We start from the raw sequence: 111,838 nt of genomic DNA, 5'->3' as shown, positions 1-111,838 counted from the left end.
ATCTTCGCCGGCCCGTCCGGCGTCGGTAAGACCGAGCTGTCCAAGGCGCTCGCCGAGTTCCTGTTCGGCAGCGAGGACGCCCTCATCCAGCTCGACATGTCGGAGTTCCACGACCGGTACACGGTGTCCCGGCTCGTCGGTGCCCCTCCCGGCTACGTCGGCTACGACGAGGGCGGGCAGCTGACCGAGAAGGTGCGTCGCCGGCCGTTCTCGGTGGTCCTCTTCGACGAGATCGAGAAGGCTCACCCGGACGTGTTCAACACGCTCCTCCAGATCCTGGAGGACGGGCGCCTCACCGACGGCCAGGGCCGGATCGTGGACTTCAAGAACACGGTCATCATCCTGACCACCAACCTCGGTACGCGCGACGTCGCCAAGGCGGTCTCGCTGGGCTTCCAGGCCTCTGAGGACTCCGAGTCGAACTACGACCGGATGAAGCAGAAGGTCAACGACGAGCTCAAGCAGCACTTCCGGCCCGAGTTCCTGAACCGGATCGACGACACCATCGTCTTCCACCAGCTGCGCGAGAACGAGATCCTCTCGATCGTGGACATCATGATCCAGCGGATCGAGACGCAGCTGCGCAACAAGGACATGGGTCTGGAGCTGACCGACAACGCCAAGAAGTACCTGGCGAAGAAGGGCTTCGACCCGGTGCTGGGCGCGCGGCCGCTGCGTCGCACGATCCAGCGCGACATCGAGGACAACCTGTCCGAGCGGATCCTCTTCAACGAGCTGACCCCTGGTCAGATCGTGGTGGTGGACTGCGAGGGCGACCCGGAGAACATCGACAAGTCCAAGCTCGTCTTCCGGGGCGCGGACCGGCCGGACGCCGTGCCGGACGCGGTCCCGGCGGACCTCGGTGGCACCGCCGCCACCGGCGCGGACGACGCCGCATAGCCAGAGCATCAAGGGCGACGGCCCCGGTAGGCGAAAGCCACCGGGGCCGTCGCCCTTGCTCTGCCCACCGCACCCGGGTACCGTCCCGCCCTGCCGCCCTGCCGCCCTGCCGCCCTGCCGCCCTGCCGCCCTGCCGCCCCGCCGCCCCCCGCCCGCACCCTTCCGCCCCGCCCTCGCCCCGTTGATCATGAAGTTGGCGGCGACAAATCGGACGCAAACTGCGGTCAACCTCATGATCAACGAGGCGGGGCGGGGCGGGGCGGGGTGGGGTGGGGCGGGGCGAGGCGGGGTGGGGCGGGCGGTGAGGGTGGGGGTTAGGGGAGGGGGACGGCGGGGCCGTCGCCGGCCAGGCGGAATGACTCCTCGCCCACCGGTTCCACCAGGCCGTCCGTGACCAGGCCGGCCAGCGCTCGCGCCCGCTGGACGTCGTCGTGCCACACCTGGTCCAGCCGCTGGTGCGGCACCGGCCCGGTGGACTCCCGCAGCACCGCGAGCAGCAGTCCGCGTACCTGCCGGTCGGTGCCGGCGTAGCGCTGCGGCCGGCGGGTCGGACCCGTGGGTGCGGCCTGTCCGGAGGCCCGCCAGGCGCAACTCGACTCGACCGGGCAGATCGCGCAGCGCGGCGCGCGGGCGGTGCACACGACAGCGCCCAGTTCCATGAACGCGGCACTGGCGAGCGCGGCGGCGGACGGCTCGATCGGCAGCAGTTCCTCGGTGGCGACCAGGTCGGCCGGGCGGGTGGTGGGGCCGGCGTCGGGTTCACCGGCGATCGCCCGGCACACCACGCGCCGGACGTTGGTGTCCACCACCGGGTGCCGCTGCCCGTACGCGAACGCGGCGACCGCGCGGGCCGTGTACGTGCCGACACCCGGCAGCGCCAGCAACTGGTCGAGCCGGTCGGGCACCACGCCACCGTGCCGCTCGACGATCGCCACCGCGCACTCGCGCAGGCGTACCGCCCGGCGGGGGTAGCCGAGCCGCCCCCACATCCGGATCGCCTCGGCCGGGGTGTCCTCGGCGAGCGCGCGCGGCTCGGGCCAGCGGGCGAGCCACGCCTGGAAGGCGGGCACCACCCGGACCACAGGGGTCTGCTGGAGCATGACCTCGCTGACCAGGATCGCCCAGGCGCCGATGCCGGGCTTGCGCCAGGGCAGGTCGCGGGCGTTGCGCTCGTACCACCGGCTGACCAGGGTGGCGAATGTGGGATCGGACATCGCGCCGCCGATCATGTCACGGCGGTCTTTCCCGCAGGTTGGGCGGGCCGGGTGGCCGAGCGCGATCGATCATGGGCGACGGGGCAGAATGTCCGAATGAACGAGCTCGCGATCACCGTCATCGGCCGGGACCGGCCGGGCATCGTGGCCGACGTCGCGGAGGTTCTCGCCCGGCTCGGCGCGAACCTCACCGACTCGACGATGACCCGGCTGCGTGGACACTTCGCGATGACGCTGATCTGCGTGGGCCCGGCCGCCGCCGACGTCGAGGCCGCGCTGGCCCCGCTCGCCGCCGACGGGCGCCTGCTGGCGACCGTACGCGCGGTCACGCCCGACGGCGGCAGTGAGCCCACGGGCGAGCCGTACGTGCTGGCGGTGCACGGCGCCGACCGGATGGGCATCGTCGCGGCCATGACCCGGGTGCTGACCGACGCGGGCGGGAACGTGACCGACCTGAGCACCCGGCTGACCGGTTCGCTCTACGTGGTGGTCGCCGAGGTCGACTTGCCGCCCGGTGTGTCGGACGAGGTGGCCGGCCGGCTCACCCGCGTCGCCGCGGAGCTGGGCGTGGGGGTCAGCCTCCGCCCGGCGGACACGGATCTGCTGTGACCGGGCCGGAGTACGCGGGCCTGGGCGGCTGGACACCGGAGAAGCTCGGCGTCCCCGGTGCGGTACGCCCGGTGGTCACCGCGCCGGAGCCGGTGCTGAGCCGGCCCGGACCGGAGGTCGACCCCACATCCGCCGAGGTGGTGCGCCTCGCCGCGGACCTGGTGGCCACGATGCGCGTCTCGCCCGGTTGTGTGGGACTGGCGGCGCCTCAGGTCGGGGTGAGCGCGCAGGTGTTCGCGGTGGACGTCACGGGGCATCCGAAGGCGGTCACCGTGCACGGCACGTTCGTGCTCTGCAACGCGCGCGTGGTGGAGGCGTCCCGGTGGAAGGCAGGGCGGGAGGGCTGCATGTCGGTGCCGGATCTGACCGGCGACGTGAAGCGGGCCAGCCGCCTGGTGGTCGAGGGCGCGCTTCCCGGCAGCGGCGAGCTGGTCCGGCTGGTGACCGACGGCTTCGAGGCGCGGGCGCTCCAGCACGAGATCGACCACTGCGCCGGGCTGCTCTTTCTCGACCGGGTGGCCGGCGCGCACGCGATCTACCAGCGCAAGGTCTACCTCTGACGGTGGCGCCCGGTTTCCAGTGTGGACGACAGTGGCCGTACGGCGGCGGGTTCCCGGCGCGTCGGACCGGCGAGCCGTGCGCCGCGCGGCTACGGTAGGCGCATCATGCGTCTGACGGTCGGCCCCCTGCCCCCTGCCGTGTACTGGCGGCGTCGTGCCGTCGTGCTCGGAGCCGGGCTGCTCTTCCTGATTGTCCTGCTCTATTCCTGCACTGGTACGGACCGCAACACCGGCGCGCCGGGCACTGACCCGTCCCCGACCGGCTCCGCCGGGGCTCAGCCCGACCCGTCGGGCTCGGTGCTGACCCCGCAGTCGGGCAGCCCGTCACCGACACCGGGCGACTCCGGTGGCGGTGGGGCGAACAACGGCGGCGGGAACAACGGCGGCGGGAACACCGGTGGTGAGGACGACGGCGGCGGCGCGAACAACGGGGGCGGCACCGGCAACGGTGGCGCGACCGGTCAGCCGGTCTCCGACGACGGCACCTGCACCGACTCCGAGCTGCTGGTGACGCCGGTTGCGGTGCCGCAGACCGCCCAGCGGGGCACAGTTGTCACGCTGCGCCTCAAGGTCAAGAACGTGTCGAACCGTACGTGCAGCCGGAACATCGGGGCCGACCTCCAAGAGCTGTACATCAAGGCGGGCGCGGAGAAGATCTGGTCGTCGGACACGTGCGGCACCGGCACGGGCTCGTACGTGCAGTCCTTCACGCCGAACTTCGAGCGCTCCTACGAGCTGGGCTGGAACGGCCGGCTGGACAACAAGTGCGCGAACGGGCTGGCGAACGGTGAGTTCGCCGCGATCGGCGCGTACCAGGTGTTCGCCCGCGTCGGCACCAAGATCAGCGAGCCGGTGAAGCTGACCGTCACCGGCTGAGCGGCCGGTCAGACGTACCGTTCGAGGATGCTGGCCTCGGCGAGCCGGGACAGGCCCTCGCGGACGCCACGGGCGCGGGCGTCGCCCACGCCCTCGACCGCCTGGAGGTCTTCCACAGTCGCGCCGAGCAGCCGCTGGAGGCTGCCGAAGTGCACCACCAGCCGGTCGACCACGGCGACCGGCAGCCGGGGCACCTTCGCCAGCAGGCGGAACCCGCGCGGGCTGACCGCCGCGTCGAGCGCGTCCGAGGCGGACGGGTAGCCGATCGCCTTCGCCACCGCCACGAGGTCGATGAGTTCGGTGGCGCTGAGCAGGTCGAGCTCGACGAGCGCCTCGTCGAGCGTGCGCGACTTGCGGCCGGTCGGCAGGTAGTCGCGGATGACCAGGGTGCGGTCGGCGTCCACGCCGGCCATCAGCTCGTCCAGCTGGAGCGCCAGCAGGCGGCCGTCGGTGCCCAGTTCCACCACGTAGCCGGCGATCTCGTCGGCGATCCGCCGGACCATCTCCAGCCGCTGCACCACCGCCACCGCGTCGCGGACGGTGACCAGATCCTCGATCTCCAGCGCGGAGAGCGTGCCGGAGACCTCGTCCAGCCGGAGCTTGTAGCGCTCCAGCGTGGCGAGCGCCTGGTTGGCGCGGGACAGGATGGCCGCCGAGTCGTCGAGCACGTGCCGCTGGCCGTTGACGTAGAGGCTGATGATCCGCATCGACTGGCTGACCGAGATGACCGGGTAGCCGGTCTGCCGGGCCACCCGCTCGGCGGTCCGGTGCCGGGTGCCGGACTCCTCCGTGGGGATGGACGGGTCGGGCATCAGGTGCGCGCCGGCCTGCACGATCCGGGTGCCGTCGCTGGAGAGCACCACAGCACCGTCCATCTTGCACAGCTCACGGACCCGGGTGGCGGAGAACTCGACGTCCATCGGGAAGCCGCCGGTGCAGATCTGCTCGACGACCTTGTCGTAGCCGAGCACGATCAGCGCGCCGGTGCGGCCGCGCAGGATCCGCTCCAGACCGTCCCGCAGGGCGGTGCCGGGAGCCATCAGGGCGAGGTTGGCGCGCAGCGGATCGGCGCCGGCTCCGCCGCCGACGCTTCCGTTGACGCTCACGCTGATGGCACGGGCGGGGTTGCCGCTCACGGCGCCGGTACGGGCGTGCGGCGTCGCCGTAGCGGGCTTGGTGGCATCGCGGTCGATCGGCACGGGCACAGTCTACGGACTGCCATGCGGTGGGTGCTCTCGTGGTTACTGTGATGTGTCACGATGCCCGGGTCGGGTGGGTCGGTGCGGCCTGCGTGGCCTGCCCGGAAACGCCCTGTGGATCCCACCGGGTCACTCCGCCGAGGCGCGCGCGGCCGCCTGGAGTGCGGCCCGCACGTCAGTGACCTCGATCACCCGCATGTTCTCCGGCCCGGCGCCGCTGCTCTCAGGCCCGCACCCGGGCGGCACGAGGGCCAGCCGGAAGCCGAGCCGGGCGGCCTCGGCCAGCCGGCGGGGCACCGCGCCGACGCGGCGGACCTCGCCGGTGAGCCCCACCTCGCCGATGGCCACCAGGTGCGGGTTGAGCGCCAGGTTGAGCCCGCCGGAGGCGACCGCGAGCGCCACGGCCAGGTCGGCCGCCGGCTCCACCACCCGGATGCCGCCGACGGTGGCGGCGAAGACCTCCCGGTCGTGCAGCGTGAGCCGCTCGGTGCGGCGCTGGAGCACCGCGAGGACCATGGCGAGCCGGGCGCTGTCGAGGCCGGAGACGGTACGCCGGGGCGAGCCGGCCACCGTGGCCCCGATCAGCGCCTGCACCTCGGTGACCAGCGCCCGGCGCCCCTCCATCGCCACCGTCACGCAGGTGCCCGGCACCGGTTCGGAGTAGCGGGTCAGGAACAGGCCGGACGGGTCGGCCAGGCTGCTGATGCCGCCCTCGTGCATCTCGAAGCAGCCCACCTCGTCGGCCGCGCCGAACCGGTTCTTCACGCCGCGCACCATGCGCAGCGAGGAGTGCTTGTCGCCCTCGAAGTGCAGCACCACGTCGACCAGGTGCTCCAGCACCCGGGGACCGGCCACCTGGCCGTCCTTGGTGACGTGCCCGACCAGCACGGTGGCGATGCCACGCTCCTTGGCGACCGCGACCAGGGCGGCGGTGACGGCGCGGACCTGGGTGACGCCGCCGGGCACACCCTCGGTGCCGGTGGTCGAGATGGTCTGCACCGAGTCGAGCACCAGGAGCCCCGGCTTGACCGCGTCGAGGTGGCCCAGCACCGCCGACAGGTCGCTCTCGGCGGCCAGGTAGAGCTGATCGTGCAGGGTGCCCATTCGCTCGGCGCGCAGCCGCACCTGGCTGACCGACTCCTCGCCGCTGACCACGAGCGACGGGCTGCCGGCTCCGGCCGCCCACTGCTGGGCCACGTCGAGCAGCAGCGTCGACTTGCCCACGCCGGGCTCACCGGCTAGCAGCACCACCGCGCCGGGGACCAGCCCTCCGCCGAGCACCCGGTCGAGTTCGCTGACGCCGGTGGGACGGGCCCGGGCGGGCGCGGCGCTGATGGTGGCGATCGGCCGGGCCGGCTCGGCCGGCATCCGTGAGCTGACCACCCGGCCGGAGACCATCGGGCCGGTGACTGTGCACTCGACCACCGAACCCCACTCGCCGCACTCGGGGCACCGGCCCACCCACTTCGGGGGCTGGTGGCCGCAGGCGTCGCACTCGTAGGCCGGGCGGGGTTCGCGGGTGGCGGCGCGACCGCGGCCGGCACCGGCACGGGAGGGGGTCGATCGGGGCGTTGTCACCACCGGACGCTAACCGGCCCGTACGACGAAAGCCCACCCGAAACGGCGACACCGCCGGCGTGGCGCTGGCCACGGCGGCGGTGCCGGCGGAGAGGGTACGGAGGTCAGTGGCCGCCCTCGGCGCCGCCGTCCTCACCGGCGTGCTCGCGCGGGTTCACGATCTTCGACGGCACGGACTCCGGGGTCAGCGGGACGCCGATCGGCGCCGGGGTCGTGATGACCTTGCCGTCGCCGAAGTCGAAGGTCAGGTTGACCTGCTGGCCGACGAGCAGCTTCTGGTTCAGGCCGACGAGCTGGAGGAAGCGCGGGTTGCCGGCGTTGAGCTGGGCGTAGCTGAGTGCCGGGATCTCGATCCGGGCCGGCTGACCGGCGGGCGCGGACTCGCTCTCGCTCGGCGACGGGCTGGCCGACGGCGACCCGGTCACCTCCAGCGACTGGCTCGGCGACGCGCTCGGGTCGGTGGCGGTCGGCGAGGCGGTGGCCGGCTCGGTGGGCGACCCGGTCGGCGTGGCCGCGCCGCTCTCGCCCGCGCCGGAACCGGTGAGCACGATCTCCCGCGCGCTGTCGGTGGTGACAGTCACTGTCACCGGCTTCTCGCTGTCGTTGTAGATCACCACGTTGACCGGGGCGTTCGACCCGGCCTCGTAGCCCGCCGGGCCCGGGAACTGCACGTAGAGCCCGCGTACCTTGTAGAGGTCGTCGGAGGTCTGGACGTTGACGCCCTGGACCGACGGGATCTTGTTGGCGGTCTCGGAAATCTGCCCGGCGCCGCACCCGGACAGCAGCAGGCTCGCCGCCGCCGTGCCGGCCAGCAGCAGGGCCGGCCCCCGGGAACCCCTGATCGAGCGCGTCACGTCGGTCCTCCTCGTCACGATCCCTGCCCGGTCGACCACCGGGCACGGGGTGGCCATACCCGCGCAGACCGCGCTCCAGGGTAGTTGGGGCTGATCGAGGCCCGCACGCGGACCCGGCAATGCCACCTTCGGCGGGGACTCCTCAGACCACCCGGCCGCTGGACACCAGCAGCACCACATCGATGAGCGCCACCACCAGCACCGCCCGGAAGGCGGTCGCCGAGCGTCCGGCGGCCGCGCGTCCCGCGTACCAGCCGACCGCCGGCACGGCGACGGCGGCCGCGACCGCCGACAGGCCGGTCCACGACGGCGGGCCGGGCGGGCCGAGGACCAGCGCGACGGTGGCCGCGAGCAGCAGCCCGGCGGCGGCCAGCCGGCTGCCCGCCGGCCCGAGCCGGTGCGGCAGGCCGCGCACCCCGGTCCGGGCGTCGTCGGCCAGGTCGGGCAGCACGTTGGCGAAGTGCGCCCCGGCGCCCAGCAGCGCGGCGGCGGCCAGCAGCCAGGCCGGGGGCACCGGCGAGCCGGGCAGCGCGAGCACCACGAACGCGGGCAGCGCGCCGAACGAGACCGCGTAGGGCAGCACCGACACCGGCGTCGACTTCAGCGGCCGGTTGTAGAGCAGCGCGGAGACCAGGCCCAGCGTCGCGCACGCCGCCGCGGCCGGGCCGCCGGCCAGCGCCAGCACGGGCACCGCGACGGCGGCCACCGTGGTGGCCCGGGCCAGCGCCGGCCGGGCGACCTCGCCGGTGGTCACCGGTTTGTCGGTACGCCCCACCGCCGCGTCCCGATCGGCGTCGATGAGGTCGTTGCTCCACCCCACCGCGAGCTGGCTGGCCAGCACCGTCAGCGCCACCGCCGCCACGCCTGCCGCGGAGTGCCCGACACCGGCGGCGAGCAGCGCGGCGACCACCGTGACCGCCGCAGCGGGCTCCGGATGGCTCGCCCTGACCAGCCCTAACACCCGTGTCGACATAAGAGAAGTCTGGTCGTTACCGGTCAGTCGTGCCACGCTCGACGCATGCCCGACGCGTCGCCGGTGTCCACTCCGTACCGGGTGCTGCCGCCGAACGACCCCCGGCAGTACGACGATCTGGCCGGCGAGTGGTGGCGGCCGGACGGCGCGTTCGCGATGCTGCACTGGCTGGCCCGGGCGCGGGCGGCGCTGGTACCAGCGGCGTCCACGCCGGACGACCTGCTCGTCGACCTGGGCTGTGGCGCCGGGCTGCTGGCGCCGCACCTGGCCGGCAAGGGCTACCGCCACGTCGGGGTCGACCTGACGCGCTCCGCGCTCGACCAGGCCGCCGCGCACGGCGTGACAGTGGTCCAGGCCGACGCGACAGCCGTGCCGCTCGCCGACGGCTGCGCGGCGGTGGTCTCCGCCGGGGAACTGCTGGAGCACGTACCGGACTGGCGGCGGGCGGTCGCCGAGGCGTGCCGGCTGCTTCGCCCGGGCGGCCTGCTGGTGCTGGACACGCTCAACGACACGCTGCTGGCCCGGTTGGTCGCGGTGGAGCTGGGCGAACGGCTGCCCACGGTGCCGCGCGGCATCCACGACCCACGGTTGTTCGTCGACGCCCGCGCGCTGGTCGCCGAGTGCGCCCGGCACGGCGTGTCACTGGCGGTACGCGGGGTCCGGCCGGAGCTGGGCGGCACGCTGGCCTGGCTGCTGCGTCGGATGCGCCGCGGTGCCGACCGTCCGGACAGGACTGAGCCGCGCATCGTGCCGACCCGGTCGACGGCGGTGCTGTACCAGGGCTGGGGGCGCCGGGGCGGGTAGCCGGGGCCGCCCGGGGTAAAGGACGCGAGAAGGGGGCGACATGACTGTGTACGCGCTGGAGGCGGCCCGCCGGTTGGCGCCGCGACTGGCCGCCCGCGCGGCCGAGCACGACCGGGACGGCTCGTTCCCCGTGGACGACTTCGCGGATCTGCGGGCGGCCGGGCTGTTCGGCCTGATGGTGCCGCCCGAACTGGGTGGTACGGGCGCGAGTTTCGCCGAGTACGCCGCGGTCGCCACCGAACTGGCCCGGGGCAACGGCGCGACCGCGCTGGTGTTCAACATGCACGCCTCGGTCACCGGCGCGCTGGGCGCGGTCACCGAGGAGTTGGCCGAGGCGCTCGGCGTACCGGACGAGGCGCTGGCGGCGCGGGACCGGCTGCTGCGCGCGGCGGCCGACGGCGCCTGGTACGCGGTCGCGATGAGCGAACGCGGCGCCGGCGCCCGGCTGTCCCAGCTCAGCACCGTCTACGAGCCGGTCGAGGGCGGCTGGCACATCAAGGGCAGCAAGACGTTCTGCTCCGGCGCCGGCCATCCGGACGGCTACCTGGTGGCCGCCCGCAGCGCCGCCGACCAGTCGGTGGTGTCGCAGTTCCTGGTCCCGGCCGGGGACGGGATCACCGTCGAGCCCACCTGGGACTCGCTCGGCATGCGGGCCACCTCCTCGCACGACGTGCACCTGGACGTGACGGTCCCGGCCGACCGGCTGCTCGGCGGCGTCGAGGGACTGGCCCTGGTCGTCGCCCAGCTCATGCCGCACTGGCTGGTGGCGAGCTACGCGGCGGTCTACGTCGGCGTGGCCCGGGCCGCCGTCGACGCCGCGGCCGAGCACCTCAACGCCCGCAACCTCGCCGGCCTGCCCGCCGTACGGGCCCGCCTGGGCCGGGCCGACGCGGCCACCGCCGCCGCCGAACTGGTGGTCGCCGAGGCGGCCCGCCGGGTCGACGAGGCGCCCGGCGACGCCGAGACGAACCGCTGGGTGTGGCGGGCCAAGCTGCTCGCCGGCACCACCGCCGCCGAGGTGGCGGCCTCCATGCTGGAGGCGGCGGGTACGTCGGCGACCCGGCGCGGGCATCCGCTGGAGCGGCTCTACCGGGACGCCCGCTGCGGCTCGCTGCATCCGGCCACATCCGACGTGTGCGCCGACTGGCTCGGCATCGCCGCGCTCGGCGGTGACCCGGACCGGGACAGCGCGCTCCCTCGTTGGTGAGCAGGAGTCGGTGCGAGAGGTGAGGGAGGGCTAAGGGTGGGGGACGTGGGCATACCGGTGATCGCGGGTCTGGGTACGGCGCAACCGCCGGCCGCGAGGCAGGACGAACTGTGGACGGGCTTCTTCGCGGGGCACTTCCAGGGGAACACCCGGGCGCTGGCCGAGCGGATCTTCGCGAACTCGGGCGTGACCCGGCGGCAGGCGGCGGTGAATCCGCTGCTGGAGGACGTCTCGGAGTGGCCGACCGAGCGCCGGATGCGCCGATACCAGGTCGAGGCGCTGCCGCTGGGCAAGGAGGCGGTCAGCCGGGCCCTCACCGCCGCGGGCCTGGACGCCGCCGACGTCGGCCTGTTCATCGTCTGCTCGTGCACCGGGTACGCCACCCCGGGGCTGGACATTCTGCTCGCCCGGGATCTGGGCATGTCCCCGAGCACCCAGCGCATGTTCGTCGGGCACATGGGCTGCTACGCGGCCCTGCCCGGACTGGGCGCGGCGAGCGACTTCGTCACCGCCCGCGGGCGGCCCGCGCTGCTGCTCTGCGCGGAGCTGACCAGCCTGCACATCCAGCCGCCGGGTGCCCGGGTGGACACCCAGCAGATCGTGTCCCACGCGCTGTTCTCGGACGCCGCGGTCGCCGCCGTGGTCGTCCCCGGCGGCCGGGGGTACGCGCTGCGCGAGGTCACGTCGGTCACCGACACCTCCACGGCCGACCACATGACCTGGGACGTCACCGACACCGGGTTCCGGATGGGGCTGTCGCCGAAGGTGCCGCAGGTGCTGTCCCGGCACGTGCGGGATCTGGTCGACGACCTGCTGGCCCGGCACGGGTGTGAGCGCTCCGACGTGGACGGCTGGGCGGTGCACCCGGGCGGGCCGCGGATCCTCAACGTGGTGGAGCGCGAGCTGGCGCTGCCGCCGGACGGGCTCGCCGCGTCCCGGGGGACGCTCGCCGAGCACGGCAACTGCTCGTCCCCGACCGTGCTGTTGATCCTGGACCGGCTGTGGCGTACGGAGCCGTCGCCGCCGCGCTGGGTGGTGATGCTCGCGTTCGGGCCGGGACTGACGCTCTACGCGGTGCTGCTGGAACGGGTGGGCTGACGGCTCGCCCCGTCTGGGCCGCGCGGATACGCTGCCGTCATGGCCTCCGACGAGCGGGACGGGCGGGTACCCCTGACCGTCCTGACCGTTCTGGCACTGGGGGCTGGCGCGGCCTGGTGGCGGGCGGCGGCACCGGAGCCGGGTGCGGCCACGGCCGTGCCGGCGCCGCCCGCGAGCGTCGAACCCATCGCCCGCGCCTGGCGGGTCGACCCGTCGACCGGTGACGCCTGGCCCGCACGCCAGGGTGGCGATCCGACGCTCCGGGCGCGCCGTGGGCCGGCCGCCGAGCCGGACCGGTCGGTGGTGATGCGGGTAGAGGCGAACGGCGCGGCGCGAGTGCTCCAGGTGTCGCACGTGGTGTGGCGGGAGACGTCCGATCTGACGCCGGACGGGCCGCCCGTCGTACGGCAGGTGAATCCCTCGCGGGGCGACGACTACCGGCTGACGGTGAGCTGCTCCGGGGACGGGGCGGTCGCCGTGCAGCTCTCCGGTGCGGGGTCCGGCGACGCGCGTCGGTTCCTCCGGTGCGGCGGGCGGCTGGAGCTGCCCTTGCTGGGCGGCACCGGGGCGCCGGTGCTGGTGCGGTTCACCGGTGTACGCGGCCGGGCCGAGCTGGACGCCCGGCTCGAAGCGCTCTACTGACCGTTGTCGCGCGCCGGGCACCGGCGGCTCCCGGTCCTCGGACCGGCAGCTCCCGCCCAGGCGGCGCTCTCGGGACCGCCTGTCAGCCGCCCAGCCGGGCCAGGTCGGCGCCGTAGTCCGACAGCGGGCCCAGCTCCGGTACCACCCGCACAAGCGAGCCCTGCCGGTCCACGAGCACTGCGGCGGCGGTGCCCGGGTGGGCGGACAGGTGCAGATAGGACCGCAGGCCGCCGGCCGGGTCGCCGAGCGGGCGTACCCCCGGGACGCTCGCGGGCCCGGCGCTGCGGCCCTCGGTCACGGTGACCACCGTGACGCCGGGCGGGGCGGCGCGCGCCGCGGTGCCGACCTGCTCGCCGCAGGCGCAGGCGTCGACCAGGATGATCATGGCGGGCAGAAGGCTGCGCAGCGGCACCGGCGTGTCGTCCGCGCCGACCAGGTCCAGCGCGGGCAGCGGGCCGACCGGTTGCGGCGCGGTGGTGGAGCGGGGGAGCACCGTCGGCGCGCCGGGCCGGGTGGTGGCACGCGGCCAGGTGACGGCGGCCAGCCCGGCGAGCGTGACCAGCACCGACACGAGCAGGATCAGAATCGGCAGCCCGAGGCGGGCCGGACCGGTACGGCGGCCGGAACCCTGCCGTGCGCGACGCAGCTCCCGGCGGACCTGCCGGGCCTCGTCGGCGAGCGCCGAGGCGTCGTCCGGGACGACCACCCGGCCCCACTCCGGAGGCAGGCCGGGCAGTCCGTCCGGCGGCCCGTGGCCGTCAGCGTCAGGCACGCCCATCGGACCCCCAGGAACGTCTCGGTGAGCGGACGTCACGTCCCTCACCAGCGTCCCGCACCGGCCGCCGTAACGCCACACCTGGGCGCGGACGGAGTTGCGGAGCTACCATGGGAGGAGCGCATTGCCCTAGATCTGGACGCTCCCGTCACCCGTTACCGGGCTGTCACGTGTTCCTCACGGAGCGTGTCGAAAGCATCGGTTTGACCGCCTGTCAAGCTGAAGAAATACCTCTCACAGGGCCCCTGAGCTGCGCCAACGGTCAGGACAGCGGTGAGACATCGGTGCCTGAGCGTGTTACTCTAGACACAGCGAAAGGGGTTTCGAACCTATGGTTTTCAGTGTCGGCGAGACCGTTGTTTACCCCCACCACGGGGCCGCACTCATCGAGGCAATCGAGACTCGGGTCATCAAGGGCGAGCCCAGGGAATACCTCGTCCTGAGGGTCGCACAGGGTGACCTGACGGTCCGGGTGCCCGCTGAGAACGCCGAGATCGTGGGTGTGCGCGAGGTGGTTGGCGAAGAGGGCCTGGGCAAGGTCTTCGACGTGCTCCGTGCACCGCACACCGAGGAGCCGACCAACTGGTCGCGGCGTTACAAGGCGAATCTGGAGAAGCTGGCCTCCGGTAACCCGCTGAAGGTGGCCGAGGTCGTCCGCGACCTGTGGCGCCGGGAGCGGGAGCGGGGCCTGTCGGCGGGCGAGAAGCGGATGCTCGCCAAGGCTCGTGACATCCTCGTCGGCGAGGTCGCGCTGGCGGAGAAGAGCACCAAGGACGAGGCCGAGACGCTGCTCGACAAGGTGCTGACCGAGGCCTGATCCACGCCTCTGCCTCTACCCACCCCGCAGCGAACGAATCCGAGGACCGCGACGTGACCGCGCAGCTCAATCCGCGCGGTGACGTCGCGGTCCTCGTTCCTGCGGCCGGTGCCGGGGTACGCCTCGGACCCGGCGCCCCGAAGGCACTCCGGTTGCTCGCCGGCGAGCCGCTGCTGGTGCACGCGGTCCGCCGGATCGCCGCCGCGCCCTCGGTGCACACGATCGTGGTGGCCGCACCGGCGACCGAGGTCGAGGCGGTGCGCGCGATGCTCGCCCCCGTGGCCCCGGTGACGGTGGTGCCCGGTGGCGCCGAACGCCAGGCGTCGGTGGCGGCGGCCCTGGCGGCCGTACCGGCCGGTCCGGAGATCGTCCTGGTGCACGACGCGGCCCGCGCGCTCACCCCGCCCCACCTGGTCGAATCGGTGGCCGGGGCGGTCCGCGACGGGTGCCACGCCGTGATCCCGGTGCTGCCGGTGGTCGACACGATCAAGGAGGTCGACGCGGCCGAGCGGGTCCTCGGCACCGTCGACCGATCCGCGTTGCGCGCGGTGCAGACGCCGCAGGGCTTCCGCCGGTCGGTGCTGGTCGCGGCCCACCGGTCGGCCGGTGACGCGCTGACCGACGACGCGGGCCTGGTCGAGAAGCAGGGGATCGCGGTGACCTGCGTACCCGGCTCCGAGCTGGCCCTGAAGATCACCCGCCCGTTCGACCTGGCCCTCGCCGAGCACCTCCTGACCACAGGCGCCTGACGCTCGCGGCTTCCGAGATCTTGGTACGAAACGGCCCCCCGAGGGGCCCTTTGCTACCAAGATCTCTCTCGACGTTCGGGTTGATGCCCTCCGGGGGTGCGCGGATGTCCGCGTACCCTCTGGTCATGATCGTTCCTCGGGTTGCAGTCGGCACCGACGTGCACGCGTTCGCGGCCGGGCGGCCCTGCTGGGTCGCGGGCCTGCACTGGCCGGACCAGGACGGCCTGGCCGGCCACTCCGACGCCGACGTGGCGGCGCACGCCGCCTGCAACGCCCTGCTCTCCGCCGCCGGCCTCGGTGACCTGGGCGCGAACTTCGGGGTGGACCAGCCCGAGTGGGCGGGCGCCTCCGGCGTGGCGCTGCTGACCGAGAGCGCACGCCGGGTACGGGCGGCGGGCTTCCGGATCGGCAACGTCTCGGTGCAGGTCGTCGGCAACCGCCCCAAGATCGGCCCGCGCCGGGAGGAGGCGCAGCGGGTGCTCTCCGAGGCGGTGGGCGCGCCGGTGACCGTCTCCGCCGCCACCACCGACGGCCTCGGCTTCACCGGGCGCGGGGAAGGGCTGGCCGGGATCGCGGTGGCCCTGGTCTACGAGGCTCCGGCCGGCTGAGGCGGTGACCGGGACGGTGGCGAGCCGGTTGGGGCGGGGCGGATACGCTCGCCGGGATGCCGAGTGACGCCGCTCCCGACCAGTCCGCCGCCGACGGTTACCTGCAACGCGCCCACCTGCTCGCCGAACTGGGGCGCTACGACGAGGGGATCGGCGAACTCACCGCGCTGATCGCGACCGAGCCCGGGCACGTACCCGCGTTGACCATGCTGGCCCGGATGCACCTGGCCGCCGACCGGCCCGCCGAGGCGCTCGCCGCCGCCGAGGCCGCAGTAGCGGCCGCAGGCGGCCTGTCCGCCCCTGAACCGCCCGCCTTCGGGACACCGGCCGCGGAGATGTCTACCCGCGACATGCCTGGCGCCGTGCCGCCTGCTGCCGGGGTGCCGGCCGACGAGACGCCCGCCCGAGAGACACCCGGCGTCGAGACGCCCGCCCGAGAGGCGGCCGGCACGGACACGCCCGCCGGTGCGATGCGCAGCACCGGGGCGCGCAACGCCGGGGAGGCCGTGCCGGCGCTCGTGGCGCGCGGGTTCGCGCTGCTCGACCTGGAGCGCTGGAAGGAGGCCGCGGCGACCGCCGACGAGATCCTGGCGCGCGCGCTGGGTGACGCGTATGCGCAGCGCAGTGCCGCCGCCATCCTCTCCGCGTCGCGCAACGGGCAGGCGGCGCTGGACGCGGCGTGGCGCGCGGTGGAGCTGTCGCCGGACGAGCCGGAGGCGCACCTGGTGCTGGGCCTGGTCGCGGTGCGGCTGCAACTGTTCGACCTGGCCGAGCGGGCCTACCGGGAGGCGCTGCGGCTGGACCCGGAGCTGGGCGAGGCGGGGCAGGACGTGGGTGTGGCCCGGCTGGAACGACGCCGCTACGCCGAGACGCTGGAACACCTGACCGCGATGGCCGACCTGCCGGTGGCTCGTCCCGACCCGGTCCGGACGGTGGACGCCGGCATCCGGCGTCTCCTGCTGTCGGTGGCCGGGTTGTCCCTGGTCGCGAGCGTGCTGGCCGGCGCACTGGCCCCGGCCTCGCCGGGCGCGTCCCGGCTGTTCGCGGTGCTGGCGGTGGCCGGGACGGCGGTGCTGCTGCGACGCCCGGCGACGTGGCGGCCCGGCCTGCGGGAGGCGATGGCGCGTGGCCTGGTCGTGCCGGTCTACGCGGCCGCCGCCGCGGTGGTGCTGCTGCTCGCGTACGCGTTGGTCGGCGGCCCGTGGCCGCTGGTCGGGGCGATCACCGCGTCGGTGGTGGCCGGATTCACCGCGTTCGCTCGCCGGTGAGGGGGTAGGAGGATCGGAAACACCGGCTGAAGGAAGCGGGAACCAGTGCTCACCGTCAAGGCATACGCGGCGACGTCCGCGACCGATCCGCTCGCCCCGACGACCATCGAGCGTCGGGACCTCGAACCGGACGACGTTCTCATCGACATCAGGTTCTCCGGCATCTGCCACTCCGACATCCACACCGCGCGCAGCGAGTGGGGCCCGACCCGCTACCCGATCGTGGTGGGCCACGAGATCGCGGGCGTGGTACGTGAGGTCGGCTCCGCGGTCACGAAGTTCGCCGTCGGCGACCGGGTCGGCGTCGGCTGCCTGGTCGACTCCTGCCGGGAGTGCGACAACTGCCGCAAGGGGCTGGAGCAGTACTGCCTGAAGGGCAGCACCGGCACGTACGGCGGGGTGGGCCGGGACGGCAAGCCGACCCAGGGCGGCTACGCGCAGGCCATCGTGGTCACCGAGGACTTCGTGCTGCGCATCCCCGACGGCATCGAGCTGGACGCGGCCGCGCCGCTGCTCTGCGCCGGCATCACCACGTACTCGCCGCTGCGGCACTGGAACGCCGGGCCGGGCCGCCGGGTGGCGGTGATCGGCATGGGCGGTCTCGGCCACATGGCCGTGAAGCTGGCCCACGCGATGGGCGCCGAGGTGACTGTGCTGTCGCAGTCGCTGAAGAAGCGGGAGGACGGGCTGCGGCTCGGCGCCGACCACTACTGCGCGACCTCGGACGAGGACACGTTCACCACCCTGGCCGGCTCGTTCGACCTGATCATCAACACGGTGAGCGCGACCCTCGACATGGACGCGTACCTGCGGCTGCTCGCAGTGGACGGGACGCTCGTCAACGTGGGTGCCCCGGAGAAGCCGCTGTCGGTGCACGCGTTCTCGCTGATCCCGGCCCGCCGGTCGTTCGCCGGGTCGAACATCGGCGGCATCGCGGAGACCCAGGAGATGCTCGACTTCTGCGCCGAGCACGGGCTGGGCGCAGAGATCGAGGTGATTCCGGCCGGCAAGATCAACGAGGCGTACGAGCGGGTACTCGCCTCCGACGTGCGCTACCGCTTCGTCATCGACGCGTCCACGTTCTGACGACCGCGTGCGAAGGGGCCGCGTCCGTGCCGGGCGCGGCCCCTTTCGCGTACGTCAGGACTTGCGCGCCCAGGTCCAGGCGTAGCCGTCGTCCTCGCAGGCGGCGGCCGCGTCGCAGAGGTCGAGCGGGCGGAACGTGTCCACCATGACCGCCAGTTCGTCGAAGAACTCCGCCCCGATCGAGCGCTCGGCGGCGCCCGGCTGCGGGCCGTGGGTGAAGCCGGACGGGTGCAGCGAGATCGAGCCCTGCTCGATGCCGGAGCCGCGCCGCGCCTCGTAGTTGCCGCCGGTGTAGAACAGCATCTCGTCGGAGTCGACGTTGTGGTGGTTGTACGGCACCGGGATGGCGGCCGGGTGGTAGTCCACCTTGCGCGGCACGAACGAGCAGATCACGAAGTTCGGGCCCTGGAACGTCTGGTGGACCGGCGGCGGCTGGTGGATCCGCCCGGTGATCGGCTCGAAGTCGTGGATGGAGAACGCCCACGGGTACATGTGCCCGTCCCAGCCCACCACGTCGAACGGGTGGTTGGCGTATACGTACCTCGTCCAACCACGCCGGTGCCTGACCAGCACCTCGACCTCTTCGCCGTCGACGAGCAGCGGGGTGTCCGGTCCCCGGACGTCGCGCTCGCAGTAGGGCGCGTGCTCCAGGAACTGCCCGCGTACGGAGAGGTAGCGCTTGGGCGGGCCGATGTGGCCGGCGGCCTCGACGGCGAGCAGCCGGGTCGGCTCGTCGCCGGTGGGCACCAGGCGGTGGATGGTCGAGGTGGGGATGACGACGTAGTCGCCCGCGACCGCGTCGAGCACGCCGAACGGCGACTCGACCCGCAGGGTGCCCGACTCCAGGTAGAGGCAGTGGTCGCCGGTGGCGTCGCGGAACAGCGGCGACGGCCGGTCGGCGAGCACGTACGCGATGCGTACGTCGTCGTTGGCGAGCAGGTACTGCCGGCCGAGCACGGGGTCCGCGCCGGTGCCGTCGAGCTTGTGCGTGCGCAGGTGGCGCGGCTTGAGCGGCAGGTTCGGCACGCGGGTGACGGTGGGCGGGGCGTACTCCTCGGCGGCGAGGATCGCGGTCGGCGCGTGCCTGTGGTAGAGCAGCGACGAGTCGGAGGAGAAGCCCTCCTGGCCGACCAGTTCCTCGGCGTAGAGCGTGCCGTCGGGCTGGCGGAACTGGGTGTGGCGCTTGCGCGGCACGTCGCCGACGCTGCGGTAGTACGGCATCTCGCCTCCCGATATGTCCCGTTCTCCGGCCGGTGGCGTTCGATAATCGGACGCTGTTGTCCGTTCCTCGTAGCGTCCCGTACATTCTTGTCTCGTGTCAACGCAGGTGCCCCGCCTCCTCTCCGGCCTGGTGGACGACGCCGCGGTCTTCCCGCCCGGCAACGCCGCGCTGCCCGACGCGGTGACCGCGCACCGCACCCACCGCGCCGCCTGGTACGCCGCCATGGTCGGCCCGCTGCTGCTGCCCGCCTCGGAGATCCAACGCGGCTCGCTGAACGGCCTGGTGGACCCGGCCGAGGGCCTGGTGATCGGGCTGATCGGCGACACCGGCCTGGACCAGCTCCCGCAGGCGCTGGACGCGCTCGCGCCCGACGGGGTGACCGCCCGGCAGATCGAGGCGCCGGTGGCCAAGCGCGGCGAGGACCCGCAACCCGGACTGTCCGAGCTGATGACGCTCGCCGGCCGGCTCGACGGCACCGCCGTGTACGCGGAGATCCCGCTGACCTTCGGGCTGATGGGCGCGCTCGACACGCTCGCCGAGGCGCGCGCCGGCGGGCTGCCGGTGGCCGCCAAGTTCCGTACCGGCGGGCTCGCCGCCGAGCTGTTCCCCACCCCGGTCGAGCTGGCCGCGGTGATCTGCGCCTGCCGGGACCGTAAGCTGCCGTTCAAGCTCACCGCCGGGCTGCACCACGCGATCCGGCACCGCGACCCGGAGACCGGCTTCAACCACCACGGTTTCGTCAACGTGCTGGGTGCCACGCTCGCCGCCGTCGGGGGCGCCGAGGTGGACGGCGTGGCCGAGCTGCTCGCCGCCACCGACCCGGTACGTGTGGTCGAGCCCGCCCGGGCGCACCGCGACGCCGAGCGCCCGCTGTGGGTCGGGTACGGCTCGTGCAGCATCTCCGAACCACTGACTGATCTGATCCGGCTGGGGCTGGTGAACGGAGGCTACGAGGCATGAGCGAACGCACCGAGCGAAGCGGAGTGCTGGCATGACCTGGGTACCGGGGGCGGCGGGGTCGCCGTACGGGGTGACGAACCTGCCGTACGGCGTGTTCCGGCACGGTGAGGGCGAGCCGCGCGTCGGCGTCCGCATCGGTGACTTCGCGCTGGACCTGGCCGGCGCGGAGGCCGCCGGTCTGGTGCTGGCCGGCGGCGCGCTGGGCCGGCCGGCGCTCAACGCCTTCATGGCGCTCGGCCGCCCGCAGTGGACGGCCGTCCGGCAGCGGGTCGTCGAGCTGCTCACCGAGCCGGAGCACCGGGCGGCGGTCGAGCCGCTGCTGGTGCCGCTGCGCGAGGTCGAGATGGCGCTGCCGTTCGAGGTGGCCGACTACGTCGACTTCTACTCCTCCGAGCACCACGCCTCGAACGTCGGGCAGATCTTCCGGCCGGGGCAGCCGCCGCTGCTGCCGAACTGGAAGCACGTGCCGATCGGCTACCACGGCCGGGCCGGCACCGTGGTCGTCTCGGGCACCCCGGTGACCCGCCCGACCGGTCAGCGGGCGAGCGCGCAGGGCCCGACCACCGGCGCCTCGGTCCGGCTGGACATCGAGGCCGAGGTGGGCTTCGTGGTGGGCGTCCCGAGCCGGCTCGGCGAGCGGGTGCCGGTGGCCGACTTCGCCGACCACGTCTTCGGTGTGGTGCTGGTGAACGACTGGTCGGCCCGGGACATCCAGGCGTGGGAGTACCAGCCGCTCGGACCGTTCCTCGGCAAGTCGTTCGCCACCTCCGTGTCGGCGTGGGTAACGCCGCTGGAGGCGCTGGCCGACGCGTTCGTGCCCGCGCCCGACCAGGACCCGCCGGTGCAGGACTACCTGCGCGACACCCCGCACCTCGGGCTGGACCTGACGCTGTCGGTGGAGTGGAACGGCGAGCGGGTCGCCGAGCCGCCGTTCGCCGGCATGTACTGGACCCCGGCGCAGCAGCTCGCGCACCTCACCGTCAACGGCGCGTCGCTGCGGACCGGCGACCTCTACGCCTCCGGCACCGTCTCCGGTCCAAAGCGCGGTCAGGTCGGGTCGTTCCTGGAGCTGACCTGGGGCGGGTCCGAGCCGGTCAAGTTCGCCGACGGCAGCGAGCGGACGTTCCTGGAGGACGGCGACACGGTGACGATCACCGCCACCGCGCCCGGGCCGGACGGCACCACAGTCGCGTTGGGCGAGGTCACCGGGGCGATCCTGCCGGCCCGCTGACATCCGACCTTCCGAAACGGCCCCGGTCGCACCCGATGTGCGACCGGGGCCGTTTCCTTCGGCGTTGATCGCTCCGGATCACGTACGCCCCGGGACGGCGGCTCCCGGTCGAACCGGAGCCGCCGGTGGTGCCGGGTCGGGGGGCGTACCCGCGGAAGCCGGAACAGGAAGGACCGAGCATGACCGAGTTGACCGGTGCCGTCTGGCGCACCAGCAGCCGCTCGAACGACCAGGGTCTCTGCGTCGAGGTGGCGACGAACGTGGTCGCCGCGCACGGCGTGGTGGGCGTACGCGACTCCAAGGACCCGGACGGTCCGGCGCTCGCGGTGAGCCCGCCGGGCTGGGCCGCGTTCGTCACCGCGCTGCGGGGCGGCACGTTCGGAGGCTGACCGCTTGCGCCACACCGGTGCCCCGGCCCGGGGCACCGGTGGTGGAAATGTCACCGGGAGGCTCCCCGTTTCCGCTCACGGCCCGTACCGTGTACGACACGGGAGGTGCCATGTCGACGGTGACGGTTTCCGCATTCATCGAAGCGCAGGACGCCGACCTGTGGCGGCTGCTCACCGACCTCCCGGCCCGCGCCGACTGGCTCTCGGCGGTGGACGCGGTCGAGGTTCTCGGCGCCGGCGGGTTCGGGCCGGGCACCGCGTGGCGGGAGACCCGCGTCCGGCCGGACGGCGGCACCGAGCCGGAGGAGTTCGAAGTGATCGAGGCGGTCGCGCCCGGCCGCCTCGTGCTCGGGTCGCGCGGCGCCGGTGCCGACTACCGGATCACCTGGACGCTGCGCACCGTCGAGCGGCGGCGGCGCGGCTGCACCGAGGTCACCGTCGAGCAGGAGGCGGTGCCGACCCGGGCGTACGGGCGGGTGCTGGCCCTGATCCTCGGCGGCCTGGCCGCCCGCGCGGTCGAGGGCGCGCTCCGGCGTGACCTGGCCGACCTGGCGCTGGCCGCCGGTCCCGCCCGGTCCACCGAGGCCGCCTGACCCGACCCGGCCGCTCCCCGCACCCGGGCCGCACGCGGCCGGTAGGGTGCCGGGGCGGAGGTGACGGATGGCGAAGGCCGCGAGGCGGCGGGCCGTGGTGGCGCTGGTGGCGGTGCTCGCCGTCGCGGCGTCGGTCGCCGTGGTCGTCCGGGTGCTGGCGCCCGCCGAGGTCGACACCGCAGCCCGGAAGCCCTACCCGGCGGCGCCCGCGCCGACCGCGGGGGTGCTCGCGCGGTTGCCGGTGGCGCCGCTCGTCGTGGACGGCCGCCTCCGCGTCTACGCGGGCGCCCGTCAGGTGTACGCGGACCAGCCGGTCACCGGCCGGCACCGGGTCTCCCCGTTCTGGTCCTTCCGCCGCTGGCCGGCGAAGCTGGTCGGAGTGCTCGCCGAGGGGACCACTGTGGTCAGCCGCTGGTCCGACGGGAAGCTCGTGACGCTCGACGCGCGTACCGGACGGGTGGCCTGGCGGGCGGACGGCCCGCAGCCGGGGTCCGTGCCCGAGCCGCGACGCACCTTCGCCGCCACGGTCTGGGATCCGGCCGGCCTGCACGTGGCACGCACGGCCGACGGGCGGACGGTGCTGCTCGCGGCCGGTCCGGGCGGCATCGGCGGGTACGACCTGACCGACGGTCGCCGGCTCTGGCGTGCGGACGTGAGCCGGGGTTGCCGGTCCGACGTGGGTACGACCGCCAGCGGTGAGCTGGCCGGGGTAGACCGCTGCGACGGCCCGGCCACGGTCGAGCTGCGGGACGCGGCGACAGGTACGGTGCGGACCCGCTGGCGGCCGCCGGACGCGCCGGAGCAGCTCGTCGTCACGCCGGTGGGCTGCCGCGACGGGCACTCCGGTTGTCGCGGACTGCGTACCGCCGGTCCGGACGGCGCGGGCAGCCGGGGCTGGCTGGTGACCGACCCGGGCGAACCGGCCCCCGCGCCGGGCCTGGACCATCCGGACGCGGTGCTCGACGGTGAGCGGGCGGTGGACACGTCCGGCCCGGTGGTGGTCGGGCGCTCGGCGCGTACCGGCGAGGAGCTGTGGCGCCGGCCGGACATCCATCCGGCCCGGGTGCTCGCGACCGAGCCGGGGCGGGTGCACCTGCTGACGGACCGGCGGGAACTGGTCACCGTCGACCCGCTCACCGGTACGACCCGGTCGAGTTTCGTGCTCGAACTGGGACGGGACGGGATCGGCTGGCGGCCGGGCCGGGCGTACGCGGTCGACGGCTACGTCGCTGTGGAGCGGCTGCGGGAGAGCGCCACTGCAGAGGACGACGACCAGGGTTACTTCCTGATGGCGGAACCGGTGCTGTTGGCCGTGACCTGATCCGGCGGGTCAACCCCAAAAACGGACAAAAGCACCTATAGTGCTCTTGTCTGATCGGTTGGACGAAGACGCCCGGCGCCGGTCCGTAGGGGGTTGACGGACCGGCGCCGGGCGCGCCCGGTCAGGCCAGAGCGGCCTCGGCGGCGGCCAGGAACGCGTCGTTCTCGGCCGGGGTGCCGATGGTGACCCGGACGCCGTCGCCCGGGAACGGGCGGACGATCACGCCGCGCGCCTCGCACGCCCGGCCGAACTCCACCGCCCGCTCGCGCAGCGGCAACCAGACGAAGTTGGCCTGGCTGTCCGGCACGTCCGGGACGAACTTGCGCAGCGCCTCGGTGACCCGGTCCCGCTCGGCCACGACCAGCGCGCAGCGCCGCTCCACCTCGTCGGCCTGCGCCAGCGCGGCCAGCGCGCCCGCCTGGGCGGCCATGCTGGTGGAGAACGGGGTGACCACCTTGCGCACCGCGGCGGCCACCTCCGGCGCCGCGACCAGCCAGCCGATCCGCAGACCGGCCAGGCCCCACGCCTTGGACAGCGTGCGCAGCACCGCCACGTTCGGCCGGTCCAGGTAGGTGAGGCCGTCCGGCACCTCGGGGTCGGTCACGAACTCTCGGTACGCCTCGTCGATCACCACGAGCACGTCGTCCGGCATCGCGTCGAGGAAGCGGTCCAGCTCGGCCCGGCGCACCGCCGTACCGGTGGGGTTGTTCGGGTTGCAGACCAGGACCATCCGGGTCCGGTCGGTCACCGCCGCCGCCATCGCGTCCAGGTCGTGGCCGTGGCCGGCGTCGTTCGGCACCCGCACGCTCGTCGCGCCGCTGGTCGCCGCGATGATCGGGTACGCCTCGAACGAGCGCCACGAGTAGAGCAGCTCGTCACCGGGCAGGCAGGTGGCGCGGACCAGGTGCTCGGCCAGCGCCACCGAGCCGCAGCCGGTGGCGATCCGGTCGGCGTCCACGCCGTACCGCTCGGCGAGCGCCTGACGCAGCGCCACCACGCCCATGTCCGGGTAGCGGTGCGAACCGGCGACGGCCTCGGCGACCGCCTCCACCACGCCCGGCAGCGGGCCGTACGGCACCTCGTTGCTGGCCAGCTTGATCGCCTCGGCCAGGCCCAGCTCCCGGGCCAGGTCCGCCGGGCTGCGGCCGGGCACGTAGTTGGGCAGCGCGTCCAGGTCGGCGCGGGTGAGCCGCAGCGCGGGCTGGTGGCGTCCGGTCTCGGTCATGGGGTGTCTCCCGGGGTGTCGGCGCTCTCGGGCGGGGCGGTGCTGGTGTCACGCTTGCGGGGGAGCTGGACCACCACCGTCTGCGCCCGCTTGTCGTGCAGGGCCTGGCGCAACGGTTGGTCGAACAGGGGTGAGATCGCGTCGATGAGCTGGAGCAGCAGGCCCAGCCCGCAGCAGTACCAGAGCAGCGTCGGCAGGCCGAGCGTGCTCCAGCGCCGGGTGGCCCGCCCGAAGCCGAGCGGCTGGTCCGCCTCGACCGGCAGCGCGCGGACGCCCATCACCCGCTTGCCGAAGGTCTGCCCGCGCGCCGCCATCGACGGCACCTCGTACGCGTACCAGAGGGCGGTGGCGATCACCAGGATGGCGATCTGGAGGCCGCCGGCCTGGTCGTCGATCTGGGGCAGCCCCTCGGTGGACGTGTCACCGTTGAGCGCCCGGCGTACCGATTCACGCAGGTACGGGGAGACGGCCTCGACGTAGCGCCAGACGAACCAGCCGTTGACCACGGCGTTGAGCAGGAACACGATGCCCAGGTCGATCAGGCGCGCGACCAGCCGGGCGCCGTACGACGCCAGCGGCAGCCCGTGCGGACGCGGGATCGGCTGCGCGCCCGGCCAGTGCGGGTACGGCCAGCCCGGCGGCGGTCCCTGCATGCCCGGCCCGGCCTGTCCCGGCTGTCCGGCCTGTCCCGGCTGTCCGGCCTGTCCCGGCTGTCCGGGCTGACCCGGCTGTCCGGGCTGGCCCGGCCAGGGGTTCGGTCGGCCCGGCTGTCCCGGCCACGGGCCGGCCTGTCCGGGCTGACCCGGCTGACCCGGCCACGGGCTCGGTGCGCCCGGCGTGCCGGACGTCGGGGTCGCGTCGGGGCGGCCGGGACCGGAGGCCGGCCTGTCGGCGGCGGGCGCCGGGGCGGCCGGCGCGGGCTCCGGTTCGGCGGGCGGCGGGCCGTCGGGCGGGGTGACGTCGACCGGGATCGGCGCGCCGATCCAGCCCTCGCCGTCCCACCACCTGCGGGTCTCCGTGTCGGCGGGGTCGACGTACCAGCCGGGTTCCAGACTCACGATGCCGTCCTCGTTCGCGACTGCGGGGCTCGCAGGCCCGGCTCACTCCTCGCGCTCACGGGGCAACCTTAACGACGACCGTTCCGGCGAACTTGTCGTGGAGGCACTGCTGCCAGGGCTTGTCCCACAGCTGCCAGAAACCGTCGAGGTAGCTGAGGAACGGCACGAACATCCCGCCGGCGAACTCGACGAGCCAGCGCCTGCCGAGCACGCCCCGGGTCAGCGCGGCGTCCGGCTGCACCGGCACGATCCGCAGCTTCATCACCTTCTTGCCGAGCGTCTGCCCGGTCCGGCGGGCGTATTCGACGTGGTAGACCCAGTAGAAGGCGAGCATCAGCAGCAGGACGCCGAGCTCGGCGGCGAGCAGCGGCAGGAAGACGTCCGTCCAGAACGTCGCCGGGTCCGGTCCCTCCGGGCCGGCCTGCTCCATCTCGTTGATCATCCGGAAGAAGATCAGGAAGAAGACCGGCACGAACAGCACCAGTGCCACCGCCGTGGCGACGGCGGTGTCGATCAGGTACGCGAGCAGCCGGTCGCCGAAGCTCGCCAGCGGCTGCCCGTTCGGCGCCACCGGGGGCGGGACGGGCGCCGGGGCGTACCCGGGCGGGGGGTAACCGGGCGGCGGGTAACCGGGCGGGCCGGCGTACCCCGGCGGAACGTGCTGTGCGGGCACCGCCGGTCCGCCGGGCGGCGCGAAGCCGCCGCCCGCGGGTGGAGGACCGGCGGGCGGCGGCGTCGGGTTCGGAGGAGGCTGGGTCACGCGGACAGTGTTACAGGTTCCCGCGCTTCTCCTGCTCGCGCTCGATCGCTTCGAACAGGGCCTTGAAGTTGCCCTTGCCGAAGCCGAGCGAGCCGTGCCGCTCGATCAGCTCGAAGAAGACGGTCGGGCGGTCCTGCACCGGCTTGGTGAAGATCTGGAGCAGGTAGCCGTCCTCGTCCCGGTCGACCAGGATCTTGCGGGACTGAAGCTCGTCGATCGGCACCCGGACCTCGCCGATGCGGGCGCGCAGCTCCGGGTCCTCGTAGTAGGAGTCCGGGGTCTCCAGGAACTCGACACCCGCGGCGCGCATGGCGTCCACGCTGGCCAGGATGTCGTTGGTGGCCACCGCGATGTGCTGGGCGCCGGGGCCCTGGTAGAACTCCAGGTACTCGTCGATCTGCGACTTCTTGCGGGCCACGGCCGGCTCGTTGAGCGGGAACTTCACCTTGCGGGTGCCGTTGGCGACGACCTTGCTCATCAGCGCCGAGTAGTCGGTGGCGATGTCGTCGCCGATGAACTCGGCCATGTTCGAGAAGCCCATGACGCGCTTGTAGAACTCGACCCACTCGTCCATCCGGCCCAGCTCCACGTTGCCGACGACGTGGTCGACCGCCTGGAAGAACCGCTTCGGCTGGATGCCGGCGTCGATCATCGGCTGCCGGTTCACGATCGGGCCGCGGGCCACGAACCCGGGCAGGAACGGACCGGTGTAGCGGGACCGGTCGATCAGGCTGTGCCGGGTGTCGCCGTACGCGGCGATGGACGCCATCCGCACGGTGCCGTGCGCGTCGCTGACGTCGTGCGGCTCGACCAGGCCGGTCGCGCCCTGCGCCACGGCGTGCGCGTACGCGGCGTCGACGTCCGGCACCTCCAGCGCGATGTCGGAGACGCCGTCGCTGTGCTTCGCCACGTGCTCGGCGCCGTCGGCGTCCGGGCGTACCGCGCCGGTCAGCACGAAGCGGGCCGAACCGCTGGTCAGCACGTACTGCGCGTGGTCCCGGTAGCCCTGCTCCGGCCCCCGGTACGCCACGCAGGTCATGCCGAACGCGGTGGAGTAGTAGTGCGCGGCCTGCTTGGCGTTGCCCACCAGAAAGTGGACGTGGTCCATGCCCTTGACCGGGAACGGGTCGCGGGTGATGTCGTGGTCGACTGCGCCGACGAGAGCGTCGACGTCGACCTCCTCGGTCGACTGGGGTCGGTCGATCGCCTGGGTCATGGTGGCCTCCCTCGCGTACCGGCCGGCCTCGTGGGCCGCCGTGGATGTGCTCTTCCGGCGAGGATCCACGGACCGCGGCAAGTTGGGCAACAGTCGACGTAATTCCTGGTCAGGTTGTGCATTCGGTACGGTGGGGTACCATGAACACTGGTCAGGATGTACAGCTCGACGAGCTGGACGCCCGCTTGATCGAACTGCTGGCGGAGGAGCCCCGGATCGGCGTGCTGGAGTGCTCCCGCCGCCTCGGTGTGGCCCGGGGCACGGTGCAGGCCCGGCTCGACAAGCTCGTCGGCCGGGGCGTCGTCACCGGGTTCGGGCCGGACATCACCCCCGCCGCGATCGGCTTCGGGGTGACCAGCTTCGTCACGCTGGAGATCAGCCAGCGGCACGGCCACGACCAGGTCACCGCGCACCTGGCGGCGATCCCCGAGGTGCTGGAGGCGCACACCATCACCGGCTCCAGCGACCTGCTCTGCCGGATCGTCGCCCGGTCGAACACCGACCTCCAGCGGGTCATCGACCAGATCGTCGCCTCGGAGGGCATCCGTCGCGCCTCCACCATCATCGCGCTGGCCGAGCAGATCCCGTACCGGACGCTGCCGCTCGTCCGCTCCGCCGCCCGCGGGTAAGGAAGGGCCCCCTATTAACGCATCAGGAGGTGGAAGGGCCCCTTATTAACACCTGCCGGGGCAAGAAGCGCCGCGACACGCCCCGCACGCGGGCCGGGGGACCGGTGATCGTCGCTACCGTGTGCGGTGTGAAGGGCCTAGGGATACGCGGCTGGTTGCTGCTCGGGCTCGTCACCGTGGTCGTCCTCGCCGCGACCGGCGTCTGGAACCCGTTCCCGGCGCTGTGGGACTGGGTCGACCGCAGCAAGCCGATCTCCGAGCCGGACGTGGCCTGGCAGCAGCGCGTCGGCGGCACGCCGCGCAGCGTCACCATCGCCGGCGACACCGTGATCGTCGAGCAGCGTACCCGGATCGAGGCGCGCAACCTCGCCGACGGCGGCCAGCTGTGGGAGCGCAAGGCCGACTGGTCGGCGGTCGCGGGCAGCGGCCGCGAGTCGGTCGTCGCCGTGGGTCGGCTGCTCGACAGGGGGTACGAGGTGCTCGACCCGGTCAGTGGCGTGACCCGCCGCCGCGACGACCGCGCGATCGCCGTCTGGACCTACCGGAACCTGCTGCTGGACGCGTACTGCGTGCAGGCCACCGACTGCACGCTGCGCGCCTGGGATCCGCGCGGCACCGCTCCGCTGTGGACCGCGTTCCTGCCCGGCGTGCACAGCGGCGTGCTCGCCGACAACCCGGAACTCCTCGGCACCCGGCGGCTCGGCGCCACCCGGATCGACGGCGGGGTGGCCGGGCCGGAAAACGTCCCGCCGCTGCTCGGCTTCCCGGTCGACGGGCGGGTGCACGTGGTGGACACCGCCACCGGCCGGGTGCTCCAGAACGTCCAGCCCGGCCGGGAGGAACGGCTCGCCGTGGTCGGTGGCCGGCTGCTGCGGATCGCGGCCACCTCCCGCGACGGGAGCTGCTACTACGCGGTGACCGCCGTGGACCCGGCCACCGGTCAGCAGGTGTGGCGGCGTACCGGGATCAACCTGCGCACCGCCGACTACGCCGGCTGCGTGCAGCGCGAGGATCCGCAGGGCGGGCGCAACGTGATCATCGGGGTCGCCCCGGACGGGCGTGAGGCGGTGCTCGACGGGTACGACGGCCGGCTGCTCCAGGTCGGCGCGGACGGCGAGAAGCTGCTCGCCGTGGACGATCGCTACACAGTGGTGCGCAGCGCCGACAAGGGCTCGCTGCTGGGCCGGGAACTGTCGGCCGACCGGACCCGCTGGACCCGGCCGGCGGGCGGCAAGAGCGGTGCGGCGCTCACCCCGTACGCGGCGGTGATCAGCGAGGAGAAGCCGTCCCGGCTGATCGCTGTGCAGCCGCGGGAGGGCCGGGTGCTGGTCGAGTTGCGTACCTCGGCGAACGCGCTGGCGGTCGGCCCGAACGGCATGATCATCGGTGAGGGGCGGGAGATCGGGTACGTCCGCTGGGGCGCCGGAACGGGCGACGCGCCGGGCCCGGGCCAGGACGGCGCGCCGGTGGCGCCGGACCCGGGCGGCAGCTGGCGCCCGCCCAGCGACCAGGACAGTTGCGGGCCGAAACGGGAACTCTGCGCCGACGGCAAGTGACAGCGGGTGAGAGCGTCGTCCCACGACCCACCTGCGGGTGCCACCGATCGACGGCTCTGCCCTAGGCTTTTCGCTCATGAGCAGTGCCGCCGCCTTCTCGTACGCACCCCTGCTGCCGACCGGTCCCGACCAGACCGAGTACCGCCTGGTCACCGACGAGGGCGTGGACGTCGTCAACGGCCCGGGAGGCCGCCGGTTCCTCACCGTGGATCCGGGCGCGCTGACCGCGCTGACGGCGGAGGCGATGCACGACATCGCCCATTTCCTGCGCCCGGCCCACCTGGCCCAGCTCCGCGCGATCATCGACGACCCGGCGGCCTCGCCGAACGACCGCTTCGTCGCGCTCGACCTGCTGCGCAACGCCAACATCGCGGCCGGCGGCGTGCTGCCGATGTGCCAGGACACCGGCACCGCGATCGTGATGGGCAAGCGCGGCCGGCACGTGCTCACCGACGGCACCGACGCGGAGGCGATCTCCCGCGGCGTCTACCAGGCGTACACCCGGCTCAACCTGCGCTACTCCCAGCTCGCCCCGCTGACCATGTGGGACGAGCGGAACACCGGCAGCAACCTGCCCGCCCAGGTGGAGCTGTACGCCGAGGACCCGGACGGCCACGCCGACGCGTACAAGTTCCTGTTCATGGCCAAGGGCGGCGGCTCGGCCAACAAGTCCTACCTCTACCAGGAGACCAAGGCGCTGCTGAACCCGACGCGGATGATGCAGTTCCTGGAGGAGAAGCTGCGGCTCATCGGCACCGCGGCCTGCCCGCCCTACCACCTGGCGATCGTCATCGGCGGCACCTCCGCCGAGTACGCGCTGAAGACCGCGAAGTACGCCTCCGCGAAATACCTGGACGCGCTGCCCACCCAGGGCTCGATGAGCGCGCACGGCTTCCGTGACCTGGAGCTGGAGGCCGAGGTGCTGGAGCTGACCCGCAACTTCGGCATCGGCGCACAGTTCGGCGGGCGCTACTTCTGCCACGACGTACGGGTGGTCCGGCTGCCCCGGCACGGCGCCTCCTGCCCGGTGGCGATCGCGGTCTCCTGCTCGGCCGACCGGCAGGCGGTGGCGAAGATCACCCCCTCGGGCGTCTGGCTGGAGCGCCTCGAAACCGACCCGGCGCGGTTCCTGCCCGACGTGACCGACGAGACGCTGGAGGCCGAGGAGGTCGTCCGCGTCGACCTGAACCGGCCGATGGGCGAGATCCGCGCCGAGCTGTCGAAGTACCCGGTGAAGACCCGGCTGTCCCTGACCGGCCCGCTCGTCGTCGCCCGGGACATCGCGCACGCGAAGATCGCCGAGCGGCTGGACGCGGGCGAGCCGATGCCGCAATACCTGCGCGACCACGCGGTCTACTACGCCGGCCCGGCCAAGACCCCCGAGGGCTACGCCTCCGGCTCGTTCGGCCCCACCACGGCGGGCCGGATGGACGCGTACGTGGAGAAGTTCCAGGCGGCCGGCGGCTCGATGGTGATGCTGGCAAAGGGCAACCGGTCCGCCCAGGTCACCCGCTCCTGCCAGGCCCACGGCGGCTTCTACCTCGGCTCGATCGGCGGCCCGGCCGCCCGCCTGGCGCAGGACTGCATCAAGCACGTCGAGGTGCTCGAATACGCCGAGCTGGGCATGGAAGCGGTCTGGAAGATCGAGGTGGAGGACTTCCCCGCCTTCATCGTCGTCGACGACAAGGGCAACGACTTCTTCGCCGAGGTCACCAAGCCGGTGCTCACCGTCGGCCGGCGCTGACCGCAGACGTACGCGAGGGGCGCCCGGACCGTTCCCGGGCGCCCCTCGGTGTCCGTCGTGCATCGACATCGGTGCGCCTGCCCGGCCGCGCGGGCCGGACAGGCACACCGCCCCCGTCGGATGCCGTCACCGACAACCCGCAACGAGTCTGTGCGCCGTCGCTATCGGATCGCTATCGTCCCGGCGCGGCGTTCCGTGACCGCCGGGCTACGCTGCTGGAAGTTGCATGGCGGTAGGCGGGGGCGCGGATGCGATTCGGGATCTTGGGGCCCTTGCGGGTCGGCGGTGGCGAAGCCACCGTCACCGCGGGCCGGGATCGCACCGTGCTCGCCATGCTGTTGCTGCGTCCCGGCCGGGTGGTGCCGGTGGAGGATCTGGTCGACGCCGTCTGGGAGGAGCGTCCACCGGCGACCGCACGGACCCAGCTCCAGATCTGCGTGTCCCGGCTCCGGCAGCGGTTCGCGGCGCTCGGGCTGCCGGCCGACACGATCGTCACCGACCCGGCGGGCTACGGCATCCGGATCGAGCCGGACGACCTCGACGCCGAGGTGTTCGCGAGCACTGTGGAGACGGCCCGCAGGAACGCCGCCGCGGGCCGGCTGATCGAGGCGCGCCAGCACTACCGGGCAGCTCTGGCGTTGTGGCGCGGTCCGGCGCTCGCCGGTATCCCGGCGCGGACGGTGCGACTGCGGGCCCAGGCGCTCGACGAGCAACGGCTCGCCGTGCTGGAGGACTGCGTCGACATCGAGTTGCGTCTGCGGATGGCGCCCGACCTGGTCGACGAGCTGACCGAGGCGGTCGAGCGCAACTCGCTGCGGGAACGGCTGCGCGGGCAGCTGATGCTGGCTCTCTCGGCGGTCGGCCGCCAGGCGGACGCGCTGGCCGCCTACCGGGAGGGCCGGCGGATCTACGCCGAGGAGCTGGGCATCGAACCCGGTGCGGCGTTGCAGGAGCTGCACCAGCGGGTGCTCGCCGGCGACCTGGCGCTGGGCGGGCCGGAGAGCCGGGCCACCGCTCCGGTACGGGCGCTGCCACGGGCGATCAGCGACTTCACCGGGCGGCAGCAGACAGTGGCCCGGCTGGTGAAGGAGATCGAGGAGGAGGGAATCCGGGTCCAGCTCGTCGACGGCATGGCGGGCAGCGGCAAGACCACGCTCGCCGTGCAGGTGGCGACCGCTGTCGCCGACCGGTTCCCCGACGCGCAGCTCTTCGTCGACCTGCATGGACACAGCGAACGTAGCCCGGTGCCCACGACCGCGGCGGTGGCCACCCTGCTCCGGCAGCTCGGCGTGCCCCCCGAGCGGGTGCCGGTCGACCTGGCGGGCCGGCTGGCGATGTGGCGTTCCGAGCTGGCCGACCGGCGCGCGGTGGTGGTGCTCGACAACGCCGCCGACGCCGACCAGGTCGCGCCGTTGCTGCCGAACGGGCCGGACTGCCTGGTGCTGATCACCAGCCGCCGCCGACTGGTCGGCCTGGACTCGGGCCGGCCGTCCTCCCTGCCGGTGCTCGACAGCGACGAAGCGGTCGAGCTGCTGGCCCGGGTGGCCGGTGCGGAGCGGGTCACCGCCGAGCCCGGGGCGGCGGCGGAGGTGGCCCGGCGCTGTGGGCATCTTCCGCTCGCTCTGCGGCTGGCCGGGGCGCGGCTCGCGCACCGTCCGCGATGGCGGGTGGCCGACCTTGCCGAGCGGCTGGCCGGCGCGTCCGAGCCGCTGGCCGAGCTGGCCGCCGGCGAGCGCTCGGTGGCCCGGGCCTTCGCCCTGTCGTACGAGCAGGTGTCACCGGTCGCGCAGCGGGTCTTCCGGCTGCTCGGGATGCACCCGGGCGCCCAGGCCGACAGCCTGGTACCGGCGGTGCTCGCGGAGCTGCCGCTGCCGGAAGCCCAGGACGCGCTCGACGAACTGGTCGACGTGCACCTCGTCGAGGAGGCGGAACCGGGCCGCTACCGGCAACACGACCTGATCCGGGAGTACGCGCGCATGCTCGGCGCGCAACGCGAGACCGTCGAGGCGCGGCGGGCGGCGACGGCCCGGCTGCTCGACTTTCACCTGCACGTCGGCGCGACCCTCGTGACGTCGCTGGGCCCGATCGCCCTGCGTCCCGCACCGGAGCCGGTGCGACCCGACCTGGAGGCCACCACCGTCGGCCTGAACCGTCAGTGGCTGGAGGAGAACCGGCCGACGTTGACGGCCCTGGTCCGGTTGGCCGAGCAGGAGGGTTTCCTCAGGCACAGCTGGCAGCTCGCTCGGGTCGGCTGGGCGCTGAACTTCTACGGCGGCCATCTCGACGACCTGGTGGAGACGCACCAGATCGGTCTGCGTGCCGCCGAGCGCCTGGGTGACGACGAGGCCGTGGCGACGATGCTCAACTATTTGGCTTCGGCGGACTACCGCCGGGGGCGGTTCGCCGAAGCCGTCCGGCGGATGGAGGTGGCGGTCGACATCTACCAGCGGCTCGGCCGTCTGGACGAGTTGGGCCGGGCACTCGGCAACCTCGGCACGGCGTACTCGGTCGACGGGCATCCTCGGCAGGCCATCGAGGTGTTCGAATCGTTGGTGCTGCTCGCCCGCCGGTTGGTGGACCCGACCGCGTTGATCAACTGGCTCAACAACCTGTCCTTCACCCTGGTCGGGCTCGGTCGCTACGACGAGGCCGTGCGGATGTGCCGCAACCAGATGGCCTTGGCCCGGCAACGCGGCGACCTGCGGCAGCTCGGTAACGCGATCGGCCACCTCGGTATGGCGCGGCGCCGGCGCGGGGAGCGCGGCCCCGCGCGCCGGCTTCTGGGTGCCGGCCTGGGGCTGAAGCGCCGGGTGGGCAACCGCTTCGGCGAGGGCGAGCTGCTCAACGAACTGGGCGTGCTGGAACGCGAGGAGAGCCGGCCGGAACCGGCCGCCGAGCTGCACCGGGAGGCGCTCGTCGCGATGACCGACGCCGGGGATCTGGTCGGGCAGTGCGCGTCCCGGAACCTGCTGGCGCGCGCCATCCTGGACCAGGGTGACGTCGCCAGCGCGCTGGACCTGCACCGGCGGGTGCTCACCGACGCCACCCGGCTCGGCGCCCGCTACGAGCAGGCCCGCGCGCTCGACGGCATGGCCCGGTGCCTACGGCACACCGATCCCGGCCAGGCCCGCCGGTACGCCGGGCGGGCGCTGGCGCTGTTCCGCCAGGTCGAGTCGCCGGACCGGTGGGAGACCGAGAAGTTGCTGACCGAGCTGGGCTGAGGGCAGCGCCACTTTCCCTGCACACCGACCGGCGGCGCGGCAGGATGGAACGCGTGACGACTCCAGAGGCGACCGGCTACCGGATCGAACGCGACTCGATGGGCGAGGTGGAGGTGCCCGCCGAGGCGCTGTGGCGGGCGCAGACCCAGCGTGCGGTGCAGAACTTCCCGATCTCGGGGCGCGGGCTGGAACCGGCCCAGATCAAGGCCCTGGCCCAGATCAAGGGGGCGGCGGCCCTGGTCAACGGTGAGCTGGGGGTGATCGACGCGGACGTGGCGCAGGCGATCGCCACCGCCGCCGCGCACGTCGCCGAGGGTGGCTACGACGACCAGTTCCCGGTGGACGTGTTCCAGACCGGCTCCGGCACCTCGTCCAACATGAACACCAACGAGGTGATCGCCACCCTGGCGAGCCGGGAGCTGGGCCGGGACGTGCACCCGAACGACCACGTCAACGCGTCGCAGTCCAGCAACGACGTGTTCCCCACGTCGATCCACCTGGCCGCCACCCAGTTCGTGGTGGAGGATCTGATCCCGTCGCTGAAGCAGCTCGCGGGCGCGCTGGAGGAGAAGGCGGCCGAGTTCGAGACGGTGGTCAAGGCCGGGCGTACCCACCTGATGGACGCCACGCCGGTCACGCTCGGACAGGAGTTCGGCGGCTATGCCGCGCAGGTGCGCTACGGCGTCGAGCGGCTGGAGGCGGCGCTGCCCCGGCTGGCCGAGCTGCCCCTGGGCGGCACCGCTGTGGGCACCGGCATCAACACGCCGCTGGGCTTCGCCGACCGGGTGATCGGCAAGCTGCGCGAGTCGACCGGGCTGCCGTTGACCGAGGCGCGCAACCACTTCGAGGCGCAGGGCGCCCGCGACGCGCTGGTGGAGACGTCCGGCCAGCTCCGTACCGTCGCGGTCGGCCTCTACAAGATCGCCAACGACGTGCGGTGGATGGGCTCCGGCCCGCGCGCCGGGCTGCGTGAGCTGCGCATCCCGGACCTCCAGCCGGGGTCGTCGATCATGCCGGGCAAGGTGAACCCGGTGGTGGCCGAGGCGATGCGGCAGGTCTGCGCCCAGGTGATCGGCAACGACGCGGCAGTAGCCTTCGCCGGGTCGCAGGGCGACTTCGAGCTGAACGTGATGCTCCCGGTGATGGGCCGCAACCTGCTGGAGTCGATCAAGCTGATCGCCGCGTCCAGCCGCCTGTTCGCCGAGCGGCTGGTGGCCGGCCTGGTCGCGGACGCCGAGGTCTGCCTGGCGTACGCGGAGGGCTCGCCGTCGATCGTCACCCCGCTCAACCGCTACCTGGGGTACGACGAGGCCGCCTCGATCGCCAAGGAGGCGCTGGCCAAGCAGGTGTCCATCCGCGAGGTGGTGATCGCCCGGGGGCACGTCGACTCGGGCACGCTCACCGAGACCCAGCTGGACGAGGCCCTGGACCTGCTCCGGATGACCCACCCCTGAGCCGGCGCCGGTAATTGCCTCGACCCGTCACGGTGGGCGCGGCATGATCCGACAGTGCGTGACGGCGGCGGCGTGTTGCTCGAGACCGCGCGGCTGACGCTGCGCCGGTTCACGACGGACGACGTGGACCGGCTGGTGGCGCTGGACGCCGACCCGGAGGTCATGCGCTTCCTGACCGGCGGTGCGCCGACCTCGGCCCTGACGTTCCGGGACGAGGTGCTGCCCCGGGTGCTCGCGCAGTACGCGCGGCACCCCGGGCTCGGCCGCTGGGCGACGCTCGACCGGTTCACCGGCGAGTTCCTCGGCTGGCACTCGCTCGACCCGTCCGGCGACGGCGCCGAGGCGGAACTGGGCTACCGGCTGCGCCGCGCGACGTGGGGACACGGGCTGGCCACCGAGGGCGCGCGGGCGCTGGTACGGCACGCGTTCGACACGGTCGGCGTCCGCCGGGTGTGGGCGCAGACGATGGCGGTCAACGACCGCTCCCGCGCGGTCATGGCCCGCGCCGGGTTGCGCTACGTCCGCACCTTCCACCTGGCCTTCGACGACCCGATTCCGGGTACGGAGCACGGCGAGGTGGAGTACGAGCTGCGCCGCGACGCCTGGCCCGCGACCCGTCAGGAGTGGGACGCGGCGGCCCTGCGGGCCCGATAGGCGCTCACCGCGGCCCGGTTGCCGCAGCCGGCGTCGCAGAACCGGCGGGACCGGTTCCGGGACAGGTCGACCAGCACGTTGTCGCAGTCGGGATGGTCGCAGTGCCGCAGCCGGCTCAGCTCGCCCATCCGGACCAGGTCGGCCATCGCCATCGCGGCCTCGACCGCCATCCGGGTCGCCAGCGGCGCGTCCCGCGGCACGGCGTGCACGTGGTACGGCTCGTCGTCGTGCCGGACGAGTTGCGGCAGGGCGTGCGACTCGCGCAGCAGGCCGTTGACGATCGCCACCACCTCGTCGGTGTCGGCGTACCAGATGCGGCGCAGCCGGGGCCGCAGCGCGCGGACCTGGCGCAGTTCGACGTCGGTGTGCTCGTGCCGGCCGCTCCACCCGTAGGTGGTGAAGAAGGCGTCCAGGGCGGCCACGTCGGGCAGTCCCTCCCGGTCGCCGGCGGTGTTCACCAGTGCGGCGGCGGCGACCAGCGCACATTCGGTGTCATGGGCGAAAAGCAACTTGACTCCTGTCGGAGGCTACGCCTAGCGTCATCAGCATAACTTCCCTTGACTCATGACCAGGAGTGCCGATGCGTGAACGGTCAAGCGTCGGGCTCGGCCTGGCACTGCTCTCCGCGATCACGTTCGCCACCTCGGGCACCTTCGCCCGCCCGCTGATCACCGGCGAGTGGTCGGCGGTCGCGGTGGTGATCGCCCGGGTCGGCGTCGCCGCCCTGGTGCTCGCCGTCCCCGCCCTGCTGGCACTGCGCGGCAGGTGGGCGGTGCTGCGCCGCAACGCGGGAAGCGTGGTGCTGTTCGGGCTGCTCGGCGTGGCCACGGCGCAGGCGTGCTTCTTCAACGCGGTCCGCTACCTCCCGGTCGGCGTGGCGCTCCTGCTGGAATACCTCGGCATCGTGCTCGTGGTCGGATGGATGTGGCTGGTCCACGGGCAGCGCCCCCGGCTGCTCACAGTGGCCGGCTCGGTCACCGCCCTGTGCGGGCTGGGGCTCGTCCTCGACCTCACCGGCGCCGGCCGGCTCGACCCGGTGGGCGTGCTCTGGGGCCTCGGCGCGGGCGTCGGACTGGCCGGCTACTTCGTCATCGCCGGCCGGATCGACGCGGGCCTGCCCTCGGTGGTGATGGCCAGCGGCGGCATGGCCGTCGGCGCGCTGGCGCTACTGCTGCTCGGCGGCATCGGAGCGCTGCCGCTCGCCGCCGGCACCGCCGACGTCACCTTCGGCGGGCACCGGGTGAGCTGGCTGGTGCCGATCGTGGGGCTGTCGCTGATCGCCGCCGTGGTCGCGTACCTCGCCGGTGTCGCCGGCACCCGGCTGCTCGGGGCACGGCTGTCCTCATTCGTGGGGCTGACCGAGGTGATGTTCGCGGTGCTGATCGCCTGGCTGGTGCTCGACGAACTGCCCAGCCTGATCCAGCTGGCCGGTGGCGTACTCATCCTCGGCGGCGTCGCCCTGGTCCGGGCGGACGAACTGCGGGGCGCGCCGGCAGCGGCACCGCAGGCGCCGGCCGCGCTGGTGCCGGTCGGCGAGCGATGAGCGGGCCGCGCGGCGCCGTCGTCTTCGACGCCGACGAGACAGTCGTCGACCTCCGCCCGGCGGTCACCGGCGCGCTCGTCGCCGTACTCGACGAGATGCGGCGGCGGACCCCGGCCGCGGCCGGAGTGGTGCTCGCGGACCTGGAGGGGGACTGGGGTGCGGTCTTCGGCGCGCTCGGCGCCGCCCCGGTGCAGGAGATCCGGCTGGCCGCCCTGACCCGTTCGCTGGCCCGGGCCGGGCTGGAGGCGGACCTGGACGAGTTCGCGGCGTTGTTCTTCGCCCGCCGGTACGCGCTGAGCCGCCCCTTCCCGGACGTGCTGCCCGCGCTGGCGGCGCTGCGCCCGCACCACCTGCTGGGCTTCGCCACGAACGGCAACAGCCGCGCCGAACGCTGCGGCCTAGCCGGGCAGTTCGCGTTCGAGCTGTACGCGCATGAGGGCGGCCTGCCCAAGAAGCCGGCGCCGGAGTTCTTCGCGGCGGTGGTGGCGGCGACCGGACTGCCGGCGTCGCGGATCGTCCACGTGGGCGACTCGCCGGAGCACGACGTGGTGGCCGCCCAGCGGGCCGGGCTGCGTGCCGTCTGGCTCAACCGGGCCGGACTGCCCCGCCCTCGCGGCCTCGAACCGGACGCCGAGGTGTCCACGCTGGCCGAACTGCCAACGGCCCTGATCACCGCGACGAACGCGAATGCCTAGTTGCATCCGATAACGGACTTCGATCTGGCGAAACTCGCTCCCGTGATGTGGGATGGCACCACGTCCCTCAACGAGAGGATCTGATGTGGTGAGCAAGCGCTTCACCGTCGGCGCGGTCGCGGCTGCGGCCTCGCTGGCACTCACGGTGACCGGTCTGAGCGTTCCGGCGAACGCCGCGCCGTCGGAGACCCGGACCTTCACCGTGCTGGCCGAGAGCGGTGTCTCCGGCGACGCCGCGGTCGCCGCGATCACCGCCGCCGGCGGCAAGGTCGTCGCACGTACCGACGACGTCGGTCTGTTCCAGGTGACCAGCGACCGGGCGGACTTCGCCAGCCGGGCCACCGCGGCCGACGCGCTGGTCGGCGCGGCCGAGGAGAAGGCGATCGGCCGCAAGCCGAAGCTGGACCGGGTCGAGCAGGAGCACCTGCTGGCCGCCGCGGCGACCAAGGGCAAGGCCGCCAGGAACAACGGCAAGAAGATGGACCCGCTCGACGACAAGCTCTGGGGTCTGGACATGATCCGGGCCGACAAGGCCCGCAAGATCGAGCCGGGCGACCGCCGGGTCACCGTCGGCGTCCTGGACACCGGCGTCGACGCCAGCCAGCCCGACCTGGCGCCGAACTTCAACTGGGCGCTGTCGCGCAACTTCGCCCCGGACATCCCCGAGGTCGACGGCCCGTGCGAGGTGGCGAGCTGCCTCGACCCGGTCGGCACCGACGACGGCGGGCACGGCACGCACGTGGCCGGCACCATCGGCGCCGCCGCGAACGGCTTCGGCCTCTCCGGCGTGGCCCCGAACATCTCCCTGGTCGAGCTGAAGGGTGGCCAGGACAGCGGCTACTTCTTCCTCAACCCGGTGGTCAACGCCCTGGTGCACGCGGGTCGCTCCGGGCTGGATGTGGTCAACATGTCCTTCTACGTCGACCCGTGGCTCTACAACTGCACCGCCAACTCGGCCGACTCGCCGGAGGCGCAGGCCGAGCAGCGCACCATCATCGAGGCCATGAAGCGGGCGCTGAACTTCGCCCACCGCAAGGGCGTCACGCTCGTCGGCTCGCTCGGCAACAACCACGAGGACCTGGGCGCGCCGCGCACCGACGTGAGCAGCCCGGACTACGGCGCCGACCCGTACCCGCGCCCGATCGACAACGCGACCTGCTGGGACCTGCCGGTCGAGGGCCCGCACGTGATCGGCGTGTCGGCGGTCGGCCCGTCCGGCAAGAAGTCCGACTACTCGAACTACGGCACCGAGCAGATCTCGGTGGCGGCACCGGGTGGCTGGTTCCGGGACGGCTTCGGCACCGACACGTACCGCACCGACGCCAACATGATCCTCTCCACGTACCCGAAGAAGGTGCTCCAGGAGGAGGGGGCGGTCGACGAAGACGGCAACATCGTCGCCGGCTTCGAGAACTCGGTGTTCAAGCAGTGCACCGCCAAGGGTGAGTGTGGCTACTACACCTACCTCCAGGGCACCTCGATGGCGTCCCCGCACGTCTCGGGCGTGGCGGCGCTGATCGTCAGCAAGCACGGCAAGAAGGAGGGCCGCAACGGCTACGGCATGGCGCCGAACCTGGTCGAGCAGCACCTCTACCGGACGGCGGCCGAGCACGCCTGCCCGGAGCCGCGGCTGCAGAGCTACACCGACGAGGGCCGGGACGCCGAGTTCGACGCGTACTGCGCGGGCTCGCTGAACTTCAACGGCTTCTACGGCTACGGCATTATCGACGCCTACGCCGCGGTGAAGACCCCGGTCAAGCCGAACGTCCGACCGTAACGACTGTTTCCCCGAGGTGGCGGTGTCCGGAGTCCCCGGACACCGCCACCTCGGCGTTCCGGGCCGTGTCACGGGCGCCATCCCCGAGCCACCAGTGCGGCGCGGATCTCCCGGACCAGGGCGGGGAACTCCTTGTGCAGGCGGCGGCCGGTCACGTGCAACACCAGCCAGCCGGCCGCGACGAGCTGGTTGAGCCGCCGCCGGTCGAGGTGCATCCGGTCCGCGTCGGAGTGCCGCTGACCGTCGTACTCGACGGCGACCCGGAACTCCGGCCAGGCCAGATGGGGGTGCAGGATCAGGCCGGTCGACACGCGCACCGGATGCTGGGCCACCGGGTTGGGCAGGCCGGCGAAGACGAGGCGTACCCGTAGGTGCGACTCGGGCGGGGACTGGGCCAGCCCGTCCGTCAGGCCGAAGACCCACGACGCCCGCCGCCCACCGGGACGACAGGCGTTGCGGGCCGCCTCGCTCGCCAGCGCCGAACGGTTCACGGAGCCGGCGCGCAGCAGCCCGTCGATGATGCCGACCGCCTTCACCGGATCGGCCCAGACCGCGGTCTCCCAGGCACAGGCGGCCGGCTCGGTCCGTGGCGGCGGCCCGGTCATGATCATCGTCGCGCCGAGGGCCGAGGGTGCGAACGGGTTCGATGCCGCGGCTGAGGGTGGGGTGGCCGGACCGGGCGGCCCGGGGCGGTTGCGGGGGTCGGCCGGGTGCGGCGATCTGGTCCGGCCCGGTGTGCCTGGTGGGCGGTCGACCGCCGACGGTGCTGCGATGGGCGACCTCGTGCCGGCGGGCGACCTCGTGCCGGCGGGTGGGCTCGTGCCTGCACGTGGGTTCGTGCCGACGGGCGGGTTGGTGCTTGCGGGTGGGTTCGTGCCGGCGGGTGGGCTCGTTCGCGCGGGTGCGCCGGTGCCGACGGGGACCAGGAGGCCGCTGCGGGTGCTCGACATCGGGGCGTGGTGCACCCGGACACCCGGCTGGGAGTCGGCCCGGACCGTGGCCGGCAGCAGGACGTGCACGTCGTCGGTGAAGCCGGCGGCGTGCTCAACCCCGTGCAGGTAGGCCGCCGAAGGGCCGGCGATCGCCGCGCCGGGTGGCATGCGCAGCAGCGCCGCGCGGCAGGCCAGCGCGTGGTCGCGGTCGAGCCGCGCGTCGGCGTAGACGTCCTGCCGGAGCCGGATCCAGGACGCGCCCCGCAGATGGTGCCGGGACAGCAGCCCGCGCCGGATCGCTTCCGAGCCCCGGAAGACCTGCCAGGCCAACTCCGGTGGGCGATGAGGATGAGGTGGCATGTGACGAGCGTGGCGGCGCGCGGGTCGAGATCGATACCCCTGTGGACAGCCGTAGCCGTGCCGCCTGCCGCGCCCTGTGGACAACCCTCGACCGGCCCTGTCCGTGTGCTATGGCCCCTCGACCTGCGCATGATCGACTCCAGCTCGGGGAGGTGGCGGTATCCGGGCTGCCTGGATGCGGCCACCTCCCCGAGCTGGCGCGCAGACATACGAAGGTCAGGAGAGCGCGGCGGCTACCGCCTCGGCGGCGGCGGTGACCTGGGCGCCGACGTCCGCCACGTCGAGCGGGGTCAGCGACACCACCCCGACGCTGCCCTCCAGACCGGGCACACCGAGCACCGGCGCGGCCACCCCGTACGCGCCTGACTGAAGCTCACCGCTGGTGCTCACCGGCCCCGGATCGCCGGCCCGCCCGGCCAGTACCGCCCGACCGGCGGCGCCCCGCTCCAGCGGGTGCCGGGTGCCGGTCCGGTACGCCACGTGGAAGGACGTCCAGCTCGGCTCGACCACCGCCAGCGCGACCCCCTCGCCGCCCTCGACCACCGTCAGGTGGGCGGTCGCCCCGGTGCCCTCGGCGAGCCGGCGCAGCGCCGGCAGCGTCCCCTCGGCCAGCAGCGGCTGGGCGCGGCGCGCCAGGTGCAGCACGCCCACGCCGATCCGCAGGCGGCCCTCGCCGTCGCGCCGGAGCATCCCGTGGCCGGTCAGCGCGCCGACCAGCCGATAGACGGCCGCCCGGCCGATGCCCAGCCGGTGCGCCGCCTCGGTGACGGTGAGCCCGCCCGGCGCGTCCGCGACCAGGTGCAGCAGCCGCAGGCCCCGGTCCAGGGTCTGTGCCGTCTCTCCCGTGCGCGCCGCCGTGTCCACAGCACGCAGCGTACGACCCGGCTCCGGCCAACCCGGAAATGTGCGGACGGCTACCCTTGTGAGGTGACGCTACGCCTGTATGACACCGCCACCCGATCGGTGCGGGACTTCGTCTCGCGGGAAGCCGGCAAGGTGGGGGTCTACCTGTGTGGTCTCACCCTCCAGGCCCCGCCGCACATCGGCCACCTTCGCTCCGGCGTCAACTACGACGTGCTGCGCCGCTGGCTGCTGAGCAAGGGCTTCGAGGTCACGTTCATCCGCAACCTGACCGACATCGACGACAAGGTCCTGGCCAAGGCGATGGAGCAGGACCAGCCGTTCTGGTCGATCGCGTACGCCAACGAGCAGATCCTCACTGCCTCCTACCGGGCGCTCAACGTGCTCCCGCCGACGTACGAGCCGCGGGCCACCGGGCACGTCCCGGAGATGCACGAGCTGATCGCCCGGCTGATCGAGACCGGCCACGCCTACCCGGCCACCGACGGCTCCGGCGACGTCTACTTCGACGTGGCGTCCTGGCCCGCGTACGGTTCGCTGTCCGGCCAGTCCCCGGCGGACATGCAGCCCGCCGGCGACGCCCCCGACCGGGGCAAGCGGGATCCGCGTGACTTCGCGCTCTGGAAGGGCGCCAAGCCGGGCGAACCGGCCGACGCCTACTGGCCGTCGCCGTGGGGCCGCGGGCGCCCCGGCTGGCACATCGAGTGCTCGGCCATGTGCTGGCGCTACCTGGGCCCCGAGTTCGACATCCACGGCGGCGGGCTCGACCTGACGTTCCCGCACCACGAGAACGAGATCGCCCAGTCGCAGGCCGCCGACCTGCCGTTCGCCCGCTACTGGGTGCACCACGGCCTGCTCGGCATCGGCGGCACCAAGATGGGCAAGTCGCTCGGCAACACGCTCGACCTCGACTACGTGGCCTCGCTCGGGGTCCGCCCGGTCGAGCTGCGCTACTACTACGTCGCGGCGCACTACCGGTCCCGCATCGACTACTCGGAGGACGCGCTGCGGGAGGCCGCCGTCGCGTACCGGCGGATCGAGGGCTTCGTGCAGCGGGCGGCCGAGCGGGTCGGCCCGGGCCGACCCGGCGACCTGCCGGCCGGTTTCACGGCCGCGATGGACGACGACCTCAACACGTCGGCGGCGCTGGCGGCGCTGCACGAGGTGGTCCGCGACGGCAACACCGCGCTCACCGCCGGTGACGATGTGACCGTCAGCACGGCGCTGGCCGCCACTCGGGCGATGCTGGATATCCTCGGCGTCGACCCCCTGGACCCGGCCTGGACCGGCGGCGGCCGCACGGACGACCTGCGCGGCGTGGTGGACTCCCTGATCGCGCTGGCCCTGGAGCAGCGCGCGCAGGCCCGCAGCCGCAAGGACTGGGCTGCCGCCGACGCCGTACGCGACCAGCTCAAGCAGGCAGGCGTGGTCGTCGAGGACACCCCCCAGGGCCCGCGTTGGACTATTGGAGAGCAGGACTGATGGCCGGCAACTCGCAGCGCCGTGGCCGGCGACTGACGCCGAAGGCGGGCGCCCCCAAGGGCACCGGTGGCAAGAACAAGGACTCCCTGGCCGGGCGAGGCCGCACGCTGCCCGCCGACGAGCGGCCCTGGCACAAGGCGTACTCGGGCACCGAGAAACTGCCCCAGCGCACCGCCTGGAAGCAGGACAAGGAGCGCCGCGCCGCCGCCGAGGAGGGCCGCGCGCCGAAGATCGGCCAGCCCGGCACCAAGGACACCACCTGGGGCAAGGGCAGCCGGGCCGGGGTGCCGCTCAAGGGCGGCAAGGGCAAGCCCGCCGGCCGGGGCGGTCCCCGGGTCGCGCCGGGCCGCAAGGCCAACCCGGCGAAGGACAGCCCGGAGCTGCTGGTCGGGCGCAACCCGGTGCTGGAGTCGCTGCGCACCCAGGTGCCCGCGACCGCGCTCTACACCGCGCAGGGCATCGACATGGACGACCGGGTCAAGGAGATCGTCCGTACCGCCGCGGACCGCGGCATCGCGATCCTGGAGGTCAGCCGCGCCGAGCTGGACCGGATGACCGGCGGCGTGCTGCACCAGGGCGTCGGCCTCCAGGTGCCGCCGTTCGCCTACGAGCCCTTCGACGACCTGGTCGCCGCCGCGCTGGAACAGGCCGCCCCGCTGCTCGTCGCGCTGGACGGCGTCACCGACCCGCGTAACCTCGGCGCGGTCATCCGGTCGGCCGCTGCGTTCGGCGCGCAGGGTGTCTTCGTACCCGAACGGCGTGCTGCCGGGATCACCGCGACCGCCTGGCGGACCAGCGCCGGCGCGGCCGCGCGCGTGCCGGTCGCGCAGGTCACCAACCTGACCCGGTCGCTCAAGGCGTGCAAGGAGGCCGGCTTCGTCGTGGTCGGCCTGGACGCCGACGGACAGACCGACCTGTACGACCTGGAGGCCGCCGTCGGTCCGCTCGTCGTGGTGGTCGGCTCGGAGGGGCGCGGGCTGTCCCGCCTGGTCGGGGAGACCTGCGACCTCACCGTCAGCATCCCGATGGTCTCCGACGTGGAGTCGCTCAACGCCAGCGTCGCCGCCGCGGTCACGCTCGCCGAGGTCGCCCGTCGCCGGTCCGTCGAGGTCTGACCCGGGAACAACGAGAAGGGGCGGTCCGCCGTGGCGGGCCGCCCCTTCTCGCGTACGTCAGATCCGCTGGCCGGTGGCGGCGTGGAAGACGTGGCTGCGGCCGGTACGCGGCTTGACGAACACGGTGTCACCCATGTTCGGCATGCTGCGCCGGTCGGTGCGGACCACGAACCGCTCGCTGTGGCCCTCCAGCGCGGCGTGGCCGTAGATGTTGGCGTCCGAGCCCAGGTCCTCGACCAGCTCGACCACGACCGGCATGCCGCCCTCGGACGGGCTGACCAGGTCGCAGTCCTCCGGACGGAAACCGACGGTGACCTTGCCGTCACCACCCTCGGCGCTGGCCGCCTGGACCTGCTCGCGGGTCAGCGGCACGACCATCTCGGCGAACGCGCCGCCCTGGTCGGTCAGCTTCACCGTCTTGATGTTCATGGCGGGGGAGCCCATGAAGCCGGCGACGAAGACGTTGGCCGGGGTGTCGTAGAGCGCCCGCGGGGTGTCCACCTGCTGGAGCACGCCGTCCAGCATGACCGCCACCCGGTGACCCATGGTCATGGCCTCGACCTGGTCGTGGGTGACGTAGACGGTGGTGACGCCCAGCTTCGCCTGGAGCGAGGCGATCTGGGTACGGGTCTGCACGCGCAGCTTGGCGTCGAGGTTCGACAGCGGCTCGTCCATGAGGAAGACCTGCGGCTCGCGGACGATCGCCCGGCCCATGGCGACACGCTGGCGCTGACCGCCGGAGAGCGCCTTCGGCTTGCGGCTCAGGAACTCCTCCAGCTGGAGCAGCCCGGCCGCCTCCTTGACCCGCCGGTCGATCTCCGACTTCGAGGTCTTGCGCAGCTTGAGGGCGAACGCCATGTTCTCGTACACCGTCATGTGCGGGTAGAGGGCGTAGTTCTGGAAGACCATCGCGATGTCGCGGGCCTTCGGCGGGAGGTGGGTGACGTCCCGGTCGTCGATGTAGATCGCGCCGTCGTCGACGTCCTCCAGGCCGGCGAGCATCCGGAGGCTGGTGGACTTGCCGCAGCCGGACGGGCCGACCAGGACGAGGAACTCCCCGTCACCGATCTGGAGGTCGAGCTGGTTGACGGCGGGGCGCTCGGTGCCCGGATAGATCCGGGACGCCTTCGCGTAGGTGACCGTAGCCATGATGGAGCGCTTCCTTTCACCGGCAGGAACGTGCCGGACGATCCGAGTGAAGGAGCGACCGGCGCCCAAGGCGCCGGCCAACGGGGTCGTCGCTCAGGCAGCCGAGGCCGACCGGAGTGTCGTCCGTGTCACTGCACGGTAAACGGCTTTCGCGATGGTGCCAAGGCGTGGCACGTCGGATGGGACGGATGGCATACGCATAACGGTCAGGAGGGCACTGCGAGGCATCAATCTCCCCGCCCGTGAGCGCGGCCGGGCGATGATCCATCGGTCGTGCCGGTCGGGATGCCGACGTTTTCCGTGCTCGGGAGCCCTGCGAGGCGGGATTTCCGGGGCTCAGTCGCTATGCTGAGCGCTACGCACGCGCCCCTGTAGCTCAGCTGGCCAGAGCACTCGCCTTGTAAGCGAGATGTCGCCGGTTCGATCCCGGCCGGGGGCTCCAATTCCATCAGGCATTTCGCGGCGGCAGCCGCTGCGATCTGGCCGGATGACAGCAACGCTGACAGCAACGAGGGTCACGACAGCCGCCCGTCGAGCTTGCCGAGCGCCTGACGCATCGCGTCGAGGTTGGCGTGGGCGTAGACCTTCAGCGTGACCTTGACGTCGGCGTGCCGGGCGATGGCCTGCACGACGTGCGGAGGGACGCCCAGCTCCATCAGCAGGGACACGACGGTGTGCCGCAGGTCGTGCAGGCGGACACCGGGCAGGCCGGCGGTCTCACGCAGCCGGGCGAATGATCGGCTGAGGTTGGTGGGCTCCATCGGAGTGCCGCGCTCGGAGGGAAAGACCAAGTCGTGATCCTCCCAGACCTCAGCGAGGCTGGCCCGCTCTGCCTGCTGGCGCTCCTGGTGCTCCATCAGGCTCAGCCAGGTGACCTCGGGAAGCGGCAACACCGCCTCGGAATCCTCGGTCTTGGCGTCCAGGACGTGAAGCGTCCCGGCGACTCGCTGGACGGTCTGCTGAACCCTCAGGGTGCCCTGGTCCAGATCGACATCCGACCACCGCAAACCGACAAGCTCGCCGCGTCGTAGACCCATGGTGGCCGCCACGACGTAAAGCGCGTGAAGCCGGTGGCCCGACGAGGCGGCAAGGAGCTTGCGCACCTGGTCGACCGACAGGCCCTTACCCACCTTGTACCGGGGTGAGGGAACCCGGACGAGCTTGGCGACATTGCGCGACACCAGCTCCTCACGCATGGCGTGTTGGAGCGCGTTGCGCAGCACGGCGTGAACGAACTGGATCTGCCGAGCGCTGGGATACCGCTGGCAGCAGTTGCCAACCGAGCAGCAACGCCGATCAGCCGGGCGGATCTTGTCCAGGCCGTTCGTGCAGCAGAGGCACTTGCGGCGGAAGTCGTCCATGAACGCCTTGACGTGTTGGACCTGGAGGCCGTCGAGGCGCTTGGTGCCCAGTGCCGGGATCAGGTGCAGTCGGACGGCGCTTTCGTAGCCGCGTGCGGTGGTGGGTTTGAGGTCGGTGACGTAGGCGGCGAGCCAGTAGGGCAGGTAGTCGGCGAGTTTCCAGGCTCGGTCGGGTACGGGTATGCCGCGCTGGGATCTCGACTTGAGTTCGACGAGTTTGGCGTGGGCTTCCTCCCAGGTGGCGCCGTAGACGAACTTGCGTTTGCGGGTGCCGTCGGTGGTGAGGACGTATGCCTGTCCGACCCAGCGGCCGTCGCTGGCGCGTTGGTAGATGGAGCCTTCGCCGTTGGGGTTGCGGCGGGCGGGTTGGCGAGGCGTGGGTTGTCTGGGCATCAGGCGGCTTCCTCGGTGAGTGTGGTGATGACTTCGTCGATGGCGGCGGCGGGGATGAGGCGGCGGCTGCCGACCTTGAAGGAGCGCAGTCGGCCGGAGCGGATGAGGTCGTAGACGAGCGACCGGCCGATGCCGAGCGCGCGGGCGGCTTCCTCGACGCGTAGCACGCGAGGAGTGATCGGAGTCGGGGTGTCCAACGGGTGGCCTTCCTCGTGTGGTCGGGCGGTGGTCACGCGGCGACCGGCGCGACGCCGGCCGGGGTGATGGCGCTGAGTTCGTGGGCGAGTTCTTCGCGGCCGGTGGTTCGTCGTTCGCGGGCGAGGGCGGCGGCGGTGTTGGCGAGGAGTGCGTCACCGGAGGTGTGCCAGCCGACTCCGGCGAAGGTGAGGGTGCCGACGATGAGCGTCGTGTCCTCGTCGGCCTGGTCGACGGGTGGACCGCTGGCGGGGGTGTGTTCGTGGTCCTGGTGCTCGTGGCGCCGGTATTGGACGCGGGTGTCGCGCAGGAGTCGGAAGGTGACGGAGTAGCGGCGGGCTTTGGTGAGGAAGTGGCCGCCGTAGCCGAGCATGTGCGCCCATCGCCGCAGCCGGGCGTAGGGGTTGGTCGTCGCTGGTTTCGTCGGTTCGGTGTCAAGGGCGGCTTGACGTTGGGCGACGCAGACGGGGCAGGCGGCGTAGCGGGTGTGGGTGCCGCAGTCGGGGCACTGCCAGCGGCCGACGAAGCCGGGCCGGGGCCGGGCGTCCCGAGGCCGCTCGGAGAGCGAGACGGGTATGTCGGTGGGGCGGCCGATGCGCCAGCAGGCGTCGATGAGGCGGGCGGTGTGGTCGCCGTCGGGGTCGGCGTAGTCCCCGATCGAATCGGCGGTTAGGCGGGTGGAGGTGTGCCCGGTGGCCTCGGTGCTCTTGGTGGCGTACTTGGCAAGGTAACCCGCGACCATCCCATCGGTGACCTCCCCCGAGCCGTCGGTGGTGATCGGTTCCAGGTCGACCTGCTCGCCCCAGGTGATCGGCCAGCCGTCAGGCTGGTCGGGGTGGCTGGGGGTGTGGAAGGCGATCTGTCGGGCGGCGTGGCTGAGCGCGTCGACGAGGTCGTCGGTGGTGAACCCGGCGGGCGGGGGGACGATGGCGTCGAGGTCGTCGGGTTCGACGCCGTCGAGGCGGGCGATGGCGTGGAAGTGCACTGCTCCGCGGGCTTGGAGTTCGGCGACTTTGCCGGGGGAGAGGCGGACCGGGGGCAGGTTGCGGAGCTTGCCGGAGGCGGTGCGGATCTCGACGCGGGGGACGCCTCGTTTGTGGGCGAGTTTGGCGAGATACCGCTGAGCGGCCTGCTTGGTACGGTGCCAGAGTTCGCCGGAGAACAGGTTCCACACGACCTGGTGGTCGTGGTCGTAGCAGTCCAGGCACAACGGCCGGCCCAGGACGGTGTCGCCGGTTTCGTGGCGTGCCCAGCAGATCGAGGGTCGGCCGTGGCGGCAGAGGCCGGCGGCTGGGTCGGTGGCGCGGCGGGCGTGGCAGGGCTCGGCGCGGCAGTCGCAGCGGCGGCGGTTGCGGCAGGTGTGTCGCTTCACGACCCGGGCGTGGACGGTGCCGAACGATGGTGCGGTGAAGGTGGCGAACACCGCCGGATGTGACGCCACCGACTCGGGTACGCCCTTGCCGCCCACGAGGCCGGCGCGCAGGAGCTGGAAGGCGTCGCGCTGGTAGGTGTGGGCGCAGGCGGGGCAGACGGTGGCGCGGCGGTTTCCGCAGGCGGTGTAGATCGCCGCATCAGGCATGGCGTCGGTGTGCCGGGAGTCCAAGATGCGCCCGGTCGAGCCGTCGACAGTGAGGAGGCTGCCGGACAGGCGGATGGGGCGGGTGCAGCCGGCGGCGGCGCGGACGTGTTCGAGCCAGCCGAAGTAGTCCGGTCGGGTGGCGCGTTCGAACGCGGCTCCGGCAGCGGTGTAGCCGTAGATGGGCGGGACATCGGCGTTCGAGCCCACCCCCCGGGCCGAGGCACGGGGGGTGAGGTCCAGCGTCGAGGCCATCAGCCTGCCGCCCCGGTGGTGGGGTGCAGGTTGGTGATGGTGTGTTCGGTGACGATGACCCGGCAGGCGCCGCACTGGCGCTTGGTCGGCTCGTGCCGCCGGCAGGGAATCTGGACGGTGGTGGTGCCGCAGCGGATGGTGACCGGGTTGCGGCAGGGCCCGCCGTCGATGACGTCGATGACGGTGCGGCGGATGTCGTAGGGGTGGGGCTCCGGCTCGGCCGGGCAGGTGTGGAGGACCTGGACGATGTCGACGAGGTGAATGCTCATCGGGCACCATCGCCGATGGTGGTCAGGAGTTGGCTGGCGACGGGCGGGGTGACGTCGAGTCGGTCGGCCAGCTCGGCCGGGGTGATGGGCTGGCCGGTGGCTTGTTCGTGCTGCACGGCGGCGAAGCGGGCCATGGGCAGCAGATGGGTAGGGACGTCGACCGGCTCCGGTGCCGGCGCGGTGACGGGTTCCGGCTCGGCGGCCGGGGTCGGGGTGATGGCAGCCGGCGGTTCGGTGGTGACCTGCTCGACCACCTGGACGTGGATGGGTTCAGCCCGCGCAGTGCTGCTCTCCCCCGGCGGGGCGGGGGCGAGGACGAGCTTGACCAGGGCCATGAACGCCAGGGCGGGGACGGCGGACAGGAGCCAGCCGGAGATGCCGGGTTTGGCGACCGCGAGTTGTGCGGCCAGGGAGAGGCCGGCGGCGGCGATGAGCAGGAACAGCGGGTAGCCGATGGGTGCGCCGGTGAGGCGGCGTCGGCGGATGGTGAGCAGGCAGGCGATGGGGACGAGTTCGGAGATGACGGCGTTGGCCCATCCGAACCAGGCTCCGGTGCCGGCCGGGGAGTTGGCGAGGGTCCAGTCTTTGACGTGGGTGAAGGAGGCGGCGCCGGCGAAGCCGGCGACGGCGATGAGGATGAGGACCAGGACCAGGCCCTCAATGCGAGGGCCGGCGGTGGTGCGGTCAGCGGCCATGGGTCACCTGCCCGGAGGTGACGGCGCGTTGCTCGGCGGCGAGGCCGGCGAGTCCGACGCGGATGCCGTTGCAGGTCGGGCAGTGCTGCTCGGGGCCGGCGGTGCACTGGGTCAGGTGCGCGTCGTGGATGAGGCGCAAGGCCTCGGCGTAGTAGCCGGACAGGAACCGCTCGAAGGACAGCTCATCGCGAGCGGCGAAGTCCTCGGCGATGACGGTGACGACGTAGTCGTCGGGAGTCATCCGCTCCTGAGCGGAGAAGTTGGTGGCGGTCATCGGACGCCTCCCATGTAGGCGAAGGCGATGCCGATGAGCAGGACGACGGCGAAGGTGATCAGGACAGCCATCAGTGGCCTCCGTGGCAGTCGAGGCAGCAGCCGTAGCGGCGGGGGATGTAGTAGGGCTTGACCTGGCCGCAGTCGCGGCAGGTCCGCCGCGCGAGCAGGGCTTTGGCGATGGCCTCCCGCTGGGCGGGGGTGGCCACCCGCTTGGGCTTGGCCCAATCGAGGCGGTAGAGGTAGGCGACGCGCTTGCCGCGACGCCACAGGATCTGCGCGACGGCGTGGTGTCCTCCGGGGCGGAGGCCAGCGGCGCGCAACTGTCGACGGGTAGCCAGCCCATCGGGGGCGAGCCGGAACGGGTAGGTGGGGAAGTCGTCGGCGGGGTTGGCCGGGTCGTAGGTGTAGGTGGTCATGGCCGGTCTCCCCAGCGCTGCTGGGCGGCCTGTCGGGAGATGCCGAGCCGGGAGCCGATCTCGGCCCAGGAGTAGCCGAAGACCCGCAGGCCCACGACGGCGTCGGTGATGGCCTGGTCGATGACCGATGAGAGGGCGACGAGGTCGCGCAGGGCTTCGACGTCGCCGTCTGCGACGCGGCGGCCGTGGGCGCGGATGATGCGCCGGGCGAACGCGGCGAAGGCGTCGTTCTCGACGACGTCGCGGCGACGCTGCGACGGGATGCGCGGCGTCAAGGGCTTCTTGACGGTGTTCACCGCGTCTCGCCTCCCTGCATGTGGAGGCGGTCCCACTCGTCAGCCGCGCTCTCAAGCGCGGTGATGACCTGCTCGGCGGTCCGGCCGGGGTCGTCGTTCCACGAGTAGGGGGAGGTGTGCTCGTCGAGAAGGTAGCCGTCTTCGTCGATGTGGAAGACCGGGGCGTGGTCGTCGAGGTAGACGGTGAGGACACCGACGGTCTGCCGGAAGGTGACTTGGGTGTCGGGGTCGAGGCCGTAGAAGTGTTCGGCGCGGTAGCCGGCGCAGGCCATGCCGATGGCTCCGACGGCGCAGGCCGGCGGGGTGAGGCTGTCGGTGGGTGCGTAGTAGGTGCCCTGGTGCCAGCCGTGTCGGCGCAGGTAGAGGGCAGCCATCCGGAGCAGGTCAGCGGGTGTGACCTGGACTCCGGTGGTCGGGTGTTGGGTAGCCTTCATGGCAGCCACGTCCTTTCGGGGCTGTTGGTGGAGGTCGGCGGAACCGGATCGCTTTCCAGGGCTGAGGCCGGTTCCGTCGACTGCTATCGGGTGCGCAGCCGCAGGTAGCGGCGCTGTCGGGTGTCGTCGCCGCCCATGGCTTGGGGTGGGCCGAGGTAGACGAGTCGGCCGCTGGCCGAGGCGACCTGGACCATCGAGGCGATCTCGCCCGGCTGGGCGACGATCCAGATCTCGACGTACTGCGCGGCCCGCTGCTGGTTGGCCTTGGCGTAGGTCTGTTCGCGGGTGGTCATGCCGCCACCTCGAAATCCGCCCGGGTCAGGTCCGGGATCAGGGTCGGTAACCGGCGGGGTCGGCGGATCCAGGCGGCGTAGTCGGCGATCCCGGCGATCTGGGTGTCGGTGAGGTAGGCGACCTTGATGCGCTTCGGGGTGCCGCCTTCGGCGATGAGGTAGGCCGCGCCCTGGTTGGTGGGGGCGATGTCGGTGGCGGTGTAGCCCTGCTCGGCCCAGCCGTGACCGAGGACGATGTTGGAGGTGTTGGGGGTGGTGCAGCGGAACGCGGCGCGGTAGCCGAACAGGTCCCGCAGGCTGGTGGGGATGATGTCGAACGACGGCCGCTGAGTCGCGGCGACCACGGGGATGCCGGCGGCACGGCCGCGTGCGACGAGGTCGCGCAGGAGGGCGACGAACTCTTCTTGTTCCTGCTTGGTGCCGACGGTGGCGGAGTAGTAGGCGATCTCGTCGACCAGGACGGTGATGACCGACAGGCCGTCGGCCGGGGTGAGCTTGCGGCGCCCGTGGGCGCGGAGCCAGGCGTAGCGGTTGTTCATCACCAGCTGGAGCCGTCGGAGGATGTCGAGGGCGGCGGTGATGTCGGGGCCGATGAACGCGTCGGCGCAGTCCTCCCACTGCCCGAGTTCGACGAGCTTGCCGTCGAGCAGCACCAGGCGGGAGTCGACGGAGAGGGCGGCGTGGGCGGCGATGGTGTTGAGGAGGCCGGACTTGCCTCCGCCGGGTTCGCCGCCGGCGAGGAGGTTGCGGTAGGCGAGGGTGATGTAGACGGGGTGACCGAACTCGTCGATGCCGACGAAGATGGGGTCGAACATCGACAGGCCAGGCCCCACCGGAATCCCCGACGTCGGGGCGGTCGTGGTGGTCATGAGGTGCCCTCCTTGGGCAGTTGGTGGGCGCGGAGAGCCACACGAACGAACCCCGCAGGGCTCTCCGCGACCGGGTTGGGGTTGGGATCAGATCCAGTCGGAGACGTCGTCGACGTCGGGAGTGGTGGAGGCCGCGGGCTTGCTGCCGTTGGCGGTAGTGGCCGGCTTCTTGACCGCCGGCTTGCCCTGCTGGGTGGGCAGGGTGACGGTGGGCATGTCGACGTCGGGCAGGTCCAGGGCGGTCGGCACGGTGGCCGGGATCCGCTCGGTCACGGGGATGGTGTCGTCGATGACGTCGACGAGCGGGGAACCCACCTGGGCGGTGAGGATCTCGCGGCGCTTGATGTCGAAGCGCAGGTAGGCGGCGTTGCCGTCGGACGCCCGCTCGATCAGCGCGGTGGAGGCGTGGCAGGCGACCGCGATGCGGTCGAGGCGGCCTTCCAGGTCGGCCAGGGACAGGCCGGGGCGCAGGTAGACCCAGACCCGCTCACCGACCGGCGTGGGCTTGGCCCACAGGATCAGCGGCAGGCTGCCGGACTGGTTGGCGATGATGAACTGCGCGAAGCACACGCGCAGCCGATGCCGCACGATCAGGCACCACGTCCAGGCGACCACGAACCGGCGCGACGCCGGCACAGCGGCCGGGACACCGACGACCAGGACGACCACCGCCAGGGTGACGGGCATCGGGGTGTGGTTGGCGAGCTGCACCCAGGCAGCGCCGAGGAACGTGGTGAGCCCGATCTCCGGGGTCCACCACCAGAGCAGCCGCAGGACCGGCCAGACCCGCACGAGCAGCCAGGCCAGGCCGCCCAGCGGAACCCCGATGAGCGTGCCGACGAAGACGGCGAGGATGGGGTGGATGTAGGAAGCGGCCACCACGGCCGACAACAGGCCGACGATGACCGCCGTGAGGATGAACGCCAACCGGGCGTTGCGTGCCGAGGACCGGTGAACCTTGGCCTCGATCACCGTGATCGTGTTGTTCGACCTGCCGCCGAACGGGCGGCGGGGGCTAGACTTGGACACGACGAGTCCTCCCATACGTGGGTGGATGAGTTGGAGGGCACGGGGTCGGCAGATGTAGGAGTCGGACCGACCCCGCGCCAGCTCTTGCGGGGTTGCCACCACCACGACGTGGTGACCGGGCCGGGAGCATAGGAGTCGGAACCACTCCCGGACCGTTTCTTCACTTGTCGTTGTCAGCGGACCTCAGGCCGCTTCACGCGCGGGTGCGCGTCAGACACCAGAAGCTCACGCAGCACAGGTGGATCGAGGGACTACTTCGCCGCCGAGGTGCCAGCCTTCGGCTTCAGCGTGATCGCACGGAACGCGACGCCGTTGCGCCCGTTGGTCGCCCACGGGATGGCCTCCAACTGCTCGACAGCGACGAGCTGCCCCACCGTCACGTTCGGCTTCTCTCCCGCCGTGGTGATGGTGATGATCTCGCCGCCGGTCTCGTCGAGCACGAAGACCTGGGTCGACCACATGAGCCGGCCGGTGTTCTTCTCCGACCGCTGGTTGCCGTTCTGGTCGTTCTTCGGCTCCGGGTCCTTCGTCACCTGGACCTGCTTGCTCGCGGTGTCCACGTACAGCTTCATTTCTGCTCCTAAGGGAGAGGGCTTGTCGCCCCGGGTGTCCATCACCCGTGCATTCATGAAACTCCGCCGCCGCTCATCTCGGGAGACTGACGGCACGGGTCGCAAGAGACTGCGCATGGCAGATGGTGACGGGGGATGACTCATGCCTTGCATTGAGTGTGGAGAATGGTGCATGGTGAAGCGGGCAGACTCTTAAGCTGGCCACCGAATCGGGGATGAGGCATGACGCCACTACGGCAGGCTCGACAGGTGCGCGGCTGGTCAAAAGCGCGCCTAGCTCATGAGCTTGAGCGTCGAGCGGAGGGCCGGCACGCCCTCGCTACGCGCACGAGTCTATTGCGGATGATCTCGGCGTGGGAGAGCGGCGAACGGGATGCCTCTGATCCATACCGTTCCTTGTTGTGCGAGGCCTACGGAGAAGGCGCTGACCAGCTCGGCCTGAGCGGAGGGACCGACCGGGCGCGCTCAGACGTCGGCCTCGCCTACATCGCCTCGCTCGGTCAGTCCGCGTCCACGCTCGGCGATCTGTCACGCTTCGACGAGATGAAGCACACGGCGGTTGTCGCCGGCAAATACGCGCCGGATGCGCTGAACGCGGCGTGCTTAGATTGGCTCTTCGGCGATGCGGTCATGGATTTGCCAAGCGAAGGCAAGCAGGTTACGCCTCAAGATGTAGAAGAAATTCGGACCATGACAGGCATGTTCGACGGGCTCGATCGCAGATTCGGTGGAGAGCACTGCCGGATGATGGCGGTTCGATACCTACGAGATCGAGTGCTGCCTCAAGTTCGGGCACTGAAGCCTGAGAAGTTGGAGCGTGAGGTATTCAGCGCAACGGCCGTGCTGTGCGAACTGATTGGATGGATGGCCTACGACACGTCGCGCCACTCGCTTGCACAACGCTATTTCACGCAGGCACTACGTTTCGCCGAAGCCGCCGGCGATCGGGCTTACGCCTCGTACGTTCTGACGAGCATGGCCGATCAAGCGCTGTACCTGGGGCGATCGGCGCAGGCGCTCCGGCTCGCCCAGGTCGCACGTGACGTAAGTCTTCGCGCAGGCGTCCCGGTCGTAGTGGCGGAAGCCTCCATCTTTGAAGCGCGGGCCTACGCTGTCCAAGGTGACGAAGCCGGGTGCAGGGTTGCGCTGAGCAGAGCTGAGGAGAGCTTCCACCGCATCGTGCCTCAGGAAGGACCCGACTGGGCGAAGCATTGGGGCGACGTGCTCTTCGCCAGTCACACCGGTACCTGCTGGATCGACCTGGGCCGGCCGAAGCAGGCACGCCCCCTCATGCAGTCCGTCTGGGACAGCGGCAAGGACCAGGCGCGGCGCCGGGTGTACGCCGCTTCCCAGCTGGCCCGCGTGGCGCTGCTCGACGGCGACATCGAGGAAGCCACCGCCCTCGGCACCACAGCCATCGAATCAGCCAGCGGTCTCACCTCGCACCGGTCACACCAGCAGCTCAAGCAGCTCCGGCAGAAGTTCGTTCCCCATGCCCGTCACGCATCCGTCGAGGAGTTCAAACAGCGTGCTGACGTCCTCCTGGCAAGCTGAGGCACCCATCACGCTCGTCGGCGCGGTTCAGTACGGTGATGCTGTGACGCTGGCCGACGACCTCGCCGCCGAGGGCGAACCGGAACGCGAGTTCAACCCCGGCATCGCTCAGCGACTACCGCGGAAGCGGGTGGCAGGCGGGGCGCTGATCCGCGACCGAGCCGGACGAATCCTGTTCGTTGTCCCCGGCTACAAGCCCTTCCTCGACATACCGGGAGGGATCGCCGACGCCGACGAGTCACCCTTGGCCGCTTGTCGCCGGGAGATCCGGGAAGAAATTGGACTGGACCTCCCGATCAGCAGACTTCTCGTTGTCGACTGGATCCCAGCACAGGGCGTCTGGTCGGACGGACTGATGTTCATCTTCGACGGCGGACAGCTCGACGACGACCAGGCCGAAGCCCTTAGGCCTACCGACGATGAGCTAACCGGCCTCCGGCTCCTCCCGTACGAAGAGGCCATACCTCACCTGCGCCCCTCAATGGCACGACGAGTCAAGTCGGCCCTCGCCGCTCTAGCCGAGGGCCAGCCCCGTTACACCGAATTCGGCCGCTCGTAGTCCTAGCCGCCGGCGGCCGGCGATGTGGTTCAAAGTTTCTGTACGTCTTCAAGGCGGCCCTAGACGGGCCGCACGCGCCGCCGCCAGGGCGCGCGCCGGCCGCTGCCGCTGTCGCTCTGCGGCAGTCACGCCTCACGCCCGGCGGCTGGCGCGGACAGCGGGGAAGCCCGGAGGGCCGCCGCAGAACGACAGACCGTTGACAGGAGCAGGGTGGGCCGGCAGCCGGCCGGGCCGCGCGGCCATGAGCCCGCGCGGCGTAGGGGAGCGCACGCCGGCCGCGTCGGCGAGTTGGCGGCGGCCGCGGGGGTGCGGTTAGGGCGCCTCCGGCGGGGGCGCTCCGGCTCCAGGATGGCCGGGGCTCCGTCGGCGGCTCGCGGTCCGTGGGTGGTTGCTGTAGGCCATCCCGCCTGCCATCGACCCGGGCAAGCCGAGCAGACCCCCGCCCGACCCGCCAGCGTCCGAACCTGCGTCAAGGCCGTCTTGACATGGCGGGCCGGGCGGCGGCCCGCTCCCTGGAGGGCGGGTCGATGGCAGACGGGATGGCAACGCGTTGATCTAGTGCTCGCTCGGGCAGCGATTGGCATCTAAGGTTCCCGTATGGGCACTCCGAACGACGACGTCGAGATCTACATACTTGACCGCGACGCTGTCCGATGGGCCATCAGGCACCTGACCAGCCGACCTATGCATCCCTTCTTCCTTGCCTACCTCCACCTCCGTGCGCTCGCCATGGAGAATGGCCGGCTAACAGCACTCAAGCCCAGGTGGTCAGACCTGATTCCGTACATCCGAGTACCCGGTGGCCCGCCTAAGAAGCCCTACTTCCGCCCGATGTGGCATAAGAGCGTCGAGGACAAGTCACGGTATTGGATGAACAGGAACCTTGCAGGGAGCTTCGCGCCGTCGTCATTGCGAGAAGAGCCTCGCAAGGTAATCGAAATTGAGAATGACCTGTTCACGCTGAAGCCGAATCACGCCGATCTCGCCCTAAAGTACCTCCTCTTCGACTCTCAACTGTCCGCTGCTGCCCTCGGCGCCTACTTATTCCGGAACTTTGGCTTCCGTTCGACCACAGGCGATCCGCCTGAGGGCAGCGCCCTGGTCGACGCTCTAAAGGAAGCCTTCCTATTCGATCAGGTGGACTTGGATTTCGACTTCGAGACTCTCTTTGATGACAAAGTTCCCGCAGAATTGCGTGACCCATTCGAGGGACCACACTAAGAGGTCTGCAAGGAGCAGCAGCAATGCCAATATTGGCAGGAGAAGTTCGGATACTGGATGCCGACGAGCTTGACATCGGGGCAGAAAAAGCAATTGCTGAACATGCGTCTAGCCGGCCTGATGACCCCCCAATGCGTGACGACGATCCCATCGTTTGGGAAGTCCGAGAACTACTTGAGCATTACGGTGGCGTAATCTTCACGGGACCTCCAGGTACTAGCAAGACATGGTACGCGGCCAAGGTAGGAACCGCTCTCGTCCATGGAGACCCGTCTCGCATTAGGTTCATCCAGTTCCATCCGTCTTACCAGTACGAAGACTTTATGCAGGGGTTCGTGCCGCGCGAGGACGGGAGTGGCTTCGAACTCAAGGCAAAGCAGTTTCTAGAAATGTGCCGAGAGGCTGGGCGTCACCCAACTAAAACATATGTTCTGGTCATCGATGAGCTCAGCAGAGGGGATCCTGGCCGAGTATTCGGGGAAGCACTCACTTACATCGAGAAGTCCAAGAGAGGCATCCCCTTCACGCTCGCGTCAGGCGAGGAATGCATCGTGCCCCACAATTTCGTGCTCTTAGCAACAATGAACCCGCTCGATCGCGGGGTTGATGAGGTTGATGCAGCGTTCGAGCGGCGGTTCCCGAAGTTGGCCATGGATCCGAATCGTGAAATTCTCCGTTCTATGCTTGAGGCTAGTGAGATGGCTGACGATCTGATCCGGCGGGTGGTCGGCTTTTTTGATTATGTTAACGGCCTAGCCAAGTCGACGCCGCAGGCCGCAATCGGCCATACCTACTTCACAGATGCCCGAGACGCCACCTCGCTTGAACGAGTATGGCGGTATCAGCTCCGATTTGTATTGGAAAAGGCGTATCGCCTTGATCCTAATACGTATGCAGGAATCGAGGCCGCATGGAGAAGAGTACTGCCAGGCCCCGCCGAAGGTCTCAGTAAGGATCCAGAGGAGCAGCTCGCCAGCGCAGCAGCGGCCGGCGATCAGAACCCCGTGATACCGACGCAGGAATGAGACCTAACTCTCGCTCGGCTCCACTCACCGTCGTGCCGTTCAAGCAGCCATCTGTTGCCGGCGAAATGCGAGTACTCGATTGCCCGGAGCAAGGCCCTATTGCGATCGAAGTTGCCTCGCTGCTAGACGATTCCGGCCGCCTCAGATTGAGCCCAGAAGTTGAGACCGGAGACTTCTTCAGAATCAGTCTGAGTAAGGGCAAGCTTACCCTACATGCCCGAGGCTACGTTGGCTTCGTGCCTGTAACAGAGCGAGTCGTCGTACGCGTTGTCCCACGCGTTCCAATCGGCAACCTTGCAAGAATGGCTCGGATTGCCGATCACCTTCCTACGGTTCTCAGCATCATACGCGGCTATACGAAGGGTGAAGATTGGAGTGATTCGCTCGCGAGCCTGTATGCCAGCGCTCTGACCTCGCACATAGATACGATCAGCGCTAATGGTATGTTGAGAAGCTATCAACGCCACGAGGAGCCAACGTCGTTTCCGCGAGGGCGGTTGCTGGTACATCAGACTGTGCAGCGATTGAATGCGCATGGAATCGAGCACAAGGCGGAAAGTGCCTGGTTCGAACGTTCGGTCAATAACAGCAGCAATCAATGCCTCAAATACGCGATTTGGCTACTCGCGAGGCACTTTGTCGACCAGCGGAACGTCGATAAGAACGTGCGGCGACTTCACCGGAAGCTGAACGCGCAGTTCAGCCTGTTTGCAGGCGTCGACCTGGACCACGGCCGGCGGTTCATGCAGGACCCGCTGGTAGCAGGTAAGGCAGAGCTACCCACTCTTCGATCCTACTATCGCGATGCGTTGAACGTCGCCGCTGCGGTCGTGGAGGGCCGAGGGGTCCTTATTGATAGCGATGGAGGTGCCGTCCAGCTTCCCTCGCTCGTGTTGAATATGGACACACTATTCGAGAACTACGTGCGCGCCACGTTGACATCCTTCGCACTGGAGCGCCAGTGGTCTCACTCGGTCTTGGATGGCAACGGCGAGGGTAGCACCCGGCTGTTCGATAACCCACGATCGTACAAGGCGACGCCCGACGTTGTAGTTCGATCGGAGGACGGCCGCACCGCACTGGTAATCGAAATCAAGAACGTTGCTGCCGGCGACTTCTCAAAGCGTGATGCGATCAACCAGGCTGTGACGTATGCGGTTCGTTACGGATGCGTCAAGGTGGTTTTGGCGCACCCAAGAGGTAGCGATTCCTTCCACGGACTTCGCAGCATGGGCTACATCGGGCCCGTCGAGGTATACCAGTACCACTTCGATCTGAACTCGAGTGACCCCGTAGAGGAGGACCAGCGATTCGGGCAAGCAGTTCAGTCGCTGCTTGCGCCCGAATTGGGTACGGGATAACTTGTGCCACCGGGGAGAGGTTTCAGGTCCACCCCGACGGCGTCCCGTCCCTCTTCTGTTGCGACCTGCAATGTCGTTCCTGTTCCCATGAATGGGTCTAGGACCACACCGCGCGTTCTTCCCGAGTGGCCGCAATCAGTCCACCCCGTTGTGACCTTTTTGGCGAAGGTAAACTCCCGAAAGTATCCGCCCAATGCCTCCTTGGCCTCACGTGCAAGGGCTTTCACGACTTCGGAATTGCGCCCGGTCCCTGTCTGCACGTGCAGGGCCTTGCCGGCATCGGAAACACCGGTCGCCTGAATGGCGGCAATGTGATCCTCTGTCAGCCCCTTTTGCACGGCAAGCTCAATCGCACGCCGTGCTTGCGCACGGTCGGGGTCAAGCATGGCGGTCTTGGCCAAAACCCGCTCAGGAGCCGCACCACAAGTGGTGCAGACTACGGGCGGGCAGGCAAGAGTGATGGCTCGGCGGACCAACTCTCGGGGGTACGGCGCGAGGTGAGCGCCCATGTTTCGATCGAGGGCCATTGACCACACATCACCGGGATTCGCGCCCTTTCCCGTCCCGAAGGCTTGAGAATAACCATACAGGTCGTAGTAGTAGCTCTGTCGGGGGGCGAGGTGAATGATATATTCGTGTCGATTGGCGAGGCGGTTCCTCGCCGGCTCTGGCATGCCCTTCACCTTGGACCAGATGATTCGGTTTCGGATAAGCCATCCATCATCCGTCGCTGCCGCTTCGATGCGACCCGGGATGCCCATAAGGGATCGTTTGTGGTACGTGTCGCCGATATTCAAGAAAACAGAACCGGTTGGCCTTAGGAGTCGCCGCCATTCCCTCAGGCAATCCAGCATGGAGGCGACAAACTCTTGAGGGGTATCTTCGAGCCCGATTTGGTCAGGATGACCATAGTCCCGCTTCTTCCAGTAAGGCGGGGAGGTCACAACCAGATCCACGCTCCCATCGGGGAGGTCAATCTTTCGAGCGTCACCGACGATCACTCGCTGGGTAGGAGACGGCAGGTCCAGGTGCTGAGGGTGAAGGTCCAGAGGCGTCTGGGTGAGGCTCCGGGGCGTCACGAGGCGAGGCTTCCGGTCAGCCAAGGAAGGCGCCGTGTGGTGTCGACGGCTCGTGGCTTCGGTGTCAGGGGTCATCGCAGATCCGTCTCCCAGCTCCGGGGTGCCCATCCCTGGCTGCGACCTCTAGCCCGCATGTAGCTCCTGCCGTTGCTTCGAACTTGGATCAGGAATGTATCATTTGCCGATCACTACCCCGAAGACCGACGCGAGGCTTCTGCTGGCGACCCGACTGCGCGCTGCGCGGGTGGCCCGGCTACTCACGCAGGAGGAGCTGTCAGAGGCTTCGGGTCTGGGCAGGGCTACGATTGCTCGCATCGAGGCCGGGCAGACGGTCCCGCACATGAGGACCGTGAGGGCCCTGGCTGAGGCACTTCAAGTACCTCTGGAGGAGCTAGTCGCGAGCCCGCCAGCCCTCTGGTCGCGTTAGGCACTGCTGGCCAGCTCACACGGCCGCCAGCTGAGGCGTCTCCACCTTCAACTCCCGTCGCCAGTGGAATGTGCTGCCAGGAATGCCGGGGATCTCCTTCAACTCGGTAGCGCCGGTACCTACGCAATCACACTGCCAGGCCTCGCCTGGCTCGTAAAGCAAGACCAGCCGGTGGAACAGGTTCTGACGAGCGGCAAAAGCTTTATCGACCGCGGGCTGGCCCTGGTCGACTCCGGCCCAGAAACGCGTTAGAGCCTCGCCCTGCATCCCGTCTGGCGCCCTTAGGTCGACAGACAGATGGCCAAGCGCGAATCGGAGATCCGAGCCTGGATGCGCCACGTTCGATCCGCATGGATGGTGGCCGTTTGACTCATCGATCATGACTGCTGTGACTCTGTAAGTGCGTGGTTCGTCATTGCGAACCAGGGCGAATACGCCGAGGGGGGCTTCTGGCCGCCCGGCGGCTACTGCGAAGGAGACGTTGGGGACTGGCGGAGGACCGAGCCGTTCATGTAGGTCTTGCCGCTCGACACGGCGTCGCTCCCTATCGTGCTCAGCAACCTGCTCAGCCGTCTTCACGGCTCGGTCTGCCGCCTCAGCAGACGCACCCGCAGCCCTCGCTGACTGCCTGGCGTACCACAGTGCTACAGCCCCAGCTAGTGCTCCCAGCAAGCCGCCAGCGTCACCCAAGTCCATCGCGCGATCCTCGCTCCGTCCGGCCCTGTACTGCGGGTCGCATTGTGCACGGCCGGTATGACAACCCAGCGGGCAAGGCAGGAGCCCGCGCTGAGACGGCCGCGCGCGGACAGGGCTACGAGTTTGGGCGCGAGGTCCAGGCGGTGAACAGCAACCCGAAAACGGGTTGCCCTCAGGGCGCCGATCGGGCAGGCCTAACCCCGGGCCTTGGTCGTGTCAAGATGCGTCATGACCCTGTGCACCGTGATACGGGACGTGTACGGCCCGGACGAGCGAAGAACGATGGGGGCGGCGCTTCGGGAGCTACTACCGGCCGTCGGCTTCGACTGGCACCCGTCGGGTGTGTACTGCTTCTGGGACCCGCAGAGTCGCGACGTCCTGTACGTGGGGCTGGCGAAGGATATCCCGAAGCGGTTCGCCCAACACAATGGGCTGTCTGGCTCATCGACCAAGGGAAACAAGCGGGCCGAGATTGACCAGTGGTTTACCACCCACTCGGCAATCGGGTACAGCATTCTCGTGCAGTCCGGTGCGGTGGCGATGATCGAATCTCCCAGTCTGGACACGCCATCGGAGATCATTGCCCTCGGGGAAGGACAGCTAATCGAAGCGCACCGCCAGCGCTACGGTGCCCGGCCGCCCTGGAACGCAATTGGCGGCTCGACGGGCGGGGCCAGGTGGGCCGGTGCCTTCTCCTCAGGGTGGTTCGCCCTGCTGACAGGTCGGCAAGACTGCCTCCTAGTCGCGCGGCGCACGATCCGGCAACTCGCCGGTGACCCGCTGTCCATCGGCCGAGAAATGACCCTCCACGCTGCGCGGCTGAATGCGGCCCACCTGAGCGGGCTAGGGGGACAGCCGTTCGGCGATAAGGAAATCGTGCTGGCGCTGGAACAGTTGGTGACCAACCCCCCTGGCGGTGCCTCCTTCGTATACGACGACTTCACCGCATCGGGCTATCTCCACTTGGACGCCCCGCACCCCGAACGCGAGTAAGGTTCACGAGACCGCAGACGGGCCGGGCTCGACAACGCCCGGACTTGTTCGTACAGGCGAGCCGGCACCAGCTTGAAGCAGCCGACAACCCGAAACCGTACTCCCCAGCGGGGTTGGCCTGGGTCGCCAGCGGAACGCCTGCCGACAGCAACGCTGACAGCAACGCCGCCGGACGGCAGCACGCTGACGAGCGCTGGCACGGACGAAGCTTCGAGCGACCAGTCGTTGCCAGACGCGTGCGGACGCGACGCACAAAGCTTGTAAGCGAGATGTCGCCGGTTCGATCCCGGCCGGGGGCTCCAATTCCACAAAGGCGTTCCGGGGCCGATGTCGCCGCGGGACGCGGGCTCCGTCAGCAGCGCCACGACGGTACCCCCGTGCGAGGGTCAGGCGGGCCCACGGGCGTCGGCCCCTGCGGGCTCCCAGAGCTGGACCATGTTGCCCTCTGGATCCCTGAGGCTCGCGAACCTGCCGTTCGGGTACACCTCGGGGTCCACCTCGACGTCGATACCCGCGTCGCGCAGCTGGCCGACCATCGCGTCCAGGTCGAGGACGCGGAAGTTGAGCGACCAGGAGTGCTCGGGGCCGCCGAAGTGCTCGGAGTCCGCCGGCATGGCCGCCAGGACGGTAGGGCCGGGCTTCTGCCACCAGGAGGACACGTCGTAGGACTCCGGTGCCAGTTCGACCCCGAGATGGGTGGCGTACCAGCGGTTGATCCGGTCCGGGTCGTGGGCGCGGAAGAAGACGCCGCCGATGCCCGTCACGCGTTCCACGATGTCTTCTCCCCGCTGGACACGTTCCGTGCCCTCTTGGACCTGGCTGAGCATGCCGGCTCCAGGCTACGGAGGCTGCCGGGATCTGACGAGCAGCCAGGCCGCCGGGTAGGAGCGAAAGTCGCCGACACCGCCTCAGCCGTGCGAACAAGTTCCGCCACCGACTCACGCCGGTTTCGACCGCGCCCGATCGTGGCGGTCGCGGGATATCGATTGCCTGCTCGGGGCGCCTGCGGAACCCTTTCCGCATGCTGGAGACGCGCGTCCTGGGCGAGGACGACTGGAAGGTGTGGCGGGAGCTGCGGCTCGCCGCGCTCGCCGAGGCCGGGTACGCCTTCGGCGCCCGACTGGCGGACTGGCAGGGCGACGGCGACCGCGAGGAACGCTGGCGCGCGCGGCTGACCGTCCCCGGCTCGTACAACGTCGTGGTGATGCTCGACGGGCACCCGGTCGGGATGGCCAGCGGGATGCCGGCCGGGCACGACGGGGTCGTCGAGCTGATCTCGATGTACGTGGCACCCGTCGGACGCGGCCGGGGCGTGGGCGACCATCTCGTCCGGGCGGTCGAGCAGTGGGCCCGGCTGGCAGGCGCGCGGACGCTGCGGCTCGCCGTGGCGGAGGGCAACCCGAACGCGTGGGCCCTGTACCTGCGCAACGGCTTCCGGGACACGGGTGAGATGGGCGGCCTGATGCCCGACGGCGTGCGCCGTGAGCACGTCATGACCAAGGAGGTGCTGTCCGCGCAGTAGGCTGACCAGCTATGAGTCGCGCGGTGGAGGAGTCCAACCGGGCGATGCTGCGTGCCCGCGACGCGATGGACCGGGCGTACGCGCAGCAGCTGGACATTCCCGCGCTGGCCCGGATCGCGCACGTCTCGGAGGCACACTTCATCCGCACCTTCCGGGCCACCTTCGGCGAGACACCCCACCGCTACCTGCAACGCCGCCGGGTGGAACGCGCCATGTACCTGCTGGCACGTACCGACGAACCGGTCACCGAGATCTGCCATCTGGTCGGCTTCGGCAGTCTGGGCACGTTCAGCCGGACGTTCCACGGCATCGTCGGCGAGTCGCCCTCGGCCTACCGGCGCCGTAAGGTCGCGCCCGCCGACGTCCCGAGCTGCTTCACCAAGGCCTGGATGCGCCCGAGCGCGACCGGCGGCAAGGAGGCCACCGGGGTCAGTGGCCCCGTACCCTCCGCCGCGCCATGACCCAGAGCCGGTCGCCGAGCCGGGTCCGCCGTAGCCAGCGCACTCCGGCGAACCGGCTCTCCGTCGGCGTACGAGGGCGCGGTGGCGCGGTGACCCGGTCGTAGGTGGCGCCGGTCGACGGCTTGGTGAAGCCGGGTTCCAGCCGTTCGGACGCTACCGCCAGCGCGGTGAACTGGGCCAGTACGCGGGGATCGGGCCGGCCGCCCCGGGCGGCGGTACGCAGCTCACGCTCCACCGCCGGACGCCGGATCAGCTCGGTGAGCGGCCCGTGAACGGTGTCCAGCAGGTCGGCCACGGCGGCGACGCCGTCGCCCTCCCAGATCCGGGTGGCTCGGGACGGCCCGGTGGCGGAGCTGACGAACGGCACGTCCGCCCACTCCGGTACGAGCCGGGCGATCAGCGCGGTGTGCGGCAGCCGTGCCCGCTTCTCCGCGACGGTGAACGCGAAGCTGGCGGCGACGAACCCGGGCGCCAGGAACGGGGTGACCATGCCGGTGGTGTACGCGGCGGTGCACCAGCGGCGCATCCGCTCGACCAGGTAGACGTAGTCGATCAGGTGCTCGTCGCGTAGGCCCAGCTCCCGGGCGTGGGTCATCAACGCGGTGACGCGGTCCCGTTCGGCGGCCAGCGCCTCGGGTGTCGTTGCCCCATGGGGCACAGCCGCCAGCAGCTTGTTCGTGGCCGCCTGCTCGGGCGTGGGCGCCGGGTTGGCGTCGGTACGGGGATACCAGAAGCCGACCACCAGTTCACCTGCCGCGCCGGTGAGGCTCGGCGGGCGTACCTGCTCCGGCAGCCGGGTCCGCACCGCCGGGCGCGACAGGTAGGTCGACGGGAACTGGTGGTCGTGCAGCGCGGCGAGCCGCCGCGCCCGGTCGCGGAGACCGGTGCCGAGGACTGCCGCCGGCGGCGCTGCGGGTACGAGGCGGTGCGGCAGCTCCAGACTGCGCCGCTCCCGCAGGAGGCGGACCAGCTCGCGGGCCACGTCGCCTTCGGCGGGGGTGTCGTCGTTGGTGACCAGGTCCGGCGTACGGCCGGCGGCGACGAGCGTCGCGGCGATGAGCCGGGAGTCCTTGCCCCCGGAGAGGCCGAGCGTGACCTCGCCGTCGTGCAGCCGGTGCAGGCCGGCAACGGATCGGGTCAACGCGTCAGCGGCCCGGTCCAGCCGCTCGTCGACCGGCCGGTCCCGGTCGGCGAGGCCGCTGCGGACCACGTCGTCGACGGCGTACCGGATCTCGGTGGTGAGCTGCCAGCCGCCGTCGGCGCGGCGGCGGCCGGTGACCCGCTCGCCCGGCTGGAGCAGCCGGATGCCGGCGAGCGGGGACAGATCGCCGCCGAAGTGGCCGGTGAGCAGGTACGACGTCCAGCCGGCCGGATCGGGACGGGCCTCGCCGTGCAGGAAGTCGGCGAGCAGGCCGGGCCGCGTGCACCAGGCGGTTATCCCGTCGGCCGTGCCGGTGAACACCCGGGCCATGCCCAGCCAGTCCTGTTGCAGGGCGAGTCGGTCGCGTTCGAGGGCGAGCAGGGCGAACGGCGGTACGACGTCCCGGTGCACGTCCTCGCCGGCGAGCAGGCGGCCGGCGAGCGTCACCGGGTCGTCGCCGTCGGCCCCGACCGGGATGCCCACGGAGACGGCGGTGACGGGACCGTCGGTGGCGACGGGCGGCCACCGGTATCCGCCCGGGTCGGCCGGGTGCAGCACCAGCACGCCCCAGTCCGTGCCGCCGAAGCGCCGGCGGTGCCAGCTGTCCGGTACGAGGTCGGCCACGGCCTTGTCGAACCGGGCCGCGGCGGCATCGAGGCGCGGTTGTGGCAACGCCCCGGTCGCGGCCCAGGCCACCATCAGCTGCATCGATTTCCTCCCCGGCTTTGGTCACGGGGACGTTAACAGCGGATGTCCGGGCGGTGTCCCCGTGCGGACAAAAGATGCAAGCCGGGCAGGCGGCCCGACGGCGGGATAGCGCAGTTTCGGATAAGCAGCAGGCCGGAGCGCTGCTCTAGCGTCGTCGGCATGACGATGACTTCGACTTCCCGCTCCCAGATCTACGTGCTCGACCAGGACGAGGCGCTCGACTTCTACGTCGGGAAGCTCGGCCTGGAGGTCAGCACCGACCAGGACCTCGGCTTCATGCGCTGGCTCACCGTCAACGTGCCGGGCGACCCGGGCCGGGAGATCCTGCTGGAGAAGCCGGGCCCGCCGGCCCTGGACCCGAAGACCGCAGAGCAGGTCCGGGAGCTGCTGACCAAGGGCGCCGCGGGTGGGTTCCTGTTCTTCACCACCGACGACGCGCAGAAGACGTACGCGGACCTGGTCGCGAAGGGCGTCGAGGTGACCGACGAGCCGACCGACCGGCCGTACGGGATCGACTTCGGCATCCGCGACCCGTTCGGCAACCGGCTCCGGATCGGCCAGATGCACCAGGGCCGGTGAACGGCGCGGCGGCGGGCTAGTCTCGCGGTCCCCGACCGTGGAGGTGCCGATGCCCAGCCGCCTGCTCTACCTGGTCCGCCACGGCGAGCAGTACCGGCCGGAGGAGGAGGCGGACACCGGGCTGTCCGAGCGGGGCCGGCGGCAGGCGACGCTACTGGGCGAGCGGCTGCGCGGCACCCGCTTCGCCGCCGTACACCATGGGCCGGCCCGCCGGGCCGCGGAGACCGCCGCGCTGGTCGCGGCGTCGCTGCCGGGTGTTCCGGTACGCGAGGACGACCGCGCCGGCGACCACATGCCGCACGACACGGACCCGGCCGGTCTGCCGGAGTCGTACGCCGCGTTCCTGGCCGGCTTCACCGAGCGGGAGCGGCGCGACGGGCCGCGCGTGACAGCGGAGGCGGTGGCCCGGTTCGCCACCGCCCCCGCGGAGGGTGACGTACGCGAGCTGGTCGTCACCCACAACTTCCTGGTCGCCTGGCTGGTGCTGCACGCGCTGGAGGCGCCGCCGCACCGGTGGATCGGGCTGAACCAGCAGAACTGCGGGCTCACGGTGATCCGCTACCGCTCGGGCGGCCCGGCGGCGCTCATCGCGTTCAACGACGTCGCCCACCTGCCGTCCGAGCTGCGGGCCACCGGCCTGCCCGACGACTACCGGATCTGACTCAGGCGCGCAGCTTCACCACGGCGTCGGCGACGGCGCGGGCGGACTGGGGGTTCTGGCCGGTCACCAGGCGCCCGTCGACCACCACGTGCTCGGTGAAATCCGGTGCCGGCACGTGCTGCGCGCCCGCTTCGCCGAGCTTGTCGGCGAGCAGGAACGGCACCTCGTCGGTGAGGCCGACGGCCGCCTCCTCGCTGTTGGTGAACCCGGCCACCCGCTTGCCGGCGATCAGCCGGGAGCCATCGGTGAGGGTGAGGTTCACCAGCGCCGCCGGGCCGTGGCAGACGGCGGCCACCACGCCACCGCGCTCGTATACCGAGCGGGCGATCCGGGCCAGGTCGGGGTCGTCGGGGAAGTCCCACATGGTGCCGTGGCCGCCGGCGAAGAGGATCACGTCGTACCGTTCCGGGTCGACGTCGGCGGCCTTCGGCGTGTCGGTGACGCCGGCGGTGGCGAGGAAGTCGTTCTGGGTGGTGTCGTTCTCGTCCCGCCCGTCGACGGGCGGCTCCCCGCCGGCCACCGACGCCAGGTCGACGTCGTACCCGGCGGCCCGGAACACCCCCCACGGCTCGGCGGCCTCGCCGACGTAGTAGCCGGTCGAGCGGCCGGTGCGGCCCAGCTCGGAGTGACTGGTCAGGGCGATGAGTGCGCGAGTCATGCAGTCCATGCTGGCGGGGTCGCCGTCCGCCGGCCATAGGCCGATGTCACAGCGGCAGGGGGTTTGAGAGCCGGGTCAGCCGGTGACGCGGGTGAGCAGCTCGACCACCTCGGCGGTGACGGCCGGCTGCCGGGCGGCGGGCCCGCAGTCCACGTACCCGCTCTCGGCCGGGCCGACGGTGAGCCGGTAGGTGAACCCGTCGGCGCAGTTGTCCGGGTTCTTGGTCTCCGTGGGCTCGGCGGCCAGCCGGGGGTCGGTGGCGAGTCGTTGCAGCCGGGCGAAGTCGGCCACGGCGAGCCGGCCCTCCTGGGAGGCGCCGGTCCGGTCGGTCTTCGTCCAGTGGCCGTCCGGCCGCACGGTGACGGTGTCCTTCACCCCGGCGATACCGCCCGACTTCACGAGCACGACCTCGGTGGCCAGCGGCGAGGGCCCGTCCGTGATGACGGGTGGCGCTTCGGTGCGGGCGCAGCCGGCGAGCGGGACGAGTAGGGCGGCGACGGCCGCCACGGCGGGGGCAGCTCTCATACCGGTTCGGACGCGCGACGAGACCACCCGGTTCCGGGTCACTGCTTCTCCTCATCCGTTCGGTCAGTGTCTTCGGCGGGATCTCGCCAGCCTCTTTCACGTTCTTCGATGTATCGCTATATCTACATCAGTGACTACCCCCGTCACAACTTCGCCTTCCAGGAGGGCCCGTGAAAAGATCCGTCGCCGCCGTCAGCGCAGCGCTGCTCACCAGCGGCGTGCTGGCCTGCGTCACCACCTCGGCGCAAGCGGCAGCACCAAGCGCCCCCAGCCCCGAGGCCTCGGCCGCAGCCCGGGCCGCGAGCCTGCTGCGCACCAACCCCGGCGCCGTCCAGGGCGCCAACGGCGAGGCCTACCAGGCCGTCCGCACCAAGGTCGACCCCTCCGGGGCGGCGCACACCCGGTACAGCCGGACCTACCAGGGCCTCCGGGTGTACGGCGGTGACTTCGTCATCCACACCGCCCCGAACGGCACCATGACCGCCGCGTCGGTCAGCCTCGACGCCCCGCTGACCCTGAGCACCACCGCCAAGGTCGGCGCGGACGCGGCCAAGGCCAGCGCCCGCAAGACGTTCTCCGGCTCGCTCACCTCGGTCGGCGCGCCGGAGCTGTTCGTCGACGCCAGCAGCGGCAAGGGCCGCCTCGCCTGGGAGACCGTCGCGACGGGCTGGAAGGCGGACAAGCAGACGCCGTCGAAGCTGCACGTCATCACCGACGCCACCACCGGCAAGGTGATCGGCTCGTACGACGAGATCGAGACGGTGGCCGGCACCGGCCAGGGCGTCTACACCGGCTCGGTCACCATCGACACGACGCAGTCCGGCAGCACGTACCAGATGATCGACCCGGTGCGCGGCAACGGCCGTACCTGCGACATGAACAACGGAACCTCCACCTGCACCACGTTCACCGACGCGGACAACGCGTGGGGCAACGGCGCCACCTCGAACCGGCAGTCGGCCGCCGTGGACGCCCACTTCGGCGCCGCCAAGACGTTCGACTACTTCAAGAACGTGCACGGCCGCAACGGCATCTTCGGCAACGGCCAGGGCGTGCCGAGCCGGGTGCACTACGGCAACAACTACGTCAACGCCTTCTGGGACGGCTCCCAGATGACCTACGGCGACGGCTCGGGCAACTCCCGCCCGCTGGTGTCGCTGGACGTCGCCGGACACGAGATGAGCCACGGCGTCACCGAGGCGCTGGCCGGGCTAGTCTACTCCGGTGAGTCCGGCGGCCTCAACGAGGCCACCAGCGACATCTTCGGCAACATGGTGGAGTTCTACGCCTCCGCGCCGAGCGACCCGGGCGACTACCAGGTCGGCGAGAAGATCAACATCAACGGCAACGGTACGCCGCTGCGCTACATGTACAACCCGTCGCTGGACGGCTCGTCCGACTCCTGCTGGTCCACCAGCACGAAGAACAAGGACGTGCACTACTCCTCCGGCGTCGGCAACCACTTCTTCTTCAACCTCGCCGAGGGCACCGGCGCCACCGCGTACGGCACCTCGCCGGTCTGCGGCTCGGCCCCGGCGGTGACCGGCATCGGCCGCGCCAAGGCGGAGAAGATCTGGTACCGGGCGCTCGACGTGTACTTCACCTCGAACACCCAGTACGTCAGCACCAGCAACCCGGCCAACACCGCCCGCGCGTACACCCTGCGGGCCGCCACCGACCTGTACGGGAACTGCTCCACCGAGTACAAGACCGTGCAGGCCGCGTGGACCGCGGTGAACGTCGCCGGCAACGACGCGCCGTGCAGCTCGACCGGCAACAACTTCTCCGTCTCGCTCTCCCCGACCGCCGGGTCGGTGACCGCGGGCGGTTCGGTCTCCACCACCGTCGCCACGGCCACCACCAGCGGCACCGCGCAGACCGTGACGTTCTCCGCGTCCGGCCTGCCGACCGGCGCCACCGCGTCGTTCAGCCCCGCCTCGGTGACCTCGGGCGGCTCGTCCACGCTCACCATCTCCACCAGCTCCGGCACCCCGGCCGGCACCTACTCGGTGACCGTCACCGGCAGCGCGGCGTCGGGCACGAAGACCGCCACGTACTCGTTGACGGTGACCGGCACCGGCGGCGGCTGCACCGGCGCGGGCCAGAAGCTCGGCAACCCCGGCTTCGAATCCGGCAACACCGTCTGGAGTTCCACCTCCGGCGTGATCGGCCAGTACGGCTCGCAGGGCCAGCCGACGCGCAGCGGCACCTGGAACGCCTGGCTGGACGGCTACGGCACGACCCACACCGACACGCTGTCGCAGTCGGTGAGCCTGCCGAGCGGCTGCTCCGCGTACACCTTCTCGTTCTGGCTGCACATCGACTCGGCCGAGACCACCAGCAGCGTCCAGTACGACAAGCTGAACGTGCAGGTGCTCAACTCCTCCGGCTCGGTGCTCGCCACGCTGGCGACCTACTCGAACCTGAACAAGGCCAGCGGCTACAGCCAGAAGTCGTTCTCCCTGGCGGCGTACGCCGGGCAGACCGTCACGCTGAAGTTCACCGGCACCGAGGACAGCTCGCTGCAGACCTCGTTCGTGCTCGACGACACCGCTGTCAACGTCTCCTGACCTGACGGCCCGACCCGGGGCCCGGCGGCCACCCCACGCGGGTGGTCGCCGGGCCCCGCCCGCTACGGTCGGACCCATGTCCGACGCGGAACTGACCGTCACCCTGGACGGCCCGGTGGCCACTGTCGTCATCCACAACCCGGCCCGGCGCAACGCCATGACCCCGGCCATGTGGCGGCAGCTTCCGGTGCTGCTCGACGGCCTGGAGGCCGACCCGGCGGTACGGGTGCTGGTGCTCACCGGCGCGGGCGGCACGTTCTGCGCCGGCGCCGACCTGGGCGACCTGGACGAGCTGCTGGCCGCCGGTGACGGCAGCATCGCGGTGGCCGCCGAGGAACGGCTCGCCGCGTTCGGCCGTCCCACCGTCGCCGCGATCGAGGGCGCCTGTGTGGGCGGCGGCTGTCAGCTCGCCGTCGCCTGCGACCTGCGCCTGGCCTCGGCGGACGCCCGGTTCGGCGTACCCCCGGCCCGGCTCGGCCTGGTCTACCCGGCGCCGACCACGCGGCGGCTGGCCGCGCTCGTCGGGCCGTCGGCCGCGAAGCACCTGCTGTTCACCAGCGAGCTGGTCGACGCCGAGCGGGCGCTGCGGATCGGCCTGGTGGACGAGGTGCTGCCGACCGGGGAGCTGGCCGGGCGGGTGGCGGCGCTGACCGCCGCCATCGCCGAGCGGTCCCGGCTCACCGTGACCGCCGCCAAGGAGATCGTCGACGGGCGTGCCGACGCCGACCGGCTCGCCTGGTGGCACGCCCAGGTGCGGGACAGCGGCGAGGCCCGCGAGGGGGTGGCGGCGATCAACGAGCGCCGGCCGCCGCGCTTCGGCTGGACCCCTCCCGCCACGCGCTGACCGCCGTTTGACCACCCTCCCACATCGGGTACGTCGATGCCCGGGGAGACGGGGGTCTGGGATGGACGATCAGGAAAACGCGATCCGGCGTGGGCGTCGCCGGTTTCTGGCGCTCGCCCTCGGGGCGCCGCTGCTGGGCGGGGTGATCGGCGCGCTGTTCGTCGGCCAGGTGGCCGACGAGGGCTGGGCGGCCTGGTCGGCGGGACAGCCGCCGGAGTGGGCGCGGATCACCGGGCTCGTGCTCAGCGTCGTCGGCGTACTGGTCGAGTTGGGCGCCCTCGTGTGGGCCGCCCGGCGAGGGCGGCTCCGGTCCAATCGACGGTCCCCGCTCTGGGCGATGAGCATGCGGAAGCGGTCTCGGCTGGTCAAGCAGGTGCGGCGCGGCGAACCCGCACCCGACGCCGACCTGCCGACGCTCACGGTCGTCGCCCGCCAGATGGTGGACGGCGGCTGGTGGGCCGTTCTGGCGGCCGGGCTCGTGGTGTTCAACCTCGGTCAGGCGCTCGCACGGTTCACGTCCGGCGTGGCGCTGGCAGTCTTCGGTCTGGCGGCGGCGCTGTTCGCGTTGACGGGCTGGCAGGTCCACCGGAACGCCCGCCGGGCGGAGGAGTTCCTCCGGCACCGCGCGTCCGAGCCGACTGCGGTCTGAAAGCCGGGGAACAAGACACGGTCCGAGATCTTGGAAGATTTCGGGCCCTTATGAGGGCCGTTTCCTTCCACGATCTGGATCGGTGGGGGGTGGGGCCGGCGGGCGCCGCGCCGGGGCGTACCCCCGACACCGCCCCCTGTGCCCGCCGGCCGTCCGTCACCGCGCCAGTGCGGCCCAGTTCGGCGTCACCGGCTCCCGCCGCAGCGGCATGCCCGCCTCGGCCGGAGTCCGGTCGCCCTTGCGCTGGTTGCACGCGTAGCAGGCGGCGGTGGTGTTCCCCCAGGTGTTCCGGCCACCGCGCGAGCGGGGCAGGATGTGGTCGATCGTGCTCGCCGCGCCGTCGCAGTAGGCGCACCGCCGCCGGTCGCGCGCCAGCACCCCGGCCCGGGACCAGGCCGGGCCGGCGCTGAACCGCCAGCGGGTCACCACGTACCGGACGAGGCGGACCACCCGCGGCAGCGGGAAGACGCCGATCACCCGATCGGGCTCGGCCTCGTGGATCTCGGCGACCCGGCGGCAGAGCATCCGGATCGCGTGTTTGACGGTGACCCGGTGCAGCGGGCCGAGGTCGGCGTTGATGACGAGGACGGCGTCCACCGGGCTCTCCCTTCACGATCGGCGGTACGGCGACGAAAAAGCCGCCCGGTCCACGGGACCGGGCGGCGACGACGGGGACGCGAGACGCGTCAGTCGTGCCCTCCGGGCCAGGGACCGTGTTCCCGGCAGCCGGTGCCGAGCAGCCACGACGTCATCGTGGTGGCGGATCGCAGCGACATCGACGGCTCCTGGAACGGTGGTTGACCTTGCGCGCTCACGGTAGATCGATTCGGGAATCGCGGGCAACGTATTTCGATCCGTGGTCGGCGGGCCGCCGCTGCCGTCCGGCGCGGCCGGCCCGCCGCGCGGCGGCGAGCGGCCGGTCGATCCGGGCGGTCATCTGCACCACCAGCTCGCTGTCGAGCAGCGGGCGGTTCACCTCGGCCGCCACCGACAGCGTGGGCGTGGAGATCGACCGCCAGATCGCGGTGAGCCCGGCGCCGAGGCCGACGAGCGCCACCGCCGCCCGGGTGGTGGGGGAGCCGGCCGCTGCGGCGGCGCTGACCCCGACGACCGCCAGCAGCACCACCAGCAGGGGCGCCAGCACCGGCCAGAAGATGCCCCGGGCCGCCTGCGCCACCAGCTTCCGGTCCCGGATGACGACGTTGCGGGCGACCACCGCCCAGTTCTCCTCGTCCAGCAGGTCGCGCGGGTGCAGGCCGCCGGTCAGCACGTCCTGCCACAGGTCGCCCTGGTTGCGCAGCTCGCGGGCCAGCTCGGCGAGCCCGGCCTCGCCCGGGTCGCCCACAGTGGCGCGACCCACGGCAGTGGCCCAGGCGGCCAGTGAGCGGCGCACCACGGCGGCCGAGTACGGCGGCAGCACGCTCGCCAGCTCGTCCAGCCACCTGCTGATCTGGAGGTGCCGGCCGCCGAAGCGCGCGGCGAGCTGGTCGGCGTCGCCGCGTCGCACGGTGTCGGCGAGCGAGCGCCCGAGCCGGTACGCCACCCCCACCCGGTGGTTCGTGGCCATCGTCCAGCGCAGCACGTCGATGTTGAGGTCGTCGAGCGCGCGCAGCAGCGGTTCCCGGTCGGCCCCGGTGGCGCCCCGGGCGGCGGCGGTGGACGGCACGGTACGGCCCGCAGTGGTGAGCGGCGCGATCTGGGCCAGCGCGACGTCCACGCCGTCGAGGTACATGCCGAGCCGGTGCCGCCCGGCCAGCTCGGTCAGGTTCGACAGCTTCGGCGGCGCCGGCGCCTGCCGGTGCCCGTCCCCGGTCAGGTCGGCGGTCTGCGCGTGGTGGTAGGCGTCCGCCATGGACCAGCCGAGCCGCAGCGCGGTGACCACCGCGGTCCGTTCGTCCCGTGGCGTTCCGTGCTCCTCGTCGCGCCGATCCCGCGTCGCGGTGCTCACCGCCCGACCTCCCGTGTCACCGGATCAGTCGAGCGTAAAGCGGTTTTTGTCCGCTCAAGGCCGTTTCGGGCCGACCTTGCCAGCCAGCAGGCCGCGCGGACGGATCGACCGGACCGGCTCGGCCGCCGCGCCCTCGGCACGCAGGATGTGGTTCGCGGCGATGATCCCGGTGGCCGCCGACCGTTCCATCAGGGCACTCGGGAACTCCGTGCGGATGCCGTCCCCGGCCAGGTAGAGGCCCGGCGCATCGGTCTCCACCCCGGGACGCCAGGCGTGGCTGCCCGGCGTGAACGCCGGGGCCTGCGCCTCGACGCGGGCCCGCAGCTCGCGTACCCGTAGGCCGGCGACCTCCGGCCAGAGCGCGGTCAGCTCCCGCAGCATCCGCGCCGCCAGCTCGTCGGCCGGCACGTCCGGCTCGCAGGCGTACGCGTGCAGTTCCACCACCGAGCCGCCGGTCCGCTCGGCCCAGCGGCGCGGTTCCTCCTCCAGCCGGTGGTAGAGCGTCACCGAGTCCAGCGTCGGCTGCCGGGAGACACCGCTGAACACCGCGCGGTCGGCCCGGACGTCCCCGTCCATCCAGTAGCGCGCCACCGCGTACGGCGGCCCGGGCGTGCCGAACGCGGGCATCCGCGCCACCAGCTCGGGCGCCGCCGCGACCAGGCCGGGGGAGGCGTCGACCAGCGCGGCGAGCGCCGGCGGGTCCACCGCCAGCACCACGTGCGGCGCCTCCCAGACGTCGCCGTCGGCGCCGGTCACCCGCCACCCCGCCGGGGTACGGTCCAGCCGGGCCGCCGCCGCGCCGGTCAGCACCCGGCCGCCGTGCTTCTCCACGTACCCGGTCAGCGGCTCCCAGATCGCCGTGCCGTAGTCCCGGTCCGGGCAGTCGAAGGCCAGCCCCTCCGGGTTGCCGAGCAGATAGAAGTGGAACTGCGCGATCATCTCGGCGGCCGACATCTCCGCCTCGTGGTTGAAGAACGAGTGCGAGAAGACCTCGAACAGCATGGCCCGCGCCCGGTCCGGCAGCCGAAGCGAGGTGAGCAGCTCGTCGGCGGTCCGCTCGTCGAACTCCTCGTAGGTGCGTACCGGGTCGTAGGTGAGCAGCGGCAGCGCCGCGTCCCGGTCCATCGTGCGCAGGTCGGCCAGGCGCAGGCTGGGGCTGCGCAGCAGCAGCGCCAGCAGGTTCGCCGGCGGTGCGGGCGGCAGCTTGCCGAACTCCTCGGTCGGCCACTGCTCGGACAGGATCGGGTAGCCCGGGATCGGCTTGAGGAAACCCAGCGCCGGGTCGACCCGGCGCAGGATCGACCGCCAGTTCCAGTACTGCCGGAAGAACGCGTGGAATCCGTGCTCGTTGCGCTGGACGCCGTCGGGCAGCTCCTCCGGCCACGCGCCGAGCCGGCCGCCGAGATGCGGCGCGGCCTCCAGCACCGTCACCGCCACCCCGCGCTCGGCCAGCACCACCGCCGCCGACATGCCGGCGATGCCGCCGCCGACCACCAGCGCCGGGACCGGTCGCGGCACGCGGTCGACGCCACCTCCGCCCGGGTCCACCACGTGCTCGCGTACGCCGATCAGGCGACCTACCACTTGCGACAGACTCACGGGGACTTCCTCCAGTCGGCGGTCCCCCCAGTTTGCCCGAGCTGAAAGGAAGGGGCCCCTTTTAACGCATACGGATGTGCGGGGCCCCTTCTTAACGCCGGGGCGGCCCGCGCGCTGCGTGCGCCGCGGGGTGCGGGCGGGGGCAGGTGCCGTGTTAACAAGGGGCCCTTCCTCTACCGGAGGCGTTAATAAGGGGCCCTTCCTTTCACGGCAGGCAGTGGCGGGGGCGGTCGGACGGCGGCCAGACGTACTCCAGGTCGGGGGAGACGTCGGGGAACAGGTGTGCATAGTGGACCGGATCCTTGCGCAGCAGCGACGACCGGTGGCTGCGGTGCAGGTCGTCGCGGCCCAGCCAGGGCGGCAGCTCACCGGCGGCGGCCAGCTCCTCCTGGCTGCGGATCACCGAGATACCGCAGGCGGCGGCGAGGTCGGTGGCGAGCGTGCCGGCGCAGGTGTCGGCCCGGCCCGGCTCGCACCACACCGCGCACATGTCCAGCCCGTACCGGGTCAGCGCCTCCTCGTACCCGGCCCACATCTTCACCGCTGGGTGGTTGCGCCAGCCGTAGTCGGGCCGGGTCAGCCCGCGCAGCACCTGGATCGCCTCCACTCGCTGCTTGCCCAGCCGCTTCTGGTCCAGCGTGCGCGCGCTGGCCAGGAAGTCCGGATACGGCAGGAACGTCTGCATGCCGGTGCTCTACCCGTACCCGGCCCCACCATGCGTTCATGATCGCCGGGGCTGCGCGCATCGCGAGCGGCTGACTACGATCCGGACATGGCCGAGCCCCTGCGCGACCGCGCGCGCCGCGCGACCGGCTGGCGGCTCCGGATGAACGGTGACGAACGCCCCCACTATGTGGTCTGCGGCTCCGATCCGCTCGCCTACTGGGTGGTCCGGTCGCTGCTCGCGACCGACAGCGCCGACGGCCAGGTGCGGGTCACGCTCGTGGTGCCGGGCCGCCGCCGGTCCGAGGGCCCCGACGGGCGGGACGTGCCCGGGGTACGCGTGGTCACGGCGGAGCGCCTCGACGAGGCCGCGTTCCGCCGGGCCGGGCTGGCCGGCGCGGCCGGGCTGGCCCTGCTGCACCAGGACGACGTGGGCAACATGCACGCCGCGCTCTGCGCCCAGGAGGTCGAGTCGCGACTGCGCCTGGTGGTGCGGATGTTCAACACCAACCTGGCGGAAGGGCTGCGGCAGCTCTTCCCCGACTCGGCGGTGCTCTCCGACGCCTCGATCGCCGCCCCGGCCTTCGTCGCCGCCGCGCTCGGCGAGGTGGCGCCGACCCACTTCCGGCACGGCGGGCGCACGCTGTACGTGGCCCGCCGTGACGACGTACGCCCGCAGGACGTGGTCTGCGGCCTTGCCGTCACCACTGATCCGGACCTGGTGCGGGTGCTACCCGCGGACGAGGCGGCGGCCGACGTGGTGCTGGCCGAGGCGACCGGGCGGCCGGCGGGCACCGAGGTCGCCGCGCGGCGGCTGGTACGGGCGCGGCGTCGCCGGCAGCCGGTCGCCGTCCTGCTGCGCGCGGTCCGCCACTTCGCCACCCGCAAGATCGGTATCGCGGTGCTGGTGCTGCTCGGGGTGATCGCGGCGCTGGGCTGGCTCAACGCGCGGGCCGCCGACGTGAGCTGGAGCGAGGCGGTCTACCTGACCCTGGTCACCACGCTCACCGGCCAGGACCCGGACGTCAACAAGCCGGTCGCGGCCCAGGTGATGCAGGTGGTGCTCAACCTGGCCGGGCTGGCGCTGATCCCGCTGATCACGGCCGCGGTGGTCGACGGCGTCGTCAACGCCCGGCTGGCGCTGCACGCGGGCCGGGTCCAGCCGGACCGCTCCGGGCACGTGGTGATGGTCGGGCTGGGCAACATCGGCACCCGGGTGATGGCGCAGTTGCACGACTTCGGCGTCGAGGTGGTGGCGATCGACCGGAACCCGGACGCGCGCGGCGCCGCGCTGGCGCACCGGCTGGGGGTGCCGCTGATCGTGGGTGACGCGGGCCGGGAGGAGACGCTCCGATCCGCCTCGGTGGACACCTGCCAGGCCCTCGTGGTGGTCTCCACCGACGACGGGACGAACCTGCGGGCCGCGCTGATCGCCCGGTCTCTCGACCCGGACCTGCGCGTGGTGCTGCGGCTGTTCGACGGCGACTTCGCCGAGCGGATCCAGCAGGCGTTCGGCATCGGCATCTCGCGCAGCGTGTCCTATCTGGCCGCACCGGCCTTCGCGGCGGCCCTGCTGGATCGCGCGGTCGTCGCCACCATCCCGGTCGACCGGCACGCGCTGCTGGTCACCGAGGTGCCGGTGGTGGCCGGTTCCCCGCTGGACGGGCGTCCGCTCGGCGCGGTGGCGCGGCCCGGCGAGGTACGCCTGCTCGCGCACGCCCGGCCGAACCAGAAGGCGGACTGGTCGGCCGACCCGCGGATGGTGATCCAGGCCGGTGACCGGCTGACTGTGGTGGCCCGGCGGGCCGGGCTGACCGCCCTGCTCCGGGAGACCACACCCGCGCCGCCGCCCGCGCCCGCCGGCCCACCCGCTTCGCGCCGCCCGCAGGAGTGACGGGGCCGGGGTGACCGGGCGGGCCGGGGTTCCCGGACGCGCGTCGAGGGCGGCCGGGCCGCCTCAGGCCGGGCGACGGCGGCGGACGGCGTACCCGAGCGCGCCGAGGGCGAGCACGCCGAACCCGGCGAGCACGCTCGGCAGCGGCAGGTTGACTGCCAGCACCAGGCAGCCGGCCAGCCCCAGCGCGGCGAGCAGCCGTACCGGGACGCGCCGGTCCGGGTCGGCGCCGAGCGTCAGCGCCGACGCGTTGGTGATCGCGTAATAGACCAGCACGGTGCAGCTGGAGAAGCCGATCGCGCCCCGGATGTCGCCGACGGCCACCACGACGGCGACCACGGCGGCCACCGCCAGTTCGGCGCGGTGCGGCACCCGGTGGCGCGGATGGATTGCCGCCAGCGCGCCGGGCAGGTCCCGTCGGCGGGCCATCGCGAGCGTGGTCCGGCCGACGCCCGCCAGCAGGGACAGCAGCACCCCGGTCACGGCGACTGCCGCGCCGGCCCGGACCAGCCAGGCCAGCCCGGGGTGTCCGGCGGCGGTCACCACCTCGACCAGCGGCGCGTCGGTGGACGCCAGCCGGTCGGCACCGAGCACGCCGAGCGCCACCACCGCCAGCGTCAGGTAGATCGCCAGCACCGCGCCGAGCGCGAGCGGCACCGCCCGGGGGACGGTGCGCTCCGGGTCGCGTACCTCCTCGCCCAGCGTGGCGATCCGCGCGTACCCGGCGAAGGCGAAGAACAGCAGCCCGGCGGCGGTCAGTACGCCGGCCGCGCCGATGCCGGCCGGGCCGGTGAGCCGGTCGGCGGCCACCTGCGGCGCGCCGGTCACGGCGACGACGGCGAGCACCGTCAGCACCACCGCGACGAGAACCCGGGTGGCGGTGGCGGTCTTGCCGATGCCGCGCAGGTTCACCGCCGTCACCGCCGTCACCGCGAGGACCGCGACGAGCCGCGCCCGCCCCGGCCAAAGGTACGCCCCGACGGTCAGCGCCATCGCCGCGCAGCTCGCGGTCTTGCCCACCACGAATCCCCAGCCGGCGAGGAAACCGGCGAACGGGTGCAGCCGTTCCCGGCCGTAGACGTAGGTGCCGCCGGACTCGGGGTAGCGGACGGCGAGCCGGGCCGAGCTGGTCGCGTTGCAGTAGGCGACAAAGCCGGCGACCGCCAGCGCGACGAGCAGGCCGGTGCCGCCGGCCGCCGCGGCGGCCGGGGCGAAGACGACGAACACGCCCGCGCCGAGCATCGAGCCCAGACCGATGACCACCGCATCGCGTACGCCGAGTCGCCGTGCCAGCCGTTCCACAGCGGCAGCCTAGGGCGCTCGGGTGAACGGCCGGTGCCGCCGGCGGGGTTCCGCCGGCGGCACCGGGATCGGGTTCAGCAGGGCCCGTTGTCGGTCCACACGCCCTGGCTGTTGCTCCCGGGCACGTCTCCCTGGGTCCACCACCGCGAGGTCCACCGGTGTCCGCCGTGGGACACCACAGCGCCTCCGGGGTACGCGGTGCCCGCGGCCCAGGCCGGCGCGGCACACGCGCCACCGGTGGGTGACGGCGAGCCGGTGGGCGTCGGGGAGGCGGTCGGCGTCGGGGAGCCCGTGCAGGCACCCTGGTCGGCCCAGACCGCGGCGCTGCCCGGCGTCTCGCCCTGGGTCCACCACTTCGCGCTCCAGGTCCGCCCGGCGTGCGAGACGGTTGCACCGCCGGAGTACGCGGTGGCCGCCGACCAGGCCGGCGCGGTACAGGTGCTCCCGCCGGGCGGGACGGAACCGCTCGGGCTGGGCGACGGCGTGACCACCTCGCCACCGCGTGCCCAGTCCCCGGCCAGCGCGTACGTCTGGCCGCCGAACGCGAGTGTGAAGTTGGCCGGGCCGGAGATCGGGAGCTGATAGTTGAGCGTCACCTCGGCGTACGAGCCGGGGGCGATCGCGGCCGGTACGGTGAGGCGTACCCGGTTGTGGTCGCCCTTCAGTCCGCCCACGTTGCTGCCGGTGTGGCCGGTGGTGACGGTGGTGAGCGCCCAGCCGGACTGCTGGCTGAGTGTGGCCGGGGTGGTGGTGGGATAGTCGAACTCGAGGTGCGCGCCGGCCGGGATCGGTGCGCCGGTGTTGTTGGTCAGCCGCAGCTCGGGGTTGATCGGGTAGTTGTTGTCGCCGAGCGCGAAGCCGCCCATGCCGACCGCCACGTCCAGCGTCCGGGTGGGCATGGTGATGCCCGCCTTGCGGGCGCCGTACGCCGGTGCGGCCTTCAGCCGGTCGTAGAGCAGCGTGGTCAGCGTGTCGCCCATGCCGTACTGGCCCTTGGCGGAGTCGTAGGCGTAGTCGCCGGCGAGTTCCCAGATCATCACGCCGCCGAGGCCCTTGGCCGCGACGTAGTCGGCCTTGGCGGCGAGCGACTGGTCGTCCTCGGTGGAGAGGAAGACCTTCTTCTCCGCGTTCCACAGCCAGGGCGCGACCAGCGCTGCGGAGTAGTTCCGGGCGTAGCTGCCGCTGATCCGGTCGGCCGGGTCGGTGGCCGGGGTGAGGCCGTATCCGGCCAGGTAGTCGCCGGTGACGCCGGCCTGGAGGTTCTTCGCGTGCCACATCGGGTTGGCGCCGCCGGGCACCTCGTTGCCGGCGGCGTCGAGGTCGTGCCAGAGGTTGTCGATGCCGACCGCGCCGTTGCCGCAGGGGGTGGTGGAGCCGATCGAGCTACCGGTGCCGGCCGGGCACTTGGTCTGGTCGGGCAGCGCCGCCCGCCCCCACAGGCCGTTGGTGCCGCCGGTGACGCCCTGCCAGCCCCGGGTGTAGTAGGGCACGCCGATGTTCACCCGGCCGCTGGGCAGTGCGCCCCGGAAGTAGTGGTACGCCCAGTCGGTGTTCAGGTAGCCGATGCCGGAGTACGCGCCGTACACGCCGCCGGCGGCCAGCTCGGCGTCGTCGCCGTTGTCGTAGAGCGCCGCGTTCGGCCCGACGAAGTGGTTCCACGCGCCGTGCAGGTCGTAGGACATCGCGTTGACGTAGTCGAGGTACTGCAGCGCCTGGTAGGACTCCATCCCGCGCAGCAGCCAGCCGGACGCGGGCGCGGCCACGGTGAGCAGGTAGTGCTTGCCGTCGGTGGCGGCGGCGCGGTCGAGCTTCTCCCGCAACGTGCGCATCAGCACCTGGTACGAGGCGTTGAGACCGGCCCGCTTGGCGTCGGCCTGGGCGAAGTCGAGCGGGTTGCCGGCCTTGTTGTTGGAGGTGGGGTACTCGTAGTCGATGTCCACCCCGTCGAAGCCGTACGTGCGCAGGAACGTCACCACCGAGTCGGCGAACGTGTTGATGCCGGCGGTGTTCACCGTGTTGGTGCCGGTGGTGGTCATCCGGTAGAAGCCGCCGGAGTCGATGCGGTTGCCGCTGTCGTCGATGAAGCCGCCGGTCTCGGCCCAGCCGCCGACGCTGATCAGCGTGCGGACGCCGGGGTTCTGCTTCTTGTACTTGTTGAGCAGGTTGAAGTGCCCGGTGTACGGCAGGGTCGGGTCCATCTCGGCACCGGCCACGCCGGGCCAGGTCATGTTCGTCGCCGGGTTGTTCGCGGCGCCGGGGTTGCCCACGGAGATGCGGTTGCCGCCGTCGACGTGGGCGAACGCGTAGTTGATGTGGGTGACCTTCTGCCAGGGGATCTGGTTCACCAGGTAGGCCGGGGCGCCGTTGCGGCCGGTCCGCCAGCTGGTGAAGTAGCCGATGATCCGGCGGGTGTGGTCCGCTCCCATCTTCTCCCGGCCCGCGGTGTCGTAGACGGTGCAGTAGGGCACCGAGACCCCGGGCGTGCGGTAGAGCCCGTCGGGCCGGCACGCCTCGTCGTCGGCGGCGGCCGACCGGGCGTCCGGGGCGGCCACGACCACCGCCATCGTCGCGGTCAGCAGACCGGCGGCGCCGGTCGACAGCCAGCGGCTGATTCGTCTCGCAAGCACGCGCACCTCCTACATTTAACAAACTTAACTGTTAAGGTTCCTAAATGTATACCGGCGTCGATGCGCCGAGACAAGAGGCGGATTTCTAGCCGAGCTGCTCCGCCGGCCGGGCCCAGCCACCCAGCCGCGCCGGCAGGGGCAGGCTGTTCCAGGGCACCCGGCGCAACAGGCGGTCCAGCAGCAGGCCGAGCAGCAGCCCGGCGAGCGAGTCGGTCAGCCAGTGCCAGCCCAGGTAGACGGTGGTGCAGAAGACCACCGCCGGGGGCACCACCCGGACGACTGTGACCAGCCGGGGCGGCACGGTACGGCCGGACGTGCGCAGGAGCGGGGCCAGCAGCAGGGCCAGTACGCCGTACCAGACGATCGCGTTGGCGACGTGCCCGGACGGGTACGACTGCGCGAAACGGACCGGCAGGTCGTGCTGGAACAGCGGCAGCGTCTGCTCCGGCGACAGGAACGGCTCCTTGACCGAGGCGCTCGGTGCCGGGCGGGCCGTCCACACCTTCAGCGGGCCGATCGTGAAGAACGTGAGCACGAACCCGGCCACCGGCGGCAGCAGGGGCCGCACCGAGCGCAGCCGCAGCGCCAGCAGCACGCCCAGCCCGGCCGCGAGCAGCGTCAGCGGGGTGCCCTGGCCGAGCAGGTTCAGCGTCACGGCGACCCAGCGGGCGGCGGCCGGGCGGTTCTCGTCGGACCAGTCGGCGACCGCACGGTCGAGGCCGAACAGGTGACCGGAGGCGAGTGCGACGGTCAGCGCCACCACCGCTGCGAGCAGCAGCCCGTCGAACCACCACCCGGCCGGGCGGACCGGCCGCAGCCGCAGGTCACCGCGTACCCCCGAGGTCTGACGCACGCGACCACGCTACCGGCCGCCGGCGGCGGCCGAGCGGCGCGGGCATCGGCCGCTGTGTGCCCAGCCACGAAGGGAGGCGCGGCGCGGGGGTCAGCGGTCACACTGGTTGCCGTGCGGATCACCTCGGCTCTCGTCGACCCGGCGCTGCTCGACCTCCCCTGGTCGACCCCGCTGGAGCAGTGGCCTGCCGAACACCTGGTGGCGCTGCCGCAGGGCATCTCCCGGCACGTCGTGCGGTTCGTCCGGCTCGGCGGGTACGTCTACGCGGTGAAGGAGACCGGCGAGCGGGTCGCCGAACGGGAGTACGACCTGCTGCGGGCGTTGGAGCGGATCGACTTCCCGTCGGTCGAGGCCATCGCGATCGTCGCCGACCGGCAGACCGACGACGGCGAGCCGCTGGACCCGGTGCTGATCACCCGGCACCTCCAGTTCTCGCTGCCCTACCGGGCGCTGTTCTCCAACACGCTGCGACCGGAAACGATGACCCGGCTGCTCGACGCGCTGGCCGCGCTCATCGTCCGGATGCACCTGACCGGCTTCTTCTGGGGCGACTGCTCGCTGTCGAACACGCTGTTCCGGCGGGACGCGGGCGCGTTCGCCGCGTACCTGGTCGACGCCGAGACCGGCGCGCTGCACCCGTCGCTGTCCAACGGCCAGCGCGGCGAGGACCTGGAGATCGCCCGGGTCAACATCTTCGGCGAGGCGCTCGACCTCCAGGCCGCCGGCCTGCTGCACGAGTCCATCGACCCGGAGGTGGTCTGCGAGGAGGTCGTGCGGCGCTACGAGCGGCTCTGGCACGAGATCACCTACGAACAGCAGGTCGAGCGCGCCGCCCGGCACGACATCGAGCGCCGCATCCGCCGCCTCAACGAGCTGGGCTTCGACGTGGCGGAGGTGGCCATGTCGACAGTCGACGACGGGCGCTACCTGGTCCGGCCGAAGGTGGTCGACGCGGGCTACCACACCCGGCGGCTGCTGCGCCTCACCGGCCTGGACGCCGAGGAGAACCAGGCCCGCAAGCTCCTCAACGACCTGGACGCCTACCGGCTGGAGAGCGACCTGACCGACGAGCAGCAGGCGGCGCACCGCTGGCTGACCGAGGTCTTCGAGCCGGTGGTCCGGGCCGTCCCCGGGCACCTGCGGAACAAGCTGGAGCCGCAGGAACTGTTCGCCCAGATCATCGAGCACAAGTGGCTGCTCTCCGAGCAGGCCGGGCGGGACGTCGGAATGCGCCGGGCGGTGCAGTCGTACCTGGCCGACGTGCTGGTGCACCGCCCGGACGAGCAGGCGGTGCTCGGCGTCGAGGTGCCCACCACCTGACGGCTGCGGATCACTCCACCCAGTCGCCGCCGCGCATCACCCGTACCACGTTCAGGTCGTCGTCCAGCACCACCAGGTCGGCGCGCAGCCCGGCGACCAGCGCACCCACCCGGTCGCCCAGGCCGATCGCGCGGGCCGGGGTGGTGGCGACCATCCGGCAGGCGTCCGGCAGGGCCACACCCGCGCCGACCGCGTGCCGCAGCGCCGCGTCCATGGTGAGCGTGCTGCCGGCGATCGCGCCGTCGCGGCTCAGCCGGGCCACCCCGCCGGACACGGTGACCGCCTGGCCGCCCAGCTCGTACTCGCCGTCGGGCATCCCGGCGGCGGCCATCGCGTCGGTGATCAGCGCGGCCCGCTCCGGGCCGGCCACCGAGGTGGCGAAGTCGAGCATGCCGTCGTGCAGGTGCACGCCGTCGGCGACCAGCTCGCACACCACGTTCGGGGCCTCCAGCAGCGCCACCACCGGGCCGGGCTCGCGGTGGTGCACCGGGCGCATCCCGTTGAACAGGTGGGTGCCCACGCTCGCTCCAGCCGCCACCGCCGCCCGCGTCTGCTCCCAGGTGGCGTCGGTGTGCCCGACCGCCGCGACCACGCCGTGCGACACCAGCAGCTCGATCGCCTTGGTGGCACCGTCCCGCTCGGGGGCGATGGTGACCATGCGTACGGCGCCGCCGCCCAGCTCGATCAGCTCGCTCAGCTCGGCGGTGGACGGGTCGCGCAGGAACTCCGGGTTCTGCGCGCCGCAGCGGTCGGCGGACAGGTACGGGCCCTCGAAGTGGATGCCGGCGAGCACGCCCTCCTCCACCAGCGGCCGGTAGGCGGCGGTGGCGTCGCGCATCAGCTCGAACGGGGAACTGACCAGGCTGGCCAGCAGCGTGGTGGTGCCGTGCCCGCTGTGGAACGCGGCGGCCTGCCGCGCCGACTCCGGGTCGCCGGTGGTGAACGTGTGCCCGCCGCCGCCGTGGGTGTGCATGTCCACGAAGCCCGGCACGATCCAGTGGCCGTCGCGCACCGACGGGTACTCGGCGACAGCGCTGATCCGCCCGTCCGTGATCTCCACGCAACCCTGCCGGATGACGCCGGTCGGGGTCACCACCTTGCCGGTCACGCGCCGGGTCATCGACTCTCCTTCGCCAGGGTGTCCAGGGCCAGCAGGGCGGCGCCGAGGCAGCCGGCCTCGTCACCGAGGTCGGCCGCGACGAGGCGCGGCTCGCGGTGGAAGGTCAGCCGCTCGCGCAACGCCGTCCGCAGCGGGCCGAACAGCCGGGGACCGGCCTGGGCCAGACCGCCGCCCAGCACCACTGTCGACACATCGTAGAGGGCCTGCCCGGTGGCGAGCCCGTCGGCGAGCGCCTCGACCGCCTCCTGCCACACCTCGGCGGCGAGCGGTTCACCGGCGGCCGCCCGGTCGGCCACCTGGGCGGCGGTGGTGGGCACGCCGGACAGCTCGGCGTACCGGCGCCCGATCGCCGAGGCGGACGACACCGCCTCCAGGCAGCCGATCCGCCCGCATCCGCAGCGCGGGCCGCCGGGGCGTACCAGGATGTGGCCGATCTCCCCGGCGGCGCCGTGCGCGCCGGTCGCGGCCGACCCGTCGACCACGTGGGCGGCGGCGATGCCGGTGCCGATCGCGACGAACAGGACATGGCCGGCGTCCCGTCCGGCGCCGAGCCGGGCCTCGGCCAGGCCGCCCGCCCGCACGTCGTGGCCGAGCGCCGCGGGCAGTCCCAGCCGCCTGCCCGCCAGCTCCCGCAGCGGTACGTCCCGGAAACCCACGTTCGCCGACCAGACCGCCACGCCACGCGCCTCGTCGACCACCCCGGGTACGACGATGCCGCAGGCCACCGGCGTACGGCCGTCGGCGCGGGCCTTGCCGGCCAGCCCTTCGGCCACGTCGAGGATCGTGCCGGCCACCGCCTCCGGGCCGCGCTCGGCGCCGGTGGCGTGCCGTTCGGTGTGCACGGTCGTGCCGTCCGGCCGGACCAGGGCGCACTTCATCCCGGTGCCGCCCACGTCCAGCGCGACGACGACCTCGTCGCCCCGGCTCATGCCGTCTGCCGGCTGGGCATGCGCTCACGGCCCTCGCTGCGCTCGGTGCGTTCGCTCATGCTGTGCCGGCTGGGCATGCGCTCGCGGCCCTCGCTGCGCTCGGTGCGTTCGCTCATGCTGTGCCGGCTGGGCATGCGCTCGCGGCCCTCGCTGCGCTCGGTGCGTTCGCTCATGCTGTGCCGGCTGGGCATGCGCTCGCGGCCCTCGCTGCGCTCGGTGCGTTCGCTCATGCTGTGCCGGCTGGGCATGCGCTCGCGGCCCTCGCTGCGCTCGGTGCGTTCGCTCATGCTGTGCCGGCTGGGCATGCGCTCGCGGCCCTCGCTGCGCTCGGTGCGTTCGCTCATGCCAGGACCACGGACCGGGTCAGGTGCCGGGGCGCGTCCGGGTCGAGGCCGCGGCTGGTGGCGAGCGCGACCGCGAAACGCTGGGCCAGGATCAGGTCGGCCATCGGGTCGACCGGGTTGCGCCCGGCGGCCCAGCTCGTGAGCACCGTGCGGCAGCCGTGGGTGCGGCTGTGCACGAACGCGGCGCCGGTGGCGGCCACGTCCTCGGGCAGCCCGTCCGGGATCTCGCCGAGCGCCCAGACCAGCCGGCCGGGCGCGGCGACCGAGATCGGACCGTGCCGGTAGTCCATGGCCGGGTACGCCTCGGCCCAGAACGTGGCCGCCTCGCGGCACTTCAGCGCGGCCTCCTGGGCCAGCCCGACGGTCCAGCCGCGGCCGAGGAAGGTGACCTGCTCGATGCCGGCCGGGTCGATCGGGAGCGGGGCGCGTACGGCGACCTCAGCGTCGGCGGCCAGGCGGCCGAGGTCCTCGCCGAGGTGGGCGCGCAGCAGCGCGAGCGCGGTGGTGGCGAAGCGGGTCTGCACCACCGACCGCTCGTCGGCGAAGGGCAGCGCGACAGTGGCGTCGGCGAGCGCAACGGCGGCCGAGTCCGGGTCGCCGACCAGGACCGTGGCGGGGATCCGTCCGCGCAGCGCGGTGAGCAGGTCCAGCACCTCGGTGGTGGTGCCGGAGCGGGTGATCGCGATGAGCCGGTCGTAGTGCCGGCCGGCCGGGAACTCGCTGGCCTGGAAGGCGTCGGTCTCGCCCTGGCCGGCGGCTTCACGCAGCCCGGCGTACGCCATGGCCATGAACCACGACGTGCCGCAACCGACCACGGCGACCCGCTCGCCGGGGCGCGGCAGGTGTGCGGCGACGGTCGGGGCGAGTCGCGCCGCCTCCCGCCAGCAGTCGGGCTGGCTCGCGATCTCCGCGTGCACGTACGCCATGACAACTCCTCGCCAGGGGAGACTTTGCGCAATACGGCGCGATACGGCCGCCTTTCGCGCGTCATTCTGCGCGAAGTGGGGTGGTCGTGGCAACCGTCTCCCGGTTCGCGCAGCGCAGGGTTTTGCGCAGACCGCGTTTCGCGCACTAGTGTGCACGCAACCGATCACCGTTCACGCACAGTCTGGGGAGGGCCCCGCGGTGGACCGCTACGCGCGCTGGAACGCGCTGCTGGAGATGCTGACCGACAGCGGCCGGGTCAGCGTCGAGGAGGCGGCCGAGCGGCTCGACGTCTCCCAGGCCACCATCCGGCGCGACTTCGACCAGCTCGCCCAGCAGCAGATGATCACCCGTACCCGGGGTGGCGCGGTCGCCAACGGCGTCTCCTACGACCTGCCGCTGCGCTACAAGACCGCTAAGCACTCGGCCGAGAAGCAGCGGATCGGCACCGCCGCCGCGGCGCTCGTGTCGCCGGGCACCGTCGTCGGTCTCAACGGCGGCACCACGAGCACCGAGGTGGCGCGGGCGCTCGCCGTCCGCCCCGATCTCAACACCAGCGCGGAGGGTGCCCAGCTCACCGTGGTGACGAACGCGCTGAACATCGCCAACGAGCTGCTCGTGCGCTCGCGGATGAAGGTGGTGGTGGCCGGCGGCGTGGTCCGGCCGAAGTCGTTCGAGCTGGTCGGCCCGCTCGGCGGGGCGCTGCTGCGCGAGGTCACGCTGGATGTCGCGCTGCTCGGGGTGGACGCGATCGACCCGCAGCTCGGCGCCGCCGCGCACCACGAGGGCGAGGCGGCCATGAACAGCCTCATGGTGGCCCGGGCCAAGCGGGTCGTCGTGATAGCGGACTCCTCGAAACTCGGCGGGCACGCGTTCGCCCGGATCTGCCCGGTGGACCGGGTCGAGACGCTGGTGACCGACTCCGGCGCGTCCCCCGACGTGGTGCAGGCGTTCCGCGACGCGGGCGTGCACGTCGTCTGCGCCTGACCACCCGACACGCCGACACTGCATACCGGGTATTGCCTTCGAGTGCATACCGCGTATGGTGTCGCTGACGCCTACTTATCGGGGGAGGTCAGCTGTGTCGGCTGTCCTGGAGATCGAAGGTCTCCGCAAGACGTACCGGAGCCGGAAACGCGGGGTCCGCCACGCGCTCGACGGCTTCGACATGCGAGTCGAGGCCGGCCAGGTGCACGGCTTCCTCGGCCCGAACGGCTCGGGCAAGACCACCACGCTGCGTACGCTGCTCGGCCTGATCCGGCCCAACGGCGGCCGGATGGCCATCCTCGGCCAGGAACTGCCGCACGCGCTGCCGGCGGTCGCCGGGCAGGTCGGCGCCATCGTGGAGAGTCCGCAGTTCTTCCCGCACTTCTCCGCTCGCGACACGCTGGGCCTGCTCGCGCAGGCCGGTGAGCTGCCCAAGCAGCGCGTGGACGAGGTGCTGGAGCTGGTCGGGCTGCGCGACCGGGCGGGCGAGCGGGTGAAGACCTACTCGCTCGGCATGAAGCAGCGCCTCGCGGTCGCCTCCGCGCTGCTCAAGAACCCCAAGCTGCTGATCCTCGACGAGCCGGCGAACGGCCTCGACCCGGGCGGCATCCGGGAGATGCGCGGGCTGATGCGGGAGCTGTCCGACAGCGGCATGACAGTGGTGCTCTCCAGCCACATCCTGGGCGAGATCCAGCTCATCTGCGACTCGGTCACGATCATCTCGCTCGGCTGCCGGGTCGCGTTCGGTCCGGTCGAGCAGGTGCTCGCGGCCCACTCCCAGGGCTCCGTGCGGGTACGCCTGGAGGCGGTCAGCGACCTGCCCCAGGCCGCGGACGCGCTCACCCGCGCCGGGGTCCGCGTCGCCACCGAACCCGACCACCTGTTGCTGTCCGGGGTGGACAAGCCGGCCACCGTCAGCCGGCTCCTCGCCGAGCAGGGCCTCTACGTCAGCGAGCTCACCCCGGTCGCTGTCGACCTGGAGAGCGTCTTCCTCGAACTGACCGCCACCGCGCCGGTCCCCGGCCAGCACCGTCAGGTCGATCAGTCCGCCAAGGTCGACCAGACCGGCACCGCAGGAGGTTGGGGCGCATGAGCCTGTTCGTCACCGAGCTGCGCCGGCTCGGCAAGCGCCGGGTGACCCGGCTGATGCTCGTGCTGCTGGTCGTCGGCCTGGCCACCGTGGCCACCGCGTTCAGCTTCTCCAGCCAGAAGCTGTCGCCCGCCACCGTGGCCGCAGCCGAGGCCAAGGCGAACAACGACTACCAGAACTCGGTCAAGGAGTGGCAGCGCAGCGTCTCCGAGTGCGAGGCCGCCGCGGCTCGGGGCGAGAACACCGAGGAACGGTACGGCCCGAACTGCGGCAAGGACTACCAGCCGCAGCCCGACATGTTCGAGGCGAAGTGGTACCTGCCGTACCAGTTCGACTTCCGGGCCGAGTTCCCCCTGTTCATCGCCGTGTTCGCGGCCTCCGTGGCGCTGTTCGGCTTCATCGTCGGCGCCTCCTTCGTGGGCGCCGAGTGGAACACCGGCGGGATGATGAACCTGCTGCTCTGGCGGCCGAAACGGCTCACCGTGCTGGGCACGAAACTGGCCGCCCTGCTCACCACCGTGTTCGGTCTGACCGTGGTGCTCGGCGGCCTCTGGACGGCGGCGTTCTGGCTGATCGCCAGCCGGCGCGGCAGCACCGCGAAGATGACCGCCGGAGTGTGGCAGTCGATCGGGCTGGACGGGCTGCGGGCGCTGGGGATGACGCTGCTCGTGGCGGCGATCGGGTTCGCGCTGGCCTCCCTCGGCCGGCACACGGCGATGGCGCTCGGCGCGGCGGTGGGGATCTTCGCGGTGAGCGAGATCGGCATCCGGATCGCGGTCTCGGTGCTGGGGATCCAGTTCGGTGACCGGTACGTGCTGTCCACGTACGCCCAGTCGTGGTTCCTGAAGCAGGCGGAGCTGTTCGACTACGACACCTGCCAGTTCTCCCAGGGCGCCTGCGAGCCGGCCACGTACATGGTCACCTGGCAGCAGTCGGCAGTGGTGTTCGGCGTGGCCCTGGTGGGCGCCGTCGCGGCCGCGTTCTGGACGATGCGGCGGCGGGACATCTCCTGACCTCGTCCGCGCCGCCGGCTCCCCCCGGCGGCGCGGACCCCGCGTCCGATGCGGCCGGGGGCGGCCCTGGTTACGCTGGGGCTCCCCCGGCCGGCGCGTTCCGCGTGCCGGTCACCCGCCGTCGGAGAGGAGCGCCATGTCCGCCGACGCCTCGCAGCGGGCCGACCCGCCGGGGCCGACAGCGGGTACGCGCCACGCGGGTGCTGTCCCACCGCCACGCACCGCGCCGCCGGTCGAGTCCACTCCGCCGGACCGGTCCGTGCCCGCCGACGACGCCGCGCCTCTCGACGACGCCGCGCCACCCGGTGGTGCGGCGTCCGCGCCGGCGCCGCCCGACGGGGGCGACGGCCTCACCGAGCGGGAACGGCGGATCCTCGCGTTCGAGGCGCAGTGGTGGAAACACGCCGGCGCCAAGGAGCAAGCCATCCGGGACACGTTCGGGCTCTCCGCGACCCGCTACTACCAGCTGCTCAACGCCCTGCTCGACCAGCCGGCCGCGCTCGCCGCCGAGCCGGTGCTGATCGGCCGGCTGCGCCGGCTGCGCTCGTCGCGTGCCCGTAACCGGCGCCGCTGACGGGCGTCACTTCTCGTACGTGCGCAGCCCGTTGCCGATGGCGAAGAACGTGGGCGCCCACTCGCCGATGAAGATGCCCCAGCGGTCCGCCCGCGCCACCCCGGCGCGCTCCATGTGCTTGGAGAGGAACCAGCTGGTCATCGAGAGGCCGATGCTGACGAACCCGGCGAGGTAGGCGTGCTCCGCCCGGAAGCCGCTCTCGTGCAACCGCTCCAACATCTCGAAACCCCCTGACGCCGGGACCGACCCGGTCACGGCCGACGCTACCGAAAGTCCGGAGAAGATGACGCGCGGTTACCTCGATCGGGGTCGGCGGCGGATGACCGGCCCTGGTCCGGGTAGGCGGCCGGCGACGACGAACGGAGGCCGACGATGGGGGCACCAGACCGCCGGTACGCGATCGGCAGCAGGCCGGCGCGCCCGGCCGCGGAGGCGCCGGTGATGCGGGTGCGTTCCGCCTCCGACCCGGCGCCGGGTCGGCCGGAGAACGAGGACGTGGTCTTCCGGTTCGGCCCACTCGTCGGCGTCCTCGACGGCGCGACGGTACCCGAGGGCTTCGACACCGGCTGCGCGCACGGCCCCGCCTGGTACGTCCGCCACCTGGCCGCCCGGATCGGCCTGGCGATCGCCGCCCGCCCCGCCGCCACGCTGATGAGCAGCCTCGCGGCGGCGATCCTCGCGGTGCGGGCCGACCACGGCGGGACGTGCGACCTCGACCATCCGGGCACGCCGTCGTCCACCGTGTGCCTGCTGCGGGAGAGCGGCGACCGGATCGACTACCTCGTGCTCTGCGACAGCCCGCTGGTGCTCGACACCGGCGGCGGGGTCGAGGTGGTCACCGACGACCGGCTGGCGGACGCGGTGGCGGACCTGCGCCGTAGTGCCGCGGCGCTGCCGGACGGCGAGACCGACCCGGTGACCCGGTTCCGGCGCGCGACGACAGTGCAGCGGACCCGGATGAACCGCACCCACGGCTACTGGGCGGCGGCGAGCGACCCGGACGCGGCGTACCACGCGCTGACCGGGACGCTTCCGCTGCACGGTCCGGGGGCGCTGCGCCGGGCCGCGCTGCTCAGCGACGGCGCCTCCTGCGCGGTCGACCAGTTCGGCCTGTTCGACTGGGCCGGGCTGCTGGAGGTGCTGACCGTGGAGGGCCCGGAAGGGCTGATCGACCGGGTCCGGGTGGCCGAGCGGGACCACCCGGACCGGCTGCGGCGACGTAAGCGCACCGACGACGCCTCGGCCGTGCTCTGCGAGTTCGGCCCGTCGGCGTGAGCACGCTCACGTCGGAACGACCGGTCGGATGACAACGCAGCGTGAGGCGGGAACACCCGGGGGTACGACCGGACGAGGCGGTCGGCCATAGCGGCAATCCCTCCCCAAAGGGGTGGACGACCCGGACCACGCGCGGCAGACTGCGCGACGTGACGGGTGCGGTACGGCTGGAGCCGGTGGACGAGCGGAACCTGGAACCGTTGCTCTCCGTAGCGGCGGCTGAGGCGGAGCCGGAGGACGTCATGCCTCCGGTGGACGCCCCGGCGGGCTGGTCGCTGGCCCGCCGCGACGCGTTCCGCGAGTTCCACCGCGCCAGCCTCGGCGGGCTGAACGGCCCGACCCGCACGGCCATGTACGCGATCGTCTCCGGCGGTGAGGTGGTCGGCATGGTGCGGATGACCCGCCGGGACGAGCCGGGAACCGTGGAGACCGGCATGTGGCTCGGCCGGTCGGCGCGGGGCCGCGGCCTGGGCGCCGCGGCGCTGCGGCAGTTGCTGCACGTCGCCGCCGCGGCCGGAATGCGCACCGTCGTCGCAGACACCACGCCGGACAATGCGGGTGCTCTCTCCGTTCTTCGTAAATGCGGTGCAGAATTGCGCGAGGAGAACGGGAAGATCCACGCGACAATGTGTCTGGATTCCGCCCTCCCGATTCGCTGATCCCGCCGCTTGTCAAAAGGCGACCATCTCGCGTCGCCGCTGCTCGTCGGGGCTGTGATGCGAGGTTTCTCCCTCCCTGCGACGCCTTTCGCGTTCGCCCACGGAAATGTTTTGCGCGTTCGCTGACGGGTACTGCCCGCCGGGTCCGCTGATGCGGGGCACCGGTTGCAGGCCTATTTTCCGCTGATCCCCGGCAGATGATTCCGGGCCTGCTCCACCCATGAGGTGTCCCTTCCGCCGGGGAGCGAGGGAGAACTGATGAAGAGCGGAGCTCGGATCGCCTTGGCGGTTGGTTTCGGATATGTCATCGGCCGCCGCAGGAAGCTGCGGACCGCACTGACCCTGGCCGCCGCGGTCGCGGCCGGCCGCGCCAGCCAGAACCCGGGCGGCCTGAAGCAGATGGCCACCGGCCTGCTGGGGACGAGCCCGCAACTGGGCAACCTGGGCAAGCTCGGCGCGCCGCTGGTCACAGCCGGCAAGGCCGCGGCGACCGCCGCCGCCGGCAGCGGCATCGACGCGGTCAGCGGCAAGCTGTGCGGCGGCGCCGCCGCACTGCGGCGCAGGTCGTCGGGCCGGCCCGGGGAGCAGCCGGACGACGGGCGGCGCTCGGCGCCCGACGAGGAGCAGGAGCCCGACGAGCAGCCCTCGGCCCGCGACGACGAGTACCGGGACGACGAGGACCGAGCCGGGCGGCCGGCCCCCGTGCGCCGTGGACGGGGGCGGTGACCATGGCCTCCAACAGCCTCACCGACAGGGCACGTGACCAGATCGGTGGCGAACTGCGCAATCTCGCCTCCGCAGTCGGGGAGCGGGTCGTGGAGGCGGTCACCGAGCGGGTCACCGGCGCCACCGATCGGCTCAGTGAGTACGCCAAGCAGGGCGGTGGGCCCGGCCTGGTCGCCGCGGCCACCGGCGCGCAGAAGCTCGCGGGCGGCGATTCCCCGCTCAAGGCGATGTTCCATGCCGGCCTGGCCGGCGGTAAGGAGAAGGTGATGTCGGCGTTCGGCGGCGGCAAGGGCGGCAAGGGCGGGGGTAAGAAGCTCAAGGTCACCAACATCGTCGAGACCATCGAGGTCGGCGTGCCGGTCCGGGTGGCGTACAACCAGTGGACGACGTTCGGCGACTTCCCGAGCTTCATGAAGAAGGTCGAGCAGGCCGACTGCGACGCCGACGAGAAGATGACCTGGAAGGCGCAGGTGCTCTGGTCGCACCGGACCTGGGAGTCGACGATCGTCCGGCAGATCCCGGACCGGCTCATTCACTGGCGGTCGAAGGGCGAGAAGGGCTCGGTGGACGGCACCGTCAGCTTCCACGAGGTCGCCCCGGAGCTGACCCGGATCCTCGTGGTGCTGGAGTACCACCCGCAGGGCTTCTTCGAGCACACCGGCAACCTGTGGCGCGCCCAGGGCCGCCGGGTCCGGCTGGAGCTGAAGCACTTCGTCCGGCACGTGATGACCCGCACCGTGCTCGACCCGGACGCGGTCGAGGGCTGGCGCGGCGAGATCGAGGACTCCCAGGTCGTCAAGGACCACGAGACAGCGCTCCGGGAGGGGCGGGGAGACGCCGGGCCGGCCGGCGACGAGTACGCCGCCTACGACGAGGGCAACGACTTCGACGACGACGAGTACGCCGACGAGCCGGTCGACACGGTGCCGGAGCGCTCCCGCCGCCGTCCGGCACGCGGGCAGCGCGAACCCGAGCGCCGCCGGCGCGTCCCGGAGCGTCCCCGCCGCCCGGCCGCCCGCCGTCGCGACGAGAGCTGACCGGGGCGCGGCGAGAGCCGCCCGGCTGACGCGACGAGAGCTGAGCGGTCAGGACCGGCCGGCGGCGTACGACTCCAGGTGCGCGAGCTGCACCGGGTCCAGGGACGGGCGGACGCGGCTCCGGGCCGCCTCGACGTGCGCGGCGGTCACAGTGCTCGCGCTCAGCGACTCCCGCATGGCGGCCAGCGCCGCCTCCCGGACCAGCGCGGCGCAGTCGGCGGCGGAGAAGCCGTCCAGCTCGGCGCCGAGCGCGTCGAGGTCCACGTCCGGCGCGAGCGGGACGTCCCGGGCGGACGCGCGGAGGATCTCCGTACGGGCCGGGCCGTCCGGCGGCGGCACGTAGACCAGCCGTTCCAGCCGGCCGGGACGCAGCAGCGCCGGGTCGACCAGCTCGGGGCGGTTGGTCGCGCCGACCACGACCACGTTGCGCAGCGACTCCACCCCGTCCAGTTCGGTCAGCAGCGCCGCCACCACCCGGTCGGTCGTACCGCCGTCGGTGGCCTGCCCGCGTACCGGGGCCAGCGCGTCCACCTCGTCCAGGAACACCAGAGTGGGCGCGGCCTGGCGGGCGCGGCGGAACAGCTCCCGGACCGCGCGCTCGCTCTCACCCACCCACTTCGAGAGCAGCTCCGCGCCCTTCACCGACAGCACGTTCGCCCGCCCGGAACCGGCCAGCGCGGTCACCAGGTAGGTCTTGCCGCAGCCGGGCGGACCGTAGAGCAGCACGCCGCGCGGCGGTGTCACGCCCAGCCGGGCGAACGTGTCCGGATAGGTGAGCGGCCACAGCACCGACTCGGTGAGCGTCTGCTTGACCTCGTGCAGCCCGCCCACGTCGTCCAGCGTCACCGAGGCCAGCTCCAGCGTGGACGCGGACATCGTGGTCGGCCGGACCACCTCCAGCGCGGCGGTGAAGTCGGCCATCGCCACCGTCGGCGTCTGCGCCGTCTTCTGGCGCAGCGCCGCGCGTACCCCGGCCTCGCGTACCAGCGCCGCCAGGTCCGCCGCGACGAACCCGGGGGTACGGCCGGCCACCTCGTCCAGCCGGACGTCACCTGCGAGCGGCACCTCACGGGTCAGCACCGTCAACTGCTCCCGGCGCAGCGCCGCGTCGGGCAGCGGCACGGTGATCCGCAGCGCGAGCAGGTCCGGGCCGCGCAGTGCCGGATCGACGGCCTCGGGGCGTCCGCTGGTGCACACCACGGCGACGCCGGCCCGCAGCGTCTCGGCCACCACCTGGCGGAACACGGTGGCCAGCGGGCCCGGCTCGTCGGCCGGGGCGATCGACTCCACGTCGGTGACCAGCAGCACGGCGGGACCACCGGCGCGTACCGCCGAGGCCGCCTCGCGCAGCCGGCGGGCCGCCGCGTCGTTGCCGAGCGCGGCCAGCTCCGGAGCCCAGAGCGGCCGGACACCCGCGCCGACCCGGGCGGCGACGGCACGCACCAGCGCGGACTTGCCCGAGCCCGCCGGGCCCTCCACGAGCACGCCGAGCGAGACGGTGGTGCCGAGCCGGCCCAGCACCTCGCGGTGGTGGAAGCCCAGGTCCAGCAGTTCGGTCAGCTCCTCGGCCTGGGCGCGCAGGCCGGGCAGTTCGTCCACGTCGGGCGCGTCCTCCGGGCCGAGCAGGCCCCCGTCGGGTTCCGTCCCGGCCGGGGCGGCGGGGGCGGAGACCCGCGCGGCGGAGGCCGAGGACGCCGGGCCGGAGCCGCGGGTGGCGGCGCCGTGCTCCCAGCCCACGACCGTGTCCATGGTGACGAGCGCGCCGACCGCCGGTTCGGCCGACACGACGGTGAGCAGCGTGCTCGTCCAGGCGTACCCGACGGAACTGGCCAGACTGCGCCGCGCGGCCTCGATCAGGCCGCGCACGGCGGCGTCCGGCAGCACGTCCTGCGGCAGCAGCGAGACGTCGTCCCCGGCGGTGACGACCTTGCCGAGCAGCGCGAGCCGCAGCATCTCCGGCGGGACCGCGGCGACCACCGCCGCCGGACCGGAGAGCGTGAGCCGGCGCGCCGGGGTCGCCGGCAGCGGGCTCACCGTGACCTGGCCGCCGGCCCGCAGGCCGAGATTGCCCAGCAGCAGGTCGTCGGCGTGCAGCAGGGCGCCGCTGGTGCTCGGCTCGGCGGCGGCCGCGATGCCGGCGGTGACCCGGCGACCGGTCAGGCGTACCGGGTCGCCGGGGCGCAGCGCCAACGCGGTGAGCGCCTCGGGATGCAGGCGCACCACGCCGCGGCGGGCGTCGAGCGCGGCCGGCCGCAGCGTCGCGGTCAGGGTCAGGTCGGGTTCGGCCACCCGCCGACAGTAGCCGTCCCGATCATCGGGTGCCGGGTCAGCGCGGGCCCGGGTCGTCCAGCAGCGAGGGGTCGCGCCGGATCATCTCGGCCAGCCGGGCCGCCGGGTCGGACTCCAGCGGGTCGTGGCCGGGCGCGGGCACCGTCTTCACCGACATGGGCCACGCGGGCGGCGGCGCGGGCGTCGCCGGGCCCACCGTCACCGCCGAGCCGGACCAGGAGACCCGCAGCGGGTACGCCTGCTCGCCCAGTTCCACCCGCAGCGTCACGGCAAGCCCGGGGTGCTCGGCCACCACCCGCCGGACCGCTTCGGCGACCTCCTCGACCGGGTCACGCCGCACCGGCGCCTCGCCGCCGCGCAGCCGGTACGCGCCGTGCCCCGCCCGCCCGTCACCGTGCTCGTCCACCGCCTCCGCGGGTACGTCCCGGTCGGCCGGCTCGCCGGGCATCGGCGCCCGGCGGCGCAGCGCCTCCTCGCGCCGCGCCATCCGGGCCAGTGTCTCGTCCAGATCACCTCTCATGGCGTCCACCCCTTCGCCAGACAACGGATCGAAACGACTGCCGGTTCAGCCTGCCCGGGATCGAGTGGCCCGGTCCAGCGCGCGGTCCAGGACGACGAGCAGGGCGTCCCGTACCGAGAGGCGGTCCCGGGCGTCGAACTGCACCAGCGGCACGTGCTCACCGATCGCCAGCGCCCAGCGGATCGACGGCAGATCCAGGGCCAGCCGGCCGTCGAAGGCGTTGACGCCCACCGCGAACGGCAGCCCGGACCGCTCGAAGAAGTCGATCGCCGGGTAGCAGTCGTCGAGCCGGGCGCTGTCCACCACCACGAGCGCGCCGAGCGCGCCCCGGGCCAGGTCGTCCCACATGAACCCGAAGCGCGCCTGTCCGGGCGTACCGAAGAGGTAGAGCTTCAGGCTGCGGTCGATGGTCACGCAGCCGAAGTCCATGGCGACTGTGGTCGTGGTCTTGCCGGCCACCCCGCCCAGGTCGTCGATGCCGATGCCGGCGGTGGTCATCTCCGCCTCGGTGGTCAGCGGCGCGATCTCGGAGATCGCGCCGACTGTCGTGGTCTTGCCGACCCCGAACCCGCCGGCGATGAGGATCTTGACCGGGATCGGCGGCCGGGGCGCCGGCACCCGGCTGACGATCGGGGCCGGTTCGGCCGGCGGCACACCCGGCGGCAGGTACGGCAGCGGCGGCGTGGGCGGGGGCGGTGTGGCCCGGCCGATCAGCGGCGCCGGGCCGCCGTAGCGGCTCGGGGCGCTGTTGGCGGCCGGCCCGCCCGTGGCCGCCGCGGGCCATTCAGGAGATCGCACGAAGTCCATCAATCACTCGCAGGATGATGTCGGGATCGAGGGCGTCGTCGACGTCCGCGACGTGCACGTCGAGATGGCCGGCGGCGCGAAGGTCGCCGACCAGCACCCGGGTCACCCCGAAGTGCATCCGGGTCCGGGCGGAGATCTCGGCCACCGAGACGGGCTCGGCGCAGATCGCGACGATCGCCGCCAGCTCCGGGGCCAACCGGGCGGTCACCGCCCACGAGGTGCTGCCCGGACGAGCGGTGACCTGGGTCTCCAGGCCGATCGCCGGGTCGCCGTCCACCCGTCCGGAGGTCAGCACGAAGGGGCGCGGGCCGGTCGGCTCCCCGTCGCCCGCGTCCGGCTCCGGCACCGGAGCGGACGCGTGCAGGAAGGGGCGGATCCGGACGCCGGGTTCCGGCTCCGGGTCCGCACCGGCGGCCCCTGGGATCATTGCTGTACGGCGTTCTTCAGCTCGGCGATCAGGCGCGGACTCAGGGCGCCGCCGGCGCGGCCGGCGAACAGCGTCATCTCGTACGCCACGGTGCCCAGGTTCGCCGTGCGGTCGGCGACGACGCCGAGCACCGAGCCGCTGCTGATCGCGCTGATCAGCAGGTACCCCTCAGCCATGTCGACGATCACCCGGTTGAGCGCGCCGAGCGCGTACCAGCTCGCCGCGCCGCCGGCGAGGCTGGTCATGCCGGAGACCACGGCGGCGAGCCGTTCGGCGTTGGACCGGTCCTTGATCGCGGACATGGCCATCAGCAGGCCGTCCGAGGAGACCGCGATCGCCTCCATCACCCCGGCGGTGCTTGAGGTGAACGAGTCGAGCAGCCAGTTGAAGGTGCGTGCCTCGGGACTGAGGTCGCCGGTGATGCTCTGTTCGACGTTCTCGTGCAGGAAGGGGCTGGTCACCGTGATGGGTCCTCTTCGTAGCGGCGGTCGGTACTGACTTCGCGCAGAGCACGGGCGACGCCCGCCTCGAACTCGCTGATCCGGTTGCGGACCTCGACGGGGTCGCCGGGGTCGGAGCTGGTGGGGGGCGCGGACTGCGCCGGGGAGACGGACAGGTTCGCGCCCGGCACCCGGCGGCTGAGCCGGGGCCGCTCCGCCACCGGGGGCGCCTGGTCGGCATCGCCCTCGGCCCGCCGTACCCCGTCCTGGAATGCCTCGACCAGGGCCCGGACGCTCGACGGGTCCGTCGGTACGCCGATCAGCGGCCCGCCGGTGGCCGGGCCGGCCGGACCGGCGGGCGGGGCGGCCGGCAGGTTCGCGCCGGGCACCCGCTGCCGGATCGGCGACCGGGTACCGGGCCGCCCGGCCGGGTTCGGCACGGCCGGGGGTGGCCCGGCCGGAGCCGGCGGTCGGGCGCCGGCGGGCGGCGGCGCCAGGGCCGGGCCGGTGGTCGGCGCCAGGGCCGAGCGGGTGGACGGCGCCGGGGCCGAGCGGGTGGACGGCGGCGCCAGGGTCGGGCCGGTCGCCGGTCCGGCGGCCGGGGGAGCGGCCGGGGCCGGGCCGACGACCGGTGTCGGCGGGGAGAGGTGCCCGGGACGCGCCGCCGGGCCGGGCGGCCGAGTGCCCGGCGGCGGACCGCCGGTGGCCGGAGCGGCGTCCTCGTCCGCCTCCCCGGTGCCGGACCGGCTGCCGAAGGCGTTCCACGGGTCGCCGCTGGACATGCTGCGCGTGGCCCGGGTCAGCAACTCGGCGTCGAAGCCGGCCGGCGCGTCGACGGCCGGTGGCTCCGGCTCGCGGGCTGTGGGCACCGTGGCCCGGCCGGCCCCGGCGCCGACCGGCTCGGGGCGGCGGATCACGAGCGAGGCGCCCGGGATCTCCAGTACGGCGGTGACGCCGCTGCCGGGGGTGTGGCTCAGCCGGACACTCCAGCCGTGCCGGCGGGCCAGCCGGCCGACCACGAACAGGCCGAGCACCTCGGTCGGAGCGAGGTCGAGGCGTTCCCGCCGGGTGAACCGGGCGTTCTCCTCGGTCATCCGGTCCTCGGTCAGGCCGATGCCGTGGTCGACCACTACCAGCCGGGCCCCGCCGTCGGTCAGCTCACCTGTCACCACCACGCGGGTGTGCGGCGGCGAGAACGAGGTGGCGTTCTCCATCAGCTCGGCGAGCGTCAGCACCAGGTCGCCGGCGATGGCGGGGGCCGCCGCCACGCCGGGCGGTACCTCCACGTCGACGCGGGTGTAGTCCTCGATCTCGCCGAGCGCGAGCCGGACCACGTCGGCCAGCGGGACCGGCGCCACGTGACCGTCCGAGCCGGTGGCGCCGGAGAGCACCACCAGGCTGCCCGCGTTGCGGCGCAACCGGCTGGAGATGTGGTCCAGCCGGTAGAGGTGCTCCAGGCGGCCCGGGTCGGTCTCCTGCCGTTCCAGCCGGTCGATGAGCGCGATCTGGCGGCCGACGAGGTTCTGCGTACGGCGGCCGACGTGGCCGAACATCTGCGCCACGTTGCGCCGCCCGGCGACCTGCCGCTCGACCAGCCGGGCGGCGGTGTGCTGCACCCGGTCGAAGGCGCGGGCCAGGTCGCCGATCTCGTCCCGGGCGCTTACCTCCACCGGGTCGAGGCGTACCGGGGGGACGGTCTCGGACTCGTCGTCGGCGACCCGGGTCAGTTCGGCCTCGGTGACCCGGGCGACGCGCTCGGCGGAGCGGGTGAGCCGGCTCAGCGGCCGGGCCACCGTACGCGCCACCGTCATGCTCAGCAGCACCACGACGAGCAGGATCGTCGCCGCCGCCAGGCTGACCAGCCAGGCCGCGGTCAGGGCCTCCCGTTCCCGCGCGCGGGTCTCCGCGATGACGTCCGCGACGACCTTCTTCTCCACGAACTGGCCCAGTGTGATCATCGACCGGGCCGACGGGAACAGCACGTCCAGCGGCACCGGCGCGATCGCCCCGTCCGGGTCGCGGAGGCTGTCCACCAGGAACGTCGGGCTGGTCCGGGCGGCCACCGCCGCGTCGTCCAGTTCGGCCACCTTGAGCTGCTCGGGCGTGATCAGCTTGCGGAACCGCCGGTTGTCGACGCTGAGCGCCGCCATGCACGCCACGAACGAGCGGGCCACCTGCGGATCGCCCGTCGCCTTGACCAGCACGATCTGGGTGGTGCACGAGCTGAGGGCCTCGTCGACGCGCAGCAGCGCGTCCAGAGCGAGCACCTGCCGTCCGGCCGCGGTGTCGGTGTTCACCTGGAAGGGCAGCCGCAGCGCGTCGATCAGGGCGGTGTCGACCTCGCCGAACATGGTCAGGATCTGTTGCGGGGTGGCCCGTCCGGCGAGCGTGGCGTTGCGGACGTCCTCCAGCCGGCGTACCACGTCGAGGCTGTCGCGGACCGCCGTCGGCAGCGGCTCGGCGCGCAGGTCGGCGACCCGGTCGTCGACGGTGGCCGACTTCTGGATCAGCTCGGTACGGCTCACCCGCCCGAGCAGCAGCCCGACCGAGAGCAGGCGTTCCTGCTGGAGGTCCTGGACCAGGCTGCCGACCCGGCTGGCGACCCGGACGGTCTCGGCGGTGTCGGCGGCCTCCCGGGCGGCGGTCACCCGGTCGATGACGACCGGTACGGCGAGCCCGACCATGCTCAGCAGCGGAATGATCACCAGCAGGGCGAGCTTGCCCCGGATGCGTAACCTACCGAGCAGCATCGAACGGCCTCCACCGGTCGGTGTCGCCACCTCTGTGTCCCACCGCGACGGGCTGACGGTCGGCTCCGGACGCGGCGAGCGGTGGGTCCGGGTGGACGGTCGGCACCGGCCCGGCCTCCGCCGGTTCCCGGCGTGCCGGGGTGGCCCGGGACCGGTCCCGGCGCAGCGCGGCCACGTGCAGCGCGACGAGCCCGGCGATCAGCACCACCGCCGCTCCGGCGGCGATCCGGCCCAGCAGCCGGTCCCGCTCCAGCGCGTCGAGCCGATCCCGCAGCAGCGCGTCGAGCTGGTCGAGGATCACCGTGCGGAGCTGCTTGGCGGCGTTCTGCGCGCTGATCCCGGCGCGGGTGAGCTGGTCGGTGCTCGGCGCGGACCGGCCGGCGCCGGGCGCCGAGTAGACCGCGAACGTCTCCAGTGAACGCTGGTAGGTGTCCAGCGGCGTGAGCACGTTGGCGCCCAGGTCGGTGCTCTCCGAGCTGTCGACCGCCGAGCGCAGGTCGGCGACCAGGTCGGTGGCCGGGCCGAGCGCGGAGACGCGCAGCTCGGCCAGCTCCGCGCCCACCCGCGCGCGCTCGGCGGCGGGGCGCTCGGCGGACAGCCGGGCCAGGTCGACGAGCCGCCCGGCCAGCACGGTCGCGGTGGGCAGATCCCCGCCGATGCCGTCCTGGAGGAAGAACGAGTCGGAGCGGGGGTCGCGGATCAGCCCGGAGCTCTCCCGTACCTTGCGGTAGAGGGCCAGAAGCAGGTCGGACGCCTCGCCGTAGGCCCGGAACGCCGCCTCGGGGTCACCGATCCCGCGGTCCGGCAGCGCCTCCAGCTTGGCCCGCAGCCCGGCCCAGCGTTCGTGGGTGCGCAGCTCGTCGCCGACGGCGTTGTCCACCTCCGCGACGCCCTCGATGGCGGCGGCGAGCGAAGCGCGGGAGACGGCCCCCTCGGCGACGGCGATGGCCTGGGCCTCCACCAGCGCGTCGGTGACCGGTCCGAGGGCGCGCAGGTAGCGGACGCCGAGCCGTTCCCGGCTCACCAGGTCGTGGTCGTCGGCGAAGTCGCGTTCGGCCTGGACGAAGATCAGCCCGAGCGGGGCCAGCAGCGCCAGCACCAGGACCAGGGCGAGCGCGCGGCCCGGTACGGCGGGCCGCCGACGGACCCGCGACGCGGGGACTGTCATGGTGTGTCTCCTCCGGCGACGGCGGGGCGATCGGTGCCCCGGGAGGTCGCCGTACGCAGTCCCGTGCACCGGACCGGAAAAGTAGCCGAACCGGACGCGGGTGGGGCCTCGGTCAATGAGTCAGCTTCACGTCAGTCCACATAGGGTGACGCTGCGTCAGGGGGATCGGTACGAAGCGTGTGATCGCGTTGCCGAGACGTAACATCGACGATGGTTTGCGCCCGTAGATGTGAATTCACATGATCCGAATACGTCGCGCTGGGACGCTCTGGACCTTTGGCGGATGACGGACGCTACGCGACGATCGGTGCAACCGGACAGACGTACGGCGGATCTCAGCGAACGCTCAGCCGTCGGCCCGTACCGTGTGCCGCATGAGATCAACCGCCGCGCGGCTCCGGCACGCCCTGGCCGGCCGTCCGCGCCGCACCGTCGCCGCCGTGGTGGTGGTCGTCCTCGTCGCCGCCGCGCTGGTCTGGGTGGCCCGGCCGCAGGGCGCGGACTTCCGGACCGAACCGGCGCTGGTGACAGTGCGCTCCGGGCCCTCAGGCGACGAGCCGGTCGACCTGGACACCACGCTCTACCTGCCGGAGGACGCCTCGTCGTCGAACCGGGTACCGGCGGTGCTGCTGGCGCACGGCTTCGGCGGGACCAAGGACTCGGTCCGCTCCGACGCCGAGGACCTGGTCTCCCGTGGGTACGCGGTGCTCACCTGGACCGCCCGCGGGTTCGGTCGCAGCGGCGGTCGGATCCACCTGGACAACCCCGACTACGAGGTACGCGACGCGCAGCGGCTGCTCGACCGGCTGGCGCAGCGGCCGGACATCCGTCTCGACGCGGCCGGCGACCCCCGGGTCGGTGTGGTCGGCGGCTCGTACGGCGGCGGGCTGGCCCTGCTGCTGGCCGCGCAGGACCAGCGGGTCGACGCGATCGTCCCGATGATCACCTGGAACGACCTGTCCCGGGCGTTCCTGCCGGAGAGCAGTGGCCGGCAGCCCACCGACGGCGTGTTCAAGAAGGGCTGGGCGGGCATCTTCTTCGGCGGCGGCGGGAACGCCGGAAGCGGGCCGGCCGGGCTCTCCGGGGCCACCGCCGCCGCACCGGAGGGCGCGCCCGAGTCCGCCGGTCCGCCGAGCCCGCGGCCGGGCGCCGGGCCGGGCACCGGTTCCGGTCGCGCGCCGGCCGGTGCCGCCGACCCGTCCTGCGGCCGCTTCGCGGCCGACGTCTGCGCCGCGTACCTGCGCATCGCCACCACGGGCCGGGCCGACGCGGCCGCGGTCGAGCTGCTGCGCCGGTCGTCGCCGGCCGGCGTGCTGGACCGGATCAAGTCGCCGACGCTGCTGGTGCAGGGCGAGGCGGACACGCTGTTCCCGCTGGCCGAGGCGGACGCCAACGCCCGCGGCATCGCCGCCGCCGGCACGCCGGTCCGGGTCGCCTGGTTCACCGGCGGCCACGACGGCGGCTCCGGACCCATCTCCGACTCCGACCGGGTGAAGTTCCTGACCGCGCAGTGGCTCGACCACTACGTCAAGGGGGACGGCACGGCGCCCGGCGACACGTTCACGTTCTCCCGGATCGCCGGATTCGACGCGCTCGACCGGGGCCTGGTGGCGACCGGGTTCCGGACCGCCGACTACCCGGGGCTGGCCGGGCAGGACCGCCGCGAGGTGACGCTCGCCGGTCCGCCCCAGCCGGTCGCCGTACCGCCGAACGGCAACCCGGCGGCGATCTCCTCGGTGCCGTTCGCGGGCGCGCTCGGCTCGCTGCTGGACGGTGTCGCCGGTGACATCCCGGGCCAGCACGCGCGCTTCGAGTCGGCGCCGCTGGACGAGCCGGTCGACGTGGTGGGCGCGCCCACCGTGCGGATCCGCGCGGCCTCCCCGACCGGCGAGGCGGTGCTGTTCGTGAAGCTCTACGACGTCGACCCGCAGGGCGCGGCCACGCTGCCGTCCGGCCTGGTCGCGCCGGTGCGCCTCGCCGGCCTGCCGGCCACCGTCGACGCGGCCGCGCCGGTCACCGTGACGCTGCCGGGGATCGTCCGGCGGGTCGAGGCCGGGCACCGGTTGCGGCTCGTCGTGGCGACGTCGGACCAGGCGTACGCCTCGCCGGCCGAACCGGCCGTGCACACGGTGGCGCTCGCGGACGGGCCGCTGACGCTGCCCACCGTCGACGCCACGCCGATCCCCACCACCGCCACGGTCTGGCGCTGGGCGCTGGCCGGGCTGGTCGCCGCGATCGTGCTCGGGCTCGTCGTGGTCGTGCTGCTCACCCGCCGCCGGCACCGCCGCCAGGACGACTCCGTGCACCCGGAGTACGCGGGCGTCCCGCTGGCGGTGCGCAACCTGCGCAAGGAGTACGCGGACGGCTTCGTCGCGGTCTCCGACGTGGACTTCGAGGTGCACCCCGGTCAGGTGGTCGGCCTGCTCGGGCCCAACGGCGCGGGCAAGACCACCACGCTGCGGGTGCTGATGGGGCTGACCCAGCCCACCGCCGGGGAGATCTACGTCTTCGGTCACCGGCTGGTGCCGGGCTCGCCGGTGCTGTCCCGGATCGGCGCGCTGGTCGAGGGGCCGGGCTTCCTGCCGCACCTGTCCGGCCTGGACAACCTCAAGGCGTACTGGCGGGCCACCGGCCGGCCGTGGGAGGACGCGCACTTCGCCGAGGCACTGGAGATCGCCGGCCTGGGCGACTCGGTGCACCGGCGGACGAAGAAGTACAGCCACGGCATGCGGCAGCGGCTGGCCATCGCCCAGGCCATGCTCGGCCTGCCCGAGCTGCTGGTGCTGGACGAACCGACGGACGGGCTGGACCCGCCGCAGATCGCCGAGATGCGCCGGGTGCTCCAGCGCTACGCCACCGACGGCCGGGCGGTGCTGGTCTCCAGCCACCTGCTGGCCGAGGTGGAGCAGACCTGTACGCACGCGGTGGTGGTGAACAAGGGGCGGATCGTGGCGTCCGGCCCGGTGGAGGAGATCGTCGGCGAGTCGCCGAGCGTGCTGTTCGAGGTGAGCGACCCGGACGCGGCGCGTACGGTGCTCGACCGGCTCGGCGGCGTACGGGTGCTGCCCGACGCCGACGGCGGGCTGGTGGTCGACACCAACGGCACCGCCCGCAGCGAGGTGGTGGCCGAACTGGTCCGCGCCGGCATCGGCGTGGACCGGGTGGTGCCCCGGCGCCGCCTGGAGGACGCGTTCCTCGCCCTGGTGGGCGAGAACTCTCGGGGAAGCGGGGACCGGTGATGGCGGGTTCGTCTGTGGCATCGTCGCCTGGCGGCGGCACGTCCCGTACGGCGGCGCCGGGCGCGGGCGGCGCGGCGGCCGGTTACCGGCCCTCGGCCACGCTCCCGTTCGGCGCGGAGTTCCGGCGGCAGGCGTCGCGCCGGCGTACCCAGCTCGCCCTGGGGTTCATGGTGCTGCTGCCGCTGATCATCCTGGTGGCGTTCCAGTTCGACTCCGGGGACGACGACGGCGGGCGGGGCGAGTTCTCCAGCCTGGCCGACCTGGCCACCTCGGGCGGGCTCAACTTCACCCTGTTCTCGATCCTGGTGTCGGCGTCGTTCCTGCTGGTCGTGGTGGTGGCGCTGTTCTGCGGCGACACGGTGGCGAGCGAGGCGAGCTGGGGCAGCCTGCGTTACCTGCTGGCTGTGCCGGTGCCCCGGGCCCGGCTGCTCGCGGTGAAGCTGGTCGTCGCGCTCGCGTACTCCGGGCTGGCGCTGCTGTTGCTGGCCGGCACCGCGCTGCTGGCCGGTACGCTGCGGTACGGCTGGAAGCCGCTGAGCAGCCAGGTCTCGGCCGAGCTGCCCCCGGCCGACGGGTTGCTGCGGCTGCTCGGCGTGCTCGGCTATCTCGCGGTCGTGCTGCTGGTGGTGGCCGGGCTGGCGTTCCTGCTGTCGGTGACCACCGATGCCGCGCTCGGCGCGGTCGGCGGGGCGGTGCTGCTGTGGATCCTGTCCAGCATCCTGGACCAGATCACCGCGCTGGGCGGGCTGCGGAACCTGCTGCCGACCCACTACAGCAGCGCCTGGCTGGGGCTGCTGTCCACGCCGATGCAGACCGACGACGTGGTCAAGGGCGCCTTCTCGGCGGTCGTCTACGCCACGTTGTTCTGGGGCCTGGCCTTCTGGCGCTTCACCCGCAAGGACGTCACGAGCTGAGCTGAGACGGGGTCTCCGCGAGAGGCCCCGGCCCATATCATGGGAGCGTTCCCACGCGGTTGTCCCGCCTGCAAAGAAATCGATTAACATCGATTGATGGCCCCGCCATCCTGGACGGCGTCCGGCACCCGTACCAGGAGGTTCCCTATGATCCCGGCGCAGCTGAAAGACCCCGTGCTGTCCCTGTTCCGCATCGTCACCGGCGTGCTCTTCCTCTGCCACGGCGCCGCCTCGATCTTCGGTGTGTTCGGCGGCAACCCGGCCACCGGCGGCATCGTCCGGTTCGCCACCTGGCCCGGCTGGTGGGCGGCGCTGATCCAGCTCGTGTGCGGCGCGCTGGTGCTCGTCGGCCTGTTCACCCGGCCGGCCGCGCTGCTCGCCTCCGGCTCGATGGCGTACGCGTACTTCGTGGTGCACCAGCCGGACCACCTGATGCCGATGCAGAACGGCGGCGAGCCGGCCGCGCTCTTCTGCTGGTCGTTCCTGCTGGTCGCGGTGCTCGGGCCGGGAAACTGGGCGCTCGACACGCTGCTGGCCCGCCGCCGGTCCACCGCGACCGGGCCCGCCGCCGCGCCCGCCTCGGTCCCGGTCTGAGCGCTCGCCCCCGAACCAGACCCCGGTCGGGACGCTCCCGTACCGGGCTCTGGTTCTACAGCGGATTTACCGGCGGAGTCGTGGGCGGGGGTGGGACGGCCGGCGTGGGCTTGCCGGCCGGGCCGGGCTTCCGGCGCTTCCACGCGCTGACACCCAGCCGGCCGGTGTTGCCGAGGTCGATCGGCCCGTCCAGGACGACCGGGTACGCCGGCCGGCCGGCCACCGGGGCGACGTCGATTCCGGTGCCGTTCGTCGCCGGCACCGTCGCGTCGGTGACCAGGTTCCGCCAGATCAGCGCCGCACCGGCCCGCTCGCCGGGGAGCAGCACGATCGGGGTGGGCGGGTCGCCGAAGCCGGACGCGATCGGCTCGGCGCCCGGGATGATCCGTACCTCGATCGGGTCGCCGTCGGCGTCCCGGAGCGTGACCGCCGGATAGCCGCGCAGCTCGTACGGCCGGTCGCCGCAGTTGAGCAGGTCCAGGCCCATCGCCCGCAGCCCCATCGCGGCGCTCACCCCCAGCTCGGTGATCGCGACGCCCTCCGGGGAGCAGGTGGCGGCGGGCGTCGGCTCGGCCGCGGAGGCGCCCGGACGTGGCGGAACCGTGGTCAGCGGGTCGACGCCCACGGGCGGCCGGTCGGGCGTCCCCCCGTCCGCGGGCCTCTGAGCCGGGGCGCAGGCG

Annotated in this window: 110 protein-coding genes and 1 tRNA gene (2 of these 111 only partly in view); 57 read left to right on the top strand and 54 right to left on the bottom strand. The window is 72.3% G+C overall.

Annotated features, from left to right (window positions below; genetic code table 11):
• Positions 1-900: the 3' portion of an ATP-dependent Clp protease ATP-binding subunit gene (locus KSK32_RS09455; RefSeq protein WP_216930486.1), read on the top strand. Its footprint begins 1,638 nt before the window's first position; the window shows 900 of its 2,538 coding nt (coding positions 1,639-2,538); the start codon falls outside the window, past its left edge; it ends in the stop codon at positions 898-900.
• A 314-nt stretch (positions 901-1,214) separates the two neighbouring features.
• Here the strand turns inward: KSK32_RS09455 and KSK32_RS09450 are convergent, their stop codons facing one another.
• Entirely contained in the window at positions 1,215-2,114 is a 900-nt protein-coding gene (locus tag KSK32_RS09450) for an A/G-specific adenine glycosylase (protein WP_216930484.1), read from the bottom strand.
• A 96-nt stretch (positions 2,115-2,210) separates the two neighbouring features.
• Between KSK32_RS09450 and KSK32_RS09445 the strand changes: the two genes are divergently transcribed.
• The 3 genes from KSK32_RS09445 to KSK32_RS09435 all read left to right on the top strand — a co-directional run bounded on the left by KSK32_RS09445 (position 2,211) and on the right by KSK32_RS09435 (position 4,159).
• Entirely contained in the window at positions 2,211-2,723 is a 513-nt protein-coding gene (locus KSK32_RS09445) for a glycine cleavage system protein R (protein ID WP_018788698.1), read from the top strand.
• Positions 2,720-3,283, top strand: coding sequence for a peptide deformylase (locus KSK32_RS09440; protein ID WP_216930482.1), 564 nt, complete (start codon positions 2,720-2,722; stop codon positions 3,281-3,283). Before KSK32_RS09445 ends, KSK32_RS09440 begins: the two co-directional genes overlap by 4 nt.
• Before the next feature lie 105 nt (positions 3,284-3,388).
• Positions 3,389-4,159 (top strand): hypothetical protein, encoded by a 771-nt coding sequence (locus KSK32_RS09435; RefSeq protein ID WP_216930480.1) that lies wholly within the window; start codon positions 3,389-3,391, stop codon positions 4,157-4,159.
• Between the two features lie 8 nt (positions 4,160-4,167).
• Here KSK32_RS09435 and disA read toward each other — a convergent pair whose 3' ends face one another.
• From disA to KSK32_RS09415, 4 genes are all read right to left on the bottom strand, one after another.
• Complete coding sequence (gene disA / locus KSK32_RS09430) at positions 4,168-5,358, bottom strand: DNA integrity scanning diadenylate cyclase DisA (protein ID WP_013288946.1); 1,191 nt, start codon at positions 5,356-5,358, stop codon at positions 4,168-4,170.
• 129 nt (positions 5,359-5,487) lie between these two features.
• The gene (gene radA, locus KSK32_RS09425; protein WP_030272015.1) at positions 5,488-6,936 is read right to left on the bottom strand and encodes a DNA repair protein RadA; all 1,449 of its coding nucleotides are present in this window, start codon (positions 6,934-6,936) and stop codon (positions 5,488-5,490) included.
• A 104-nt stretch (positions 6,937-7,040) separates the two neighbouring features.
• The gene (locus KSK32_RS09420; protein ID WP_216930478.1) at positions 7,041-7,790 is read right to left on the bottom strand and encodes a hypothetical protein; all 750 of its coding nucleotides are present in this window, start codon (positions 7,788-7,790) and stop codon (positions 7,041-7,043) included.
• 142 nt (positions 7,791-7,932) lie between these two features.
• Positions 7,933-8,763 carry a UbiA family prenyltransferase gene (locus KSK32_RS09415; RefSeq protein WP_254186989.1) on the bottom strand — a complete coding sequence of 277 codons (831 nt, stop codon included), beginning with the start codon at positions 8,761-8,763 and terminating at the stop codon, positions 7,933-7,935.
• Positions 8,764-8,808: 45 nt separating this feature from the next.
• Between KSK32_RS09415 and KSK32_RS09410 the strand changes: the two genes are divergently transcribed.
• Genes KSK32_RS09410 through KSK32_RS09395 form a run of 4 tightly spaced genes read left to right on the top strand, consistent with a single transcriptional unit; the run spans position 8,809 to position 12,514 of the window.
• Complete coding sequence (locus KSK32_RS09410; protein ID WP_216930474.1) at positions 8,809-9,567, top strand: methyltransferase domain-containing protein; 759 nt, start codon at positions 8,809-8,811, stop codon at positions 9,565-9,567.
• Between the two features lie 40 nt (positions 9,568-9,607).
• Positions 9,608-10,774 carry an acyl-CoA dehydrogenase family protein gene (locus tag KSK32_RS09405; protein ID WP_216930467.1) on the top strand — a complete coding sequence of 389 codons (1,167 nt, stop codon included), beginning with the start codon at positions 9,608-9,610 and terminating at the stop codon, positions 10,772-10,774.
• 45 nt (positions 10,775-10,819) lie between these two features.
• Positions 10,820-11,872, top strand: coding sequence for a type III polyketide synthase (locus tag KSK32_RS09400; protein ID WP_216930459.1), 1,053 nt, complete (start codon positions 10,820-10,822; stop codon positions 11,870-11,872).
• A gap of 39 nt (positions 11,873-11,911) precedes the next feature.
• Positions 11,912-12,514: a hypothetical protein gene (locus KSK32_RS09395; protein WP_216930457.1), complete on the top strand. Its 603-nt coding sequence runs from the start codon at positions 11,912-11,914 to the stop codon at positions 12,512-12,514.
• A gap of 82 nt (positions 12,515-12,596) precedes the next feature.
• Here KSK32_RS09395 and KSK32_RS09390 read toward each other — a convergent pair whose 3' ends face one another.
• On the bottom strand, positions 12,597-13,292 hold the full coding sequence (locus KSK32_RS09390; RefSeq protein WP_216930456.1) for a hypothetical protein: 696 nt from the start codon (positions 13,290-13,292) through the stop codon (positions 12,597-12,599).
• A 328-nt stretch (positions 13,293-13,620) separates the two neighbouring features.
• Between KSK32_RS09390 and KSK32_RS09385 the strand changes: the two genes are divergently transcribed.
• The 5 genes from KSK32_RS09385 to KSK32_RS09365 all read left to right on the top strand — a co-directional run bounded on the left by KSK32_RS09385 (position 13,621) and on the right by KSK32_RS09365 (position 17,817).
• Entirely contained in the window at positions 13,621-14,106 is a 486-nt protein-coding gene (locus tag KSK32_RS09385; protein WP_013288937.1) for a CarD family transcriptional regulator, read from the top strand.
• A 53-nt stretch (positions 14,107-14,159) separates the two neighbouring features.
• Entirely contained in the window at positions 14,160-14,855 is a 696-nt protein-coding gene (gene ispD, locus KSK32_RS09380; RefSeq protein WP_216930454.1) for a 2-C-methyl-D-erythritol 4-phosphate cytidylyltransferase, read from the top strand.
• Between the two features lie 125 nt (positions 14,856-14,980).
• Positions 14,981-15,463: a 2-C-methyl-D-erythritol 2,4-cyclodiphosphate synthase gene (gene ispF / locus KSK32_RS09375; protein WP_120572822.1), complete on the top strand. Its 483-nt coding sequence runs from the start codon at positions 14,981-14,983 to the stop codon at positions 15,461-15,463.
• A gap of 56 nt (positions 15,464-15,519) precedes the next feature.
• Positions 15,520-16,731 carry a tetratricopeptide repeat protein gene (locus KSK32_RS09370; RefSeq protein ID WP_216930452.1) on the top strand — a complete coding sequence of 404 codons (1,212 nt, stop codon included), beginning with the start codon at positions 15,520-15,522 and terminating at the stop codon, positions 16,729-16,731.
• Positions 16,732-16,776: 45 nt separating this feature from the next.
• Positions 16,777-17,817 carry an NAD(P)-dependent alcohol dehydrogenase gene (locus KSK32_RS09365; RefSeq protein ID WP_216930450.1) on the top strand — a complete coding sequence of 347 codons (1,041 nt, stop codon included), beginning with the start codon at positions 16,777-16,779 and terminating at the stop codon, positions 17,815-17,817.
• Between the two features lie 54 nt (positions 17,818-17,871).
• On the opposite strand, the gene KSK32_RS09360 is transcribed toward KSK32_RS09365, so the two are convergent.
• Complete coding sequence (locus tag KSK32_RS09360; protein ID WP_216930448.1) at positions 17,872-19,038, bottom strand: homogentisate 1,2-dioxygenase; 1,167 nt, start codon at positions 19,036-19,038, stop codon at positions 17,872-17,874.
• A gap of 94 nt (positions 19,039-19,132) precedes the next feature.
• Here KSK32_RS09360 and KSK32_RS09355 point away from each other — a divergent pair, with 94 nt between their 5' ends.
• The 5 genes from KSK32_RS09355 to KSK32_RS09335 all read left to right on the top strand — a co-directional run bounded on the left by KSK32_RS09355 (position 19,133) and on the right by KSK32_RS09335 (position 23,533).
• A complete protein-coding gene (locus tag KSK32_RS09355) occupies positions 19,133-19,999 on the top strand; it encodes a hypothetical protein (protein ID WP_216930446.1) in 867 nt (288 codons plus the stop codon).
• A 31-nt stretch (positions 20,000-20,030) separates the two neighbouring features.
• Complete coding sequence (fahA, locus tag KSK32_RS09350; protein ID WP_216930438.1) at positions 20,031-21,230, top strand: fumarylacetoacetase; 1,200 nt, start codon at positions 20,031-20,033, stop codon at positions 21,228-21,230.
• A gap of 179 nt (positions 21,231-21,409) precedes the next feature.
• Positions 21,410-21,619 carry a DUF397 domain-containing protein gene (locus KSK32_RS09345; RefSeq protein WP_194801919.1) on the top strand — a complete coding sequence of 70 codons (210 nt, stop codon included), beginning with the start codon at positions 21,410-21,412 and terminating at the stop codon, positions 21,617-21,619.
• A 110-nt stretch (positions 21,620-21,729) separates the two neighbouring features.
• On the top strand, positions 21,730-22,212 hold the full coding sequence (locus KSK32_RS09340; protein ID WP_216930437.1) for an SRPBCC family protein: 483 nt from the start codon (positions 21,730-21,732) through the stop codon (positions 22,210-22,212).
• A gap of 67 nt (positions 22,213-22,279) precedes the next feature.
• Positions 22,280-23,533: a PQQ-binding-like beta-propeller repeat protein gene (locus KSK32_RS09335; RefSeq protein ID WP_216930435.1), complete on the top strand. Its 1,254-nt coding sequence runs from the start codon at positions 22,280-22,282 to the stop codon at positions 23,531-23,533.
• A gap of 121 nt (positions 23,534-23,654) precedes the next feature.
• Here KSK32_RS09335 and hisC read toward each other — a convergent pair whose 3' ends face one another.
• From hisC to hppD, 4 genes are read right to left on the bottom strand one after another with little or no spacing between them, the layout of a single operon-like run.
• Complete coding sequence (gene hisC, locus KSK32_RS09330; protein ID WP_216930427.1) at positions 23,655-24,758, bottom strand: histidinol-phosphate transaminase; 1,104 nt, start codon at positions 24,756-24,758, stop codon at positions 23,655-23,657.
• Positions 24,755-25,816 (bottom strand): RDD family protein, encoded by a 1,062-nt coding sequence (locus KSK32_RS09325; protein WP_216930425.1) that lies wholly within the window; start codon positions 25,814-25,816, stop codon positions 24,755-24,757. The genes hisC and KSK32_RS09325 overlap by 4 nt, the downstream gene beginning before the upstream one ends.
• Before the next feature lie 55 nt (positions 25,817-25,871).
• Positions 25,872-26,576 carry an RDD family protein gene (locus KSK32_RS09320; protein WP_216930423.1) on the bottom strand — a complete coding sequence of 235 codons (705 nt, stop codon included), beginning with the start codon at positions 26,574-26,576 and terminating at the stop codon, positions 25,872-25,874.
• Positions 26,577-26,586: 10 nt separating this feature from the next.
• Positions 26,587-27,792 carry a 4-hydroxyphenylpyruvate dioxygenase gene (gene hppD / locus KSK32_RS09315; RefSeq protein WP_216930420.1) on the bottom strand — a complete coding sequence of 402 codons (1,206 nt, stop codon included), beginning with the start codon at positions 27,790-27,792 and terminating at the stop codon, positions 26,587-26,589.
• Between the two features lie 140 nt (positions 27,793-27,932).
• Between hppD and KSK32_RS09310 the strand changes: the two genes are divergently transcribed.
• The 6 genes from KSK32_RS09310 (at position 27,933) to KSK32_RS09285 (ending at position 37,050) form a co-directional block, all read left to right on the top strand.
• Positions 27,933-28,421 (top strand): Lrp/AsnC family transcriptional regulator, encoded by a 489-nt coding sequence (locus KSK32_RS09310; RefSeq protein ID WP_013288920.1) that lies wholly within the window; start codon positions 27,933-27,935, stop codon positions 28,419-28,421.
• Between the two features lie 119 nt (positions 28,422-28,540).
• Positions 28,541-29,977, top strand: a complete 1,437-nt coding sequence (locus tag KSK32_RS09305) for a PQQ-binding-like beta-propeller repeat protein (RefSeq protein WP_216930418.1) — start codon at positions 28,541-28,543, stop codon at positions 29,975-29,977.
• A 76-nt stretch (positions 29,978-30,053) separates the two neighbouring features.
• On the top strand, positions 30,054-31,721 hold the full coding sequence (locus KSK32_RS09300) for a fumarate hydratase (RefSeq protein WP_216930416.1): 1,668 nt from the start codon (positions 30,054-30,056) through the stop codon (positions 31,719-31,721).
• A gap of 248 nt (positions 31,722-31,969) precedes the next feature.
• On the top strand, positions 31,970-34,942 hold the full coding sequence (locus KSK32_RS09295; RefSeq protein ID WP_216930414.1) for an AfsR/SARP family transcriptional regulator: 2,973 nt from the start codon (positions 31,970-31,972) through the stop codon (positions 34,940-34,942).
• 53 nt (positions 34,943-34,995) lie between these two features.
• Positions 34,996-36,396 carry a class II fumarate hydratase gene (locus KSK32_RS09290; RefSeq protein ID WP_374226699.1) on the top strand — a complete coding sequence of 467 codons (1,401 nt, stop codon included), beginning with the start codon at positions 34,996-34,998 and terminating at the stop codon, positions 36,394-36,396.
• Between the two features lie 54 nt (positions 36,397-36,450).
• Positions 36,451-37,050, top strand: coding sequence for a GNAT family N-acetyltransferase (locus tag KSK32_RS09285; RefSeq protein WP_216930410.1), 600 nt, complete (start codon positions 36,451-36,453; stop codon positions 37,048-37,050).
• Here KSK32_RS09285 and KSK32_RS09280 read toward each other — a convergent pair.
• A complete protein-coding gene (locus tag KSK32_RS09280) occupies positions 37,014-37,559 on the bottom strand; it encodes a CGNR zinc finger domain-containing protein (RefSeq protein WP_216930408.1) in 546 nt (181 codons plus the stop codon). The two genes, KSK32_RS09285 and KSK32_RS09280, sit on opposite strands and share 37 nt — an antisense overlap.
• A gap of 71 nt (positions 37,560-37,630) precedes the next feature.
• On the opposite strand from KSK32_RS09280, the gene KSK32_RS09275 reads away from it, so the two are divergent.
• From KSK32_RS09275 to KSK32_RS09265, 3 genes are all read left to right on the top strand, one after another.
• A complete protein-coding gene (locus tag KSK32_RS09275) occupies positions 37,631-38,593 on the top strand; it encodes a DMT family transporter (RefSeq protein ID WP_216930406.1) in 963 nt (320 codons plus the stop codon).
• Entirely contained in the window at positions 38,590-39,288 is a 699-nt protein-coding gene (locus KSK32_RS09270) for an HAD family hydrolase (RefSeq protein WP_216930404.1), read from the top strand. Before KSK32_RS09275 ends, KSK32_RS09270 begins: the two co-directional genes overlap by 4 nt.
• A gap of 88 nt (positions 39,289-39,376) precedes the next feature.
• Positions 39,377-41,065, top strand: a complete 1,689-nt coding sequence (locus KSK32_RS09265; RefSeq protein ID WP_216930402.1) for a S8 family serine peptidase — start codon at positions 39,377-39,379, stop codon at positions 41,063-41,065.
• A gap of 68 nt (positions 41,066-41,133) precedes the next feature.
• Here KSK32_RS09265 and KSK32_RS09260 read toward each other — a convergent pair whose 3' ends face one another.
• Together KSK32_RS09260 and KSK32_RS09255 are read right to left on the bottom strand one after the other, a co-directional pair.
• Positions 41,134-42,357 carry a hypothetical protein gene (locus KSK32_RS09260; RefSeq protein ID WP_216930400.1) on the bottom strand — a complete coding sequence of 408 codons (1,224 nt, stop codon included), beginning with the start codon at positions 42,355-42,357 and terminating at the stop codon, positions 41,134-41,136.
• A 216-nt stretch (positions 42,358-42,573) separates the two neighbouring features.
• A complete protein-coding gene (locus tag KSK32_RS09255; RefSeq protein WP_216930398.1) occupies positions 42,574-43,221 on the bottom strand; it encodes an IclR family transcriptional regulator in 648 nt (215 codons plus the stop codon).
• Positions 43,222-43,284: 63 nt separating this feature from the next.
• Between KSK32_RS09255 and cysS the strand changes: the two genes are divergently transcribed.
• Both cysS and rlmB read left to right on the top strand, forming a co-directional pair.
• The gene (gene cysS / locus KSK32_RS09250) at positions 43,285-44,700 is read left to right on the top strand and encodes a cysteine--tRNA ligase (protein ID WP_216930396.1); all 1,416 of its coding nucleotides are present in this window, start codon (positions 43,285-43,287) and stop codon (positions 44,698-44,700) included.
• The gene (rlmB, locus tag KSK32_RS09245; RefSeq protein ID WP_216930394.1) at positions 44,700-45,815 is read left to right on the top strand and encodes a 23S rRNA (guanosine(2251)-2'-O)-methyltransferase RlmB; all 1,116 of its coding nucleotides are present in this window, start codon (positions 44,700-44,702) and stop codon (positions 45,813-45,815) included. Before cysS ends, rlmB begins: the two co-directional genes overlap by 1 nt.
• A 57-nt stretch (positions 45,816-45,872) precedes the next feature.
• Here the strand turns inward: rlmB and KSK32_RS09240 are convergent, their stop codons facing one another.
• Complete coding sequence (locus KSK32_RS09240; RefSeq protein WP_216930392.1) at positions 45,873-46,964, bottom strand: ABC transporter ATP-binding protein; 1,092 nt, start codon at positions 46,962-46,964, stop codon at positions 45,873-45,875.
• A gap of 365 nt (positions 46,965-47,329) precedes the next feature.
• On the opposite strand from KSK32_RS09240, the gene KSK32_RS09235 reads away from it, so the two are divergent.
• Positions 47,330-47,406: transfer RNA gene (locus KSK32_RS09235), tRNA-Thr, on the top strand.
• 73 nt (positions 47,407-47,479) lie between these two features.
• Here the strand turns inward: KSK32_RS09235 and KSK32_RS09230 are convergent.
• The 13 genes from KSK32_RS09230 to KSK32_RS09170 form a co-directional block, all read right to left on the bottom strand.
• A complete protein-coding gene (locus tag KSK32_RS09230) occupies positions 47,480-48,718 on the bottom strand; it encodes a site-specific integrase (RefSeq protein ID WP_216930391.1) in 1,239 nt (412 codons plus the stop codon).
• The gene (locus KSK32_RS33280) at positions 48,718-48,915 is read right to left on the bottom strand and encodes a helix-turn-helix domain-containing protein (protein WP_230651074.1); all 198 of its coding nucleotides are present in this window, start codon (positions 48,913-48,915) and stop codon (positions 48,718-48,720) included. The genes KSK32_RS09230 and KSK32_RS33280 overlap by 1 nt, the downstream gene beginning before the upstream one ends.
• A gap of 32 nt (positions 48,916-48,947) precedes the next feature.
• Positions 48,948-50,744 carry a replication initiator gene (locus tag KSK32_RS09220; protein WP_254186987.1) on the bottom strand — a complete coding sequence of 599 codons (1,797 nt, stop codon included), beginning with the start codon at positions 50,742-50,744 and terminating at the stop codon, positions 48,948-48,950.
• Complete coding sequence (locus KSK32_RS09215; RefSeq protein WP_216930389.1) at positions 50,744-51,013, bottom strand: hypothetical protein; 270 nt, start codon at positions 51,011-51,013, stop codon at positions 50,744-50,746. The genes KSK32_RS09220 and KSK32_RS09215 overlap by 1 nt, the downstream gene beginning before the upstream one ends.
• A complete protein-coding gene (locus tag KSK32_RS09210) occupies positions 51,010-51,708 on the bottom strand; it encodes a hypothetical protein (RefSeq protein WP_216930387.1) in 699 nt (232 codons plus the stop codon). Before KSK32_RS09210 ends, KSK32_RS09215 begins: the two co-directional genes overlap by 4 nt.
• Positions 51,698-51,982, bottom strand: coding sequence for a hypothetical protein (locus tag KSK32_RS09205; RefSeq protein ID WP_216930385.1), 285 nt, complete (start codon positions 51,980-51,982; stop codon positions 51,698-51,700). The genes KSK32_RS09210 and KSK32_RS09205 overlap by 11 nt, the downstream gene beginning before the upstream one ends.
• A 70-nt stretch (positions 51,983-52,052) precedes the next feature.
• Positions 52,053-52,400, bottom strand: coding sequence for an RRQRL motif-containing zinc-binding protein (locus KSK32_RS09200; protein WP_216930383.1), 348 nt, complete (start codon positions 52,398-52,400; stop codon positions 52,053-52,055).
• The gene (locus tag KSK32_RS09195) at positions 52,397-52,696 is read right to left on the bottom strand and encodes a hypothetical protein (RefSeq protein WP_216930381.1); all 300 of its coding nucleotides are present in this window, start codon (positions 52,694-52,696) and stop codon (positions 52,397-52,399) included. The genes KSK32_RS09200 and KSK32_RS09195 overlap by 4 nt, the downstream gene beginning before the upstream one ends.
• The gene (locus KSK32_RS09190) at positions 52,693-53,130 is read right to left on the bottom strand and encodes a hypothetical protein (protein WP_216930379.1); all 438 of its coding nucleotides are present in this window, start codon (positions 53,128-53,130) and stop codon (positions 52,693-52,695) included. Before KSK32_RS09190 ends, KSK32_RS09195 begins: the two co-directional genes overlap by 4 nt.
• A gap of 83 nt (positions 53,131-53,213) precedes the next feature.
• The gene (locus KSK32_RS09185; RefSeq protein ID WP_216930371.1) at positions 53,214-53,423 is read right to left on the bottom strand and encodes a hypothetical protein; all 210 of its coding nucleotides are present in this window, start codon (positions 53,421-53,423) and stop codon (positions 53,214-53,216) included.
• Positions 53,420-54,292 (bottom strand): FtsK/SpoIIIE domain-containing protein, encoded by an 873-nt coding sequence (locus tag KSK32_RS09180; RefSeq protein ID WP_216930369.1) that lies wholly within the window; start codon positions 54,290-54,292, stop codon positions 53,420-53,422. Before KSK32_RS09180 ends, KSK32_RS09185 begins: the two co-directional genes overlap by 4 nt.
• An 87-nt stretch (positions 54,293-54,379) precedes the next feature.
• Entirely contained in the window at positions 54,380-55,270 is an 891-nt protein-coding gene (locus KSK32_RS09175; protein WP_289256640.1) for a hypothetical protein, read from the bottom strand.
• 302 nt (positions 55,271-55,572) lie between these two features.
• Positions 55,573-55,893, bottom strand: coding sequence for a hypothetical protein (locus tag KSK32_RS09170; RefSeq protein ID WP_091583472.1), 321 nt, complete (start codon positions 55,891-55,893; stop codon positions 55,573-55,575).
• 342 nt (positions 55,894-56,235) lie between these two features.
• Here KSK32_RS09170 and KSK32_RS09165 point away from each other — a divergent pair, with 342 nt between their 5' ends.
• The 5 genes from KSK32_RS09165 (at position 56,236) to KSK32_RS09145 (ending at position 61,613) form a co-directional block, all read left to right on the top strand.
• Positions 56,236-57,447: a hypothetical protein gene (locus KSK32_RS09165; protein WP_216930365.1), complete on the top strand. Its 1,212-nt coding sequence runs from the start codon at positions 56,236-56,238 to the stop codon at positions 57,445-57,447.
• The gene (locus KSK32_RS09160) at positions 57,422-58,006 is read left to right on the top strand and encodes an NUDIX hydrolase (protein WP_289256524.1); all 585 of its coding nucleotides are present in this window, start codon (positions 57,422-57,424) and stop codon (positions 58,004-58,006) included. The genes KSK32_RS09165 and KSK32_RS09160 overlap by 26 nt, the downstream gene beginning before the upstream one ends.
• Before the next feature lie 597 nt (positions 58,007-58,603).
• Positions 58,604-59,227, top strand: coding sequence for a hypothetical protein (locus tag KSK32_RS09155; protein ID WP_216930363.1), 624 nt, complete (start codon positions 58,604-58,606; stop codon positions 59,225-59,227).
• A 23-nt stretch (positions 59,228-59,250) separates the two neighbouring features.
• A complete protein-coding gene (locus KSK32_RS09150) occupies positions 59,251-60,252 on the top strand; it encodes an McrB family protein (protein WP_216930361.1) in 1,002 nt (333 codons plus the stop codon).
• Between the two features lie 32 nt (positions 60,253-60,284).
• Entirely contained in the window at positions 60,285-61,613 is a 1,329-nt protein-coding gene (locus KSK32_RS09145; protein ID WP_216930360.1) for an McrC family protein, read from the top strand.
• Here the strand turns inward: KSK32_RS09145 and KSK32_RS09140 are convergent.
• Complete coding sequence (locus tag KSK32_RS09140; protein WP_216930358.1) at positions 61,577-62,569, bottom strand: site-specific DNA-methyltransferase; 993 nt, start codon at positions 62,567-62,569, stop codon at positions 61,577-61,579. The two genes, KSK32_RS09145 and KSK32_RS09140, sit on opposite strands and share 37 nt — an antisense overlap.
• Before the next feature lie 292 nt (positions 62,570-62,861).
• Between KSK32_RS09140 and KSK32_RS34915 the strand changes: the two genes are divergently transcribed.
• On the top strand, positions 62,862-63,119 hold the full coding sequence (locus tag KSK32_RS34915) for a helix-turn-helix transcriptional regulator (protein WP_353939629.1): 258 nt from the start codon (positions 62,862-62,864) through the stop codon (positions 63,117-63,119).
• Positions 63,120-63,134: 15 nt separating this feature from the next.
• Here KSK32_RS34915 and KSK32_RS09130 read toward each other — a convergent pair whose 3' ends face one another.
• Positions 63,135-63,500: a hypothetical protein gene (locus KSK32_RS09130; RefSeq protein WP_216930354.1), complete on the bottom strand. Its 366-nt coding sequence runs from the start codon at positions 63,498-63,500 to the stop codon at positions 63,135-63,137.
• A 543-nt stretch (positions 63,501-64,043) separates the two neighbouring features.
• Here KSK32_RS09130 and KSK32_RS09125 point away from each other — a divergent pair.
• A complete protein-coding gene (locus KSK32_RS09125; protein WP_216930351.1) occupies positions 64,044-64,808 on the top strand; it encodes a GIY-YIG nuclease family protein in 765 nt (254 codons plus the stop codon).
• 386 nt (positions 64,809-65,194) lie between these two features.
• On the opposite strand, the gene KSK32_RS09120 is transcribed toward KSK32_RS09125, so the two are convergent.
• Positions 65,195-65,581, bottom strand: a complete 387-nt coding sequence (locus KSK32_RS09120; RefSeq protein WP_216930349.1) for a VOC family protein — start codon at positions 65,579-65,581, stop codon at positions 65,195-65,197.
• 248 nt (positions 65,582-65,829) lie between these two features.
• On the opposite strand from KSK32_RS09120, the gene KSK32_RS09115 reads away from it, so the two are divergent.
• Positions 65,830-66,330 carry a GNAT family N-acetyltransferase gene (locus KSK32_RS09115; RefSeq protein ID WP_216930347.1) on the top strand — a complete coding sequence of 167 codons (501 nt, stop codon included), beginning with the start codon at positions 65,830-65,832 and terminating at the stop codon, positions 66,328-66,330.
• Between the two features lie 11 nt (positions 66,331-66,341).
• On the top strand, positions 66,342-66,791 hold the full coding sequence (locus KSK32_RS09110) for a helix-turn-helix domain-containing protein (protein WP_216930346.1): 450 nt from the start codon (positions 66,342-66,344) through the stop codon (positions 66,789-66,791).
• Here the strand turns inward: KSK32_RS09110 and KSK32_RS09105 are convergent.
• Positions 66,760-68,640 carry a hypothetical protein gene (locus KSK32_RS09105; RefSeq protein WP_216930344.1) on the bottom strand — a complete coding sequence of 627 codons (1,881 nt, stop codon included), beginning with the start codon at positions 68,638-68,640 and terminating at the stop codon, positions 66,760-66,762. The two genes, KSK32_RS09110 and KSK32_RS09105, sit on opposite strands and share 32 nt — an antisense overlap.
• A 159-nt stretch (positions 68,641-68,799) precedes the next feature.
• On the opposite strand from KSK32_RS09105, the gene KSK32_RS09100 reads away from it, so the two are divergent.
• Complete coding sequence (locus KSK32_RS09100; protein WP_216930342.1) at positions 68,800-69,219, top strand: VOC family protein; 420 nt, start codon at positions 68,800-68,802, stop codon at positions 69,217-69,219.
• 49 nt (positions 69,220-69,268) lie between these two features.
• Positions 69,269-69,880, top strand: a complete 612-nt coding sequence (locus KSK32_RS09095; protein WP_216930340.1) for a histidine phosphatase family protein — start codon at positions 69,269-69,271, stop codon at positions 69,878-69,880.
• A 1-nt stretch (position 69,881) separates the two neighbouring features.
• Here the strand turns inward: KSK32_RS09095 and KSK32_RS09090 are convergent, their stop codons facing one another.
• Positions 69,882-70,538, bottom strand: coding sequence for a type 1 glutamine amidotransferase domain-containing protein (locus KSK32_RS09090; RefSeq protein ID WP_254186984.1), 657 nt, complete (start codon positions 70,536-70,538; stop codon positions 69,882-69,884).
• 75 nt (positions 70,539-70,613) lie between these two features.
• Positions 70,614-71,063, bottom strand: a complete 450-nt coding sequence (locus tag KSK32_RS09085) for a hypothetical protein (protein WP_216930336.1) — start codon at positions 71,061-71,063, stop codon at positions 70,614-70,616.
• 170 nt (positions 71,064-71,233) lie between these two features.
• On the opposite strand from KSK32_RS09085, the gene KSK32_RS09080 reads away from it, so the two are divergent.
• The 3 genes from KSK32_RS09080 (at position 71,234) to KSK32_RS09070 (ending at position 75,126) form a co-directional block, all read left to right on the top strand.
• A complete protein-coding gene (locus KSK32_RS09080) occupies positions 71,234-73,633 on the top strand; it encodes a M4 family metallopeptidase (protein ID WP_216930334.1) in 2,400 nt (799 codons plus the stop codon).
• 76 nt (positions 73,634-73,709) lie between these two features.
• Positions 73,710-74,477: an enoyl-CoA hydratase/isomerase family protein gene (locus KSK32_RS09075; RefSeq protein ID WP_216930332.1), complete on the top strand. Its 768-nt coding sequence runs from the start codon at positions 73,710-73,712 to the stop codon at positions 74,475-74,477.
• 61 nt (positions 74,478-74,538) lie between these two features.
• Entirely contained in the window at positions 74,539-75,126 is a 588-nt protein-coding gene (locus tag KSK32_RS09070; protein ID WP_216930329.1) for a hypothetical protein, read from the top strand.
• Between the two features lie 156 nt (positions 75,127-75,282).
• Here the strand turns inward: KSK32_RS09070 and KSK32_RS09065 are convergent, their stop codons facing one another.
• The 4 genes from KSK32_RS09065 to KSK32_RS09050 all read right to left on the bottom strand — a co-directional run bounded on the left by KSK32_RS09065 (position 75,283) and on the right by KSK32_RS09050 (position 79,358).
• Positions 75,283-75,723, bottom strand: a complete 441-nt coding sequence (locus KSK32_RS09065; protein WP_216930327.1) for an HNH endonuclease — start codon at positions 75,721-75,723, stop codon at positions 75,283-75,285.
• Between the two features lie 214 nt (positions 75,724-75,937).
• Positions 75,938-77,074, bottom strand: coding sequence for a hypothetical protein (locus KSK32_RS09060; RefSeq protein WP_216930325.1), 1,137 nt, complete (start codon positions 77,072-77,074; stop codon positions 75,938-75,940).
• A gap of 54 nt (positions 77,075-77,128) precedes the next feature.
• A complete protein-coding gene (locus tag KSK32_RS09055) occupies positions 77,129-78,673 on the bottom strand; it encodes an FAD-dependent oxidoreductase (protein WP_216930323.1) in 1,545 nt (514 codons plus the stop codon).
• Positions 78,674-78,878: 205 nt separating this feature from the next.
• Complete coding sequence (locus KSK32_RS09050; RefSeq protein ID WP_216930321.1) at positions 78,879-79,358, bottom strand: MSMEG_6728 family protein; 480 nt, start codon at positions 79,356-79,358, stop codon at positions 78,879-78,881.
• An 87-nt stretch (positions 79,359-79,445) separates the two neighbouring features.
• Here KSK32_RS09050 and KSK32_RS09045 point away from each other — a divergent pair, with 87 nt between their 5' ends.
• Positions 79,446-81,230 (top strand): TrkA family potassium uptake protein, encoded by a 1,785-nt coding sequence (locus KSK32_RS09045; RefSeq protein ID WP_254186983.1) that lies wholly within the window; start codon positions 79,446-79,448, stop codon positions 81,228-81,230.
• Between the two features lie 63 nt (positions 81,231-81,293).
• Here KSK32_RS09045 and KSK32_RS09040 read toward each other — a convergent pair whose 3' ends face one another.
• The 3 genes from KSK32_RS09040 to KSK32_RS09030 form a co-directional block, all read right to left on the bottom strand.
• The gene (locus KSK32_RS09040) at positions 81,294-82,532 is read right to left on the bottom strand and encodes an APC family permease (protein ID WP_216930313.1); all 1,239 of its coding nucleotides are present in this window, start codon (positions 82,530-82,532) and stop codon (positions 81,294-81,296) included.
• A gap of 74 nt (positions 82,533-82,606) precedes the next feature.
• Positions 82,607-85,159, bottom strand: coding sequence for a chitinase C-terminal domain-containing protein (locus KSK32_RS09035; protein WP_216930307.1), 2,553 nt, complete (start codon positions 85,157-85,159; stop codon positions 82,607-82,609).
• 85 nt (positions 85,160-85,244) lie between these two features.
• Positions 85,245-85,982: a phosphatase PAP2 family protein gene (locus KSK32_RS09030; RefSeq protein ID WP_216935936.1), complete on the bottom strand. Its 738-nt coding sequence runs from the start codon at positions 85,980-85,982 to the stop codon at positions 85,245-85,247.
• A gap of 141 nt (positions 85,983-86,123) precedes the next feature.
• Between KSK32_RS09030 and KSK32_RS09025 the strand changes: the two genes are divergently transcribed.
• On the top strand, positions 86,124-87,332 hold the full coding sequence (locus KSK32_RS09025; RefSeq protein ID WP_216930300.1) for a DUF4032 domain-containing protein: 1,209 nt from the start codon (positions 86,124-86,126) through the stop codon (positions 87,330-87,332).
• 10 nt (positions 87,333-87,342) lie between these two features.
• On the opposite strand, the gene nagA is transcribed toward KSK32_RS09025, so the two are convergent.
• Genes nagA through KSK32_RS09005 form a run of 4 tightly spaced genes read right to left on the bottom strand, consistent with a single transcriptional unit; the run spans position 87,343 to position 90,651 of the window.
• Positions 87,343-88,452, bottom strand: a complete 1,110-nt coding sequence (nagA, locus tag KSK32_RS09020; protein ID WP_216930298.1) for an N-acetylglucosamine-6-phosphate deacetylase — start codon at positions 88,450-88,452, stop codon at positions 87,343-87,345.
• Positions 88,449-89,381, bottom strand: coding sequence for an ROK family protein (locus tag KSK32_RS09015; protein ID WP_216930289.1), 933 nt, complete (start codon positions 89,379-89,381; stop codon positions 88,449-88,451). The genes nagA and KSK32_RS09015 overlap by 4 nt, the downstream gene beginning before the upstream one ends.
• Positions 89,378-89,725, bottom strand: a complete 348-nt coding sequence (locus KSK32_RS09010) for a hypothetical protein (RefSeq protein WP_216936511.1) — start codon at positions 89,723-89,725, stop codon at positions 89,378-89,380. Before KSK32_RS09010 ends, KSK32_RS09015 begins: the two co-directional genes overlap by 4 nt.
• The gene (locus KSK32_RS09005; protein ID WP_216930287.1) at positions 89,722-90,651 is read right to left on the bottom strand and encodes an SIS domain-containing protein; all 930 of its coding nucleotides are present in this window, start codon (positions 90,649-90,651) and stop codon (positions 89,722-89,724) included. Before KSK32_RS09005 ends, KSK32_RS09010 begins: the two co-directional genes overlap by 4 nt.
• Positions 90,652-90,850: 199 nt before the next feature.
• On the opposite strand from KSK32_RS09005, the gene KSK32_RS09000 reads away from it, so the two are divergent.
• The 4 genes from KSK32_RS09000 (at position 90,851) to KSK32_RS08985 (ending at position 94,313) form a co-directional block, all read left to right on the top strand.
• Entirely contained in the window at positions 90,851-91,636 is a 786-nt protein-coding gene (locus KSK32_RS09000) for a DeoR/GlpR family DNA-binding transcription regulator (RefSeq protein WP_216930285.1), read from the top strand.
• 94 nt (positions 91,637-91,730) lie between these two features.
• Positions 91,731-92,729 carry an ATP-binding cassette domain-containing protein gene (locus KSK32_RS08995; RefSeq protein ID WP_289256522.1) on the top strand — a complete coding sequence of 333 codons (999 nt, stop codon included), beginning with the start codon at positions 91,731-91,733 and terminating at the stop codon, positions 92,727-92,729.
• The gene (locus KSK32_RS08990; protein ID WP_216930283.1) at positions 92,726-93,739 is read left to right on the top strand and encodes an ABC transporter permease subunit; all 1,014 of its coding nucleotides are present in this window, start codon (positions 92,726-92,728) and stop codon (positions 93,737-93,739) included. Before KSK32_RS08995 ends, KSK32_RS08990 begins: the two co-directional genes overlap by 4 nt.
• Before the next feature lie 136 nt (positions 93,740-93,875).
• Positions 93,876-94,313, top strand: a complete 438-nt coding sequence (locus KSK32_RS08985; protein WP_216930281.1) for a DUF3263 domain-containing protein — start codon at positions 93,876-93,878, stop codon at positions 94,311-94,313.
• A gap of 6 nt (positions 94,314-94,319) precedes the next feature.
• On the opposite strand, the gene KSK32_RS08980 is transcribed toward KSK32_RS08985, so the two are convergent.
• Positions 94,320-94,532: a hypothetical protein gene (locus tag KSK32_RS08980; protein WP_026268495.1), complete on the bottom strand. Its 213-nt coding sequence runs from the start codon at positions 94,530-94,532 to the stop codon at positions 94,320-94,322.
• A 153-nt stretch (positions 94,533-94,685) separates the two neighbouring features.
• On the opposite strand from KSK32_RS08980, the gene KSK32_RS08975 reads away from it, so the two are divergent.
• The 4 genes from KSK32_RS08975 to KSK32_RS08960 all read left to right on the top strand — a co-directional run bounded on the left by KSK32_RS08975 (position 94,686) and on the right by KSK32_RS08960 (position 98,010).
• A complete protein-coding gene (locus KSK32_RS08975) occupies positions 94,686-95,588 on the top strand; it encodes a hypothetical protein (RefSeq protein WP_216930279.1) in 903 nt (300 codons plus the stop codon).
• A 149-nt stretch (positions 95,589-95,737) separates the two neighbouring features.
• Positions 95,738-96,247 (top strand): GNAT family N-acetyltransferase, encoded by a 510-nt coding sequence (locus KSK32_RS08970; RefSeq protein WP_216930271.1) that lies wholly within the window; start codon positions 95,738-95,740, stop codon positions 96,245-96,247.
• A 258-nt stretch (positions 96,248-96,505) separates the two neighbouring features.
• Positions 96,506-96,973, top strand: a complete 468-nt coding sequence (locus tag KSK32_RS08965; protein WP_216930269.1) for a hypothetical protein — start codon at positions 96,506-96,508, stop codon at positions 96,971-96,973.
• Positions 96,974-96,975: 2 nt separating this feature from the next.
• Entirely contained in the window at positions 96,976-98,010 is a 1,035-nt protein-coding gene (locus KSK32_RS08960; RefSeq protein WP_216930267.1) for an SRPBCC family protein, read from the top strand.
• 48 nt (positions 98,011-98,058) lie between these two features.
• On the opposite strand, the gene KSK32_RS08955 is transcribed toward KSK32_RS08960, so the two are convergent.
• Genes KSK32_RS08955 through KSK32_RS08925 form a run of 7 tightly spaced genes read right to left on the bottom strand, consistent with a single transcriptional unit; the run spans position 98,059 to position 106,411 of the window.
• Positions 98,059-100,299 (bottom strand): AAA family ATPase, encoded by a 2,241-nt coding sequence (locus tag KSK32_RS08955; protein WP_216930265.1) that lies wholly within the window; start codon positions 100,297-100,299, stop codon positions 98,059-98,061.
• Between the two features lie 37 nt (positions 100,300-100,336).
• On the bottom strand, positions 100,337-100,819 hold the full coding sequence (locus KSK32_RS08950; protein ID WP_216930263.1) for a hypothetical protein: 483 nt from the start codon (positions 100,817-100,819) through the stop codon (positions 100,337-100,339).
• 45 nt (positions 100,820-100,864) lie between these two features.
• Entirely contained in the window at positions 100,865-101,626 is a 762-nt protein-coding gene (locus KSK32_RS08945; protein WP_216930261.1) for an ATP/GTP-binding protein, read from the bottom strand.
• The gene (locus KSK32_RS08940; RefSeq protein ID WP_013288867.1) at positions 101,604-102,053 is read right to left on the bottom strand and encodes a DUF742 domain-containing protein; all 450 of its coding nucleotides are present in this window, start codon (positions 102,051-102,053) and stop codon (positions 101,604-101,606) included. The genes KSK32_RS08945 and KSK32_RS08940 overlap by 23 nt, the downstream gene beginning before the upstream one ends.
• Positions 102,050-102,514, bottom strand: a complete 465-nt coding sequence (locus tag KSK32_RS08935) for a roadblock/LC7 domain-containing protein (RefSeq protein WP_216930259.1) — start codon at positions 102,512-102,514, stop codon at positions 102,050-102,052. Before KSK32_RS08935 ends, KSK32_RS08940 begins: the two co-directional genes overlap by 4 nt.
• The gene (locus tag KSK32_RS08930; protein WP_216930257.1) at positions 102,511-105,243 is read right to left on the bottom strand and encodes a nitrate- and nitrite sensing domain-containing protein; all 2,733 of its coding nucleotides are present in this window, start codon (positions 105,241-105,243) and stop codon (positions 102,511-102,513) included. Before KSK32_RS08930 ends, KSK32_RS08935 begins: the two co-directional genes overlap by 4 nt.
• Positions 105,230-106,411, bottom strand: coding sequence for a hypothetical protein (locus KSK32_RS08925; protein ID WP_216930256.1), 1,182 nt, complete (start codon positions 106,409-106,411; stop codon positions 105,230-105,232). Before KSK32_RS08925 ends, KSK32_RS08930 begins: the two co-directional genes overlap by 14 nt.
• A 374-nt stretch (positions 106,412-106,785) precedes the next feature.
• Between KSK32_RS08925 and KSK32_RS08920 the strand changes: the two genes are divergently transcribed.
• The 3 genes from KSK32_RS08920 to KSK32_RS08910 all read left to right on the top strand — a co-directional run bounded on the left by KSK32_RS08920 (position 106,786) and on the right by KSK32_RS08910 (position 111,158).
• Positions 106,786-109,650 carry an alpha/beta fold hydrolase gene (locus tag KSK32_RS08920; RefSeq protein ID WP_216930254.1) on the top strand — a complete coding sequence of 955 codons (2,865 nt, stop codon included), beginning with the start codon at positions 106,786-106,788 and terminating at the stop codon, positions 109,648-109,650.
• On the top strand, positions 109,650-110,564 hold the full coding sequence (locus tag KSK32_RS08915) for an ABC transporter permease (RefSeq protein WP_254186982.1): 915 nt from the start codon (positions 109,650-109,652) through the stop codon (positions 110,562-110,564). Before KSK32_RS08920 ends, KSK32_RS08915 begins: the two co-directional genes overlap by 1 nt.
• A 147-nt stretch (positions 110,565-110,711) precedes the next feature.
• Complete coding sequence (locus KSK32_RS08910; protein ID WP_216930250.1) at positions 110,712-111,158, top strand: DoxX family protein; 447 nt, start codon at positions 110,712-110,714, stop codon at positions 111,156-111,158.
• Positions 111,159-111,213: 55 nt separating this feature from the next.
• Here the strand turns inward: KSK32_RS08910 and KSK32_RS08905 are convergent, their stop codons facing one another.
• Positions 111,214-111,838 carry the 3' portion of a DUF4232 domain-containing protein gene (locus KSK32_RS08905; protein WP_216930248.1) on the bottom strand. Its footprint extends 53 nt past the window's final position, so 625 of the gene's 678 nt are visible here — the last part of the coding sequence; its start codon lies beyond the right edge, outside the window; it ends in the stop codon at positions 111,214-111,216.

It is taken from the genome of Micromonospora sp. WMMB482 (assembly GCF_019038635.1).
GTDB classification, from domain to species: Bacteria; Actinomycetota; Actinomycetes; order Mycobacteriales; family Micromonosporaceae; genus Micromonospora; species Micromonospora marina.
This window is presented reverse-complemented; position numbering and strand designations above follow the sequence as displayed.

Bases quoted from the DNA above. Each gene is read 5' to 3' on its own strand.
- KSK32_RS09165 (WP_216930365.1), top strand. From the start codon at position 56,236: ATGATCTCGGCGTGGGAGAGCGGCGAACGGGATGCCTCTGATCCATAC.
- hisC (WP_216930427.1), bottom strand. From the start codon at position 24,758: ATGACCGAGACCGGACGCCACCAGCCCGCGCTGCGGCTCACCCGCGCC.
- KSK32_RS09395 (WP_216930457.1), top strand. From the start codon at position 11,912: ATGGCCTCCGACGAGCGGGACGGGCGGGTACCCCTGACCGTCCTGACC.
- KSK32_RS09300 (WP_216930416.1), top strand. From the start codon at position 30,054: ATGAGCAGTGCCGCCGCCTTCTCGTACGCACCCCTGCTGCCGACCGGT.
- KSK32_RS08985 (WP_216930281.1), top strand. From the start codon at position 93,876: ATGTCCGCCGACGCCTCGCAGCGGGCCGACCCGCCGGGGCCGACAGCG.
- KSK32_RS09215 (WP_216930389.1), bottom strand. From the start codon at position 51,013: ATGAGCATTCACCTCGTCGACATCGTCCAGGTCCTCCACACCTGCCCG.
- nagA (WP_216930298.1), bottom strand. From the start codon at position 88,452: ATGACCCGGCGCGTGACCGGCAAGGTGGTGACCCCGACCGGCGTCATC.
- KSK32_RS08990 (WP_216930283.1), top strand. From the start codon at position 92,726: ATGAGCCTGTTCGTCACCGAGCTGCGCCGGCTCGGCAAGCGCCGGGTG.
- KSK32_RS08960 (WP_216930267.1), top strand. From the start codon at position 96,976: ATGGCCTCCAACAGCCTCACCGACAGGGCACGTGACCAGATCGGTGGC.
- KSK32_RS09295 (WP_216930414.1), top strand. From the start codon at position 31,970: ATGCGATTCGGGATCTTGGGGCCCTTGCGGGTCGGCGGTGGCGAAGCC.
- KSK32_RS34915 (WP_353939629.1), top strand. From the start codon at position 62,862: ATGTATCATTTGCCGATCACTACCCCGAAGACCGACGCGAGGCTTCTG.
- KSK32_RS09220 (WP_254186987.1), bottom strand. From the start codon at position 50,744: ATGGCCTCGACGCTGGACCTCACCCCCCGTGCCTCGGCCCGGGGGGTG.
- KSK32_RS09240 (WP_216930392.1), bottom strand. From the start codon at position 46,964: ATGGCTACGGTCACCTACGCGAAGGCGTCCCGGATCTATCCGGGCACC.
- KSK32_RS08940 (WP_013288867.1), bottom strand. From the start codon at position 102,053: ATGATCCCAGGGGCCGCCGGTGCGGACCCGGAGCCGGAACCCGGCGTC.
- KSK32_RS09385 (WP_013288937.1), top strand. From the start codon at position 13,621: ATGGTTTTCAGTGTCGGCGAGACCGTTGTTTACCCCCACCACGGGGCC.
- KSK32_RS09210 (WP_216930387.1), bottom strand. From the start codon at position 51,708: ATGGCCGCTGACCGCACCACCGCCGGCCCTCGCATTGAGGGCCTGGTC.
- KSK32_RS08950 (WP_216930263.1), bottom strand. From the start codon at position 100,819: ATGAGAGGTGATCTGGACGAGACACTGGCCCGGATGGCGCGGCGCGAG.
- KSK32_RS08915 (WP_254186982.1), top strand. From the start codon at position 109,650: ATGGCGGGTTCGTCTGTGGCATCGTCGCCTGGCGGCGGCACGTCCCGT.
- KSK32_RS08980 (WP_026268495.1), bottom strand. From the start codon at position 94,532: ATGTTGGAGCGGTTGCACGAGAGCGGCTTCCGGGCGGAGCACGCCTAC.
- KSK32_RS09405 (WP_216930467.1), top strand. From the start codon at position 9,608: ATGACTGTGTACGCGCTGGAGGCGGCCCGCCGGTTGGCGCCGCGACTG.
- KSK32_RS08925 (WP_216930256.1), bottom strand. From the start codon at position 106,411: ATGACAGTCCCCGCGTCGCGGGTCCGTCGGCGGCCCGCCGTACCGGGC.
- KSK32_RS09170 (WP_091583472.1), bottom strand. From the start codon at position 55,893: ATGAAGCTGTACGTGGACACCGCGAGCAAGCAGGTCCAGGTGACGAAG.
- KSK32_RS09005 (WP_216930287.1), bottom strand. From the start codon at position 90,651: ATGGCGTACGTGCACGCGGAGATCGCGAGCCAGCCCGACTGCTGGCGG.
- KSK32_RS09270 (WP_216930404.1), top strand. From the start codon at position 38,590: ATGAGCGGGCCGCGCGGCGCCGTCGTCTTCGACGCCGACGAGACAGTC.
- KSK32_RS09090 (WP_254186984.1), bottom strand. From the start codon at position 70,538: ATGACTCGCGCACTCATCGCCCTGACCAGTCACTCCGAGCTGGGCCGC.
- KSK32_RS09260 (WP_216930400.1), bottom strand. From the start codon at position 42,357: ATGCCACCTCATCCTCATCGCCCACCGGAGTTGGCCTGGCAGGTCTTC.
- KSK32_RS08930 (WP_216930257.1), bottom strand. From the start codon at position 105,243: ATGCTGCTCGGTAGGTTACGCATCCGGGGCAAGCTCGCCCTGCTGGTG.
- KSK32_RS09155 (WP_216930363.1), top strand. From the start codon at position 58,604: ATGGGCACTCCGAACGACGACGTCGAGATCTACATACTTGACCGCGAC.
- KSK32_RS09045 (WP_254186983.1), top strand. From the start codon at position 79,446: ATGGCCGAGCCCCTGCGCGACCGCGCGCGCCGCGCGACCGGCTGGCGG.
- ispF (WP_120572822.1), top strand. From the start codon at position 14,981: ATGATCGTTCCTCGGGTTGCAGTCGGCACCGACGTGCACGCGTTCGCG.
- KSK32_RS09115 (WP_216930347.1), top strand. From the start codon at position 65,830: ATGCTGGAGACGCGCGTCCTGGGCGAGGACGACTGGAAGGTGTGGCGG.
- KSK32_RS09445 (WP_018788698.1), top strand. From the start codon at position 2,211: ATGAACGAGCTCGCGATCACCGTCATCGGCCGGGACCGGCCGGGCATC.
- KSK32_RS09370 (WP_216930452.1), top strand. From the start codon at position 15,520: ATGCCGAGTGACGCCGCTCCCGACCAGTCCGCCGCCGACGGTTACCTG.
- KSK32_RS09100 (WP_216930342.1), top strand. From the start codon at position 68,800: ATGACGATGACTTCGACTTCCCGCTCCCAGATCTACGTGCTCGACCAG.
- KSK32_RS09010 (WP_216936511.1), bottom strand. From the start codon at position 89,725: ATGAGCGAACGCACCGAGCGCAGCGAGGGCCGCGAGCGCATGCCCAGC.
- KSK32_RS09150 (WP_216930361.1), top strand. From the start codon at position 59,251: ATGCCAATATTGGCAGGAGAAGTTCGGATACTGGATGCCGACGAGCTT.
- KSK32_RS09015 (WP_216930289.1), bottom strand. From the start codon at position 89,381: ATGAGCCGGGGCGACGAGGTCGTCGTCGCGCTGGACGTGGGCGGCACC.
- KSK32_RS09335 (WP_216930435.1), top strand. From the start codon at position 22,280: ATGGCGAAGGCCGCGAGGCGGCGGGCCGTGGTGGCGCTGGTGGCGGTG.
- KSK32_RS09085 (WP_216930336.1), bottom strand. From the start codon at position 71,063: ATGAGAGCTGCCCCCGCCGTGGCGGCCGTCGCCGCCCTACTCGTCCCG.
- KSK32_RS08975 (WP_216930279.1), top strand. From the start codon at position 94,686: ATGGGGGCACCAGACCGCCGGTACGCGATCGGCAGCAGGCCGGCGCGC.
- KSK32_RS09125 (WP_216930351.1), top strand. From the start codon at position 64,044: ATGACCCTGTGCACCGTGATACGGGACGTGTACGGCCCGGACGAGCGA.
- KSK32_RS09110 (WP_216930346.1), top strand. From the start codon at position 66,342: ATGAGTCGCGCGGTGGAGGAGTCCAACCGGGCGATGCTGCGTGCCCGC.
- KSK32_RS09095 (WP_216930340.1), top strand. From the start codon at position 69,269: ATGCCCAGCCGCCTGCTCTACCTGGTCCGCCACGGCGAGCAGTACCGG.
- KSK32_RS08920 (WP_216930254.1), top strand. From the start codon at position 106,786: ATGAGATCAACCGCCGCGCGGCTCCGGCACGCCCTGGCCGGCCGTCCG.
- KSK32_RS09180 (WP_216930369.1), bottom strand. From the start codon at position 54,292: ATGACCACCACGACCGCCCCGACGTCGGGGATTCCGGTGGGGCCTGGC.
- KSK32_RS08910 (WP_216930250.1), top strand. From the start codon at position 110,712: ATGATCCCGGCGCAGCTGAAAGACCCCGTGCTGTCCCTGTTCCGCATC.
- KSK32_RS09345 (WP_194801919.1), top strand. From the start codon at position 21,410: ATGACCGAGTTGACCGGTGCCGTCTGGCGCACCAGCAGCCGCTCGAAC.
- KSK32_RS08965 (WP_216930269.1), top strand. From the start codon at position 96,506: ATGAAGAGCGGAGCTCGGATCGCCTTGGCGGTTGGTTTCGGATATGTC.
- fahA (WP_216930438.1), top strand. From the start codon at position 20,031: ATGACCTGGGTACCGGGGGCGGCGGGGTCGCCGTACGGGGTGACGAAC.
- hppD (WP_216930420.1), bottom strand. From the start codon at position 27,792: ATGACCCAGGCGATCGACCGACCCCAGTCGACCGAGGAGGTCGACGTC.
- KSK32_RS09200 (WP_216930383.1), bottom strand. From the start codon at position 52,400: ATGACCACCTACACCTACGACCCGGCCAACCCCGCCGACGACTTCCCC.
- rlmB (WP_216930394.1), top strand. From the start codon at position 44,700: ATGGCCGGCAACTCGCAGCGCCGTGGCCGGCGACTGACGCCGAAGGCG.
- KSK32_RS09340 (WP_216930437.1), top strand. From the start codon at position 21,730: ATGTCGACGGTGACGGTTTCCGCATTCATCGAAGCGCAGGACGCCGAC.
- KSK32_RS09435 (WP_216930480.1), top strand. From the start codon at position 3,389: ATGCGTCTGACGGTCGGCCCCCTGCCCCCTGCCGTGTACTGGCGGCGT.
- KSK32_RS09050 (WP_216930321.1), bottom strand. From the start codon at position 79,358: ATGCAGACGTTCCTGCCGTATCCGGACTTCCTGGCCAGCGCGCGCACG.
- KSK32_RS09070 (WP_216930329.1), top strand. From the start codon at position 74,539: ATGGACGATCAGGAAAACGCGATCCGGCGTGGGCGTCGCCGGTTTCTG.
- KSK32_RS09310 (WP_013288920.1), top strand. From the start codon at position 27,933: ATGAACACTGGTCAGGATGTACAGCTCGACGAGCTGGACGCCCGCTTG.
- KSK32_RS09390 (WP_216930456.1), bottom strand. From the start codon at position 13,292: ATGGGCGTGCCTGACGCTGACGGCCACGGGCCGCCGGACGGACTGCCC.
- KSK32_RS09450 (WP_216930484.1), bottom strand. From the start codon at position 2,114: ATGTCCGATCCCACATTCGCCACCCTGGTCAGCCGGTGGTACGAGCGC.
- KSK32_RS09410 (WP_216930474.1), top strand. From the start codon at position 8,809: ATGCCCGACGCGTCGCCGGTGTCCACTCCGTACCGGGTGCTGCCGCCG.
- KSK32_RS09415 (WP_254186989.1), bottom strand. From the start codon at position 8,763: ATGTCGACACGGGTGTTAGGGCTGGTCAGGGCGAGCCATCCGGAGCCC.
- KSK32_RS09360 (WP_216930448.1), bottom strand. From the start codon at position 19,038: ATGCCGTACTACCGCAGCGTCGGCGACGTGCCGCGCAAGCGCCACACC.
- KSK32_RS09130 (WP_216930354.1), bottom strand. From the start codon at position 63,500: ATGATCGATGAGTCAAACGGCCACCATCCATGCGGATCGAACGTGGCG.
- KSK32_RS09275 (WP_216930406.1), top strand. From the start codon at position 37,631: ATGCGTGAACGGTCAAGCGTCGGGCTCGGCCTGGCACTGCTCTCCGCG.
- KSK32_RS09205 (WP_216930385.1), bottom strand. From the start codon at position 51,982: ATGACCGCCACCAACTTCTCCGCTCAGGAGCGGATGACTCCCGACGAC.
- KSK32_RS09105 (WP_216930344.1), bottom strand. From the start codon at position 68,640: ATGCAGCTGATGGTGGCCTGGGCCGCGACCGGGGCGTTGCCACAACCG.
- KSK32_RS09185 (WP_216930371.1), bottom strand. From the start codon at position 53,423: ATGACCACCCGCGAACAGACCTACGCCAAGGCCAACCAGCAGCGGGCC.
- KSK32_RS08945 (WP_216930261.1), bottom strand. From the start codon at position 101,626: ATGGACTTCGTGCGATCTCCTGAATGGCCCGCGGCGGCCACGGGCGGG.
- KSK32_RS09230 (WP_216930391.1), bottom strand. From the start codon at position 48,718: ATGCCCAGACAACCCACGCCTCGCCAACCCGCCCGCCGCAACCCCAAC.
- KSK32_RS09075 (WP_216930332.1), top strand. From the start codon at position 73,710: ATGTCCGACGCGGAACTGACCGTCACCCTGGACGGCCCGGTGGCCACT.
- KSK32_RS09190 (WP_216930379.1), bottom strand. From the start codon at position 53,130: ATGAAGGCTACCCAACACCCGACCACCGGAGTCCAGGTCACACCCGCT.